The following is a 115343-nucleotide window of genomic DNA, read 5'->3' on the forward strand; positions in this document are numbered from 1 at the left end:
ATTCTCCGGCGATTCTGTAGCCCATGCGCTCGTGGAAGCGTATGCTGCCGAAGGTCAGATATTCGTCCTCGGCGTCCGGGTATGCCGCGTCGGCGTAGAGGTTGCGGAGGTTCTGCGCCTTCGCGGCGGCGAAAAGCGCTTCGTAGAGCCTTCGCCCGATTCCGCGGCCGTGCCCGCCGCGGCGGACGTATATCGAGGTCTCGGCGGAGAGCGCGTAGGCGGCGCGGCCCGAGAACGCGCCGCAGTAGGCGTAGCCGAGCAGCGCGCCGCCGCGTTCCGCCGCGAGGTACGGATAGCGCGCAAGCATCGCCGTTATGCGCGCGCGGAACTCCTCGAGCGCCGGTACCTCGTATTCGAAGCTGATCGCCGTCTCGCGCACGTATGGCGCGTATATCTCAAGCAGCTCCGCCGCGTCGCCCGGCGAGGCCGCGCGTATGCGTATGCCGCCCTGCTCCGCCGCCGGCATCTCTACGCCTGGCCCTTCGGCCTGACCTGCATGGACGGGTCGTCGCAGACGAGCGTGCCGCCTATCGCGAAGTTTTCGTTCTTCATGTCGTTGATGATTATGCGAACGGCGGCGGGCTTGACCTCCATCGTATCGCATATAACCTGCGTCATGCGCTCGACCATCGCGCGCTTCTGCTCGACGGTGCGCCCTTCCTTGATGTTGACGACTACTATCGGCATTTCGCTCTCTCCTTTATCTTCGGTATTCGTGTAAAATATAGCTCAGGCTGTATTTTAGCCTTTCGTTCTGCGAGGTGTCTACATGGTTGAGCTCGGCCCGCTTTTCTTTATTTTAGCCTTCTTTCTCGGAGCGTCGTCCGGCTCTTTCGCATGCGCCGCGGCCTCGCGCACCGCGGCGGGCGAAAAATGGTGGGGGCTCGAGCGCTCTCGCTGCGACTGCTGCGGGACGGCGCTCGCGCCGCGCGACCTCGTGCCGGTGCTCTCGTTCCTCGCGCTGCGCGGGCGCTGCCGTTTCTGCGGCGCGCGCATCCCGCGCTCGTGCCTGGCCGCCGAGCTAGCCTGCGGCGCTCTCTGCGCGATGTTCCTCTGGCGCTTCGGCGCGTCGTACTCCTTTGTTTTTTCGTCGGCCTCGCTGCCCTTCCTCGCCTTCCACACGATTACCGACGCGGACACGGGCTATATCTACGACTCGTGGGCCTTCGCAATGGCGGGCGCGGCGCTGCTGCTTCGGCTCGCGGGCGGTCTGCCCGCGGCGCTCGACGGCGCGGCTGGCGCGGCGGCGGGCTTCGCCTTTATATACGCGATTATTTTTTTGAGCCGCGGGCGCATGGGGACTGGCGACGCGGTGCTGATGCTCGGCATCGGCGCTTTTACGGGCCTGAAGCTCGCCGCCGCCGCGCTCTATATCGGCTTTATGACGGGCGGCGTTACGGCGCTCGTCCTGCTCGCGGCGAAGAAGGTTACGCGCAAGTCCGCCGTGCCGCTGGGGCCGTTCCTCTGCGCGGGGTGCGCCGCGGCGATGCTGTTCGGAGGAAAGCTGACGGAATACTTCGGCTTCACGGTTCCGTGGCCGTGGGCGGTTTAGATTACATGCCGAAATTCGCGGCTGTGCCTAACTTTTAGGACGAAGATCCCGTGGGGCCCGCCCCGTTTTATCGGGCGCAGAAGCTTCACGGGATGACGCAATAAGGAATAAATTTATTAAGGAGGAATTTTCCATGAAAAAGATTCTCGTTCTCGCGGCGGCGCTCGCGCTCGCCGCATCGTCCTGCGCTTTCGCGCTTCCCCTCGTGCTCACCGAGCCGCAGAAGAGCGGCGGCCCCGGCGTATTCGACACCTTCGCGGCGCGCGTTTCCGCTCCGGAGCAGGATTTCACGAAGGAGGAGCTGACGCTCGACGAGCTTTCGACGATACTCTGGGCCGCTACGGGACAGAACGGAACTGAGAGCTGGACGGTGCCGGTCATCATGGGACGCGACCCTAACGTCAGCGTCTACGTGATGCTCAAGGACGGCGGCTATCTCTACAACTGGGAGAAGAACGCGCTGATGGAAATCAACAACGACAAGCGCGCGCTGCGCCGCACGGTCAACGAGGACTACGCGAAGAGCGCGCCCTGCCTTCTGATTTTCGTCGACCGCGGCGTGATCAACATGAAAGACATAGCCGCGCTCGCGACGGGCGCGATGTCGCAGAACGCGGCGCTCGCGGCGCAGGCGCTCGGCCTCGACGCGCGCTTCACGACCTCGTTCAACCGCTCCGCCATCGAGGAGACGCTGAACCTCGGCCCCGTGATGAACGTCATGGGCGTGCTCGCGGTCGGACGGCAGTAACGCGCCGGCGTTTTCCATAATTGCAAAAACTGCGAAAAAGCTATATTCTTTTCAGAAAATAAGTCCTTGACCAAAGGCTGGGAGGTATCGTCATGAGTCAGGTTCCGGCGCACATTTTCCGCGAATACGACATAAGGGGCATCGCAGACCGCGAGCTCACCGACGAAAACGTCTATCTCATCGGGCGCGCCTACGGCTCGTGGCTCGCCGCGCGCGGCGTGACGGCGGCCTCGCTCGGCGGCGACGCGCGCCTTTCGACGCCGCGCATAAAGGCCGCGGCCGCGCGCGGACTATGCGCCGCGGGCATAGACGTGACCGACATAGGCATGGTATCGACGCCTACGTTCTACTGGAGCCTCTACCGCCTGCCGGTGGGCGGCGGCATAATGGTGACGGGCAGCCACAACCCGAAGGAGTTCAACGGCCTCAAGCTCGCCTTCGACAAGGCGACGATATGGGGCGAAGAGATACAGCAAATCCTCAAAATCATCGAAGCGGACGAATTCGCCGCCGCGCCGCGCGAAGGGACGCTCTCGCACGCGGACATCAACGCGGAGTACCTCGACATGCTCGTCTCTAAAATCACGCTCGGGCCGAGAAAGCCGAAGGTCGTCTGCGACTGCGGCAACGGCGCGGGCGGCCTCTACGCGCCGGAGTTCCTGCGCCGCATCGGCTGCGCGGTGACCGAGCTCTACAGCGAGCCGGACGGCAATTTCCCGAACCACCACCCCGACCCGACGAAGCGCGAGAACCTTCCGAAGCTCATCGAGACGGTGCGCGCAACGGGCGCGGATTTCGGCGTCGGCTTCGACGGCGACGCGGACAGGATAGGAGTCGTCGACGAGCGCGGCGAGGTGATATGGGGCGACAGGCTTATGGCGCTCTTCTGGACCGAGATACTGCCGAAGCACCCGGGCGCGGTCGCGATATGCGAGGTCAAGAGCTCGATGGCTCTGCCCGAGACGATAGAAAGGTACGGCGGCAGGCCGCTCTGGTGGAAGGCGGGACATTCGCTCGTCAAGGCGAAGATGCGCGAGGAGCATGCGCTCTTCTCGGGCGAGGTGTCTGGACACATGTTCTTCGCAGACGAGTACTACGGCTACGACGACTCGTTCTACGCCGCGGGCCGCCTCGCGCGCATATTCTCGAACGACGGGCGCAAACTGTCCGAGATAATGGAAGAAATCCCGATTTATCCGTCGACGATAGAGACGCGCTACGACTGTCCAGACGAGCTGAAATTCGCCGTCGTCGAGCGCGTGAAGGAGCGCGCGCTCGCGGAGCGCCTCGACACGATAACGGTCGACGGCGTGCGCATAATCTACCCCGACGGCTGGGGCCTCGTGCGTGCCTCGAACACGCAGCCGGTGCTCGTCGCGAGATGCGAGGGGCGCACGCAGGAGGCGCTAGCGGAAATCGTAAAAGATATGAAAAAACGGCTGCTCGAAGCGGGAAGCCCGGACTTCGAATGGGGCTATTAGCGCCGCTGTTGGTTTATAATTAGAGGGTTGAAAAACCGAAAGGGACAAGGAGGAAGTATTATGCAGTGTTCCCGCGAAGTTGAAGAAATGGTATGCGTGGCGAAGGGCGTACACCACGGCCCGGCCCCGATACCGGAAGAGGGAAAATGGGTAGAGTCGAAACAGATCGGAGACATTTCCGGATTTACTCACGGAGTGGGCTGGTGCGCGCCGCAGCAGGGCGCGTGCAAGCTCTCGCTCAACGTTAAGGACGGCGTGATACAGGAGGCCCTCGTCGAGACGATAGGCTGCTCGGGCATGACGCACTCGGCCGCTATGGCGGCGGAGATACTGCCCGGCAAGACGCTGCTCGAGGCGCTCAACACCGACCTCGTCTGCGACGCCATCAACACCGCGATGCGCGAGCTGTTCCTTCAGATAGCCTACGGACGCACGCAGAGCGCCTTCTCTGAGAACGGCCTGCCCGTCGGCGCGGGGCTCGAGGATTTGGGCAAAGGGCTGCGCTCGCAGATAGGCACGATGTACGGCACGCTGCCGAAGGGGCCGCGCTACCTCGAGATGGCCGAGGGCTACGTGCTCGACCAGGCGCTCGACGCGAACGGCGAGATAATCGGCTACCGCTACGTCTCGCTCGGCAAGATGATGGAGGCGATACGCAAGGGCGTCGACCCGAAGGAAGCCTTCGAGAAGAACGTCGGGACTTACGGACGCTACGCCGAAGCGGCGCAGATCATCGACCCGCGCAGGCAGTAGGAGGGAAACGAAATGGCAAACTTTGAAGGTTACGAACGCAGGATAGACAAGATAAACGCATTCCTCGCCGAAAAAGGCATCAAGGACCTCGACGAGGCGCGCGACATCTGCCTCGGCAAGGGCGTGGACGTATCCGCGATAGTGCGCGGCATACAGCCCATCGCGTTTGAAAACGCCGTCTGGGCCTACACGCTCGGCGCGGCGAACGCGATAAAGAGCGGCGTCAAAACCGCCGCCGAAGCCGCAGAAAAGATAGGCGAGGGCCTCCAGGCCTTCTGCGTCCCCGGCTCCGTCGCGGACCAGCGCAAAGTCGGCCTCGGCCACGGCAACCTCGCTGCGATGCTGCTGCGCGAAGAGACGAAATGCTTCTGCTTCCTCGCCGGACACGAGTCCTTCGCGGCGGCGGAAGGCGCGATAGGCATCGCGCGCACCGCGAACAAAGTCCGCAAAGAGCCGCTCCGCGTAATCCTGAACGGCCTCGGCAAGGACGCGGCCTACATCATCTCGCGCATCAACGGATTCACCTCCGTCGAGACGAAGTACGACTACTTCACGGGCGAGCTTAAGATAGTCAGCGAGCGCGCCTTCTCCGACGGCGACAAGGCGAAGGTCAAATGCTACGGCGCGGACGACGTCAGCGAAGGCGTCGCGATAATGATCCACGAGGGCGTCGACGTATCCATCACCGGCAACTCGACGAACCCGACGCGCTTCCAGCACCCCGTCGCCGGAACCTACAAGAAATGGGCCAACGAGCACGGAAAGAAATACTTCTCCGTCGCCTCGGGCGGCGGCACGGGCCGCACGCTGCACCCCGACAACATGGCCGCGGGCCCCGCAAGCTACGGAATGACCGACACGATGGGCCGCATGCACAGCGACGCGCAGTTCGCGGGAAGCTCTTCGGTCCCCGCGCACGTCGACATGATGGGCCTCATCGGCATGGGCAACAACCCAATGGTCGGAGCCTCCGTCGCCGTCGCAGTCGCGGTCGAAGAGGCAATGAAATAAGCGCACCGCAAAATTTAAGAAAACGGCACAAGAGGGCCGGAGGCGCGAAGCCTCCGGCCATTTTCGTATGCGCGCTCCGCTCTTCGCCGATTCGTAAAATATCACAAAATAATTTCTTCTAAAATAAACGACTTGCCACGGTATGATATAATTATTCTACCAACTAAAACAAAGATAAATAAGGAGGCGAGGGCGATGGCGGCAACGAAACTAACGAAGCATCATCTCATAAACGTACCGGGAGGCTTCGTCACGCTCGACGTTTACGGCCAAGAGGGCGAGGGAGGCATCCCGGCGCTCTACATCCACGGCGGGCCGGGCGGCAACAAGAAATCTTTCCAGCCGATGGCGGAGCGTATCGCGGATGACAGGACGGTATACCTCTACGACCAGATAGGATGCGACGACAAGTCGCACACCGGCGAAGAGTCTCTGTGGGTTCCCGAGAGATACGTCGAGGAGCTGAACGCGGTGATCGCGGCGATAGGCGCGCCGAAGATACATCTCATCGGACGTTCGTGGGGCGCTTACCTCGCGGCGCGCCATCTGCTCGAAACGCCGGACAGCCCGGCGATCTCCGCGACGATGATAAGCCCGCTCTTCAGCACAAAAATCTGGATAGCGGACGCGAAGCAGAGGCTCGCGGAGCTCGGCGAGGGCCGCCTCACAGAGGTTGAAATCTGCGAGCACGAGCACCACTTCGACGGCTACCGCTACCGCGAGATAATGGCGGAGTATGACGCGAACTTCCGCTACCGTCTCAAGACCGTCGAGCGTCCGGGGCACATGTCCACGCCGCTGAAGCCGAAGAGCGGCTCGGGCATGAACGTCTACCATTACATGTGGGGGCCGAGCGAATTTACCTGCGACGGCGTTCTGAAGGACCTCGACATCACGGAGGCGGTGCGCGGCATAAGGATAGCCGTCCTCTTCATCTGCGGCGAGTTCGACCAGGTGCGCCAGCCGACATGCGAATACTACCGCTCTCTGATTCCGGGCTCGCGCATGGCGATAATCCCGGACGCCTCGCAGACCTCGTACCTCGAACAGCCGAACATCTTCTACTGGACCTTGCGGAATTTCTACGAATGTTTCTAGCCGCGTAAGCTTTGCGGCGGAAGGAAGGGCGCGCGCCCTTCCTTTTTTTGTGCCGGCGCGGCGCGGCGTTTTTTTGCATACGTGCAAAAACGTCCCCCGACAGTGCAAAAACGCCTTTTGCGCGCGCTTTATATTTTTATGCGCCTCTGCTAATATACTAGACGAAATCCAATATACGCCGAGGTGAATAAAATGAAGAAATGCGCGTGCCGCGGTTCGTTTCTCGAAAGATTCATACAGCCTTCAATACTTCTGCTTCTCAACGAGGAGCCTATGCACGGCTTCTCCATTCTCAAAAAGCTCTACAAAAGCGACGTGATGGACTACAGCAGCATAGACCCGACGGGGCTCTACCGGACCCTCAAAAAGATGGAGGAGTCGGGGCTTCTCACCTCGCGCATCGAAACGGACGGCGGCCTCCAGGCGAAGCGCGTCTACGAAATCACCGACGAGGGGCGCGTCTGCCTCGTCTTCTGGCGCGCGACGCTGCTCGACTATCGCGACAGGATAGACCGCCTCGCGCGGGCGATTCCGGAAACTATAGACGACGGCATGTAACGGCGGCGGAATTTTTACATTTATGCTGACGCCGCTCGCCCTGCGCGCGCGGCGGAACCGGAGGGAGGAATTAAAATGGCGGCTGACTGCGGAAACGACAGGAGTTTTGACGTAATAACGGCGCGGTGTCTCGAATATTACCGCGCGCCGAAGGGACGCGGGCCTATGGACATAGTCCGCGAGGTCATGGACGACGCGAGCTTCCCTATGCACAACTTCGCGCATCATTATCTCGTGCCGGCGGTGCTGTTGGCGGAGGTCTGCCTCAGGGACGGAACGCCGGAGGCGGAGTTCGGGAAGAAGCTCGACGAGGTGCGCCGGCGCGCGCACAACGTGCTGCCCGCGTTCTGCGGCCTCTACGGGGCCTGCGGCGCGGCGGTCGGCTGCGGCATCTTCATGAGCGTCTATACGGGGACGACGCCGCTTTCGAAGGATACGTGGAGCCTCTGCAACTACGCGACGGCGGGCGCGCTCTCCGAAATGGCGAAGCTCGGCGGCCCGCGCTGCTGCAAGCGCAACACCTTCGCGGCGCTGCTCTTCATGAAGAAATACATAGCGCAGCATCTCGGCACGGTCGTCGGCGTCTCTGACGGCATACTGTGCCGCTACAGCAAATTCAACAACGAATGCTTGAAGGAGAAATGCCCCTTCTACGAGGCGGAGGACTGCGCGGCCCCGGAGCCGCGCGCATAAGCTGCACAGAACGGAGACTACAGCGATGAAAAATATATTTTACGCCGCGGCGCTCGCGCTGCTGATATTTTTGCCCGCCGCCGCGCGGGCCGGGGAGACGGAGCTGCGCGTCGGCAACATGGGCAGCAGCATCAAGCCCGCGATGGTCGTGCTCGCGCACGAGATGGGCTACTATAAGGACGAAGGGCTCGACGTAAAGCTCATGCAGATTTCGAACCTCAACGAGGGCGTGACTGCGCTTCAGCTCGGCAAGCTCGACATACTGCCGCTCGGGGTCATCCCATCGCTGACATACGCCGCGAAGGGCGCGGAGCTCGTCGTCTACGGCGGTACGATAGCCGAGGGCTGCCAGGGGGTCACTCTGCCGGAGAACAAGGACAAGTACCGCGACATAAAAAATTTCAAGGGCAAGAGGGTCGCTGTCCACCGTCCCGAGACGGGGCAGATGATAATGCGCGCGAAGATGCGTGAGGCCGGCCTCGACCTTGAGAAGGACGTGGAGATAATACAGCTCGACGGCTTTCAGGCGATTATAGAGGCCGTCTCGAAGGGCATGGCCGACATAGGCTTCGTGAACAGCGGCTTCGGCCTCATCGCCGAGAAGCGCGGCCTCGCGATAGCCTTCAACATCAAGGAGGTCGCACCGAACGCAGTCTGCTGCCGTCAGACCGCGGCGCGCGAGGTTTTCGAGAAGAAGCGCGGCGCGCTGGTCAAGTTCCAGATCGCCAACCTGCGCGCCTACAAGCTGATGCGTGACGCCCCCGATACTGCCGTGGCGAAGCTCATGGCTTTCTCAGGCCAGCCGAAGGACTACGTCAGATACTGCCTCTACTCCGAGGTCATGGTGATAACGATGGACCCCGCGGTGAACAGGATTAAGGATTTCTACAAGGTCATGGAGGCCAACGGCGACCTGCCGAAGGGCTATAAGGCGGACGTTTCGGACAACGTCGATTCTGGCGTCTACAGAGAGGCGCTCGACGAGGCGATGAAGCGCTGGCCCGACTGCGAATATTTCAAGAAAATGGACGCGGAGTTCGCCGCCAACAATCTTTAGCGTCATGGATGCGCCCTTCGCCGTCGAAGCGGAAAATATATTTTTCAGCTACGCCTCTGAGCTTCCCGTGCTCCGGCCATGCGCGTCGAGCGCGGCTGCTTCGCCTGCGTGCTGGGCCACAGCGGATGCGGCAAGAGCACGCTGCTGAATCTCGTCATGGGGCTTTCGCGCCCGTCGTCCGGCGTCGTAAAAATCAACGGCGCGGAGGCCGAAGGGCCCGGGACGGACAGGGCGATAGTTTTTCAGGACTGCTCGCTTTTCCCGTGGATGACGGCGCAGGAGAACGTCGCCTTCGCGATACGTCACGCGCGTAAAATTACGAAGCAGGCCTCGGCGGCGCTCGCGGCGGATTTTCTGTCGCAGGTCGGCCTTTACGAGAGCCGCGGCAAATATCCGAACCAGCTCTCCGGCGGCATGAAGCAGCGCGTCGCGATAGCGCGCGCGCTCGCGATGGACTCCGAGATATGGCTTTTCGACGAGCCGTTCAGCGCGCTCGACCCGCAGATGCGCCGCTCGCTCCAGTCGCTCGTCTCCGGCCTCGCGAAGTGCGGAAGGCCGCGCACGGTGCTCTTCGTCACGCACAACGTCGACGAGGCCGTGACGCTAGGCGAGAGGATACTCTTCATGAACGGCGGCGTGATAAGCGGGGACTTCGAGGTGCCCTTCGGCTACCCGCGCGTACCGGAGGAGATAGCGGGCACGCAGGAGTATTTCTCGCTCGTCAGCCGCCTCGCGGAGCGCTTCTGCGACGCGGGGCGCGCTGAGGAGGCGAGACAGTGAAGCGCTCCGTCCTCATAACGCAGTCGGCCCTCGCCGCGCTGCTGGCGCTCGTGCTTTACAACAGCCGCGGGGCGCTCTCCGGCTGCGCGATGTACGTCGCCGCGCTAGCGCTGATAGAGTGCTTCTACGCCGCTCACGTGCTGCGCCGGCGCGAGGCTGCGGCCCAGTGCTCCGCGATAGCCTGCGCCGCGATTTTCGCGCTCGCCGCGTGGGAGCTCTCCGCCGTGAACCTGAAGATAGCGAACCCGATACTTCTGCCGCCGCCGCGCGACGTCTTCCAGGCCTTCTGGGACTGCCGCGGGCTGATGGCGCGCGGGATATTCTCGTCGCTCGCGCTGCTCTGCGCCAGCATGGCGATCGCGCTCGCGGCGGGCGTGACGCTCGGCCTCTTCACGGGGATGTCGCCGTTCCTGCGCGGCGTATTCCTGCCCATCGCGAAGGTGCTAAGCCCGATACCGCCAGTGATATACAGCCCCTACGCAGTGGCGCTGATGCCGACCTTCCGCAGCGCCGCCGCCGCGATAATCATCCTCGGCATATTCTGGCCGACCTTCATGGGGATAATCAACCGCGCGGCGTCGATGGACAGGCGGATAATAAATTCGGCGCGGGCGCTCGGCCTGACGCGCTCCGAGATGATTTTCCAGATAATGATGCCCTACCTCTTCCCCGGCATAATGGCCGGCCTGCACGTGACGCTCTCGACCTCGTTCCTGCTGCTCACGATGGCGGAGATGATGGGCGCGTCGAGCGGCCTCGGCTACTTTATAAAAAATTACTCCGACTACGCGAACTACACCAACGTCATAGCCGGGATAATACTCATCGGCATCGTCGTCAGCCTGCTGAACGCCCTGCTGAGCTACTCGGAGAAGAAACTCGTGCGCTGGAAGGAATGAGGCGCGCGGGCTTTCGAAGGAAATAAATAAAAACCGGAATGAAAGGCGGTATGGAACAATGAAAAAAGTTGTTATGCTCGACGGCGCGGCCGGGACCAGCCTGTGGGAAAAGGCGACTGATAAAGTCCCCGTATGGCGCTACAACATCGAGAACCCGAGGATAGTGCGCGAGCTTAACGAAGAGTACGTCGAGGCGGGCGCGGACATCATACTGGCGAACACCTTCGCCGCGAACGGCGCTGAGGTCGCGCGCTCTAGCTCCTACACGGTCGAGCAGGTCGTCAGGACGGCTATGAAAATCGCGCAGGACGCCTCGAACGGCCGCGCGAAGGTCGGACTCGCGGCGGGGCCGCTGACGGGGCTGCTCAAGCCCTTCGGCAAGATATCGCGCGAAGAGGCCAAGGACATGTACGAGGAGCTTATCGGCGCGGGAATGCAGGAGAAGCCAGACCTCATCTACCTGCTGACCTTCATGGACCTCGAGATGCTCAAGATAGCCGCCGAGGCCGCCTCGCACTACGACGTGCCGCTGCTCTGCTCCATGAGCTTCATGGGCGCGAACAAGAACGGCGTGCGCGCGAAGATTTCGCGCACGATGATGGGCAACACGCCGAAGGACATCGTCGAGGGGCTCAAGCCCTACAATCCCGTCGCGGTCGGCCTCAACTGCTCGCTCGGCCCCGTCGACGCGCTGCCGGTCATCGCAGACTTCAAGGCCGTCACGGACCTTCCGATAATCTTCAAGCCCAACGCCGGAGCGCCGATGGCGCAGGACGACGGCACCTTCAACGCCGCCTTCGACATCGAGACCTTCGCCGACGACGTTCTGCCCGCGGTGGACATGGGCGCGACCTACATAGGCGGCTGCTGCGGCACGAACGCGGCCTACATCAAGCGCCTCGCAGAGAAAATCAAGGCGAAGCTCGCCGCCGAGGAAAACGCGTAGACAATCCGCAAACAGTACGAGAAAAGCCGGAGCTTCCGATAGCTCCGGCTTTTTTGCGTTCTTTCTTCAAATCTGCGCCGCCGCGCGCGGCTTCGCTAGAACCTCAGCTCGAGCAGCTTCAGCCCCGCGTCCTGGAAAAGTCCCGGGATTTCGCGGCGCGCGCGCACCTTGCGGATGAATATCGCGAGGTTGCGCGGCTGGCTGAACTCCGGCGAAGCGTCGGTGTAGACGGGGTTTTTGCTACCGACTATGTCGAAGACCTTCCATTTGCCGTCGGTGTCGACAAAGTAGCCCTTCGAGCGCACAACGTCCTCGGGCAGCTTGTCCAGTATCTCCTTGAATTTTTCCGGGTCGCCCTCCCAGAAGACGCTGAGCGAGGCGAGGTTGTCCGGCGGGGCCATGTGCGGCGTCGCGTTGGCGAGCACGTCGTCGATGAATTTTTCCCAGGCCTCCGCCTCCGGTATCTCCGCCATTTTTTCGTCGGCTTCGTCGGAGCGGAAGAGGCTCCACGGCACGTTGCCGAACGACGCGCGCGTTATCTGCGCCGTCGGGTTCAGCTCGTGTAGGTGCTTTTCGAGCGCGTCGGCCTCCTCCTGCGTCACGAGGTCCGTCTTGTTGATGATGAGCTGCGTCGCCGCCTCCGTCTGCTTGATGACGGCGTTGAAGAGGTCGAGCCAGTCCTCGAAATGCTCCGCGTCTATCACGCAGATGTTGCCCGCGAAACGGTAATAGTCGTGCAGCATACCGTGACCGAGGTCCTTCTTCATGTCCGTCGTGTCCGCGACGCCGCTCGCCTCGACGAGCAGCACCGTCGGCCTGTAGTCCTTGAGTATCGTGTAAAGTCCGCGCAGGAAGTCTCCCTTCGCGCAGGCGCAGAAAATCGAGCCGCGGCTTATTTCTATTATCTCGAGGCCGTTCTTGCGCACAACGTCGCCGTCGACGCCGGCCTTGCCGAATTCGTTCATGAGGACGGCTACGCGCTCGTTCTCGGGGTGCGTCTCAAGCAGATGCTTCAGCAGCGTCGTCTTGCCGCTTCCCAGAAATCCCGACAAAAGATAAACCTTGCATTTATTCTCGTCCATTGGCTGTTCGTCCCTTCCGTCAGTTTTTTCAAAGACTAGCACACAGCGGCGCGATTCGCAACGGAGCGCCGCGCGCCGCTATATCCAGCCGACCTTGTGCTTGAGCAGCTGGAGCTGCTCCTCGTACCATTCGCGCGGATGCTTCAGCACGCCCTCGGCGAACTCCTTCGGCAGCTCGTCGCCCATCTTGTAGAGCTCGAGCTTCGCCCAGTAGAGCAGCGCCTGCCAGAGCGGGCGCTTCGCCTCGTTGACGAGGCGCTTCGCGACGTTGAAGCATATCCCCGCGTGATACCAGTCCTTCTTGCGGCAGTTGAGTACGCCCATGATGCTGAAGGCGAGGCCGCCGCCCTGAAGGCCGTCCTCCCACTCGGTGTGCATGATGTTGTATATCTTGCCCATGCGCTGCAAATGCACCTCGGCCTCCTTGTAGCGTCCGAGCAGCATGAGGCAGAAGGCCGCCTTCGCGAGCGCGAGGCCGAGGCCGCGGAAGAGCGAAACGGACTCGCCGATGTTGACGCAGTTCTCGAAGAGCGCGAGCGCCTCCTTTATCTTTTTCTGCGCGAGCAGCGCATCGCCGCGGAAATGCTCGGCCGCTATGAGGCAGACGGTGTAGTTGCAGCCCTTTTCCTCGAGCTTCTCGAACACCGAGGTGGACATCAGCAGATACCTATCGGCCTCGTCGTACTGCGCGAGCAGGATGCGCGATATCCCCATGAAGCGCAGCGCCGTCCCCTCCCACTTGCGCATGCCGGCCTTTTTCGTGTAGTCCCAGAGCTTCTGCGCGCAGAAGGCGAGGTGCTTCGCGTCGTCGCACTGTATAGCGAGGTAGCACATCTGCACACCGGCCTTGATCACAGGCTCCGGCTCGCCTATCGCGAGCGCCTTGCGCACCGCGGCACGCAGCATGTACTCCGCGTCGTCGTAGCGGCAGCTCCACCAGAGATAGCCGCCCTTCAGGATATAGAGGTCGCGTTCGAGCCGCAGCAGCTCCGGGCTGCCGCCCTCGGTGCGGAAGAGGCGGTCCATTATCGCCCAGGCGTCGGCCATCGCCTTCTTCGTGTAGTTCGAGTCGTCGATGGTCGGGATGTAATACATGAGGTCCTGGTCTACGAGCGTCGGGAAGACCTCGTGGACCGCCATGAAGTACAGGTCGAGCTCGCGCACGCGCCAGTAGAGCTCCTTGAGGTGCATCCGCGCCTCGTGGCAGTGGTAGTAGAGGCGCGCGCAGGTCTTTCTGTGGCGGTACTGAAGGCGCGCGGGCGCGGCTGCCTCGAGTATCTCGACGTTCTTCGTGTGCAGCGCCGTCCTGCGCGAGACGGACATGCCCTCGAGCAGCGCCTCGCGAATCTTCGTATGCGTGAAGTAGTAGAGCACGTCGCCCTCGTCCGCCTCCTGCTCGCGCAGGAAGCCGTGGAGCCGCAGGTCGTTGTAGAGCTTCGAGACGCGCAGCGGCGACATCGCGAGCACCTGCGCTATCTCCTTCATCGAGGCGCACTCGGGGCAGACGGCTATAGCTTCGAGGAAAAGGCGCTCGTCGTCGTCGAGCAGCTCAATCATGGAAACGTAGGCGTTTTTATAGGGTGAGCCGTCGCCGATCATACCGTCCGACTTGTATTTGAGCAGCTCGCGGATGAAGTAAGGGTTGCCCTCCGTCTGCATGTAGACGTCGTGTATTCGCTCGTCGGTCCAGTCCTCGCCGGGGGCCATCTCGTGACAGATGCGCCCCGTCTCTTCGAGGTTGAAGCGGCGCAGCGTCACCTCGAACTTTTCAAAGGGCTCGTCGGCGAGCGCCGTCCGCAGCATGAAAGCGGGGCGGATTTCCTCGAAGCCCGTGACGAGCATGTTGAGCGGCGCGCTGCCGTCGCACATGATCGACTCGATGATGTTCCACGAGGCGTCGTCCATCCACTGAAGGTCCTCAATTACGAGCAGCCGCTTGATGTCGCCCGACGGCTCGGATACGCTCTGATGGATCAGCTCGGCTATATACGAGTAGCTCAAATCGGAAAGGGATTTTATATTTTCCTGCTGCGAAAGCGAGATGTGCAGAGATTTCAAAAGGCGCATAATAGGCGCGAGCGGGTAGGACTTCTCCTCCTGCCAGCAGGCGACCGAGAAGCATTCCCAGCCGCGCTCCGCGAGGCACGAGGTTATCTCGTTTATGAACACAGTCTTGCCTATGCCCTGCTCGCCCCAGACCATGCCGCAGAGCGAACGCCCCTCGACGGAGCCGGAAAAGAAGTCGAGCATCTTCATTATCTCGTCGTTGCGCGCGAGCGGGTTGTCCTCGCCGCCGGGCGACGACGGACGTATCGCGGGCCCCTCGCTCTTGCGCCGCATCAGCGTCGAAATGTCCGAGAGGTCGGCCTCGATGCCGAAGTCGCTCTCTATTCTGCTCGAGAAGGCGCGCGCCGCGTCGACGGCCTTTATTTTCTGATTCGTCTTGATGTAGAGGCGCACGAGCTCGCCGTGTATCTTCTCGTCGTAGGGCTCGCACTCGGAGAGCCTTTCGTAGCAGAGCAGCGCGTCCTCGAAGCGGTTCTGCGCGAAGCCGGCGAGCTGCGCCTGCGCGCGCTTCTTCAAATTCTTGACGAGCAGGTTGTGATAGTGCTGGCGCTTCGGCAGCAGCCAGTCGCTGAACGCGCCCCAGTCGTCCACGTCCGCCGAGTCCATGAACGGGCGGCACAGCTCGGAGATTTCCGGCCATCCGAGTGAGTCTATGCGCGGTATGAGGTCCACGTCGCGCTCTATCTTGACGTTGTCGCCGAGCGAGATCACGCCGCCCGCGATATTCACCGGCAGGACTTTTTTTATACAGCTTACAGCGTTGCTGAGGTTGCGCCGCGCTTTTTCGAGAGTCTTGTCAGACCACAGATATTCGCATATTTTATCCTTCGACATGCTCTTTTCCTCTATGAGCATGAGCGCGAGTATCTGCGCTTTTTTGAAGGTGAAGATGTACGGCGTCCCGTCCACAAACAGTTCCGGCCTTCCTAGGAGCCGCGCCTTGTATTTCATCTTATCCCGTCCTTACCTTCGATATACATCGTTATGCAATATATTTTACGATTTACAGCACTACAGCGCCAGTTGTGATTTCAGAGTAGCGATAAAAAATCTGCAAAAAACGCAATTCGCCGCCTCCCCCGCATAGGCTTCGTAAAAATATTTTTTTGGATTTTTTGCACAAGTTTTGTGATATGCTGTTAGTATAATCCATGTTTCTGCAACGCTTTTTTAAGTGCGCATAAAATGAAATAATTTTTGAAAAGAATCGAGGTGAACCGGCGCGTCATTCGGCCCGTATTGTAAGGGCGAGGGCGCTTTGCGTGCGTTTTTCGGCGGCTTTTCCGTCGGCCGTTTCCCTTTTATCGACGATAAGGAGTGATATCTGTGAGTGAGCTTAATAATAACGAGATAAGCAATGAACTGAATCAGGACAAAAAATGGCTGAAGATGCCGCACACGTACATCGTAATCTTCGCGATCATAGCCTTCGCCACCTTGCTGACGTGGCTGATTCCGTCCGGAACCTTCGAGCGCGCCTTCAACGAGTCTGTCGGAAGGACGCTCGTCGTACCCGACACCTTCAAAATAGTCGAGCACACGCCGGTCAGCATTCCGAGAATGTTCATGGCTATCTACGACGGTATGGTTCACGCGGCCGACATCGTCTTCTTCACGTTCTTCTCCTACGGCTTTATGGTACTGCTCATAAAGGTCGGAGCCTTCGACGCTGGCGTCGGCGCTATGCTGCGCAAGCTTGAGACGAAGGTCCACTGGGCCATGCCGCTCATAGCGATCGCCTTCTCGCTCACCGGCTTCGCCTTCGGTCTCTGGGAAGAGGTCTACGGCTTCATACCGGTCTGCATGGCAATCTCGGTCGCGCTCGGCTACGACCCGCTCTACGGCCTCATCGCGGTCATCGGCGGCATGTCGACGGGTTACGCCCCAGCGGCAATCAACCCGTACACTGTCGCCATCGCGCAGAGCATCGCGGAGCTGCCGCTCTTCTCCGGCTCTGCCTTCCGCATCATCTGCTACATAGTCTTCCTCACCGTCTTCCTCATTCAGATGTGCCGTTACGGCAGGATGGTCAAGGCCGATCCGAAGAAAAGCTACGTCTACGGCGTAAAGTTCCCATTCATCTCCGACACCTCGCACGACGACCTTCTTAAGCTCGAATTCACGAAGCGCCACAAAATCTCTCTGGTCCTCTGCGCTTTCACGGTCCTATTCTTCGCGTGGGGCGCGATTACGCGCGGCTGGTACTTCTCCGAGCTCTCCGCGATATTCATCGTCATGATGCTCGTTGTCGGCTTCGTCAACAAAATGTCCGTCGGGCAGACCTGCGACGCCTTCGTCAACATCTCCAAGGAAATACTCTTCGCAGCCTTCGCTATAGGGCTTTCGCGCGGAATCCTCATCGTCCTTCAGGACGGCCAGATAATAGACACGATATGCAACTTCTTCGCGACGCACATGGACGGCATGCCGAAGATAGTGACGGTCTGGGCGATGTTCTTCTTCCAGACGATGATGAACTTCCTCATCTCCTCGAGCTCCGGCCTCGCGGTCATCGTCATGCCGCTGATGGTGCCGCTCGCGGACCTGCTTGAAATCAACCGCCAGATAGCGGTCCTCGCCTTCCAGTTCGGCGACGGTTTCTCCAACCTTTTCTGGCCGACGACGAGCATCACCATCTGCGCCATAGCGGGCGTGCCGCTCAGCCGCTGGTGGAAGTTCTTCGCGCCGTACACATTCTGGATGACGCTCGTGTCGTTCATCATGCTCGCGATAGCCGTCATGATAAACTACGGCCCGTTCTAAAATTCAGCTGCGGCGGAGAAATATGAAGACAATCCAAGAAATTCTGGAAGAAAAGAAAGACTCGATCCTCGAGCTTGAAAAATTCCTCTACGCCAACCCCGAGATAGAGATGGAGGAATACAAGGCGAAGGAGAAGTTCATCGAGCTTCTCGAAAAAGAGGGCTTCGAGGTCGAAAAGGATATCGAAGGGCTGCCGACCGCCTTCGTCGCGCATAAATCCAACGGCGAAGGGCCGAGCATAGGGATATGCGCCGAGTACGACGCCTTGCCCGGCCTCGGCCACGCCTGCGGCCACAACCTCATCGGAGCCATGAGCTACGGCGCGGCGGCGGTGCTCGCCGAATGGCTCATGCAGTCGGGACACAAGGGCAGCGTCTATCTGCTCGGCACGCCCGCCGAGGAGACGGGGCGCGGCAAGCCCGGAATGCTCAAGGCCGGCTGCTTCAAAAACGTCGACGTCGCGATGATGGCGCACCCGATGAAGTCCACGACGCTGATGTCGAAGCTCGTCAACCTCGAGGGCTACGACATCACCTTCCACGGACGCGCGATGCACGCGGCAGAAGCTCCGTGGAACGGCGTCAACGCGCTCGACGCGGCGGCGGTCTTCTACAACGCGGTCGCGATGCTCCGCCAGCAGCTGCGCGACGGCTCTCGCGTACACATGATAGTCACCGACGGCGGCGACGCGGTCAACATAATCCCGGAGCGCGCCGCGCTGCGCGTCGAGATACGCCACAGTGACTTCAAATACTTCCGCGAGCTCGTGAACAAAGTTCTCGCCATCGCGGAGCAGGCAGCGAAAGCCGCCGGCTGCACCGTCGATATAGAAATGTTCGAGCCGCCGATATACTGCATGAAGAACAACAAGCCGATGATAGAGCTCTTCAAGCGCCACATGCTCGACGCCGGCATAACGGAATACGTCGAAGAGGCGGCGACGTGCGGCGGATGCACCGACATGGGCAACGTCAGCCAGGAGGTGCCCTCCATCCACCCGTGGATGAAGATGGCGCGCCCGACCTCCGACGGACACACGCTCGAGTTCCTCGAAGACGCCGACTCGCCCTACGCGATAGAACAGATGTACAAGGTAATCGGCTGCCTCGCGGAAACCGGCGCGGACATCCTCGCCGATCCGAAGCTGCTCGACGGCATCAAAGCCGCGTTCACCGCGGAAGACTAGCACAAACGACCGCAGCCGCGCGGAACGCCTTCCTCCGCGCGGCTGATTTTCAAATCAAGAAGTCACCCTTATATATAATTATTTATATGGTATTATATTAATAAATTTTCATTTAATCTAATGATGGAGTTACCATCAAAAAAATAAGAATAAAAAGGAGTGAACGAAGCAATGGATGATAACATCAACAATAATGAAGTCAGTAAAGAACTCGCTCAGGACAAAAAGTGGAAGAAGTCTATGCCGCACCCGTACATAGTCATATTTGGGCTTATCGCGCTTATAACTGCGATGACTTGGATTATTCCATCTGGCTCTTTTGATCGTGTTTATAATGAGGCAGTCGGGCGAACGCTCGTAGTTCCCGGGACATTCCACCTTGTTGAACATACACCGGTCGGTATCCCTAGAATGCTCATGGCCATATATGATGGAATGGTCAATGCAGCAGACATCGTTTTCTTTACGTTCTTCTCATATGGATTCATGGTACTGCTCATCAAAATTGGCGCATTTGATTCCGGGGTAGGCGCATTGCTTCGTAAACTTGAGACGAAAGTACATTGGGCAATGCCGCTTATTGCAATCGCTTTCTCATTCACAGGTTTCGCGTTTGGGCTTTGGGAAGAAGTTTATGGCTTTATTCCCGTTTGCATGGCAATATCAGTAGCGCTCGGATACGATCCATTCTACGGGGTTATAGCTGTAATCGGCGGGATGTCGACAGGATACGCTCCAGCTGCTATCAATCCGTACACAGTCGCCATCGCACAAAGCATAGCAGAGCTGCCGCTTTTTTCCGGCATAGCATTTCGCTGTTTCTGCTATATTGTTTTCCTTTCGATATTTCTCATTCAAATGTGTCGTTATGGACGAATGGTCAAGGCAGACCCGACAAAAAGCTATGTTTACGGAGTTCACTTTCCGTTCTTGTCAGAGAAAAAGTCTCACGATGAACTCGTTGCCCTTGATTTTACAAAAAAGCATAAGATATCGCTCGCGTTATGCGGATTTACTGTAATATTTTTTGCATGGGGAGCAATAACACGAGGCTGGTATTTCTCAGAGCTTTCTGCAATATTTATAGTAATGACACTTGTTATCGGCGCAGTCAACGGCATGAGCGTTGGAGAAACTTGCGATGCCTTCGTAAGTATCTCAAAAGAAATATTGATTGCCGCATTTGCTATCGGGCTTGCAAGAGGCATACTTATCGTCCTGCAGGACGGACAGATAATCGATACGATCTGTAATTTCTTTGCTTCTCACATGGGAGGCATGTCTACGATTGTAACTGTGTGGGCGATGTTCATATTCCAGACGTTAATGAATTTCCTTATATCTTCAAGCAGCGGGCTGGCAGTCATAGTCATGCCGCTGATGGTACCGCTTGCTGACTTATTAGACATTAATCGTCAAATAGCCGTTCTTGCGTTCCAGTTTGGAGACGGTTTTTCCAACCTTTTCTGGCCAACTGGATGCATTACAGTATGTGCGATATCCGGTGTTCCGTTTAACCGTTGGTTCAAGTTTTTCGCACCATACACGCTATGGATGACACTTGCATCCTTTGCGTTGTTAGCGCTTGCTGTAATTATTAATTACGGACCGTTCTAGCGCATAGCTAATTCATAGAAATCCTCTCACATAAGAAAAATAGAAAGAAGGAATTTGAACAATGAAGACGATAGCCGAAATTCTGGAGACCAAGAAGGCCGACATGCGCGAGCTTGAAAAATTCCTCTACGACAATCCAGAGATCGAGATGGAGGAATTCAAGGCGAAGGAGAAATTCATCGAGCTGCTTGAAAAAGAGGGCTTCGAGATAGAAAAAGAGATCGAAGGGCTGCCGACCGCCTTCGTCGCGCACAAGAGCAACGGCGAAGGTCCGAGCATAGGAATATGCTCCGAGTACGACGCCCTGCCCGGGATAGGCCACGCCTGCGGCCACAACCTAATCGGCGCGATGGGCTACGGCGCGGCGGTGACGCTCGCCGAGTGGCTGCTGAATTCCGATTACAAGGGAAGCGTCTACCTCTTCGGCACGCCCGCCGAGGAAACGGGACGCGGCAAGCCGGGGCTGCTTGAGACCGGCTGGTTCAAAAAGGCCGACGTCGCGATGATGACGCACCCGTCGAAGGAAAACATCGTCACCTCCGGCATGATAAACCTCGAGGGCTACGACATAACCTTCCACGGACGCGCCTCGCACGCGGCAGGCGCGCCGGAGAACGGCGTCAACGCGCTCGACGCGGCGATGATTTTCTACAGCTCCGTCGCGATGCTCCGCCAGCAGCTGCGCGACTGCTCGCGCATCCACATGATAATCACCAACGGCGGCGCGGCGGTCAACATAATCCCAGACAAGACGCAGCTTCGCGTCGAGATACGCCACGAGGACGTGAAATATTTCCGCGAGCTCGTCGACAAGGTGCTCGGCATCGCGGAATACGCGGCAAAGGCGGCGGGCTGCACCGTCGACGTGGAAATGTTCGAGCCGCCGATCGCCTGCATGAAGAACAACAAGGTGCTCGTCGAGCTCTACAAGAAGCATCTGCACGAGCACGGCATAACGCAGTATATCGAGAATTTCAAGAGCGGCGGATGCAGCGACATGGGCAACGTCAGCCAGGAGATGCCCGCGATACACCCGAGCATGGCGATGGTGCGCCCCGACTCCGACGAGCACACGCTCGAATTCCTCGAGGACGTCGACAAGCCCTTCGCGATAGAGCGCATGTACCTCTTCGCGCAGTGCATGGCCGAGGTCGGCGCGGACATCCTCGCCGAGCCGAAGCTGCTCGACGACATAAAAGCCGATTTCAGCAAAGACTAATACTCTCTCTGTTTCCCATCAGCCGGGCAGAGGCGGCGGAATTTTTCCGCCGCCTCTGTTCGTTTATGCATATTTAGTAAACGGGTAAATAACACCAACCACAAAATCGTATTGATTTAGGAGCATCAGGCGCAGCCGGCCATCAACAGGCTGTATAATGTTCTCCGACGGACTCTTGAGGTATGGGGCCTCGAAGTATGAAGTTTCTCCCAAAAGGGAGGTGAATACCGTGGCTATAAGCTATGGGAAATCCTCTCGGAAACGCCGAAGCAAATGGCGACATTTGAAAAAGCGAGAGGGACGCAACTTCACCGCCCAGGTGCTCCGTTACGTCCCTCTGTTCAGCTTACTGCTGAGGATGCTTGAATTTATATTCAAGTACCTCCGGTAGCAGGACTACCTAAGAGGATTTTATCACGCCGTTCCCTTACCGTCAAAGATACGGCACAAGCCTCCGCGAGCGCGGAGGCTTGTTTTTATACACTTGCAAAATTATCAAAAAAACGCCGCCGCGCGCTTCCGGTTATTTTATAAAGCCGAGCAGCTTCCAGTACGGAACGCTTATGAGCACGCCAGTCAGCGCGACGAGGTTGTAGGCGAAGCAGTAGCGCACGCTCTTCGCAAAATCGAGCTTGTCGTCGCCGCCCGCCGAGGCGAAGCCCGCGAGGTAGTTGACGTTCTGATAGCGCGCGAACCACGGCTGGCAGAAGATGTAGGTACACATCGCGAGTATCCACGGGCTGATGCCGCCGGCCTCGCAGAAGGGCGATAGCACGACGATGTAGAGCGTGAAGCAGGTCAGCGGGTCGATGATGATGAAGCGCGTCGCGACCATCGCGCCCGCGACGGCCGTAAGGAACAGGTACGGGTTGGAGATTACGCCCGCGAGCGACGAGGCGAAGTTGTCGCCTATCCATTTGTCTATTCCGACCACGCTGATGGCGTGCGTCATGTTTATCGCGCAGCCGACGAAGGCGATGAGGCTCCATGAAATGTGCGTGTTGTAGTCGACTTTGTTGATGACGCCGAAGGACATGAGCAGCCCCATGCCCATGAGCGCCGGGACGACGGAGGGGATGTCGAGCTGGCGCTCGAAGACCCAGCAGACCATGCAGACGCCGACGACGGCGATGGTGATTTTCTCGTCGCGCGTGACCGGGCCGAGGTCGTGGAGCATTTCGTTTATATCCTCGCGGCTTATCTCGATTTTATGCTTCGGCTTGTAGAGTATCGAGATGGCGGCGAAGGCGCCGAGGAAGGTGACGACGCCCCACGGCAGCATCGCCACGGACCAGCGCACGAGCGTCAGGTCGCCGCGTATATGCTCGGGCATGAGGTTCAGTATAACGTAGGAGAAGTACGAGGCGCTCATAAGTATCGGCGACATGAGCGAGTAGCTCGTGTACATCGCGCACCAGATGCCGCTCATGCCCCACGAGCGGTCCTCGAGGCCGAGGCGCTCGCCGACGTCGGTCGCGAGCGCGCCCGCGACGGCGACCTTCGCCGTCGTCGAAGGGATGAACGGCGAGAGCACGACGCCCGAGGCGAGCATGGCGAAGACCTGCCCGCTGAAGGTCGGGGAGCAGAGCTTCATCGTGCAGAGGGCGACGCGCGTCAGAAGGCCGGACTTAGTGACCGCCGTTCCGATGCCGAGCGCGCCGACAAGCAGCCAGACGGTCGTGCCGGTGAACGACTCGAAGGCCTGCTGGAAGGGCATGATGTGCAGTATGACCCACATGCAGCTCATCATCATAAGGACGACGAAGTCCGGGATGAAGCGCAGTATGAGGTTCAGCAGCGTCCAGACGAGCAGCCCGGCGACCCACATCGCCTCCGTCTCGAGCCCCGCGGGCGGCGGCGACAGCGCGACTCCCGCGCTGACGGCTATCGAAAGGGCTTCCAGCAAAAATTTTTTAAATAAAACCGGCATGACACTCATATCCTTTTCCTCTGAATTGGGCTGCCGCCCTGTACGGCTGTAAAGACATCCTTAATTATAGTTCCGCAAACAAAAGAATCGTAAAAAAAATAATGACTTTTTTGTAACCGCCGCGGAACCCGGGCGAGCGGCCCCCGCGATTTTTGCATACCTTTTGCAGACGGCTGTTAACCTTATACGCGTCAGGCAATGCAACACCACAATTTTTAAAATAATACAAAACGGAGGTAACAACAGATGTCAATAGCGCAGGTTCGTCAGTACATGGTAGAAGGCGACGGAGACGCGGCGGTAGCTCTCGTAAAAGAGCTCATCGAGAAGGGAACCCCCGCGAAGGATATAATGGCCGGACTTACGGAAGAGATGGGCGTCCTCGGACAGAAGTTCGAGAACTTCGAAGTCTTCCTCCCCGACCTCATGATCGCCGGCGACGCTTTCATGCAGATCATGTCCGTGCTTAAGGAGCACCTCGTCACCGCCAGCGAAGGCGAAGCGAAGACCGTCATCATCGGAACGGTCAAGGGCGACTACCACGATATCGGTAAGAACATCGTCGGCATAGTCCTCCAGGCCAACGGATTCAACGTGGTAGACCTCGGCGCGGACGTCGACCCGGTCGCCTACCTCGAAGCGGCCCGCAAAGAGAAGGCCGACGTAGTCGGACTCTCCGCCCTTATGACCACCACGATGCCCGGACAGGAAGAGTTCATCAAGCTCGTAGCCGACGCCGGCGACAAGGGCAAGTACCTCGTCTGCGTAGGCGGAGCCCCGACCTCCGTCGAATGGGCCGAGCGCATCGGCGCCGACGTATGGTCGTTCGACGCTTTCGAGTGCGCCGCGAAACTCAAGAAGCTCCTTGCGTAATTAAGACCGGTACTACAAATATAGGATTGGAGGAAAAATAACATGTCAACGTTCAGAATGTGGGAAGTATTCGCGAAGGCAGACGAAGGCCCCTTCTATAAAGACCAGGGAGAGTGGATGCTCAAATCCTTCATCCCCAACATCAGAAGAGTCGTTAAGGAATACAACATCAAGTACGACGGACACACGATCGTCAACCAGGACGACGACCTCGCTGACAGAGTATGGGCCGCCGCGAAGGACTTCTTCGTTTCGACCGGCGTCTACAACCAGGACACCCACCGCGTAATGCAGTTCACCGAGCGCGAGGTCAACGAGGTGCTCTACACGAAGCGCCCGAAGTACCTCATCGGCGCCGGCCACGACCAGCGCTGGCTCCGCGTCCGCGCGGTAGAAGACAAGGAGCGCCGTCCGTTCCACCTCTTCAGCCCCGACGCGAACTTCAGCACCGACATCCACAAGAAGGCCTGCATGGCCTACCTGAAGGAACCGCTCCTCGACGGTCTCTGCGCTCCTCTGCTTGAGGACTTCATGGGCCGCAAGGCGACCTCGCAGAACCCGACCGAAGTCGCCGCCGCTATGGAGCACGCGATGAACCTCCGCGACGCGCAGCGCCTCGTCGGAAAGCCCGACGTCTGGACCGTCTCCGTCGGAACCGCCGAATCCGCGCAGGCTCAGATAGCCGCCGGAAACCCGGTCTGGGGCGTCCGCCAGTCGCACCTCGACGGCCGCATGGTCTCCATCCTCACCGAGATGACGACCAACAACGCGATGCTCAACAAGTCGCTCCACTATCGTTCCTACGGAAACGTCTTCGGTAACCTCTGCGGCGCCATCTTCGGCGGACACGCGGGCGGCACCGAGGGAACCCTCGTCCTCCAGACGGCTTACAACATCGAAGGCGCGTGCCTCTACGGATCCTGCTGGGCTCTTAACTTCCCGTTCCACCTCAAGTGGCAGTCGACGACGACGAGAGAGCTCCTCTGGCTCCAGAGCGTACTCAGCCAGGCTATGTCGCGCAACTCGAACCTCATCTTCCTCAACAACCTCTTCGCGAACGCCGGCCCCGGCACCGACCAGCTCTACTGGGAGTGCGCCAACCACGCCCTCGCGCTCGAGTGCTCCGGCGGCAACCCGTGGGGAGCCGCGACCTGCCGCAACAAGTTCACCGACATGGCGACGCCGCTTGAGTCCCGCTTCTTCCACGAGACCTCCGAGGCTTCCTTCAAGATGCGCCTCACCAGAGCCAAGGCCGAGGAAATCTGCCAGAAGATCATGGAGAAGTACGAGAAACTCATCCCGATCGACAACTACGGCCACCGTATCCAGGAAGTCTACGATATGGACCGCATCGTACCGCGTCAGGAATACCTCGACCAGTACAACCGTATGCGCGACGAACTCAACAAGCTCGGCGTGGAGTACGCTTACTAATCCCTACGAATCAAACCGGATATTTACAGCAAAGAGGCGCTCATGCGCCTCTTTGTAATAAATAGGCATTTTTACTGACTTTACGACAACACAATACATAATGAGGTGAACTTATGAACGGTAAAGAAAGAGTCCTCAAAGCCCTGCGTTTTGAAGAAGTCGACCGCGTACCGTGGGTCCCCTTCACCGGCGTACACGTCGCGAAGCTCGTCGGCTCCGACGCCGAAGAAATGCTTAAAAACGGAGACATCCTCGTCAACGCCGTAGAGACCGCCGCGAAGCGCTATTACGCCGACGGCGTCTGCTCGGCCTTCGACCTCCAGGCCGAAGCAGAGGTTCTCGGCTGCGGCCTCCACTGGAGCAAGAACAACCCGCCCGCGGTAACTGGCCACGTGCTCGCCCAGGGCAAGACGCTCGAAGACCTTCCCGAGTTCACGAAGGACAAGGGACGCCTCCCGATGTTCTTCGACGCGACGAAGAAGCTCGTCGAGAGAATAGGCGACGAGGTCGCCGTCTTCGGCCTCTGCTGCGGCCCCTTCACGCTCGCTCTGCACCTCCGCGGCTCGGCCTTCATCATGGACATGATGAGGAAGCCCGACGAGGCTCATAAGGTTCTCGCCTTCTGCGCCGAAATCACGCGCCGTATGGGCGAGTGGTACATGGAGACCGGCGCGCACGTCGTCGCGGTCGTCGACCCGATGACCAGCCAGATCGCTCCGAAGCACTTCGAGGCCTTCGTTTCGCCCTACGTCAAGCCCGTCATCGACGAGGTGCGCGGCAAGGGCGGCATCGTGACCCTCTTCTGCTGCGGCAACGCGACGAAGAACATCGAGCTCATGATGCAGAGCAAGCCCGACGCAGTCGCCTTCGACGAGCAGGTGGACCTCCAGTTCGTCAAGGACCTCGCCTACAAGTACAACGTCGCCTTCGAGGGCAACATCCCGCTCACGACGACGCTGCTCTTCGGCTCGCCGCGCGAGTGCGTCGCTGACGTCAAGAAGCGCATCGAGATCGGCGGCAAGCGCGGCTACATCCTCTCGCCGGGATGCGACCTGCCCTACGACACGCCGTTCTACAACCTCGAGGCCGTCGGCAAGTACGCCGCAACCGGCGAAGAGCCATCCGACACCTCCGGCTTCATGTCGCTTGAAGAAGCGCTGCAGAACGCCGAAGAGGCCGGCGACGTATTCGAAGACGTGAAAATCGAGCCCGGCAAGGTCTTCGTCGAAATCGTAACGCTCGACTCGGAAGGCTGCGCCCCGTGCCAGTACATGTGCGAAGCGGTCAAGAACGTCGCGCCGCACTACGGCGACAAGCTCACGTGGCGCGAATCGCTCATCAAGAGCGCTGCCGGAATCAAGCGCACGCAGGCTCTCGGCGTCTCCACGCTGCCGACGCTCCTCATCAACAACGAGGTCGTCTTCGACAACATCACGCCGACCGCCGAAGCCCTGATGAAAGAGATAGACAAGAGACTCAAGTAGTATGCCCGCGCGCCCCGTCATGGGGCGCGCTTTCGTTTCCCCACCCCGCCGGCATTCTGAGGGGTTTGCCTCGCGGGCTTGTTTAGTTTATTATTATGAAATCCAAATAAAGAAGCGGAGGAACAGAAATGGCAACAACTGACAAAAAACCCAGCTTTGGGGTAGCGCTCGGAACGTTCGTCATCATCGCGGCGATTATCGCTTACGGACTTCTCGGACTCGGAATGGACGCTCACGTGCCTATCGCGATGGCGGCGACCGCCGCGGCGCTCATAGGCAAGTTCGTCGTCGGAGTTTCGTGGGAGGATATGGAAATCGCCGTATTCAACGCCATCACATCTTCTCTCGGCGCGCTTCTGATACTGATAACGATAGGCATGCTCGTCGGAGCCTGGGTGCAGGCCGGCGTCGTCCCCGGACTTATCTATTACGGCTTTAATCTTCTTTCGCCGGGCATTTTCCTTCTCGCCTCGCTGCTCATCTGCTCGATAATAGGCATCGCGATAGGCGCCTCGTGGGGCGTCGGCGCGACGGTCGGCGTCGCCCTCATAGGCATCGCCGCCGGCCTTGACATCCCCGCTCCGCTGACCGCGGGATTCATCATCTCCGGAGCCTACCTCGGAGACAAAATGTCTCCGCTCTCCGACACGACGAACCTCGCGCCCGCAGTTTCGGGCTCGAACCTCTTCGACCACATCCGCGCAATGATGTGGACGACCGGGCCGTCGTACATCATCGTCTGCATCATCGCCGTAGTGCTCGGCATGCAGTACTCCGGCGGCGGAGAGAACTTCGACGCAAGCCGCATCGTAGCCTTCCAGCAGATAATCGCGGCCGAGTTCGACCTCAACCCGCTGCTCGTAGCTATACCGCCTATCGTCGTCATCGGCCTCGTCCTTCTTAAGTGCCCCGCGATACCGGGCATGGTCGCCGGTACGCTTTCGGCCTCCGTCATAGCAATGTGCCACGGCGTAAGCCTCCACGACGCTATGACCGCGATCCACTACGGATATGAATCGACGGTCGCGACCGCGCTCGGCAACGCCGACGCAGCCGCCGTTCCCGCGATACTCGCCGAGCACGGCATCACCGGCGTCAATCCCGAGCTGGCCCACGAGGTCGGCGGCATGGTCGCCGAGCTTCTGAACCGCGGCGGCATCGACAGCATGATGTGGTCGCTCTCGATGATCATGATAGCGCTCGTCCTCGGCGGCATCATGGAGCGCTGCGGCTACCTGAGCGTCATGCTCAACCCGCTGCTCTACAAGGTCCGCCGCGTCGGCGACTTCATCCTCCTCGTCGTAATCTCCTGCTTCGTCAGCAACTTCTTCCTCGGCGACCAGTACCTCGGAATCGTCGTCCCGGGACGCATGTTCCGCGAAGCCGTCGAAAAGAGCGACCTCTCGCCGCGTATGCTCTCCCGCTCGCTTGAAGACAGCGGAACACTGACGGCGGTCCTCATCCCGTGGACGGGCTGCGGAGCCTTCCAGTCGAACGCGCTCGGCGTGCCTACGCTCGAATACGCGCCCTACTGCTTCCTGAACATCATCAACCCGATATTCGCGGTAATCATCTCCTACCTCGGCATCGGAATCTACTGGGGTTCCGACAAGCACGACAAGGTCGAGAAGCGCACCGCGCTCACCTTCGCGAGGGAAGCCTAGCCTACGCTGCGCCGTTTCCGCGGCGCGATGAAGAAAACATAACGCAGCAAACGAGGACGAAGTCTTTGAGAGAAGAGCTTCGTCCTCTCTTTAAGTAACGGAAACGGAGGGCCGCACAGATGAGAGACGTAAGCAAATCGCTTGATATCGTGGCGCGCGACGAGAGGTTCATAGCGCCGTCGTCGCGCTCGCCCTACTACCCCTTCGCCGTCGCGTCCGGCTCAGGCTCGACTCTGCGCGACGCCGACGGCAACGAATATATAGACTTCGCGGCGGGCGCGGCCTCGCTCAACACGGGCACCTGCCATCCGAGAATCGTCGCCGCGATAAAGGAGCAGGCGGAGCGTCTGCTCTGCTACACCATCGGCTACATGTACGAGGAATCGTCCGTCGAGCTCGCCGAGAAGCTCGCGCAGATAACGCCCGGAGATTTTCCGAAGAAGACAGCATACGGCCTCTCCGGCTCCGACGCGATAGACGGCGCGATAAAGTTCGCGCGCAAGTACACGGGGCGCAGCGGCGTCATAACCTTCAAGACGGCCTACCACGGCGCGACCTACGGCGCGCTATCGGCCTCCGCGATATCGCTCAACATGAGGCGCGGCATCGGTCCGATGCTGCCGGGCTTCCACCACTTCAGCTATCCGCAGTGCGCGAAATGCCCGTGGCACGAGAAGCCTGAGAGCTGCTCGCTCGCCTGCCTCGAGGAGATAAAGACGGCCTTTTCGCTCTACCTTCCGCCCGACGAGGTCGCGGCGGTCATCATCGAGCCGATAGGCGGAGACATCGGCCTCGTCGTGCCGCCCGCGCGCTGGGTGCGCGAGCTCGCCGCGCTCTGCCGCGAGCACGGCATCCTCTTCGTATCGGACGAGGTGCAGCAGGGCATGGGACGCACGGGCAAATGGTTCGCGATAGAGCATTTCGGCGTCGTCCCGGACATCATAGCGATAGCCAAGTCGCTCGCCTCCGGCATGCCGCTCTCCGCCGTCGTCATGCGCGCGGAGATAGCGGACTCGCTGCGCGACCCGGGGCACTGCATAACGCTCGCGGCGAACGCCGTCTGCTGCCGCGCCGCGCTCGAAACCATAAAAATCATCGAAGATGAAAATTTAATTGAAAAAAGCGTCCGCACGGGCGAGAATATAAAGGCGAAGCTCGCGGAGATGAAGAAAGCTCTGCCGCTTCTCGGCGAGACGCGGGGCCTCGGCCTCACGATAGCGCAGGAGATCGTCGACGAAAACGGCGAGCCGGACCGCGGCGCGTGCGCGAAGATATGCTACCGCTGCTGGGAGCGCGGGCTGATAATCACCTTCCTCAGCGACAACGTGCTGCGGATACAGCCGCCGCTCGTCATCACGGACGAGGAGACGGAGCGCGCGCTCGAAATACTGCGCGAATCCATCGAAGACTACAGAAACGGCCTGATAGGCGACGAAGTTCTCGAATTTGCAAGGGGATGGGCTTAATGGATGAAACAATGTGCGAGGTAAAATTCCTGCCGGACGGCGTCACGGCGCGCGTCGCGGCGGGGACGCCGCTCACCGAGGCCGCCGACGCGGCGGACGTGAGGATAGGCCGCCACTGCGGCGGCGCTGGCGTCTGCGGCAAATGCCGCGTAAAAACGGGCGCGGACAACCCGCTCTCGCCCATCGGCGAGACGGAGAAGAACGTGCTCAGCGAGGCGGACGTCAAGGCCGGGATGCGCCTTTCGTGCTGCGCGCGCGTCGTGCGCAGCGGCTCCGTGACGGTCGTCGACCGCGTCGAATCGAAGGGGCACAGCATACTCGAAGGCTTCTCCGACGAAATATCCGACTGGTCGCCCGACGCGCACGGCTACGGCGTCTCGGTGGACATCGGCACGACTACGGTCGTCTGCTATCTGTTCGACCTCGAGGAACGCTGCGAGCTCGACAAGATATCCTTCCTCAACCCGCAGGTCGCATACGGCGACGACGTAATTTCGCGCATCGCCTACTCGTCTGCCTCGCCCGAGGCGCTTGCGAAAATTCAGAGCGTCCTCACCGAGGAGATGGACAAGAGCCTCGGCACGCTCGCCGAGCGCAATAACATAAAAAAGAGCGGCATCACAGAAATCGTCATCGCGGGCAACACAGTCATGGAGCACCTCTTCGCGGGCGTCTCGCCCGAGAGCATAGGGCGCAGCCCGTACAATCCGCAGTTCCTGCTCTATCCGCCCTTCAAGGCCTCCGAAATAGGAATCCATATAAACGAGAACGGCGTCATAAAAATGCTGCCGAACGTCGCGGGCTACGTCGGCGCGGACATCGTCGCGGGCGTCGCGGCGCTTTCTATGGAGAAGGCCGAGGGCGTAAAGCTGCTCGTAGACATCGGCACGAACAACGAAATAGTCATCGGTAGCCGCGAGGGGCTCTTCTGCTGCGCTACGGCGGCGGGGCCGGCCTTCGAAGGCGCGCGCATACAGTACGGGATGCGCGCGAGCGTCGGCGCGATTGAAAAAATCTACATGCAGGACGGCGAGCTCCGGTACAAGACCATCGGGGACGCGAAGCCCGTCGGCCTCTGCGGCTCCGGGCTTATCGACGCGATTATGGTCGTGCTGCGCGAGGGCGTCATAGAGCCGAGCGGGCGCTTCACCGCGCCCGAGAAGTGCGAAGACCCGCGCTTCGCCAAACGCCTCTGCCGGAACGCGAATGGCATGGTGCAGCTGCTGCTCACCGACGAGGAAAACCCGATATACCTCACGCAGAAGGACATCCGCGAGGTGCAGCTCGCGGCGGGCGCCGTCAAGGTCGGCACCGAGGTCATGCTCGAGCGCGCGGGCATAACGAAGGACGGGATATCCGAGGTCTACCTCGCGGGCGCCTTCGGCAACAACATCGACATTGAGAGCGCGATAGCGGCGGGGCTCATCCCCGACATCGACCGCGCGAGGATACGCGGCGTGAAAAACTCCTCGGGCCTCGGCGCGAGCCTCGCGCTCGCATCGGCGGAGTTCTACGAGCGGACGAAGGACGTTTCGGAGAAGATGAAGTACGTCGAGCTGTCGTCGCTGCCGGACTTCCAGAAGCGCTTCGTAAAGGCGATGGCCTTTTAGCGGGCTGACGGCATGGAAAAGAAAATAAAGATATATTATTCCGAATACGGCGCGCTCTCGCGCGTGGAAGAGCATGAGAGCGCGCCCGTCGGCGTGAACCTCGCGGCGCTCGAAAAATTCTACGACGAGATGGGCGAGCGCCACAAAAAGCAGTTCGACAAGTTCGCGGCCTACTGGGAGGAGGAGGGCTTCGAAAAGCTCTTCAACCCCGCGGCGCGCGTCGTGACGATGCCGGTAGCCGTCGCCGAGGAGAATTTCGGCGCGGAGCTGCTGCGCGTCAACGACTCCGTCAGCGAGGTCGTCATGACCGTCTGGACGACGGGGCCGGAGCTCGAGCGCGAATGCACCGAGCTGATGAACTCGCGCGGCAGCCTCATGACGGGCTTCCTGCTCGACGTCGCGGGCTCGATAGCGCTCTACGACATGCACGCGGCGCTCGACCGCTGGGTCAAGGAAAACCCCGCCGCGAAGCTCGGGAAATTCGTCAACGGCGAATTTTACCCCGGCATGGGCAGCATGAGGCAGGACCTAATGGAAAAGGTCGTGACCCTCGGCGAGACGGAAAATATAATAGGAGTGGGCGCGAGCGGCCTTTCGCTGCTGCGCCCGAGAAAATCGCAGTGCTCCTTCGTCGCGCTCGGCTCGGCCGAGCACGAGGCCGTCTTCAAGTCCGAGCCATGCAAGCCCTGCGCGGGCAAAAAGTGCCTCTACTACCAGCTCGGCGGCTGCCACATGCAGGCGGAGCTGTAGCGCGCGCGGCTACTTAAATTCAAAGACGGAGCTCACGCCGAGCTCGTCCGCCTCAAACTTTGCCGCCAGCGCGGCGCGCGCGGCGAAGCAGGTGCAGTGACAGGCGTGTACGTTATGCGGCGCGGCCTTCTCGAAATAGGAGAGGACGGGCCGCATTTCTTCCTCCGAACCGCTGCGCAGATGGAAGCCGCCTATGACGTCGGCTATCCTTTCACGCCCCGTCGCGCGCTTCGCCTGCTCGACGATGTTGCATATCCCCGAGTGCGAACAGCCCGTGATTATCACGAGGCCGTCCGCTCCGTCGTAGACGAGCGCCGAGTCGTCGAAGCAGGCGTCGGGCCGCCAATCTCCGCCCTCGTCCATCGCTTCGCCGAGAGTTCCGCGCGGCGTGACGAGCGGCTCAATCTCTCCGAGCCAGTATAAATTCTCCGCGATTTCCATAACCTCGCGCGACGGGCGCAAATTGAAGAAGCTTCCGAGAACCTCGGGCGCGATTATCATTCCAGCGTCCGCGCCGCGAAGCTTCTTGCGCGCGAGCGCGCCGGGATGGCAGACGAGCGCGGGCCTGTCCTTCATGCCGCGCGCCGTGCGCTCGGAAATCAGCGCGGAAAGCCCCCACGTGTGGTCGCTGTGTCCGTGCGAGAGCACGACCGTATCAGGCGCGGCGGCGTCTATCCCCATCAGCCGCGCGTTGCGCAGGAAAATCCCCGAGTAGCCGGCGTCGAAAAGAATTTTTCTGCCGCCGCACTCAATCCAGAGCGAGAAGCCCGGCTCCGCGAGAAAATAGCGCCCGATCAGCGCGTTGTTGTCTACGAGCACGCTTATCTTCAGCATATAGAATCACCCCAAGGCTATTTTAACAGCCGCGCGCGCCGCGAGATAGACAAAGGCGGCGGCGGGCGCTATGATCTTAGGGCTTCCGCGCTCCCGCGGGGGCGGCACGGAGGTATGACGATGAGGATATATATGATACGCCACGCCCAATCGACGGCGAACTCCATGAAGGTCTGGACGGGACAGACGAACGCCGGACTTTCCGACGAGGGGGCCGCCGCGCTGCGCGCGATATGCGCGCGCTACGACTACCCGAGGTGTGATTTGTACTTTTCCTCGCCTCTGCGCCGCTGCACCGAATCGATGGAGATTATCTACGGCCGCGCCGCGGACTTCGAGCTTGCGGAGCTCGCGGAATGCGACATGGGCGAGCTCGCGGGCGTGCCCTACACGAGCCTCGACGACGACCCGAACTATTTCGCGTGGATAGGAAAGCCCGAGGAGACGCCGCCGTGGAAGGGCGAGAGCTTCGGAGATTTCCGCCGCCGCGCGGAGCGGGGCTTCCTGCGGATTTTGGAAATCTGCCGCGAACGCGGGGCCGAGAGCGCGGCCGCGGTGATGCACGGCGACGTTATGCGCGCGGCGCTGCACCGCTTCGCCGACCCGGCGGTCGGCCACTGGGACTGGAAGATACCGAACGGCGGCGTCTACGCGCTCGAGTGCGGCGCGGACGGGCGCGCGCTGAGCTGCGAGAAGCTTCCGGAATTTCTCTTCGCGCCGCTGGGCTGACGAAGAATCAGTATTTTTCGCCGTATATACAAAAATCAGATTTTATCCTACAATATGAGAAGTTTTTACAAAGGGGAAGAATACGCCGTATGGACGACGCGGACAGTTGCTCTGACAGCAGCCGATCATGTGAACAACCAATAACGATAAATACGCGAAGACGGGACAAGCCTGTACCTGCATTTCTATGGTAGGGGCCTGTCCCTTTTTTTGTTTTTTTATCCGCCGCGCAGAGCGGTTTGAAATCTGGGAGGAATCATCTTGGAAGAAAGCATATTGTGGCAGATCATTTTGCAGGTAGTGCTCATCATCTCGAACGCGATTTTCGCGTGCGCGGAGATAGCGGTCATCTCGGTCAACGGCGCTAAGCTCGACCAGCTCACGGCGCAGGGCGACGCGCGCGCGGGAAGGCTCAAGAAGCTCACGGATAACCCCGCGACCTTCCTCGCAACGATACAGGTCGCGATAACGCTGTCGGGCTTCCTCGCGAGCGCCTTCGCCGCTGACAACTTCTCGAGCCGCCTCGTCGCGGTCTTCGTCGCGCTCGGAGTGCCGCTCCCCGAGAAGACGCTCGGCACTATCTCGGTCGTCATAATCACGCTCATTCTTTCCTACATCACGCTCATCTTCGGCGAGCTCGTGCCTAAGCGCGTCGCTATGAAGAAGGCGGAGCAGCTCGCGCTCGCGATGTCGGCGATGATTTCCTTCATCGCGAAGCTCTGCGCCCCGCTCGTCTGGCTGCTCACCGTCTCGACGAACGGCGTGCTGCGCCTCATCGGCATCGACCCGAAGGCCGACGACGAAGAGGTCGGCGAGGAGGACATCCGCCTCATGGTCGACGCGGGCAGCCGCAGCGGCACGATAGACGAAGAGGACAAGGAGATGATTCAAAACATCTTCGAGTTCGACGACCTGCCGGTCGGCGAGTTCGCGACGCACCGCCGCGACGTGGCGATGCTCTGGATGGAGGACAGCGCCGAGGCGTGGAAGAAGACGATCAACGAGACGCGCTTCTCGAACTACCCGATATGCGACGAGAGCGTCGACAACGTCATCGGCGTGCTGAAGGCGAAGGAGTACTTCCGCCTGCGCGACAAGACGCGCGAGAACGTGATGAAGAACGCCGTCGTGCAGCCCTGCTTCGTCCCCGAGGGCGTGCGCGCGGACGTGCTCTTCAAGCGCATGAAGCAGACGCGCGACCACTTCGCGATAGTGCTCGACGAACAGGGCGGAATGGCCGGCATCGTGACGATGAACGACCTGCTCGAGCAACTCGTCGGCGACCTCGACGACGAGAACGCGCAGCCGCAGGAGACGCCGGAGATTGAAAAGGTAGACGAGAACAAGTGGGAGATTAAGGGCAGCGCGCCGCTCGAAGAGGTGGCGGAGGAGCTCGGCGTGACGCTTCCGGTGGACGAGTACGACACCTTCGGCGGCTTCGTCTTCGCGAACTACGGCTCCGTCCCCGACGACGGCACGACCTTCGAGATAGAGGCCGAGAGGCTGGCCATCAACGTCACTGATATCGTCGACCACAGAATAGAGAAGGCCTCCGTCTCCGTGATGAAGGAGAACGAAAAGGACGAAGAGGTCGGCGGCGAGCCCTGTTAGGGCGCGCGCAGCGATTCCGACGCGGCAGTAAATTTACGCCGCTCCGCATAGGCGCGGGGCGGCGTTTTTTCGTGCCTCCGCGCGTTCCGCGCCGCGTTGACAAAAGAGGCGGCGTGCGCTATTTTTGACTCGCGTTCGCGAAAATATCTCCGCGCCACGAAGGCGCGGAAGGGCGGGGCATCCGTCCGGCAGTCGCGCAGCGCGGGAGCTTTACGAAAAAAGTACGAACGGATCACGAAGGTCTCTGATTTTCTCTCGAAGAGGTCTTCGTGATTTTTTTGTCCGGCGCGGGCCGGATTTGCGGAAAGGCGGTAAATATGGACGACGGAAAAAGCTTTCTGATAGACGGGCGCGCGGTGCCGCTGCTGCTCGCGGTTCTCGCCGCGGCAGCGGTTCTATCCGCCGCTCTCGCCGCGGGGCTCGGCCCCGTGTCGGTCTCGCCCGGCGATACGCTGAGGATACTCGCCTCGCGCCTGCCCTTCGCCGGGGATTTAATAGAACATTCGTGGCGCGCGGTAGACGAGCGCATCGTCGTGAGCCTGCGGCTGCCGCGCGTGCTGCTCGGCATGACGGTCGGCGCGTCGCTCGCCGTGACGGGCGTGACGATGCAGGCGCTCGTGCGCAACCAGCTCGCCGACCCGTTCATCCTCGGCGTCTCGTCGGGCGCGGCGGCGGCCGCGACGCTCGGGATGCTCTTCGGCGTTTTTTCGTTCCTCGGCGCGTACTCGCTTTCGATAAGCGCCTTCCTCGGCTCCGCCGCGACCATCACGGCGGTCTACGCGCTCTCGCGCGTCAACGGGCGCATCAACATTCCGCAGCTTCTGCTCTCGGGCGTCGCCGTCGCGATGATTATGGACGGCGTGACGCGCATCATCACGCTGAGCGCGCCGAACGCGCTCGGCCTGCACAACGCGTCGTTCTGGATGGCGGGCAGCCTCGCGGGCGCGCGCTGGAGCTATCTGACGCTGCCCTTCGCGGTGCTCGTCCTCTGCATGGCGGCGCTGATGCTGAACCACAGGGCGCTGAACCTGCTGCTGCTCGGCGAGGAGAGCGCCGCGACGCTCGGCGTGGACGTGCGGCGGACGCACAAGCTGCTCGTGCTGCTCGCCTCGCTGATGGCTGGGACGACGATTGCGGTCAGCGGCACGATAGGCTTCGTCGGCCTCATGGTGCCGCACTTCACGCGGCTCTTGGTCGGCTCTGACCATAAGAAGGTGCTGCCGGTCGCGGCGCTGCTCGGCGGCGTGCTAGTCGTCTGGACGGACGTCGCGGCGCGCATGGTCATCGCGCCCGAGGAGCTGCCGGTCGGCATACTGACGGCGGTTGCCGGAGGCCCCGTCTTTATATGGATGCTGCGGCGGCGCGGCGGGGGGCGCGCGAGATGAAGCGCGTCGAGGCGCGCGGCCTCTGCTACTCCTACGGGCGCGGGCAGGCGGTCGAGGACGTTTCGCTCTGCGCGGAGCGCGGCGAGTTCGTCGGAATCATCGGGCCGAACGGCAGCGGCAAGTCGACGCTGCTGAAATGCCTCTACCGCGCGATAAAGCCGCAGCGCGGTACGATACTCTTCGACGGCGAGGACGTTTCAAGGCTGAGCTACCGCGAGACGGCGCGGCGCACGGCGGTCGTCGGGCAGGAGAACGACGTACTCTTCGAGTTCAGCGTCCGCGACATCGTAGCGATGGGGCGCAGCCCGTACAAGAGATTTTTCGACAGGGACACCGCCGAGGACGAGCGCATAGTCGCGCACGCGCTGGAGCACGTCGGCATGGCCGGGGAGGCGCACCGCCGCTATTCCTGCCTCTCGGGCGGCGAGAAGCAGCGCGTGCTGATAGCGCGCGCGATTGCGCAGCAGACGGATTTCCTGATACTCGACGAGCCGACGAACCACCTCGACGTGAGCTGCCAGCTCGACATCTTCGACTTCATCAAGCGGCTGAACCTCACCGTCATAGCCGCGATTCACGACCTCAACATGGCCTCGCTCTACTGCGACAGGCTCTACGTGATGAAGGCGGGGCGCGTATTCCGCGAGGGGACGCCCGCGGAGCTGCTGACGCCCGAGCTGATACGCGAGGTCTACGGCGTGACCGCCGAGGCGGAGCTGCACCCCGCGACGCACAGGCCCGCCGTCACATACCTGCCCGAATGGGCGCTCGATAAAAATAAATAATTTCCGCAAACGGAGGAATCCTCGATGAAAAAACAAATCTTCGCCGCGCTTGCGGCGCTCGCCTTAACCTTCGCCGCGCAGCAGGGCGCGGGCGCTTCGGACGCCGCGCCGGTCACGGTGGACAACTACGGACGCAAAGTGACCGTTACCGAGACGCCGCAGCGCGTTCTGACGCTCGGGCCGAACTGCACGGAGCTCTTCATCGCGCTCGGCCTCGGAGACAAAATCGCCGGCAACACGCTCGACAACCACAGCCGCGGCCCGCTGCCAGAGTACGCCGCCGAGTACGCGAGAGTGCCCGAGCTGAACTACGGCAGCGCGACGCGCGAGGCAGCGCTCACGAGCGGCGCGGACTTCGTCTTCGGCATCGACTGGGAGTTCGGCGGAGGCGGCCTCGACATAGCGGAGCTCGAAGCGAACGGCATGAACGTCCTCGTCGAGCGCGCGTCGAGCTTCGACGAGGCGTACGACGAAATCCGCAGCCTCGGCAAAATTTTCAAAATCGAAGCGCGCGCCGAAGAGTTCATAAAAGAACAGGAGCGGCGCATGAAGGCCGTCGCGGACAAAATCAAGGGCCGCGAGCCGCTGCGCGTCCTCGTCTACGACAGCGGCAGCAGCGGCGTATTCACCTGCTCCGGCGAAAACTTTGAAAGCCTGCTCATCGAGCGCGCGGGCGGCGAAAACGTCTTCGGCGGCTTAACGGGCAAGCAGTGGGTAACGGTCAGCTACGAGGAGGCCGTCGCGCGCGAGCCGCAGGTCATCGTGATACACGACTACGACTCCCCCTCCGTCGAGGCGAAGATAGCCGAGATAAAGGCGAACAGCGCGCTCTCGCAGCTCGAATGCGTCAAGAACGAGCGCTTCGTCACGATAGCGCTCGAAAGCGTCCTCCCCGGCAGCCGCATGGCCTACGCGGTAGAGCGCTTCGCGGCGGGCTTCTACCCCGAAATATTTGCTGACGAATAACGCGCGTGCGCGGCTTGACACAAATTCAAAAATAATGCTAATTTACAAGCGGATTCGCGGATACACGCGGACCGCTTAGTTTTTATTTGGAGGCACAACACATGAAACTGAAAATCCTTCTAGCCGTCCTGGCGCTCGCGTTGGCACAGCTCGTTCCTGCGGCGTCAGCGGAAGAGGCTCCGAGATACGCGGAAGGCGAGGCGATCGTCGTGATGCGCGGCGAATCCGGCGCGCCCGCCGCTGCATCGGCTAAAAATGCGGCGGGGCAAAGCCTGGGACTCGCCGAAGGCTCCGTCATACAGTACTTCAATCCGATAGAAGAGCGACAAGCGCCCGCGAACGCCGCCGCCCGCGCCGCTTCCGCGAAAAGCGAGACGCTGACCGTCGTCCACATGCGCGCCCCCGAGGGCATGACGACCGAAGAATTTATAGAAAAGCTGCGCGCGGAACCGAACGTCGTAAGCGCCATGCCGAACTACATAATGCAGGCGCAGTCGGTCACGCCGGACGACGAGCATTGGGGCGAACAATGGGGCCCCGAGGCGATACGCGCGCCGGAACTCTGGGAGCGCGGCACTGGCTCCGAAGAAGTAGTAGTCGCGGTGATAGACAGCGGCGTAATATACGACCATCCGGACCTCGCCGGCAACATATACACCTTCGACGATGCGGCGGCGAACGCCATAATTTCCAAAAATCCCGACATGCTCACCGACGAGGTGCCGCTCGCGGGAAGCCACGGCGCGTGGTTCCACAGCGAGATAAGCCTACTGGGACTCGGCACGCCGCACACGGGAGTGCCCATCGGCCCGCAGCCTACGATGCAGGGCGACGAGGACGAACAGTGGTACATAGATTCCGGCACGATGCAGGAGATGAGCTGCATCGGCGACGTGGAGGGACACGGCACGCACGTGGCTGGCATAATCGGCGCGGTTGGAAACAACGCACGGGGCGTCGCCGGGATAAACTGGAAGGTGCGCATAATGGCGGTCAACGTCTTTTCGTCCAGCATTTTCGGCGGCAGGGCCGAGACGAGCGACATAATACGCGGCATAGACTTCGTAGTCGCCGCGAAGCGCGCGGGCGTCAACATCCGCGCCGCCAACATATCGCTCGGCGGTTGGTTCAGCCCGTCGGAGATGGAGGGCAGCGCCTACGACTATAAAATCAAGGAACTCAGCGACGCCGGCATATTGGTCTGCATGGCGGCCGGCAACGACGGGCAGGACATCGACGCTCCGACGGACGGGATGGCGCGCGGGCAGCGCTTCTACCCCGCCTCATTCCGCCACGAAAACACTCTGTCGGTAGGCGCGCTGATGCGGAACGCGGACGGCACGCTCGCGCCGGACACGCCGGGAAACGGCGGCATCGGCTACAGCGACTACAGTTCGAGCGGCGAATGGGTCGACATATTCGCGCCGGGCACAGCTATATACTCCACCTGCCGCACGACGTATCTTCTCAACCGCCAGACGTTCGACGAGTCGGGCTACATCTCGGCGAGCGGCACCTCGATGGCGGCGCCTCACGTAACGGGCGCGGCGGCGCTGCTCGCCTCGCTGATGCCGGGAAAAAGCGCGTCAGAGATAAAGCAGATGATACTCGACGGAGCCGACGGAGGCACGGCGCGCGAGGGCTTCTCGCGCTACGGCGCGCTCGACGTATACGAGGCGTGGAACGGCTTCGCTGAACAAGTGGATACTGTGGAACCCGACGAAGAGCATGAAAGCGTCACTCCGATATACGCGCAGATTGCTAAGGACGAGACAGCCTTAAGCGACATTTTCTCAGAAGGCGACCTGCGAGAGTACGGAGACTGCCTCTACCTCGACGCCGGAATAGCCAAGAAGGCCGCGATGAATGTCCGCGCTGATAAAACCGTCGAGGACATCGCGCTCTTCCCCGTCTTTACGGCGCAGAGCGAAGAACTTTCGCAAACCAGCCTCGGCGCGGTCGCCTTTGAAGTGGGCGGAGACGCCTTCGGCGACGGCGCCGCGCTGGCAGACTTGGCTATATGCAAGCTATTCCCCGACGGTACGGCTCTCGAATACAAAGAAGCCGGAGAAGAACCGTCAGACGGGACCTTCACCGTAACCGAAGCCGACGGCGGAGCGCTCGCAGGCCCATTCGACGCCGGCAAAAACTACATAATCACGCTCTACATCGAAGACAACGGCTCATACGACCTCGATAAGAACACGGGAAGCATAGTCGACCCGACCGCGATCGTATCGTTCAAAAAGGCCGAAACGCACGGCAGCTCAGGCGGCGGCTGCTCCGCAGTCTCCGGCGCGGCGGCGCTGCTCGCGCTCGTCGGCCTGCCGTTAATCGCGCGAAAAAAGAAATAAAAAACCAATCCGCCGGAGCGCAAAGCCCCGGCGGATTTTTTCTCTCCGGCGGCCAAGCGTGAGCGCTGCGCGCAGTTCACGCCGCGCGCCGCAAACGCGTGAAGCGGCCGCCGCGTTTCGTACACGCCGCGAATCTGCGCCGCAGCGCTGGAATATATGAAACAGGCCGGAGCTTTCGCTCCGGCCTTGTGCGTATGACGTATGAAATTTTTGATTTACCGCCGCGCGGCTACTTCGCGAAGCCTATCGCGGCGAGCCACTCCGTCACCTCCTCCTTCGCGCCGCGCGCGGAGCTGCCGCCGACGGAGAGGACTTCGGTGAATTTCGCGCCGGGGCAGAGCCGCTGAAGGTCGCGGCCGCAGTTGGCTGCTCCGCCGCCTCCGTGCGTCACGAACTGCGCGACGGTCTTGCCGCTCAGGTCGTTCGCTTCGAGGAAGGTCGCGACCGCCATCGGTATCGAGCTCCACCAGTTCGGCGCGCCGATGAAGACGGTGTCGTATTCCGCGAGGTTCTCGACCTTCGCCTGCTTCAGCGCGGGGCGCGCGTTCTCGCGCAGCTCGGCGCGTCCCTGGTCGACCGTCGCGTTGTAGTTCTCGGGGTAGGGCGTCGCGGTCTCTATGCGGAAGATGTCCGCGCCTGTCTGCGCCTGTATCTCCTGCGCGAGCGCCTCGGTGTTGCCGCTCCACGAGAAATATACGACGAGCGCTTTGCCGGCCGCCTCGCTCCTGCCGCACGCGAGCGAGAGCATGAGCGCCATCGCGAGCGCGGGCAGCATCCCCGCCTTGAAAATTTTCATCATCAGTGTCATCCTTCGTCAGCCTCCGTTGATTTTAATTTCTGCGCCCCGTTTCGCGCGCGGGGCGCGAGCTTCCTTTTTACCTTACAGTATAGAGCGCGCTCGAAGTCAAGCGCCGCGCGCTACTCCATGCGCTCGATGCGCACGGCTTCGCCGAGCGTCGAGACTTTGTCCGCGCCTTCGACGAAGCGCCCGAGCGGCACAAGTCCGCGAGACTCGCGGAACGGCTTGTAGAATACCGAGAGGTTGCCCCACGGCGCGTAAAGCGCGAGGGTTCCGGCGTCCGGCGTGCAGCTTTCGGGCGCGCCCTCCGTCGAGAGCTCTTTCTCCGTGTAGCCGATGCGCTCGACGCCGTTGAAATCTTTGAAATCGACAGTGACGGGCAGCATCGCCCACAAACTTTCCGCCGACGGGCTGCCGTTGAGCTCCGCGACCGCCTCGCCGCCGCTCCACGTGAATTTCACGCGCTTCGGCGCATCGGCCCACGCGGCGCTCGCGATTACCAGCAGCGCCATGACGCAGACCGCAGTCAAAATTTTCATTTTCGTTCGCTCCTTCCGTTTCGCCGCGCCGTACCTCCGCGCGGCCCTGATGCGCGTATTCTATTTTGCCGCGCGCCTCGATGTCTAATACCTGCGTTGAATTACTTTCTCATGCCTTCGGCGTATGGATTGCGCGGCGGCGCGCTGTTATAATAAAAGTCGGAGAATTTTTCGGACGAATCTGCAATTTGGGAAAAGGGGGCGGCTTTATGGAGACGCGGGTGCTGAAGTACTTTCTCGCAGTGGCGCGCGAGGAGAACATAACGAAGGCGGCGGAGCAGCTGCACATCACGCAGCCGACGCTTTCGCGCCAGCTCGCGCAGCTCGAGGAGGAGCTCGGCGTGCATCTCTTCGAGCGCGGTACGCGGCGGACGACGCTGACGAGCGAGGGGCTTCTGCTGCGCCGGCGCGCGGAGGAGATCGTCGAGCTGATGGACAAGACGGAGCGCGAGCTCGCGGAGCAGGAAGAGCTGGTCGACGGCACGGTCTCGATAGGCTGGGGCGAACTGGAGTCGGTGAAGTTCGTCGCCTCGATGCTTCGCGCCTTCAGCGAAAAATATCCGCTCGTGCGCTACCGCCTCTACAGCGCGAACGCCGACCACACGAAGACGCAGATTGACCGCGGCCTGCTCGACGTCGGCCTTCTGCTCGAGCCGGCGGACATTTCAAAATATGAGTTCATCCGCCTCGGCGTCACAGAGCGCTGGGCCGCCATCATGCCGCCCGACGACCCGCTCGCGACGCTCGAAACGATACGCCCCGGCGACCTTCGCGGGCGGCGGCTGATAATCCCCTTCCGCCCCAACGTGCAGAGCGAGCTTATCAACTGGCTCGGCGACGCCTACGACGCGGACTGCGTCATGTGCGTCAGCAACATGAGCACAAATTCCGCCGTTATGGCGAAGCACGGCTTCGGCTGCGCGCTCGCGGTCGAGGGCAGCCTGCCCTACATCGACCATAACGAGCTGGCGGTCCGTCCGCTCGACGGCTTCACCTCTACTTCCGTGCTCGCGTGGAAGCGCGAGCAGCCCTTCTCCCCCGCGGTGACGAAGTTCATCGAGTTCGTAAAATGCTTCCCGGGCATCGAAAAGCAATAAAATCAAAGCATTAGACATAAACGCACAGCAAAATTTATAGTGTAAGCGCCCCGGCACGAGAGCAGGAAGCTCCGCGGAACGGGGCGCTTAATCGTATGTTGCGCGCGGCTGCGCGGAATCGCGGCGCGCGCGCAAATTTATCGCCGGGGGGAATTTTTATGAACAGACGCGATTTTCTGAAAACGACGCTCGCGGCCGCCGCGGGCGGAGCTATGTTCGGCGGGCTGCGGCTTACGGGCGCGCGCGCCGCGGAGGCGGCTCCGTCGGGAGACGGCGTGAAGAAGAAGATTTTGATAATCACGGGCAGCCCGCGCGCGCACGGCAACTCCAACGCGCTCGCCGACGAGTTCACGCGCGGCGCGCGCGAGGCGGGCCACGAGGTGGTGCGCTTCGACGCGGGACTGAAGAACGTCCGCCCCTGCACGGCCTGCAACCACTGCGGAATGCAGGGCGAGTGCATACTCGACGACGACGATTTCCCGTTCGTGCGCGAGCACATCGCGACCTCGCAGGCGGTGCTCTTCGTCTCGCCGGTCTATTATTACACGATTTCCGCGCAGCTCAAGGCCGTCATCGACCGCTTCTACGCGATCAACGGCACGATCCACGACCGCAAACGCTCGGCCTTCATCCTGACGCTCGCGAACAGCGACATGGAGCGCGTGCAGCCGATAATCGACTACTTCCGCAAGGGGCTCTACGACTATCTCGGCTGGGAGTACGCGGGCCACGTCGTAGGCACGGGGCTCTGGCCCGCAGGCGCGGTGAACGGCACGCGCTTCATGGACGAGGCCTACCGCCTCGGCAGGAATATATAAAAATCACGCAAAGGAGCTGGAAAACATGTCTCTCGGATTCACTGAAATACTTCTGATAGCGCTCTTCATCCTCATAGTCTTCGGCGCGAAGCGCATACCGGAGCTTGCGCGCGCGATGGGGCGCGCGTCCTACGAGTTCAAGAAGGCGAAGGCCGACCTCGAAGCGGAGAGCCGCGACTTCATGAACGCCGCGGAGAAGGCGGCGGAGGCCGAGGAAGCGAAGCGGGGGACGGCGGCGTGAACGACGGAGAGGAGAGCTTCATAAGCCACCTCGAAGCCCTGCGCGGCGCGCTGCTGCGCTGCGTAACCGTCACGGCGGCGCTCTTTCCCGTGGGCTACGCTCTCGCGCCGCGCGTCATCTCCGCGCTGACGGCCTGGTGCTTCCCCGACGGCGCGGCGCTGCACTACTTCGCGCCGATGGAGGTCTTCTTCGTGCAGCTGCGGCTCGCGCTCGTAATCGCGCTCGTCCTCGCCTATCCGTGGAACGCGGCGCAGATATGGCGCTTCGTCCTGCCCGCGCTCTACAAGGACGAACGCCGCGCGCTATCGCGCGCCGTGTTCGCCTCGACGCTGCTTTTCGCCTGCGGCGCGGCCTTCTGCGCGGGGCTCGTGCTGCCCGCCGTGATGAAATTTTCTGGCGGCTTCGCGCACGACGCGCTCGAAGCGAGCATCGGCCTTGCGAACTTCGCAAGCCTCGCGGGCTGGCTCACGCTCGCCTTCGGCCTCATGTTCCAGACGCCCGTCATAGCGCTGCTCGCGGTGCGCTTCGGCGTCGTCTCGGCGGAAAGCCTCGGACGCAGACGCCCCTATGTGATGACGCTGATACTCGTCGCCGCAGGCATACTGACGCCGCCCGACGTGATAAGCCAGCTCGTCATGGCCGTGCCTACGTGGCTGCTCTTCGAGCTCGGACTTTTCGCGGCGAGGCGGATTGAACGGAAAAACGCGGAAAGCGCGGAGATTGCGGAAGAACGGCCCGCGCGTGCGGCGCGCGCATAAGACGCGCGCAATGCCCCAAGGGCATGGCGAAGCGATATACGACAGGTATTAGACGCGAAGGCGCAAAGCTTTTATATTGTAAGCGCGCCGGGGACGGAGTGCCCGCCGCGCAAGAAGCGGAGCGGCGCGCTTACGACTTCACCGAAAGGGCGTAGAAAATGACTATCGACAAAATGAGCGGAATCTGCGGAATAAGCGCGGCGACGCTCGAGCATTACAGGGAGCTCGGCCTTCTGCCCGACGCGGGCGAGGACGAGACGCTGCGCCGCCTCGGCGGGATAAGCTCGTTCGCGAAGGCGGGGCTCGCGCCCGAGAGGCTCGCGGAGAACCCGGTGCTTCTCGACGAAAGCGCGGCGACGCTCGACGAGCGCGTAAGGATTATGAAAAAAGAGCGCTTCCGCCTGCTCGACGAGCTGCACGCAAAACAGCAGGCGCTCGACTGCCTCGACTGTATAATAAGGAAAATCAAAAGCGGCGGCTGCATCTGCCGCTGAAGCAAAGGAGAGGCTTTGAGATGAAGATGAAGAGATTTATCCTGACGTTTGCCGCAATCGCGGCGATCTGCGCGGCCTCCGCGGCGGGAGCGGACGAAGCGAGACACTTCCCCGCGCCCTCGACGGTCAGCCCCGAGATGGCGGCGGCGGTGGACAAGAAGGCGGGCGAGCTCTGGTACAGCGAGCCGAAGAGCGTCGAAGAATGGAACAAAATAACGGGCGGCTACACGGAATGGGCCGCGCCGCACGCCGTCGAAACCGCGAAGCAGCTCGGCGTGACGATAACGGAGGAAAAAATCGCGGGCGTCACAGTGCGCACTCTGACGCCGAAAACGATAGACGAGGACAAGAAGGATAAAATAATCTACTACATCCACGGCGGCGGCTACGTCTTCGGCGACGGCGTCGCGGGCACGCTCGAAGGCACGCTGATGGCGGCCAGCAACAACTACAGGGTCGTCGCGGTCGACTACCGCCTCGCGCCGCAGCATCCCTATCCCGCCGCTATCGACGACGCCTTCGCAGTTTATAAGGAGCTCGTGAAAAAATACGGCGCGCAGAATATCGCGGTGCTCGGCACATCGACCGGCGGCGCGATGACGCTGATACTCGCGCTCCAGTGCATAGAGGGCGGCGTCCCCGTCCCCGGCGCGCTCATATCGGGCACGCCGTGGAGCGAGATGGACAAGATAGGCGACAGCTACGTGACGAACGAAGGCGTGGACAACATCCTCGGCACCTACGACCATCTGATAAAGGCCTCGGCCGAGGTCTACGCGGACGGCGCGGATCTCAAAGACCCGCTCGTCTCGCCCATATACGCGAAGGGCGAAGAGCTTGCGCAGTTCCCGCCGACGCTGCTCGTCACCGGCACGCGCGACCTCTTCCTCAGCAACACGGCCCGTATGCACAAGCTGCTGCTGATGAACGGCGCGGAGGCGGAGCTGCTGGTCTACGAGGCGCTCTCGCACGCGCAGTACTACCTGGTCCCCGACGCGCCCGAGACGGCGGACCACCACAAGCTGATGGATATGTTCCTCGACGAACATTTTCTGAAAAAGAACTGAAACGCAGCGCGGCCCGGACGAAACGGGCCGCGCACTTCAAATCAACGGGGAGGCGTTAAAAAATGACGATAGGCGAAGCTTCTGAAAAGACCGGACTGAGCGCGGACACACTGAGATATTACGAGAAAATCGGACTCATACCGCCCGTCCCGAGAAGGGAGAACGGCCTGCGCGACTACGGCGCGGAGACGATAAAGCTCGTCGCGCTCATACAGCGGCTCAAGGAGACCGGAATGCAGCTCGAAACGATACAGGCCTACCTGCGGCTCGCCATGCTCGGCAGCTCCACGCGCGAAGAGCGCCGCGAGCTCCTCCTCGAAACACGCGAAAATATAATGAAAAAGATAGACGGCCTGCTCGCCTGCCTGCGCCGCGCCGACGATCAGCTCGCGCACTACGAGAGCACAGTGACGCCCGAGACGGAGCTCGCCGTGAGCGGCTGGGCCGCGCGGGAGACGCGCACGGGCGCGGCGGCGTAGCGCAAAATCACGCGCGGAAGAGCGGGACTTCCCACTCTCCGACAAGCGGCGGACAGCCGCTCAGCCCGCAGACGAAGCGGAAGAGCGGCGAGCTTTCGTGAATTTCATAAAACTCGCCCGACGAGAACTCGACGTCTATATATCTGACGCAGGCGGAGGCTCCGCCGCAGTCGAGCGCGTCGCAGCGATAGACGACGGACGTTATCTCTCCCGCGGAAGCCGCGTCGGACTCGCAAAAATTTTCCTCTGACAATTTTTCGGCAATCAGCCCAAGCTCGTATTTCGTAATCATCGCGCGCCTCCGGAAATTTTTATTCGCCGGCGCTAAGTTTACCACTGCCGCGCGCGCCGCGGCGCTTGACTTCAACCTTGCTCAAAGAGATATAAAGTAACCGCCGGGACCTCGCGCGAAAGGAGAGAGACGCATGGAAAAAGAATTCGTATATTTCTGCCGCCATTTCTGGATCGTGCTCCGCGACATCGCGCCCTTCTGGGCGGCGGGAATCGTCGGCGGCTCCGTCGTCTCCGTATTCGCGAAGGAACGGCTCAACGCGCTCTTCGCGCGCATATCGCGCGGGCGCTTCTCGATATTCGCGGCGAGCGCGATAGGCGTCGCATCGCCGCTCTGCATGTACGGCACTGTGCCGCTCGCGGCCTCGTTCTCGGAAAAGGGCATGGACGACGGCGTGCTCGCCGCGTTTATGATGAGCTCCGTACTGCTCAACCCGCAGCTGATGATTTACACCGCGGCGCTCGGCGCGGAGGCGCTCGCCGCGCGCACGGCTGCGGCGTTCCTATGCGGCGCGGCGGCTGGATTTCTCGTCCGGCGCTTCTTTCGCGGCGGCTTCTTCAATTTCGACGGCTTCGCGCGCGCGGAGAACCGCGACACAGATCCGAACCTCGCCGCGCGCCTGCTGAAAAACATAGGCCGCAACGTCCGCGCCACGGCCCCGGGCTTCCTCGGCGGCGTCGCGCTGACCGCCGCGCTCATGCGCCTCGTCCCGTCGCGCGCGATAGCGGGAGCGTTCGGCGAAAGCGGCTTCGGCATAGCCGCCGCGGCTCTCGCGGGCGTGCCGCTATACTTCTGCGGCGGCGGCACGATACCGCTGCTCGCCGAATGGATGGGCCGCGGCATGGGCCTCGGCCCCGCCGTCGCCTTCATGCTCTCCGGCCCCGCGACAAAGCTGACGAACCTCGGCGCGCTGAAGACGGTTCTCGGCGCGCGCAGCTTCGCGCTATACATAGCCTTCTCTCTAACCTTCGCAGTCACGGCGGGATACGCCGCAGCCTTTCTCCAATAGTTCCGTTCTTCCCTCAAAGCGCCCCGCCGCCGGCAACAGCGGCGGGGCTTTTCACGTTCGCCGCACCGTCGCTGATTATATCTCCTGATTATGCTGATTATCTGATTATCAAATATAATCAGATAATTATCAGATAGATTACAAGCAATCAGAAGCAGTAAAAGGCCAGCTTCGCCGCGGCGCCGCCCTTTAATTATTTCGACGCGCCCGAATTTATATAATAACGCACATTGCTGCCGCTTCCCTCTTTGACGAGCAGGCCGTCGCCGGTGAGCTTCCTTAACAGCAGCACCGCGGTCGCCTGTGATATCTCAAACGCTTTTTCCAAATCCTTGCGCGTAACATATCCGTTTTCTCGGCACAGCTCCTCAATTACGCGAACACGCTCTTCTTTTGCTCTTTCCCTACGCGCAGGCACCTTTTCCGCGACTGCCTCCGCGCCTGCGCCGAAATTGACGTTCGGCAGCGTCACCTTGAATGCGTGGCTCGAAGCCTCTATCTTCGGCTTTTGAAGCGCTTCCTCGTAACACTCGTTTATTTTCAGCATCCCCGTACCGTACGCCTCGATGAGCCGCAGCCTGTAAAAAATGTTGGCCAGGTTGGGATTGCGCAGAATCGAAACTCCAAGGCGCAGGTCGTCCATCGAGAGCCCTTTCACAAGTCCGCCGACTGAGACGAATTCAATGCGGTCGTCGAAAACGCTTATCAGGGTCGGAGCGCTGAATGAGTAGTCCCTATGCACAAGCGCGTTCAGCAAAGCTTCCCGTACCGCCTCTGGCGGATAATCGCGCCGGTCTATGCGGTCAAGCCCGTCAAATTCGGCGCGCGTGCGGTTGAACCGGTCGATGAATTCGTATGCTCCGTCGAGCTGCGCGAGAAGCGAGCCGGACAGCTCCAGCCTGTCTTTGAATACGCTCTTCCTGCCGCCCTCGAAAACGGCCATTTTGAGGGAGTGCGCGCACTGGTCGGAAAGCAGGAACGCAAGATTGGTGTACATCCCGTCTTCGCCTATCATGCGCAGCGTACGCATCTGAGCCGCGCCGAAGGAAACGCCTCTGCGTTTGAAGAATTCCGCAGCTTTGTCGAAGGTGAGCTGCTGTATCAACGAGCGCGCCGCTTCGTAACTGTCGCCGCCCGTTTCCTTAATCATGTCCAGTATCGCCGTTTCGCTCGCGGGTACGGTCGACGCGCCCTGACGCACATAGACGCCTTCGGGGCGTATGCCTTTGCCGCGCAGGTAATATGGGCGCGCCGTTCCGCGCCTCACGGTGACGCGGACGACCTGCTTCCCGTCTATATCCTCGCCGCCGCAGTCTACGAACATCGTAACGTCCGGCCTGACCGCGTCGCGTATTGCGTTGGTCACGCGCAGCATCGTTTCATCTGCGTCGTCCACGCCGCGTATGCTTCCGTCGTCGTTGATTCCAATGTATATAGTGCCGCCGTCACAGTTCGCGAAGGCCACTACCGTATTTTTGATATCGTCGACATATTCTCGCTTTAATTCGGTGGTTTTATTCTCCGTCTGCATTCGCACCGTCCCTGACTATTTGATAATATCTGCTGATATCTAATAATAGCTGATAATTATTATAATCAGATATTATTAGATGTCTATCACAATAATCAAAACCGGCGGCGCGTGGATATTTTCCCCGCGCCGCCGGTTGGCTGTCGTTTTGATTTTATGACTTCGCGCGCCGCTAGGCTTCGCCCATCATCGCGCGGACGCAGTTGGCTCGGTCGCCGAAGTCTTTTTTGCCCATGCCGTAGCCGGTTTTTTCGAGGCGCATGAGCGGCATCGGGCCGAAGCCGGTTGCGAAGTGCTTCAGCAGCGCCGCGCCGGTCGGCGTGCAGAGCTCGCCGCGCACTTCTCCGCCGTATATCGGGACGCCCTCGAGGATGCGCGCCGTCGCGGGCGCGGGGACGGGCAGGACGCCGTGGGCGCAGCGCACCGTGCCGCTGCCTACGTGTACCGGTGATGCGGTCACGCGCGCGGGCGCGAGCTCGTGCATGAGCAGCGAGACGGCCGCGACGTCGGCGACGGCGTCCATCGCGCCGACCTCATGGAAGTGTATCTCCATCACTGGCACGCCGTGGACGGCGCTTTCGGCTTCGGCGATTATTTTATATACGGCGAGCGCACCGGCTTTCGCCGCTTCGGGCATGTCGAGGCGCGCGAATATCGCTTCGATGTCCGCCATGCCCGCGTGGTGGTGATGGCCGTCGCAAGCATGCTCGTGCGTATGTTCGTGCTCATGGATGCGCTCGCAAGCTTCGTCGTGAGTACGTTCTTCATGGCAGTGCCCGCGCAGCTCTTCGTGAGGATGCGCGCTGCGGTGTTCGTGTATGTGCGCGTCGTCGTGAGCATGCTCGTGATGATGCCCGTGCTCGTCCGCGCACTCTTCTTCGCCGTTTACCAAGACTTCCATGCGCGTGCCCTTTATGCCGCATTTGACGCATGGGACGGCGCGGTATTCGACGCCGGGGATTCCGAGCGCGTTGAGCCGCTCGACGAATTTTTCGGGCTCGGGCATGAGCTCGAGCAGCGCCGCCGTGAGCATGTCGCCCGCCGCGCCCATTCCGCAGTCTATGTATAAGGCCTTCATTCTATTTCACCCCTATGTGGTTTATCATGCTCGCGAGGTAGCCCGCGCCGAAGCCGTTGTCGATGTTGACGACGGAGACGCCGCTCGCGCAGGAGTTGAGCATCGAGAGCAGCGCCGAGAGGCCGCCGAACGACGCGCCGTAGCCGACGCTGGTCGGGACGGCTATGACGGGACAGTCGGCGAGGCCGCCTATGACGCTCGCGAGCGCCCCTTCCATGCCCGCTATCGCGACTATCGCGGACGCGCCCATTATGTCGTCTGTGTGCGCGAGCAGGCGGTGCAGCCCCGCGACGCCGACGTCGTAGAGGCGAGTGACTTTGTTGCCGAGCGCCTCGGCGGTGAGCGCCGCCTCCTCCGCTACGGGCATGTCGCTCGTCCCGCCCGTGGCGACTACTATCGTGCCGCGTCCGTCCGGCTCGGGCATTTCGCCCGCTATGCCGACGCGCCCGATTTCATGGTAGGCGAGCGGGACGGAGAGCGCGACGGCGCGCGCCGCCTCCGCGCCCATGCGCGTGATGAGCACGGTTTTCTGCCCGCCGTCGAGCATCGTCTTCGCTATTTCCGCGATTTGCTCCGGGCGCTTGCCAGCGCCGTAGATGACCTCGGCTATGCCCTGGCGCAGCGAGCGGTGGCTGTCTATCTTCGCGAAGCCGAGGTCGCGGAAGGGCTCTTCGCGCAGCTCCTCCATGACTTCGTCTACCGTGGCGGCTCCCGCCGCAAGACGGACGAGGAGCTCCCTTATATTTTTCTTGTCCATTTTTTATCTGCCCTCCATGTCGAGAAGCACCGTTTCGAAGTACGGCGCGAGCGCCGATTTTATCTCAAAGTGGCGCGCCGCGGCGCCCATTATCTGCGATTCGGGAAGCTGCACGCGCGCAGCGCCGTGGAAGAGACGCACGCGCAGATCCGTGAAGCCGAGCGCGGCGAGCGCCGCCTCCGCCCCCTCGACGCGCCGCAGCGCCGCGGCGTCGATCTGCGTTCCGGTCGGGACGCGCGTCGCGAGGCATGCGTATGCGGGCTTATCCCACGTGAAGAGCCCCGCCTCGGCTGAGAGGCGGCGTATCTCAGCCTTCGTGAGGCCGCATTCGCGCAGCGGCGAGCGCACGCACATCTCGCGCAGCGCCTTCATGCCCGGGCGGTCGCCCTCGTCGTCCGACGCGTTCGTGCCGTCTATTATCAGGCTGAATCCGTCGCGCTCCGCCTCGCTCGCTATCGCGCCGAATATCCGTTTCTTGCATAAATAGCAGCGCTCGGGCGGGTTCGCGGCGATTTCCGCGCACGACAGCACCGAGAGCGGAATCACCGTCATCGGCGCAGAAAGCCGGTCAGCGAGCCGCCGCGCGTCGTCGAGCTCGAACTGCGGCTGAAATTCGCTCTTTACGTAATAGGCGCGGAAATCAGCGCCGCAGCGCGAGGCCGCGTACATCAGGTACGCGGAGTCGACGCCGCCCGAAAAGGCGAGCGCGGCGCGCGGGTTTTCCGCGAAAAATTTTTCAAGTCCTCCGATGGCGGACGCCGGCAAAAAGCGCATCGCAACACCTCCGCGCGGACGCGACGGCCCGCGGATATGACGCCTTCGTGGCGCGAAAAGTATTCTGTGAAAAAACGCGGCGAGCGCCGCAAAAAGCCGCTTCTGCGGCGGCGGCCCGTCCGTGCGGGCGCGTGCCGGAGCCTGCGCGCTTCGCGCTTCCTTCGCGCGAAAGCCGTATTCAGCATAAACGCGGGAGCGGACTCCAAGTCAACGGTTTATTTTAATATGCGCGCGCGGAAAATTCCAGCGCGGCGGCCATACAAAAAGCTCTCCCGCCGCGCGCGGGAGAGCCTGCGTCGATTTATCGTCCCTTCGCCTACCACGCGGCGACGTATCCGTCGGCGCGCGGCTCGGTCGCGCCGACGAGCGCGCCGGACTCCGTGCGCTGTATTATCTGTCCGCGGCCATAGTCGATGCGGTCGAAGTCAATGCGCACGTCGTGGCCCATCGCCGCGAGCTTCGCCGCGACGTGGTTCGGCACGCCCTGCTCGAGGCCGACCGTGCTGTCGCGGAACCACTGCCAGCGCGGAGCGTCGAGCGACTCCTGCGGGTTGAGCGCGAAGTCTATCATGTTGACCGCCATCTGCACGTGTCCCTGCGGCTGCATGAAGGCCCCCATCACGCCGAACGGGCCGACGGGCTCGCCGCCGCGCGTGATGAAGCCCGGGATTATCGTGTGGTAGGGCTTTTTGCGCGGCGCGAGGCAGTTCGGCGACTCGGGGTCGAGCGAAAAGTTGTTGCCGCGGTTGTGCAGCGTCACGCCAGTGCCCGGCACGCAGAGGCCGGAGCCGAAGCCCTGATAGTTGCTCTGTATCATAGAAATCATATTTCCATCGCCGTCCGCGGCCGCTAGGTAGACGGTGCCGCCGGAGCTCTGGCGCTCCGACGTAGGCAGCCCCGCGCGCTCCGGGTCTATCAGCGCGGCGCGGCGCTTCGCGAATCCGTCCGAGAGCAGCTCTTCGACGCTGCGGCGCATATAGCGCGGGTCTGCGACCTCGGCGAGCGACTCCGCAAAGGCGAGCTTCATCGCCTCGATTTGCAGATGATAGCTGCGCGCGCACTCGCGTTCCGCAAAGTCGAAATTGTTCAGAATGTTGAGCGCCATCAGCGCCGTTATGCCCTGTCCGTTCGGCGGTATCTCCCAGACGTCGTACCCTTTGTAGTTCGCGTGTATCGGCTCCACCCACTCGGGGCTGAAGGCCGCCAAATCTTCGAGACGCAGCCAGCCGCCGCAGGACTTCGAGAAAGCGTCTATCGCCTCGGCTATCTCGCCCTCGTAGAAGGCGCGCGCGGCGCTCTCCGCGATTTTGCGCAGCGTCGCGGCCTGCGCGGGATTGCGCCAGATTTCGCCAGGCTCGGGCGCGCAGCCTCCGAGCGTGAAGCTCTCGAAGATGTGCGCGAAATGCGCGCCGTCGAGATTTTTCGCAAACTTCGCGAAGGCGCGCTTCCAAAGCGCGCTGACGGTCGGCGATACGGGGAAGCCGTTCTCGGCGTACCACGCGGCGGGCGCGAGGACCTCCTCGAGCGGCAGGCGTCCGAAGCGGCGGTTCAGCTCCGCCCACGCGGCGGGCGCGCCGGGGACGGTGACCGCCTCCCAGCCGTAGAGCGGCATTTTATCACAGCCGCGCGCGCGCAGGGCCTCCGCGTCCGCGAGCGCCGGCGCGAAGCCGCTCGAGTTCAGCCCGTGCAGCCTGCCGCCGCTCCATACGAGCGCGAAGCCGTCGCCGCCGATGCCGTTGCTCGTCGGCTCGACGACCGTCAGGCACGCGGCGGTCGCGACGGCGGCGTCGACGGCGCTGCCGCCCTTCTTTATCATGTCGAGCCCCGCCTGCGCCGCGAGCGGCTGCGTCGCGCAGACCATGCCGCGGGAGCCGTAGACGAGAGTGCGGCGCGAGGGATATTTATAGGAGAAAGGGTCGAAATTCAACAGAAACACCACTCTTTATAAAATTCTTTGAAGCTCCGCCGATAGTGTAATAAAAATCTCCGCGCGAGGCAACGCCCGCATATCCGCCGTTCCGCGAAGCGGCGATATAATATACCGCGGCGCGGATATCCGCGCGGGAGGAGAAAAATAATGGAGATAAGCCTGATACTCGCGGAAGAGATAACGAAGCTCTTCATCATAATGGCGATGGGCTGGGCGCTCGTCAGGGCGCGCGTGCTCAAAACGGAGGACAGCCGCGTCATATCCGCGATAATAGTCTACCTCGTCGCGCCGTGCATAATCATAAGCTCGTTCCAGATAGAGCACTCGCGGCAGGTCGTCAGCGGCCTCCTCTTCTCCTTTGCCGCCGCGCTCTTCGCGCACGCGCTCTTCCTGCTGCTCGCTGCCGTTTTCGGACGCGCGCTGCGCCTCGACACGGCCGAGAAGCTGACCGTCGTCTACACCAACGCGGGCATACTCGTGCTGCCGCTCGTGCAGGCGATGCTCGGCGGCGAATATCTCGTCTACTCCTGCGCCTTCATCGTCGTCCAGCTCATTCTGCTCTGGACGCACTGCCGCTGCGTGCTGAGCGGCAGCGCCGGGATAGGCTGGAGGAAGATACTGTTCAACCTCAACGTCATATCGATATTCATAGGCGGCGCTATGTTCCTGCTCGGCGTGCGGCTGCCCGAAATCGTCGACGGCACGCTCAAGATGACCGGCTCGATGATAGGGCCGCTCGGCATGCTGCTCGCGGGCATGGTCATCGCCGACGTGCCGGCGCGCCGCATCTTCGGCGACAGGCGGCGCTACCTCGCCTCGGCGCTGCGCCTCGTCGCCGCGCCGGTAATCCTGCTCATCGCCTTCAAAATCTGCGGCGCGGCGCAAATGATTCCAGACGGCAAAAATATCCTGCTCGTCGTCTACCTCGCGGGCGTGACGCCCGCCTGCGCGACCGTCACCTCGATGGCGCAGCTCTACGGCGACATCGGAGACCGCACCGGCGTGCTCTACGTTCTGACGACGCTGCTCTCCATCGTCACGATGCCGCTCGTGATAGCGCTTTACGAGACTGTCATATAATAGCGGGCGGCTTCCCGCGGCGCGCGGCGCGGGGTATAATTGCCGGTCGGGACATCGCGCGGAAACGGAGGCGGAAATTTTGAAAGACGGCGAAAACGTAAAGCTCAGGGCGTTCAGGGCGGCCTTCCCCTACACTCTGCCTATTTTCGCGGGCTTCTGGTTCATCGGCCTCGCATACGGAATATACATGAACGTCTCGGGCTTCAGTTTCGTCTACCCGATGGTCATGAGCGCCGTCATCTTTGGCGGCTCGCTCGAATTCGTCGCCGTCTCGATGCTGCTCTCGCCCTTCGCGCCGCTCCAGACGCTCATGGCGGCGCTGATGATACAGGCGCGCCACCTCTTCTACGGCGTGTCGATGCTCGAAAGATTCAAGGGGCTCGGCTGGATGCGCCCATACCTGATATTCGGCATGTGCGACGAGACCTTCTCGATAAACTACACGGCGGAGATCCCCGAGGGCGTGGACCGCGGATGGTTCATGTTCTTCGTGACGCTGCTGAACCAGCTCTACTGGGTCTCGGGCGCTACGCTCGGCGGAATTTTGAGCTCGATGCTGACCTTCGACACCGAGGGCATAGAATTCGTCATGACGGCCATGTTCGTAGTCATCTTCCTGGAACAGTGGCTGAAGGAGAAAAAGCACTGGACGGGGCTCATCGGCCTCGCCGCCTCCGCACTGTGCCTCGCGCTCTTCGGCGCGGACTCCTTCCTCATTCCTAGCATGCTCTGCATACTTTTCTGCCTCTCGGCATTCGGCGGGCCGATTGAAAAAGCGGGAGGCTGGGCGAAATGACGCAGGCGCAGGAGATAATGACGATAGCGATATGCGTCGCCGGGACGATGGCGACGCGCTTCCTGCCGTTCCTGATTTTCCGCGAGGGCCGTCCCGTGCCGCCCTACGTGCAGTATCTGGGAAAAGCCCTGCCCTCCGCGATATTCGCGATGCTCGTGGTCTACTGCCTCAAAAACGTGGACTTCGCCTCCGGCGCGCACGGCCTGCCGGAATTAATCTCGATCGCCGCGACCGTCGCCCTCCACCTCTGGAAGCGCCGCATGCTGCTGTCTATACTCGGCGGCACGCTCTGCTATATGGCGCTGGTGCAGTTGGTGTTCTAGCGTAAGCCGCGCCGTTTTCTGTCTATTTCATAAAAATCTGAATTATTATTCCTCTCTCTAAAAAATATATTATATAATACCATTGTCGCTTCTACTTATTTACGAAAGAAGGTCTGAGAATGGACGAATTTGCTATGCGCGCCCTGGAACACCTCAAAAAGCTTGTTTCAATCCCGTCGGCCTCGGGCAACGAAAACGAGGTCGCGGAGTATTGTTATCGGACTGTGGAAGCCGCGGGCTTCCGCGCCGAGAAAATTCCGACCGACGACGGACGCTTCGTCGTCTACGCCGAGATGCGCGGCGGCAGACTGGGCAAGACGCTGCTCTTCTCCGGGCACATCGACACGGTGCCGGTGGTCGGCGGCTGGGACACGGACCCGCACACCGCGGTCCTCAAAACGGTCGGCGGCGAGGAGCGGCTCTACGGCCTCGGCTCGAGCGACATGAAATCCGGAATAGCGCTGATGCTTGCGCTCGCCGAGTACATGGGCGGCAAGGGGCCCGACGCTTTCTCCGGCGTGCTCTCGATGGCCTTCCTCCCCGATGAAGAGGCCTATTCCGTCGGCGCGCGCACGCTCATAAAGCACGGCGTCAAGGCCGACGTCTCCGTCATGACTGAGCCGGGCTTCGGACAGATATACGTCGGCGGCCCGGGCAAGATGCTCGTCAAGGCCGTAGCCAAGGGCAAGGCATGCCACGGCGCGAGGCCGGAGGAGGGGATCAACGCCGTCGTCGAACTGGCAAAGCTCATCGCCGTGCTAGACAAGATCCCGCTGCGCGACGACGGCGAGATGGGGCCGCAGCAGTACGTCCCGTTCTCTATAAAGGGCGGCCCGGACCACTACTCGCTCTCCGTCCCGCAGGACTGTTACTGCTTCATCAGCAAACAGCTAGTGCCTGGCGAGACGAAGGAAGAGGTTTTCGCCAACCTCGAGGAAGCCGTCCGCGGGCTGAACATACAGGGCAGCATCACCTTCGAGCTGTCGAAGCCCTTCTACATGCCCTACCGCGTCGACGAGACGAGCGCGGAATTCAAGCTCTTCGAAGAGGTCTGCAAAAAAGAGCTCGGCTGCGTACCGCCCTACGCCATCGAGCCGAGCGTCAGCGACTCGAACTGCCTCTCGGGCGAGGCCGGCATCCCCGTCATAATGTTCGGCGCGGACGGCCACGGCAACCACCAGGCAAACGAATACGTCGTCGTCTCCTCCATCGACGCCGTAGGCCGCGTCTACCGCGGCTTCACGCACAGCTATCTCGCCTGACGAAGCCCGGCGCGGAGGGACGTGTCCTCCGCGCTTTTCACCACTCGGCTTTTCGGAAGCGCACGCGACATAAAGCGTGCGCTTTATTATTACAATTCACGTAATAAACTTAATAAATATATAAGTTCATAAATATGGCTCAAAAACGCCCATTAAGCGCCCGACGCACAGATACTTTTATTATCTTTTCACAAAATTGACGCATAATATAATATATAATATAATTCTATCATTATTTCCGTAATTTAAGTTTAGGAGGGAACAGACGGTGCGTAAAACGTTAATACTCGGCGTACTTGTTGGATTATTGTCAGCGGCTTCGGCCTTCGCGGCTGAGCCTGTTAAGATCGGTTATCTCGCCGCGCTCACCGGCAACGACGCAGCCTACGGAGTCGCGGAGGTCCAGTCCGCTCAGATGTACGTTACGAAGCGCAACAACGAAGGCGGCGTCCTCGGGCGTCCGATAGAGCTCGTCGTCTACGACTCGAAGTCGCGTCCCGAAGACGCGGTCAACGCCGTGCGGCGCATGATAGAGAGCGACCACGTCGTCGCGATAGTCGGCTCGAACACGAGCGGCATCAACATAGCGACGGCGGCGCTCGTCAACGAGGCGAAGGTACCGCAGATAGGCACTGCGACCACCAACCCGCTCGTGACGGTAGACCCTAAGGGCAACGTCCGCCCGTACTCATTCCGCCTTACCTTCGACGACCCGTACCAGGGATTCCTCGGCGCGGACTTCGCGCTCAAGGATCTCGGAGCTAAAACGGCCGCCGTCATCTACAACGTCGGCTCCGACTACGCCCACGGGCTGCGCGAGTATTTCATCAACTACTTCGAAGAGCACGGCGGAATGGTGATAGCCGACGAATCCTACCGTCCCGACGACGTCGACTTCAGAGCCCAGCTAACGAAGATCAAATCGAGAGACCCCGACGTCCTCTTCATGCCCGGCATGGGTAAGGACATGGCGCTCATCATCAAGCAGGCCCGCGAGCTCGGCATGAGCGACATCGCAATCCTCGGCGGCGACGGCTACGGCGAGTTCATGGGAGAGATAGCGGGCCCCGCCATCGAAGGCTGCTACTTCATCCTCGGCTCCGGCTACCTCACGAAGCCATCGCTCCAGCCGATATTCCAGCTCTACAGAGACACCTACAAGGACGAGCCGCAGGAGTTCGGCAACGTCTCGCTCGCCTACGACGCGATGGACTGGCTCTGCTACGCGATAGACGAGGCCGGCTCGACCGACGGCACCGCGATAGCCAAAGCCCTCGAAAACACCAAAGACCTCCAGCTCGCGATATCACCGCTGACGATAGACCCGAAGACGCACAACCCGTACAAGAGAATGGGCTTCGTCCTCAGAGTCAACGAAAATCTGACGGCCGTCTTCCACAAGGAAGTAATTCCCGATTAAGCGGAACTTTTCATGGATACGCAAAAGCGCCCCTAAAGGGGCGCTTTTTTGTGACGTTCGGGGACTTGCGGCGGCTGATGTGATTTTTATGTTAATCGCCATAACGGAGATACGCCGCTTTGGATTTCAGCAGTTCGCCGCAATCCTCCATTCATACAAATTCTTATGTTTCATTCATACAAATTTGCGCGTTATATTCCCATCATTTTCTGAGATGCCGCCGCGGCTTTGCCCGCCGCGCGCCCGCACGCTTGATTTTTTCTTCTCCTTTTTTCATAATTAACGCATAAGTAATTTACGTGAAAGTTAATTGTTTGCAAAGGGGGAAACGTGCGTGTTTATAGGACGAGAGAGAGAGCTGTCAGAATTTGACGCGCTGTACCGGCAGGACCGGTTTCAGCTGTTTGTGCTTTACGGGCGCAGGCGCGTCGGCAAGACGACCTTCCTGCGCGAGTTCTGCAAGGATAAGCCGTGCATCTTTTATTCGGCCGAGCAGAGCAACGACAAGCTGAATCTCGAAAAATTTTCGGCGCGCGTATTCAGCCATTACGGCGAGACAGATTTAGAGCCGTTCGCAAGCTGGGAGAAGGCTCTGCTCTATATACACCGCCGCCAGAGCGCAGAGCGGCTCGTCCTCGTTTTCGACGAATTCCCTTATCTTGCGGCTGTCAGCCCGTCCGTGCTGTCGGTGCTTCAGCACCTTGTCGATCACACGCTTAAAGACGGGAAGCTGTTCATCGTGCTCTGCGGGAGCTATATGGGCTTCATGGAAAAAGAGGTGCTGAGCGCCAAGAGCCCGCTCTTCGGGCGCAGAACGGGACAGTTGCACATGAAGCCGTTTGATTATCTGACGAGCGCGGAGTTTATGCCAGGCTTTTCAAACGAGGAAAAGCTGACGCTTTACGGAGCCGCGGGCGGAACCGCGATGTACCTGGGACTGGTGAACCGGGATAAGACGCTCGCAGAAAATATTGAGGATATGTTTCTGAAACCGACGGGCTACCTGTATGAGGAGCCGCAGCTTCTTCTCCGGCAGGAGGTGCAGGAGCCGGGCGTATACAACGCCGTGATAGAGGCGATAGCCGGGGGCGCGTCGCGCTCGGGTGAGATCGCCGCAAAAGCCGGGGAAGAGGCGGCGAAATGTCTGAAGTATATCAACACGCTCTGCGAGCTGGGGATTCTTCACAAAGAAATTCCGTTCGGAGAAAAATCCGGCTCGCGGAAAACGATTTATGCGCTGTCGGATTTTATGTTCCGTTTCTGGTTCCGTTACGTTGCGAAAAACAGGACGCTTATCGAGACCGGCGCTGGCGGCGCGGTGTGGCGGCTTCGCGTACAGCCGGATTTGAGCGTATATATGGGGCGCGTCTTTGAGACCGTCTGCCGCGATTTTATGCTGCGGGAGAACGCGGTCGGGCGTCTGCCGTTTCTTTTCACGGACATAGGCCGATGGTGGGGAACCGACCCGCGCACGCGGAAGCAGGCCGAGATTGATCTTGTGGCAAGCGACGGAAAGGATTATATTTTCTGCGAATGCAAATGGAGGAATGAGAAGCTGGATCTCGGCATGCTGCAAAATCTGAAAGACAAAGCCGCGCTGTTCGGCGAACGCTCCGAGAACGCGCGCTGCGCGCTTTTCTCGAAGTCCGGCTTCACGGACGCCGTCAAGGAGGCGGCGCGCGCGGACGAACGCCTGATGCTCTTCTCGATGGACGATTTAATGAAGTAAGGCAAAAGCGCCCCTTTCGGGGCGCTTTTGTGTGACGCTGCGTTTATTTGGCGGCGTTATTTTTTCAGCTGTCTTACGACGTCTATCACGGTGCCGTCGCGCCATTCCACTACGCCTACTATTCTGTCGGTGGTGGCTACTGGGTCGGTGGGGCCGGACATTTTTCTGGCGCGCGCGGCGAGCTCGTCCATCGGGACTATCGGGAGTCCCTTGACTTCGCCGACGGCGTCGAGCAGGTCTTTGCGGCGCGGATTTATCGTTATGCCGTATTCCGTCACGATGGCGTCGATGACTTCGCCGGGCGTCGTTACGCTGTAGACTTTGTCGGTGACGCAGGGGATGCGTCCGCGAAGAAGCGGCTGCGCTATTATCGTGAGTTTCGCGCCGGCCGCGGTGTCCTGGTGTCCGCCTGTGCCGTGGAGCAGCGCGCCGTCGGCTTCCGTGTTGACGTTCGCGTTGAAGTCTGTGTCGACCTCGGTCGCGCCGAGTATGACGACGTCGAGCATGTTGACCGCCGCGCCGCAGTTCCACGGGTTGGCGTACCAGTCTGCGGAGATCTCTATGTGGTTAGGGTTCTCGGCTATCGAGCGTACGGCGTCGAGGTCGAAGGACTGCACGTCCATAAGTTTGGAAACGAGTCCTTCTTTGAGGAGTTCGACGAAGTAGCCCGTTATCCCTCCGAGGCCGAAGCCGCCTTTTATGCCTTTGCGTATCATGGCCTCTTTCATGAAGGCGGTGACTGCGAGCGGGATTCCGCCGGCGCCGGTCTGGAACGAAATGCCGTCTTTGAAGTACGGGCTCGCTTCTATGAGCTGGGCCGCGTATTTTGAGATGAGCAGGCGCAGAGGGTCGCGCGTGACTTTCGTCGTGCCTGATACGATTCCGGCTGGGTCGCCTATCGACGGGACTTCGACGACGATGTCGGCCTTTGTCTGCGGTATGGAGACGGGCGCGGCGGGGTAGGCGACGAGGTTGTCGGTGACGGCTATCACGGTGTCGGCGTAGTCGGCGTCGGTGTAGGCGTAGCCGAGCGAGCCGCAGGCGGATTTGCCTATCGTGCCGCAGATGTTGCCGCAGCAGTCGGCTGTGGGCGCGGCGATGAAGGCGACGTCGATGTGTACGTCGCCCGCCATGACGGCGCGCGGGCGTCCGCCGTGGCTGCGCAGGACGACGGGCACGCCCATGCCGCCCTCGGAGACGAGCTGGCCTATCGGGCCGTTGACGGAGCCCATGATTTTCGTGACGACGCCGCTCTTTATGTGGTCGATGACCTTTTTGTGGACACCGAAGAGCGCCGTCGGGAAGAGCGTCAAATCTTTGATTCCGAGCTCGGCGCAGGCGTCGAGCACCATGTTTACTACGTAGTCGCCGTTTCTGAGATGGTGGTGGAACGATATCGTCATTCCGCTTTTGAGGCCGCTGGCGCGAATCGCGTCCTTGAGCGAGGGCGCGACCTTGTTGGCGCGGTCGTTGTTGAAGCAGCGGAGCTTCGCGCCGGCGATGCGGCCTTCGGGCTTTCTCGCGAAGGCTCCATCGAAGCGGCGGACTTTGCCGTAGCCCTCTATGTAGTCGGGTATCTCGCGTTTTACTGCGTTGACGGTCATTGCTGCAAACCTCCTATGCGAGCAGTCCCGCGCGGATGAGCGTGTACTCCGCTCTCTTAACTACGGGGACGTCGACCATTTTGCCGTCGACGGAGACGGCTCCCTGTCCGCGCGCCGCGGCTTCCTTGGCCGCCGCGATTATCTTCTGGGCCTTGGCTATTTCGGCTTCGGTCGGGTTGAACACGTCGTGGACTATCGCTATCTGGTTCGGGTGGATTACGGATTTTCCCGCGAAGCCGAGCTGCTTGATGAATTCCGCCTCGCGGCGCAGCCCTTCGTCGTCGGTTACGCGCGCGTAGACTGTGTCGAGCGGGTCGACGCCCGCGGCGCGCGCGGCAAAGACGAGCATGCGGCGCGCCCATTCGAGCTCTGTGCCGCTGTCGGAGCGCTCGGTGCGCAGGTCGGCGCGAAGGTCCTCGCCGCCGGGGATTATCGCGGCGACGCGCGGAGAGGCGGTCGCGATGTCGTAGGCGTTCCAGATTCCCTTCGCGGTCTCGAGCAGGCAGAAGAGCTTGAGCTTGCCCTGCGGGATGCCGTTTTTGTCTTCGAGTATGGAGAGCTCCTCGTCGAGTATCTTTACCGTCTCGGGGCCGTCAACCTTCGGCGCGCGGACGCCGTCGAGGCGCTTCATCGGGACTATCGCGGCGAGGTCCTCGCGCCAGTATTCGGTGTCGACGCCGTTGATTCTTACGGTCACCTCGCAGTTTCCGAATTCGCCCTGCTCGAGGTATCTCGACACAAGGATGCGCGCGGTGTCCTTTTCGGACATCGCGACGGCGTCTTCAAGGTCGAGTATCACGCCGTCGGAGCCGAAGAGCCAGCCGCGCGTGAGCATGTTCGGGTTGTTGCCGGGAAGGTAGAGCATCGTGCGGCGCATTTATTTCGCCCCCTTCAATCTTTTGTAGGCGGCCTCGACGCGCGCGCCGAGCACTATGTCGAGCGCGCCGTTGTCCTGCACCGTGACGGCGAGGTCCGTCGCGCCGAGCGACGCGAGCGTTTCGTTTATTTTCTTTTCCATCGCGCTTTTGAAGCGCGCGGCGCTCGCGCCCGTGATTTCTATTTTCACTCCGGCCCCTGGCGCTTCTTCGAGCGTCACGAGGCAGTCCATCGATTCAAGCGTCCCCGCCTGCGATGTCTTCATTTCGCCATTCCTCCTTACGATGTAAAAGCGGCCCGCCCGTCCCGGATTCACGGAAGGCGCGCCGCTTCGTTTATTCTACTCTAATTCTCGGTACTTTTGTACGCTAGTCATCGAAGCCTACGAGCGACGCTTCGTCCCACGCGCACATCTCGTGGACTTTTTTCTTCGCCGCTTCGAGCTTTTCGCCGGTGAACTCCGGATTTATCTTCTGAGCTATCGCCGCGGCCATGTCGATGGTCGAGGCCGCGTTCTTCTCCCAGTCGGGGTCTCCGCGGAAGTCGCGCAGCACGTCGTAGGTGAGCGTGCCGGGCCTGCTTTCGACGAGGACCTCGCCGAGCGCCTTTTCTATCTTCTGCGCCGCCTCGTCGAGGCCGAGGTATTCGAGCATCATTTTGCAGGTGAGGATCATCGCGCTCGGGTTGACCTTGTACTGGTGCGCGTACTTCGGCACGGAGCCGCTCGACGGCTCGAAGAGCGCCGTGTTGCGCCCGATGTTGCCGGAGGGCGCGAAGCCGAGGCCGCCGGTGAGCTGCGAGGCTTCGTCGGAGAGGATGTCGCCGAAGACGTTCGAGGCGACGATTACGCTGTAGTCCTGCGGGTTCTTGATGAGCCACATCGCGGTCGCGTCGGCGTTTTCCTCGATTCCCTTGATGCCGTACTGCTCGTACTCCTTCGCGATTTCAAGGAAGATGCGCTTCATCATGCCGTCGGTCTGGCGGATGACGTTCGCCTTGTTGCAGCAGTGGACTGTCTTGCGGCCCGTGGCCTTCGCGTACTCGAAGGCGGCGCGGATGATGCGCGTGCAGCCCTCTTCGGAGAATACGCGCCATGAGACGGCTATCTCGCCCTTGCCCTCGCGGAAGCGCTCCATGCCCTTGTGCAGGGAGAACATCTCTTCGGGCAACGGGAAGAATTCCACGGCGGCGTAGAGGTCCTCGGTGTTCTCACGGAACATCACGATGTCGATGTCGGGGTTCTTCGCGAGCGGCGTGCCGATGCCGGGCAGGGTCTTTGCCGGGCGCAGGTTGATGTAGAGGTCGAAGAGCTGGCGCATCTGGAGTATCGCGGACTTGAAGCCCTTGACGCCGGCCTTCGAGGTGATGGCGGCCATTATCGTCGCGTCGGTCTCTTCAATAGATTTTATCGTCTCCGGGGGAACGGTGTTGCAGCGCGGGTCGCCTTCGCCGAATTTCTTGTTCGACTTTTCCCACATGCACCAGCCGAGGTCGGCGCGGCGCCAGTTGATGGGCAGGTCTAGGGATTCGAGGACGAGCAGAGCGCCCTCCATCATGTCGAAGCCGGAGTCGTCGCCCGCCATGTAGGTTACGTCGTAGCGGTCTTTCTTTGCCTTAACCTTCATAATGTTCTCTGCCATGTCTGTTCCTCCTGTACTTTTACTTTTTGTAAGCGCGCCGCACGCGACGGCGGCGCGCGCCGCTTTTACGCCAGCCCCAGTTCTTTCTTCACGTGCGGGATGAGCCCGCCGTCGTTTATGAGTCCCTGTACGAATTCAGGATAGGGAGGGAAGGGGTATTCTTTTCCGTTTGCGATGATAACGCCGCGCTCGAAGTCGACATCGGCCTCGTCGCCCATTTTGAGCTCGTCGCAGGCCTCGGGGCAGACTATCGTCGCGAGCCCTTCGTTGAGGCAGTTGCGGTAGTGGATGCGAGCGAAGCTCTTAGCGACTATCGCCTTTATGCCGCGCTCTTTAAGGCATGTAGCCGCCTGCTCGCGGCTGGAGCCGCAGCCCCAGTTTTTGCCGGCGACTATAACGTCGCCGGGCTGCGCGTTTTTCGTGAACTCGGGGTCGAGGTCCTCGCAGGCGTGCGCCGCCATCTCGGCGCGGTCCTTTATCGTATATGTATATTTGCCGGGGAATATTACGTCGGTGTTTACGTCGTCGCCGTATTTCCAAACTTTGCCCATAACTATAGCGCCTCCCTCGGGTCTGTGATTTCGCCTCTTATCGCGGAAGCCGCGACTGTCATCGGGCTGGCGAGGTAGATGAAGCTCTCTTTGTCTCCCATGCGTCCCTTGAAGTTTCTGTTCGCCGTGCTTATCGCAGTCTCGCCGGGCGCGAGGATTCCCTCGTGGTTGCCCATGCAGGGGCCGCAGCCCGGGTTGCATATCACGCAGCCCGCGTCGAGCAGAGTGTCCAAAATTCCCTCGCGCATCGCCTGGCGGTAGACTATCCACGAAGCGGGGATGACGACGGTGCGCACCGCGACCTTGTGTCCTTTGAGTATTCCCGCCGCGAGGCGCAGGTCCTCGATGCGCCCGTTGGTGCAGGAGCCGAGGAATGCCTCGTGTATCTTCGTCCCCTTGACCTCCGTGACGGGGGCCCAGTTGTCTACCGTGTGCGGCTTCGCGACGCAGGGCACGATGCCGCCCAAGTCATAGCTGACTTCCTTCGCGTAGACCGCGTCGTCGTCGGCCCAGACGCATTCCCAGTTTGAATATTTTTCCTTGCCCTTTATCGCGTCGAGCACCTTCTGGTCGGGCTTGCAGACGGCGTTCTTCGCGCCGAACTCGACGCCCATGTTGCATATCGTCATGCGCTCGGCTATGCTCATGTCAGCGATGCCCTGCCCGTGGAACTCGACGCTCATGTAGTCCGCGCCGTCGGCCTTCACGTCGCCGATGAGCTTTAGGATGAAGTCCTTCGTTGAGACGCCGGGGTTGAATTTTCCCGTGACGGTCACCTTCATGCTCTCCGGCACCTTGAACCAGATTTTCCCCGTCGCCCAGACCGCCGCCATCTCCGTGCGGCCGATGCCGGTCGAGAAGGCCCCGTACGCGCCGTAGGTGCAGGTGTGGCTGTCGCTGCCGACCATCACGAGGCCCGGGAGCGCGTAGCCCTCTTCGCAGATTTTCTGATGGCAGACGCCGCCGCCGCTCGTTATGTCGTAGAGGTGCGGAATGCCCTGCTCCGCCGCGAACTCGCGCACTTCCTTATGGTTCACCGCGTGCGCGCTCGACGGTGCCGGTATCGCGTGGTCGAGCACGAAGCAGATGCGCTCGGGGTACTTGACCTTCTCGACGCCTATCTTCTTAAAAGCGCGCGATATCGGGCCGCCGTTGTCGTGGCTCATGCAGACGTCCGGCTCGACCGTGACGACCTCGTTCGCCCTGACCTCGTAGCCCGCGGCTCTGCCGAGAACCTTTTCAGCGAATGTCTTCCCCATAGGCTTATCCTCCTTCAGTCCGCGGCTTACTTCTCCGCCGCCACCTTGGCCTTCATGTAGTTCATGAGGCCGCCCGCCTGCATTATGTCGTTTTCGAGGTTACTGACGGCGTCGCCGTGGAAGGTTTCGCCGTTCGTAACGTCCTTTATCGTGCCGGTCGAGAGCTCGACCTCGAGCTCGTCGCCGTCCTTTATCTTTCCGGCCTTTATCGCCTCGGAGAGCCCCTTGACGAAGAGCACGGGATAGCCGTTGTTTATCGCGTTCCTGTAGTAGATGCGGCTGCACGTCTCGGCGAGGACGCACGGGACGCCCGCGTACTCGAGACAGTAGACGGCGTGCTCGCGGCTCGAGCCGCAGCCGAAGTTCTTGCCCGCGACGACGAAGTCTCCGGGCCTGACCTCCTTCGCGAAGCTTTCCTTTCCGGGATAATATTCGAAGGCGTACTGCGGCATGTTCTTCGGGTCGGTCTCCGCGAGATATTTATTGTGATAGATGAGGTCCGTGTCAACGTCGTCGCCGAAGACCCACGCTCTGCCTTTCAAAATTTCGCCCATAACGCTCTTCCTCCTCTACTTCAATATCTCTCTCGGGTCGGCGATGCAGCCGCGCACCGCCGTCGCCATCGCCGTCATCGGGCTCATGAGGTAGGTGTGGCTGCCCTTGCCGACCTTGCCGATGAAGTTGCGGTTCGTCGTCGAACAGCCGACGTCGCCCGACGGCATAGCCCCGTAGTGCTCCGCGGTGCAGAGCGAGCATGTCGGGTTCGTGAAGACTATGCCCGCGCGCAGGAAGTCCGCCGCCATGCCCTCCTCGACGCAGCGGAGCTGGACCTCCGTCGTCGCGGGCGTGATTATCGTGCGCACCGACGGGCAGACCTTGCCGCCGCCCGCCATGAGCACGTCGTGCGCCGCCTTGATGTCCTCGTAGCGCCCGTTCGAGCAGGAGCCGATATGAACCTGGTCGACGTGCGTGCCCGCTATCTCGCGCACGGGCTTCACGTTGTCAGGAGCGTCGGGACATGAGGCCATCGGTTCGAGCTCGTTCACGTCGTAATGCAGCACGCGGCAATATTCGGCGTCGGGGTCGGCCGCAAGCTCCCTGGCGAGAGTTTCGACTTCCGGGCCTGCGCGCTCGGCGAGCCATTTGAGCACTTCGCCGTTCGGCATTATGAGCGGGACCTTGCCGCTCATCTCGGTGACCATCGAGCAGAGCGTGATGCGCTCGGCCAGCGTCGCGTTTTCGATCGTGTCTCCGGTGAACTCGACCGCGAGGAAGTCCATGCCGCCCGCTCCGAGGTCGCCGACTATCTTGGTGAGCAGGTCTCTCATGCAGACGCCTTTTTTGAACTTTCCCGTAACTTCGATCTTCATCGTCTCGGGAACGCGGAACCAGTTGATGCCCGCGATATAGGATGCGGCTATGTCCGAGTTGCCGACGCCGGTCGCGAAGGCTCCGACCGCGCCCAAGAGGTTCATGTGGCTGTCCGTGCCGAGCACGACGTCGCCGGGCTTTATCATTCCGGCTTCGAGCATGACGTGCTGCCCGATGCCGTGGTTTATGTCGAAGAGGCGCGTTACGCCCTGCCGTTTGCAGAACTCGCGGATGATCTTCTGGTTGGCCGCGACCTTCTCGGAATGCGCGGGGGCCTGGAGGTCGAAGGTGAAAGCGAGCTTGTCGGGATCCCAGACCTTCGCATCCTTGCCCATCTCCTTCTCAAACTGGAGCACGACGTTCGCGCCGCCGAAGTCGCGGCATGTCGCCCAGTCTATCCTGCACCATACGCGGTCTCCGACCTTCACGGGATGGCCCGAGGCGCGCTCCATAATCTTCATTATCGACGTCTTGCCCATTGCGTTTATCCCCTTTCGCAGTCCGCGAAGATTCTTATTTCATACCGAGGAACGACTTGATCGACTCGAAATTGATGAAATCCGCCTTGTTCACCACGACCGCCTCGGGGCTGCGCAGCGTGCCGTCGCCCTCGTGCGCGTGGTTCGCGATGATGTGCCCCACCTCGTCAGGCAGTCCGTTGCGCAGCGCGATGACCGTGCCGGAGAACGGGTGACGCAGGTTCTTCCCGCAGCGCGATTTCACAGTCTCGCCCGCGCCGTTCTTCTCGTACTCGACGAGCTTGCCGACGTCGTGCAGCAGAGCTCCCGCGACGAGCAGATCGTTGTCCATGCGGAATTTTTCGTCCTTCGCCGCGTAGATGGCGTTGAACTCGTCCATCGCGAGCTTCGCTATGCGCGTAACGCCGCGGACGTGCGCGAGGTAGCTGAACGGGCAGTTCGGGATGAGGAGAGTGAACGGGATCTTGTCCATATCCTCAGGCTCCCAGCCGCCGCTTCTCAGTCCGTCCTCGATAGCCGCGACGACCTTGTCGCGCATGGCCTCGTCGTGAATCCATTCGATTTCGGGGAACAACTCCCTGATCTTCTCTTTCATGCCTTCTTCCTCCCGTTCAGTCTCTTTTGTTATTTATATGCCCGCCGCGATGCCTCTGTGCAGCGTGCGGTAAATCCTGTCTATGTGGCGCGAGGCCGCCTCGCGCGCGCGCTCCGCGTCGTGGTCGAGGATGGCGTCGTACATCTCGCGGTGCTCGTTGAGGAACGCGCCCTTGTCGTCGAGCAGGTTGTAAATCCTCTCGTGCGTCGCGAGTATCAAGTCGAAATTCATGCGCGTGATGTTGACGAATACGAAGTTGTGCGTCGCCTCCGCGAGCACGAGGTGGAAGTCGAAGTCCGCCTGAGCGCGGTCGCGCGGGAGCGCGAGATGCTCCTCCGTCGCCGTGATGACGCGCAGCAGACGCATGAGGTCCGACGGCGTCGCGCGCATCGCGCTCTCGCCGGCGATGGCCGGGTCGAGAATGCGCCGCGCCTCCATCAGCTCGAGAATAGCCGAGTCCTCGAGCTGAATCCCCTTGCGCTGGTCCTCGGCGATCTCGCGCGGCTGGCGCACGAAACGCCCTTTGCCCGCTATCGACTCTATGAGCCCGAGCAGCTCCATGACGCGGAACGCCTCGCGCAGCGAGCTGCGGCTCACGCCGAAGGTCTCCATGAGCTGGCGCTCCGAGGGCAGCGGGTCGCCCGGGAGCAGACGCCCGTCGGCGATCTCCTCCTTGAGCTTCTCCACAACCTTTTCATAAATTCTCGTAGTCTTAACTGGTGATTCCATCATTGTGAACAAACCTCCTAACTGGGTTGCCCAGTCTACTATATACCACTTTACAAGCGGCTTTGCAAGCGAATATTAAAACTCTAAATTATCCGAAAATTTAACGGCGCTTCACGCGAACAATAAATCCTACGATTTGTGAACGCGCCGCATATTCGCTCTGCGTCCGATTTTATCATACTTTCGCAAAAATTGCCGCGCCTTGCCGGACGCGGCGGGAGGGCGCGCGGTTTATGCGGTGCGCGCTAATGCACACTCTTTCACATATTGTCAGACCGGTCTTAAATTTTGCGCGCCTTCCGCGATTTCGGGCGCGGGCGCTGGATTTAGCGCCGCGCGCGGTGTACCATGAAGCGGCGGCGGAGCGCGGGAGCTTCCGCGCGCCGCTCTTAATAAGGAAGGGAACGGGACGACGATGAACATTTATGTCCGTACCAATAAATTTACGGCCGGGACGCCGGCCTTCGTCACGCAGGAAGACTTGCTCGCGCTGCGCGGCGCGCGTGTACTCGGCGTCAATCCGCCAGTGCGCGACTTCGCCTTCATGGACCTCTGGTCGAAGCCGCTCGGCCTGCTCTACCTGCTCCAGAGCCTGCGCGCGGAAAACTCCGTCGCGTTGCTCGACTGCGTATGGGAGGCGCGCGCGGGGCTGAAAACCTACGGGCGGCAGAAAACGGCCAAGCACGAAATAGAAAAGCCCGCGCCATACGCCGCGGTGCGCCGCCGTTACTTCCACTTCGGCCCGGCGCGCGAGGAAATCGCCGCGAAGCTCGCGGGCATGGAAACGCCCGACGTTATCCTCGTAACGTCGGTGATGACCTACTGGTATTTGGGCGTGAGGTGGATTATAGAGCTGCTGCGCGAAATTTTCCCTGCGGCGAAAATCGTCCTCGGCGGCGTCTACGCGTCGCTCTGCCCCGCGCACGCGGCTGCGCTCGGCGCGGACTGCCTCGTGCGCGGGCGCGCCGAGCCGGGCGCGCCATACCCCGCGATGGATCTATACGGCGCGATAGAGTACGGCGTATCGATGACGTCGTTCGGCTGCCCTTTCTCATGCGCCTACTGCGCCTCCGGTATTCTGTGGCCGCGCTACAGACGCCGCTCCCTTTCCGAAACGCTCGCCGAAATCGAATATCAGACGGCGCTCGGCGCGCGCGACATCGCATTCTACGACGACGCGCTGCTGCTCGGAAAAGAAGAATTCTTCTACCCGTTATGCCGGGAGCTCCGCGCAAGGTACGGCGGCGGGCTGCGCCTGCATACACCGAACGGCCTGCACGTGCGCCAGATAGACGAACGCTGCGCGCAGACGCTCGCCGAAAGCGATTTCAAAACGATACGCCTCTCTCTGGAAAGCATTGACCCGGAGATAGCGCGGGAAAGCTCCGACAAAGTCGCCCGCGGCGAATACGCAGCCGCGGTCAAAAACCTCCGCGCCGCCGGCTACGCGCCCGAGGACTGCGAAACATACATCATCGCGGGACTTCCTGGACAGGACATACGATCGGTGAAAGACACGATAAATTTCGTCTGGGACAACGGCGGAGTGCCAAAGCTCGCGGAGTTCTCCCCCATCCCGGGCACGCCGCTCTTCGAAGCCGCCGCGCAAAAACTCCCCGAGCTGCGCACAGAGCCGCTGCTTCAAAACAACTCCGTCTACTGCTCCTACTTCTCGCGCGACATAACGCCGGAAGAACTCCAGGAGCTCAAGGACATGACGAAGCGGAGGCTGTAATATGCGGAAATATAAGATTAAATAAATGTTTTATTGAATTGATTCTCTCAAAAGATCAAGATACATCGGCACGGTTTCCCTGTCGCCGAAATCCTCTTTTTCGTGCGCCTCCACGAAATATTCAAAGCCAAGCTTACGATAAAACTTATACGCGCCGGTCTCGGTTTTTGCGTCCACGGTAATAAAACGCGAGGCGCATTCGTTTTCAAGCGCGATTCTGCGCACATAGGCGACGATGACAGAGCCGAGCCCCGAGCGCTGAAACGATTCATCTATCGCAAGACGCGCGATTTTTGTCGCAGGATACTCCTGCATATATTTGGATTCGTCTATCAGCGCGAGGACGGTTCTTTGAAATCTTCTGTTTGAAACCGGATTGTTGTTGCAATGCGCATTATGGAATATTTTCCGTGATACTGAGCCGTTGCATATGCTCACATATCCCGCCGCCGTCCTTGCGCCGTTTCTCTCGGCTAAAAACAAGAACGTAGCGGCGAGCGATTCACGGCAATAAAGACACGCTCTCTCTTTAAGGAAACGGTCAAGCTCCTCGTTGCCGCAGGAAAACGAACCAACGGGCGATACGAGAAAATCGGGGATGACATCCCCGATTTTATATACTTCGAAATCCCGATTATTGGCCATTTTTTATATGTATAAACTTACACCGGGCGAGGCGCTCCTCAGCTTCTCTGAGCCGGCGGCTCTGTTCTTTGCCCAGAGGGCGGGGGCTCTTCACTTTCTCCGCGAAGCGGCGCGAATCCGCTTCGTCCAGTATCTCAACGTTCGTAGTAAACCTCCAGCTCATGACGCCGCCTCCTTTCTTGCTTCTTATTCACCATAGATTATATTATACGCAGCCGCCCGCTGCAAACTTTGCGGCGGAGCAGGTAATATATAAAACACACATTACAACAAAGAAAGGATGATCCACATGACACTAACGCCGCAGCTTATTGAAGACTATCTTCGCCGTCTCGCTGAGGACGAGCGCGGCGCGGCTACCATTGACAAATACCGCCGCGACCTGCTGCGCTTTTACGAATTTCTGCCGCCGGACAAGGCCGTCGACAAAGCCGTCGTGCTGAGCTGGAAGGAGCAGCTCGTCGCGCGCAAGTACGCGAGCTCCTCCGTCAACGTCATGCTCGCCTCGGTCAACGGCCTGCTCACCTTCGCGGGCCGTCCCGAGTGGCGCGCGAAGTTTCTCAAACGCCAGCGCGCGGCCTTCTGCGACGAACGGCGCGAGTTGCGCCGCGCGGAGTACGAGAAGCTCGTCGCGACAGCGCGCCGCGAAAAAAAGACGCGCCTCACGCTCATGATGGAGACGATATGCTCGACCGGCATCCGCGTATCGGAGCTCGCCTTCGTCACAGTCGAGGCCGTCCGCGCGGGGCGCGCCGAGCTCATGCTCAAGGGCAAATGCCGCCGAATACTCTTCCCGGCGGCGCTTGTACGCAAGCTCTCGCGCTACGCGGCGGAGCGGCGCATAGCGCGCGGCCCGATATTCACCGACAAGACCGGCAGCCCAGTCAGCCGCCACCGCGTATGGTACGAGATGAAAAAGCTCGGCGCGCGCGCCGGCGTGGCGGCGAGCAAGGTGTTCCCGCACAACCTGCGCCACCTCTTCGCGCGCACCTACTACGCGCTCGAGCGCGACCTTTCAAAGCTCGCAGACCTGCTCGGCCACAGCAGCGTAGAGACGACGCGCCTATACATAATCACCGCGGGCGTCGAACATCTGCGCCAGCTCGACAAAATGAAGCTGGTAATATAATTTTGCTTATGTTGAATAAGATTGATATGTGAGGTGATCGGGTAGGCGAAAATACGTATTTTTTATGAAAAACAGATAGAAAAGCGGAATATGCAGGCTTTTTTAAGAAAAAACGGGAAAGCTCCCCTATGGAATTTGTAAATCAAAATCCCCCGACGCTTTTTCGATAACCGCACAGAGGACGCGAGACCGCGGAAAACGGATGCGTGCAGCCTTTAAAGCCTTCACAAAAGCTAAAAAAATGCTATTATCTATATTGCGCACGCTTCTCATTTATATTACAATACCGTTACAAAAATTTAAAGAGCAACGTAAGCAAAATTATGTAAAGGCTCTCGCCTGAGAGTATACATAAGCAAAATTATGTCACAACAGCTCAGTTGCCTCTGTTCCTGTACCACCGTTAATGCAGCAAGCCGCGAAGCCGTGGCTGACGGCTCCGAAGCCGGGGCGTCGCGGATATGTAACAAAAAATTACATAAAGGGAAGGTGTCAGACAGTGAAGAGACTGTTGTGCTGTGTCATTATCCTCTTCACCCTGAGCGTCGTACCGCCGGCGTTCGGGGATTCTCCTTTGCCGACCTTCGACGAAGACGCCGTCCGCGTATACCCGTACATGCGCACGGGGACGCCCGACATCGAAGTCGAGCAGAAGGAAGTCAAGACGCACGAGGAATACCGCGAAGGCAACACGGGGACGGAGGAAGACCCCGCATTCTTCATCAAGACGATCAAGCTTACCGGATATCCCGTGCTTGACGAAAAGGGCGAGCTGCGAGCGATAACAGCGAAATACTGCGGGCGCAGCGTAAAAGTCCGCGAGCTTTCATCACTTACCGACGAAATCATAAACTACTGCCGCGAGCGCGGCTACACCATACCCCTCGCCGTCGTCCCCGAACAGGAGATTAAAGACGGCGAGCTCGAAGTGCGCATATACGTCGCGGAATACGACGACGTCGAGATAACCGTCAATTCGTCGGACATCTACGACAAGACGCTGAACCGCTACATTAGCTACCTCAAGCACGGCGACGTCATCACCGACCGCCGCCTCGAAACCGCGATGAACAACCTCAACGACCTCCCCGGCGTCCGGGCGCGCGCGATACTCCGCCCCGGCTCCGAGCCCGGCACGACGAAAATAGACATCGAAGTGCAGAAGCGCAAGATGTGGAACAACTACATCTTCGCGGACAACGGCGGCAGCGAATACTCGGGCCGCTACCGCTTCGGCTTCAACACCGAGATAAACAACCCATCGCGCACCGGCGATAAAATCATCGTCAGCGGCATGATAACGGACGAAGAGACCAAAAACTACAGCGTCCGCTACGAAATGCCGATAGGCGCGCGCGGCACACGCCTCGGCATAGCCTACAGCGAGACCAACTACGACTTCAACAGCTACAACTCCGGCATAATCAACCTCGACAACGTCGGAAAATCCAAAGGCGTCAGCGTCTACGGCCTCACGCCGCTCTACCGCAGCAAATCCGACCGCCTCACCCTCATCTACGGCTACGACCGCCGCGACATAGAAGAAGAACTGCGCTGGCGCAGATACGACCTCAAGCTCTACGACCGCGACAAAGACGCGGACGTCTGGCACGTCGGCCTCAGCGGCAGCCGCTACTCCGTCAACCAGTTCCTCCAGTACAGCCTCATCTACTGGTACGGCGACATATCGACCGACGGCGGGGCGTACTACGACGGCGGCTACCACAAATTCACCGCGGACATATTAAAGATATGGTACTGGGGCAAATTCAACGCGCGCGTCAGAGCCAGAGGCCAGCTCGCGAGCGGCCCGCTTGACGGCAGCGAACAGTTCTTCCTCGGCGGCATCAACGGCGTCCGCGCATACGCCAACGGCGACTACTACGGCGACTCCGCCTACACCGCCACCGGCGAGCTGCGCTACGCGCTCGGCGTCCCGGGCCTCGAGCTCGCGGCCTTCATAGACGTAGGCGCGGCGAAAGACCTCTACGCCGGCGACATATACCACCTCGCCGGATGGGGCCTCGGCCTGCGCTACTCAAAGCAGAACGACTGGTACGCGCAGTTCGACTTCGCGAGAAAAATCAACGGCCTGCCCGACCGCGACGGCGGCGACGACGACTACCGCCTCTGGTTCCAGGTCTACAAGATTTTCTAGCCGTCTTCCGTCATTCCGCGCTTCGACGCGGAATCCAGCGGCTTCAAACGCCGAAGCTCACGGGAGTCGGGAAGCCGCGCCACCGCGACGCCGCCGCCATATCGCCCCACTCTCTATGTCGCCCCAGAATGCACCTGTCTGGGGCCTCCCGCAGGGAATCGTGAGCATCTCATGTCGCCCCGTAAATTTTCTGTACGGGGCCTCCGGCAGAGAACCGTAAGGCAGGCAGAGACACGCGAGACGGCACCAACCACGGGCGGGAAACCGCGATACATAAGCCGCCCCGCACCGGCGGGGAACATACAAAATCGTAAGAGAGGAGAAAAACATAAATGATACACCAGCGCAAAATCCTTAAAGCGATAGCATACGCGATACTGCTGTGCTTCACCTCGCTCACCGGCGCGCAGCCGCTGTACGCCATACCGGCGAACACGCAGCTGCCGACACCGGGGGAACTCGGTGTTATTGGCACAGTTGATAATCCTGTATATGGCCCAGGCAATACAATGACAATTAATCAGCAAACACAGACCGCAGTCAATCGATGGGAGAACTTTTCCATCGGCGCTGACGCATCAGTCATCTTCACTGGGCCGCAAAACTTACCCAACGGCTTCAACTCCCTCAACTACGTAGCTAACGGAGGCCCGATATCCGAAATCTACGGACAGCTCACGGCGCTCGGCGGCAACATATTCATAGCCAACCCCGCGGGCGTCCAGATAGGCAACTCCGCGCAGATCAACGTCGGAAGCCTCTACGTGACGAACAAGGATATAGGAAGCGCCCTTGACGGTATAGATGAAGGGTCAACGAAAGAACAGATAATAGACGCGATACAAGGGCCATCCGTCGCGGCGACCAACGCCGAGCTCATGAGCCTCGGCGCGATAGTCAACGCGAAGAACGTCACCTTCGACGGCGGCAGAATAGTCCTCGACACAGAGAGAATATACGCCGAGCAGGACGGCGAAATGCAGAAGGTCGAAAACCTATCAGAGATACTTAACATAAAAACGACCGATACGAACAACGTCGTCCTCGGCTACGACGCGTATCAGGAGGGGACAGGCTACAACAACGCCGAAGCTAAAAAATTCTCCGTTACAAATAAAGAAGGCAAGTCTGAAACTGTCGACGGCTACATGTGGGTGCATGACCTTGACGAGCTGCAAGCAATGGACACTGACACACACAGTAACTACGCCCTCCGCAACTCCATTGACGCAAACGCGACGGCGGAAGCAACAAACCGTTTTGAACCTATCGATACATTTTATGGGAATTTTGACGGTCTTGGCTACAGCATTTTCGGACTGCATATCGATACAACTAATAATCCAGACGATTATGCAGGGCTTTTCAGTTCAACATATAAAGCGAATATCAGAAACTTCACGCTCAACGGCGGTTCGATATCCGGTGGGAAATACGTTGGCGCCGCGGTCGGTTCAGCAAGCGGCGGCATCATAGAAAACATCACAAACACCGCATCCGTCAGCGGGACAGGCGAGGGCGGAACTGGCGGCATCGTCGGCTATGCTGGCGATACGACAATGTCAGGCCTTAAAAACATTGGGACTATAAAAGGTGAAGTAAATTCCACAAACGTCGGCGGCATCGTCGGCTACATGATGGGCGGCTCGCTCTCCGGCGAGAGCTACAACCTCGGCGGCGTCACGGGCGGACATAACGTCGGCGGCATCGCCGGACAGGCGACGAACGGCGCGCATATCGGCGGCGATTCCTTCCAGATATTCAACCAGCTCAACGTCACCGGCGACTACAACGTCGGCGGCATCGCTGGCACGCTCTCCGGCGGCACGATAACCAACGCCGCGAACCACGGAAACGTCACGGCGGAAGGGCACACGACAGAGACTTACCAGTACCACAAAGGCGACGCTGCATGGATAGAGCAACCTAATGGTCAGAAGCAATTAGAAGTATATGAAAACACCATGGGATTTGTAGATGACATATACACAGCAAACACCGGCGGTATTGTTGGTAATGCAAGTAATTCTGCAATATCCGATACGGAGAACACCGGCGACGTTACGACATTAAAGACTCCTGGCGATATTGCTACCGGCACTTACTACAATGCCGGCAACGTCGGCGGCATCGTCGGGCGCGCTGAGGACACGAGGATAACTAACGCCGAAAACAAAGAAAACACCGTCGCGGGCGCGCACAACGTCGGCGGCGTCGCGGGCTTCCTGACAGGGGACTCGACTGTAAGCATCGGCGTGAACAACGGCGGCGACATAACGGCAACCGGAGCGCGCATAGACGACAACTTTGCAAGAGAAACGGTCAGAGGTGTATCAGGCGACGGCAATGAAAATTTCATCATCGGCAACATTGGGGGCGTCGTCGGCTACATCTTCGGCGATAATGCGAAAATAGAAAACTCCGGCAACCGCGGCACGGTACATTCTGCCGAAATTACCGGGAACAGCATACCGCTCACCGCGCAGGCCGCGAACGTCGGCGGCGTCATCGGGAAAATCAGCAGTGAGACCAACGGCACGCCTGAAATGCTTCAAAAAATAAAAGACGGCGAAGAAACTGCGACAGTCTCCAATTCATACAACACGGGCGACGTGCGCGGATATACGGGGGTCGGCGGAGTTATCGGGCAGATGTTCAACGGGTCCGTCTCCGGTTCTTACAATCTGGGCACGTTGAAAGCAACGCGAACGGTGGATGAGAACAGCAAGAAAAAAGAATCGCTCAATATGGGCGGAATCGTCGGCGATACGTCGGAAGAATCCGAAGCGCGCGCCATAATCTATGACGTATACAACGCGGGGCAGATAGGCGATGAAAACTTCTATTTCCGCGGCCGCCATGTCGGCGGCATCGCAGGCCGTCTCTCCGGTTTTGTCGATAAAGCCTACAACACCGGAGACATCTACAACGGCTACAGCACCGTCGGCGGGATTGCCGGATGGTGGTTCGCAGGGAAAATATCCAATGTTTTCAACACCGGCAACATAACCGTGAAGAACTTCGACGCGGAAAACAAGAGGTCGCAGGTCGGCGGCATCGTCGGCGACGCCGGAGCGGGTGCGGAAAGTCTCTCCTATGCCTACAACCTCGGCACGATAAGAAGTTTCGCGCAATATCTCTATGATTCCAAAACAGGCGGGAATGCGTATTCGCACCATGTCGGAGGTATCGCAGGAAGAATTACAAACAATCTAAAGATTGACAATGTATATACTCTTGGCAACCTCTACGCAGCTTCATTAACAGCCGCTGACGGCAATGAATACAAAAGCACAACCGAAACGCTCGGCGCAATATACGGAAGCGGAGGAGATCCAAATAATATTACCAACGCCAACTACATAACGCCGGAGAATCTGGAAAACACAGCACAGTCTAAGTTCGAAGACCTCAGCGTACAGGCACGTCTACAAGGTATCAACGTCGTTAAATACGAAGACAAGAGCAATGCCGACAAATACGAACTCAAAGATGCCAACGATAATACTCTTGTGAATAATCTTGATAAAACTAATGACTGGACCGTCAACTCCGGCGCATGGCGTCTCTACGAAGACGGTACGCCGATACTGAACGTCTTCACACCAAACATGGCCGCTACAGACGCATGGAAAGCGCAGCTTAAAGATACCGGCGCGACGGTGCAGTACGGCACCGCCTATAATCCGATGCTCACTATACTCAATCTGGAAGACGCCAACAATATAGACGGGGTTACATTCAACTGGGGCGACCTCGGGCTCTACGGCGCGGGCGGCCTTGCCGTCTACGGCGGCGGCCTGACGATTAACAACTTCGAGTCGGCGGGCGACGGACGCTACTTCGGCGGCACGATATTCAGCGACCACGCGCTCGCAATGAACGGCACAGGCACGAACTTCAACCTCGGCTCGGCCTCGAAGCTCTACGGCTCGTCGGTGACGCTCACAAACGGCGGAGACATATCGGCCTACGGCGAAATTACCTCGACGAACGGCGGTATCGAAATCACGGGCAAAAACGTTGAGATAATAGGCAGCCTCACCGCGAAGGCGCAGGGCGAGACAACCGAGATAGACGGCATCAGCGGCGCGTCGAGAGGAAGAATGGACACAACAGGCCTCAACGACCCCAACAAGCCTATGAAATCCGTCTCCGATATGTTTACATACACGACAGACAAAGCCAAAGACGATGGCAACATCACCGTCAACGCCTCCGGCGCGGCTGAGGTGCTCTACGGCAACCTCGGCACGGGAAGCGTCAGCACCGCGGGCGAATTCACCGTAAAGGGCGGCGTACAGGAAGACGGTACGCTGAACGGCGGCAGCGTCTACGTCGACAGCGACCTGACCGGCACGACGGGCGACATCAATCTGAGCGCCGGCGGCGAAGTTCTGCTCGACATCACGAATATAGCGAAGGCGAACAGCGACGGGCTGTTTGACAACGGTACAGAAGAACTGCACGCGTTCCTAGCCAACTATAAAAAGGGCGGCGTTCATAAGATAACCCTCAACAGTGCGAACGACGACGCGATAATCGCTATTGATATGTGGAATGGCAGCGCGTTCGACCTCAAACAGTATGATGACAAATATACCACTGATAACACGTTCGACAAAGCTATCCTCGGCCTCGGAGACATCGCGTCAAAGACGCACATCTGGATAAGCGACGCAGACCAGCTCAAAGGCATACAGGAATATGCGGAAGCGCACTCAGGACAGACTGACATTCTCGGCTACAACTTCGCGCTCAAGGACAACATCGACGCGACGGCTCTGACGGACTACAAAGAGATAGGCGGAGATGACGGCTTCTCCGGCACGTTCGACGGGCGCGGCTTCCGCATCATCGGGCTGAACGCTTCGGCGACGGACGCGGACAGCGCGAGCTCCGGCATATTCAGCACGCTCAGCGGGACGGTCAAGGACCTCCGCGTCTACGCCTCGAAGTTCTTCGGCGGCGACAACGCCGGAGTAATAGCCGCGAACAATAAAGGCACGATAACCGGCGTCACGACCTTCGGCAACCGCGTCGAAGCCGAGCACGCGGGCGGCATCGCGGGAACGAACGCGGGAACGATTGAATCGAGCGCGGCCTCCGACTCCGTCATAACGAACGGCGGCACGGCGGGCGGCATCGCGGGGACGAACACCGGCACCGGCACAATCGGCGCGATGGAAGGCACCTTCGTCACAGCCGAAAGCGCGGTAACGTCCGACACTAACGGCAATGCGACAGCGATCGGCGGCGTTGTCGGCAAAAACGAAAATAGCGGAAAAGTATACCTCGCCAACAGCCTCGGCGTAACGAACGGCGAAGGCGTCGATAAGGTCGGCGGCATCGCGGGCGACAACAGCGGCGAGATGTACAGCCTCTACAACGAAAGCGTCGTGACGGGAAAAGATAACGTCGGCGGCGTGGCGGGAACCAACAGCGGCAATATAACCAACGCCGTCAACACGACCGGCATAACCGCGACGGGCGATTACGCCGGAGGCCTCGCTGGCGTCAACAGCGGCACGATAGACAGCGGCCGCAACACCGGCACCATCAACGGCAAGGACTACGTCGGCGGCATGGTAGGCGCGAATAAGAAAGGCGGTATGCTTGAAAATCTCTCGAACGCCGTCACCGCGGCTATATTCGGCAGCGCCAACGTCGGCGGCATCGCGGGGACGAACTCCGGGACGATAACGAGCGACAACAACCTCGTCAACGAGGGTACGGTCTACGGCAATCAGTACGTCGGCGGCATCGCGGGCGTCAACGAGCAGGACGGCGTTATAGAGAAAGTCACAAGCGAAACGCTCGTCCTAAAGACGGCAGACGGAACGAACGCACAGTACTTCGGCGGCATCGCGGGACAAAACAAAGGCATAATAACCGACGCGACGAACGAAAGCAACGTAGAAGCCAAGGACGCGACATACGTCGGCGGCATCGCCGGGGAGAACACAGAGACAGGATGGCTGACAGGCAGCCTCGTCAACAACGGCGACGTGACGGGACTGAGCAACGTCGGCGGCCTCGCGGGTGAGAACAACAACAGCAGCCTGCTCAAGGGCAGCGCGGACAACCCGCTCCGCGTCACGAACAACGGCACGATAACGGCGACGGACGGCGGCGCGGGCGGCATCTTCCACACCAACACGGGAGACATCGAATACGCCGTGCTGACGAATAACGGAACGATTATCGCAACGGGCGAGAACGAGAACACAGGCGGCCTCTTCGGTTACAACAGCGGTAATATCGCTAACTCCACGCTCGCCAACAGCGGCGAAGTCAACGGCGGCGCGAACACCGGCGGCCTGATAGGATACAACACCGGTACGCTAACCGGCGGGCGCGGGACCGGCGAGAACGGCATGACGCTCTATAAGTATCAGATTTACAACAACGGCGCGGTCAGCGGCACAGACAACGTCGGCGGGCTTATCGGCCATAACGCCGAAGGCGGCGCGCTCTACGCGGGCTACAACACCGGAGCTGTCACGGCGACGGGAAATAACGCAGGCGGCATCGCGGGACAGAACGACGGAAGCGTCAGCAGCGTCTTCAACACGATAATGACGGCGTTCGAGAACGGCGCGACCGTCTACGGCGAAGTCACCGGCGCGTCGAACGCCGGCGGCCTCGTCGGATTCAACGCGGGTACGCTGACCGACGGCTACAACACGACGGGCGTGTCGGGCGGCGGCAACGCGGTCGGCACGAACACGGGCGTTATAAGCAGAGTCTACGCGACGAACACGACCGGCAGGCTGATAGACATCAACAAAGGCACGGCGTCGAACGTCTACACCTTCGCGGCGGGCGACGGAAGCGCGCGGTTCGTCTCCGAGGCCGAGAGAATGTTCAGCCGCTTCTACAGCGGCTTCGGTTTCGGCTCGGCGTGGAAGAACTACGACGGCTGGTCGACGCCGATGCTGAAGGTGTTCCTGACTCAGGCCGGATACAGCGCGGACACGGAGCTCGTGCAGACCGGCTATCCGATGAGCCTGCCCATCAAGGGCTACGTCGTCGCTGGCGACAACCTGATAGCCTACTACAAAGCAAACGCCCTGCTCGTGGCGCTCGCGAATACGGAGCTCGGCGAGGACTATCTCGCCTTCTACTCCACGCAGATTGCGGCGAGCGGCGAGGGCGCGCTCTTCAACCCGAACAACCTCGGCTACGACATCGACGTGAGGTACAGCATCGTACCGCTCTTCGAGCACAACGCCGGCTACCTGCACTGGCTGCACCGCGGCGGCGACCGCGAGCGGAATTTCCGCGAGCGCAAGGCGGAGATATATTTCCACGAGGGCGGCATGGTTCACGAAGAAGCTCTGTAACTCACGGCGCACCAACCTCCAGGCCGTCCGTCCCGCGGGCGGGCGGCCTTTTCGAAAAACAGGCGGCGGAGGCGGAATCCCCGCCCCGCCGCTTCGATTTCCGTAAGCGCGGACGGCGTGAACCTGTAGTTTGAAGCACCGGATATTTTTGTCGCGCCCCGCGCGGGCGCGTGAGTTGAAACGCTTATGTTGCACGCAAGCGCTTTACGGTGCCGGAGCGGCTTTATCGCCGCTCCGGTTTTATAGTGACTCACAAAGAAATACGGCCGCATCGTCATGCCGGGCTTGACCCGGCATCCAGCGTCTTTGAATACCGTCAAGCAGCGAAATCCGGAGCCGCCGGCCCTCGCGTCGGAACGCGGGGCGACGAAGTGTCGTTTTTTCTTATGAAGTTGAGCCGCCATATTCTGCGGCGCGCCGTTCGCGCCCTTATGGTATATAATTTTTTAGACGCGCGCGGACGCGCGGCGAATTTTTTGATATCTGCGTAAGGGGATGAGGCGATGGGAACGCCGCTTGAGAGGGCCGCGGCCTCCGTCTTTATGATTTTGCTGGGTTACGCGCTGAAACGCGCGGGATTTTTTTCAAAGAGCGACGCGGACACGGTCGCGAAGCTCTGTCTGAATATCACGCTGCCCGCCGCGATCATCACGGGCTTCGGCAGCTATAAGCAGGATTTTTCTCTCTTCGCCGTGATCGCGCTCGGCGCGTTCTGCAACGCCGTCGTGCTCGGCGTGTCATGGTTCATGTCGGTGCGCTCGACGCGGCGCGACAAGATTTTCCACATGTTCGCGCTGCCGGGCTATCAGATAGGGACCTTCACTCTGCCGTACATCGGCGGCGCGCTCGGCCCCTACGGCATCCTCGTCACCTGCATGTTCGACATGGGGAACGCGCTCTTCGCATGCGGCGGGACTTACGCGCTCGTCTCCGCGATGCCGTCGCTCGGCAGCGAGGCGCGGCCGACGATGAAAGAGTTCGTGAAGCGCGTTTTTTCGACGGTGCCGTTCGTCGTCTACATCGTCGCGCTCGTATGGGTGACCTTCATCAGCGGCGTGCCGCGCTGCATAGTCGCGCTCGCGGAGCCGATTGGCGCGGCGAACTCGTTCGCCGCGATGTTCATGATAGGCCTTATGATAGAGATTAAGACGAAGGGCGCGGAGCTGTGGACGGTGTTCTCCACGCTCGCGGTGCGCTACGCCGCATCCGCCGCGCTCGCGCTGCTTTTCTACTTCTACACGCCGTTCCCGCTCGTCACGCGCCAGATTCTCGCGCTGGTCGTATTCTCGCCGGTCTCGGCGCTCTGCCCCATCTTCACCGAAAAATGCGGCGGCGACACAGGCATGGCGGGCTTCGCGGGCTCCATCTCCATCGTCATAAGCGTGATAGCGATGACCGCCTGCATGGCGGTCATGGGGATTTAGCGGCGGCGCATAGGTATAGACTATGTCATTCCGGCAATCCTTTGGCCGGAATCTCCGCGATAAACGTTAGAGACGGCAGAGCGCTTAAACGCTCCGGCGCAGACTCACGTTTCATGCGGGAGGCCCCGGCCTGGAAATCGCCGGGGCGACATAGGGTCTATGTCATTCCAGCAGTCCTTTGGCCGGAATCTCCGCGGTAAACGTTAGAGACGGCAGAGCGCTTAAACGCTCCGGCGCAGCCTCACGTTCTATGCGGGAGGCCCCGGCCTGGAAATCGCCGGGGCGACATAGACTACGTCATTCCGGCAGTCTTCTGGCCGGAATCTCCGCGGCGGACACAAGAGACGGCGGCGCGAGGTTCGTCCCGCGCCGCCGTCTTTATTTAATCGGCTGTTTTTAATATCTCGACTGGTAGACGGTTATTTCGCAGCTCGCGTTTGTGTTGTCCGTCGTCGAGAGCTTTATCTTCGCAGTGCGGCTTTTGCCCGTGTCGTTGCGGTCGACGTCGAGGTGCATGTAGTTGTCGCCGCCGTTCGTATCTACCTTGACGCTGTCGATGGCGCACCACGTTCCGCCCTCGGTGACTTTCGCTTCCCATTTATAGCATGTGCCTACGTCTACAGTCACAGTTTGCTCCGCGGCGTTGACATCGACGCTGTTCGCCGCTATGAGCGGCGGCTTTATCGCGTCGAAGGGGACGTAGAAGGTCGTCGTGTCGGTCATGTAATCCCAGTGAGAGGCGGCGTCAGTCCTTATCCAGAAGGCGTAGCGTTCGCTGGAGGACTGTCCGCTTATCCACTTGAAGCTGAATTTGAAGCCCGTGACGGCGTCGCGCGCACCCGGCGCAATCTGCCACGTCCACTGGTTCACTGGCGAGAAGAGGCTTCTGGAGGCGATGGGCGGCTCTTTGAACTTGTTGTAGGACATGAAGGGATGTCCCGTGGTCTGCGGGCGCGAGAAGGAATACGTCCACGCCGCGCGCTTTGCGCCGCCCAGCCCCTGCGAGCGGTTTTCCACCTGGCAGTCGGAGACGGTGGAGCTTTTTTCATAGCTGAAGCCGCCGCCCGCGCTGAGCCCGCCCGACGCAGCCAAGCCGGAGAAGCCAAAGTTTCCTCCGAAGCTGAACGAAGCGCCCTCGCTTTCCGAGGTCGAGCCTATTGAGCTGTCGGGCTTCGGCACGAGGAGCTCCGCGTTGTTTGTAATTTCCGCACCTTTTTCGTCGACGAGCCAGTTGTCGAAGGAGTAGGAGACGGTATATCCCCATACGAGCGCCGGATAACTGTCCGTCGGGCTGTTGCTTATGCCGTAAACGCCGGAGGGGTTGAGCTGCGCGGACTGCTTCACAAAGTACCAGTCCGTGTCGCGCTCTTCATCGCCGCCCGCCGCGTTGTACGTATGGCAGGCGTAAACGTCGACAAAAATCTTAAAGATATGTCCGTGTACCGTAGATGCGTCGAAGGTCTTGCGGTACATCCGCGATATTTTTTTGAGGTCGTCTCCCGCAGCGTTGGAGGCGTTGAGCGCTTTGGCGACGGCCTGTTTTTCCGCCGCCGTTTCCGCGGCCTGTATGTCGGTCGAGAAGAGCCACTCGATTATGCTTTCCGCCATCACGCGGTCGAGCTCGGCTTCGTCCTCGACGGTTATCAAGTCTTCAAAAAGTATATCGTTGTCGATTGTATCCGTCGGGAAGTCAACGCCTTTGTTCTTTAATTCTTCTTTGGTCACCGGCTTCCAATCTTTATCTATGACCGTGAACGTGCCGTCGCCGTTCTCTTTCAGTCTCCATCCGTACTCATCAAGCTCATGTTCCAGCGCCGTCATCTCTTCGCGGTCTTCGGCCGTCGGCTCGGGGTTGCCGGCGATTTCGAGATATTCGTCCACGCTCACTTCGACGCAGATGTCGCCGCTTGTTACATCGTCGATATCCGCGCTCGTCGGTATCTCGTAACCTATCTTTTCCAGTTCTTCCAGTTCGTCCTTCGGCACTGATATGTATATCGTATCCGGCTCTATGTCCAGCGGCTCGGGCTCTTCGGCGGCGAGGGTCGTGTAGCTCAGCACGTCGCCGTCGATGTTCTTGATGCCGAAGAATTCTACGTAGTCGTAGGCCGGCAGCTGCGTGCCGTCTTCGCTTTCGCCGCTCTCGGGCATGACGAAGTTCGGCTCGAACCCCATTGCCTCAAGGAATTCGTTGACTTCGTCCGCGGTCGCGTGCTCTATGCCGACGGCGTAGCCCGCTTCGAATACGCGGCGAGCGTCGTCCGCGGTCTGGTCGTCTATGCCCTCGCCGTCCTCGTATGAAATGAGGAGCGGCGCGTCGGTCTGCCCGCCGTACGGCGCGCAGCAGGCGAGCGTGTAGAGCGCGTCCGCTAAGCCGCCGTGCAGCTCGCCCGCGACGTAGAGCTTCTCGCGCGCCGTGCCGTCGGAGCCTCCGCCGCAGCCGCCAGCCGCCGCGACGAGCGCCGCAAGCAGCAGAGAGAGGCAGCAGTTTTTGAGTTTTTCCTTTGTAAAAAGCCTGCCCATTGAGTCACGTTCCTTTCCGTCAGTTGGAGTGTACGCCAAGTTTTTGATACGGTTCGGCAATCTTTTGATTTTCGATCATTATATATTTTTTTACCGCGCGGCGCGACGGAGTGGATTTATAGTGGTTTAACTTTACAAGAAAAACGACATAATTTGTCGTCCCGCGCTTGACGCGGGACCTAGCGACTTTTGTTCCATGCGTCGTGTATACACAAGCCGCTGGATGCCGCGTCGGAGCGCGGCATGACTAGATATTGTTTATCTTGTTTATGCGGTTAATTGACTATACGGGGTTTTCCGCTGCGCAGGGCGGTATGCTGCGATTTGCGCCGCGAGCGAAAAGGCCGGCGTTTTGCGCGCCGGCCCGTCTTTTGCGTTATTCAAAAAGTCCCGCCCTAGCGCCTTGGCAGGCGCCCCTCCTCGGGCAGGTATTTCATCGGGTCGAGCGGAGTCCCTTTCGCGTTGCGCAGCTCGAAGTGAAGGTGGTTGCCCGTCGCGCGTCCCGTGCGGCCCACGGCGGCGATTTTGTCGCCCTGTTTGACGTGCTGGCCTACTTTTACGTAGTTCGCGGAATTATGCGAGTAGAGCGACCAGAGGCGGCCTCCGTGGTTTATCACGATGACGCGGCCGTAGCCGCGGAAGCCCGGGCCGTTGTTGGAGACTACTTCGACGACGCCGTCCAGCACGGCGTATATCGGCGTGCCGCGCGGCGCGCTCATGTCCACGCCGTCGTGGCGGCGTCCTTTGCGCTTGATGCCGCGCCCGAGGTAGCCTTCGCGCAGGGGCCATATTACCTCCTGGACGATGTCGGGCGCGCCGCCGGAGAGCATGACCTCGCGGTCCCACGCGCCGCCCTCGGGCGAGGCGAGCTTGCGGATGGCCGTCTCGAGCGGGTCTTCCTGGAATTCCTGGTAGTCTATGTCGGCGGCGCAGGCCGCCGAAGCGACAGCCGCCGTCAGCATCAGCGCGGCGGCGAATATTTTCAGCTTCATAGCTTATCCATCAGGGAGAGCATTTCGTCCATTATCTGCGGGTCGTGTTTTCCGCGACGCGTTTTGAGCGAATGGTCGGCTCCCTCTATCGCGTAGAATTTTTTGCGCTCGTCGGGTATTTTTATCGAGCCGAGGAGCGAGCGGCAGGCTTCCTCGGTGAATACGGCGTCTTCGGTGCCGCGGAAGGCGAATACTTCGCCCGCGCGGACGTGGTCGACCATGTCGGGCGCAACCGTGGAGCGCAGGGTCGAGAGTATGGGCATCGGCATCATTACGCGTTCGGCCTCGGGCGTCGCTGTGAGGCCGGTGCCTGAGAGTATGATTCTGTCGGCGCGCACGTCGGGCAGGCAGGCGAGCAGCAGCGCGATGATGCCGCCGAGCGAGAAGCCCCATATCCAGAGTTTCGCGGGCTTCTGCGCGAGCACCAGGTTGAGCGCGGCGAGGCAGTCGTCGTGCTCTTCGCCGAAGGTTTTGCCGCCGAAGGATTCTTCTATCCAGGCGAGCGGCTCGTCGCATTCCTCGCGGCTGACGGAGACGCGGCCGGTCTCGCAGAGCCACGGCGTGACGCCGCGCGCGGCGAGGATTTCCGCGAGGTGGCGGAATTTGTTCCGGTGTCCGAGGTTTGCGCTGCTGTGTACGCCGTGGAGCAGCAGCGCGTGCGTGCCGTCGGGGCTGTCGGGGAAGAGGCGGCTTACGCGCACGCCGGTGTCGCCGAAGGCCGAGGGTAGTACGGTTATTTCGTCTTTGAATCCGCAGTCCATAATAAAAAAACGAAGAAGGAGGAAAGCCCCCTTCTTCGAGCGCGTGTCTCCGTTATTTGCCCTGGTGCGCGGCGAGGGCGCAGGCAGTGGCGATCGAGAGGAGCTTCGTCTCGGGCGAGTCGGCGCGGCTCGTGAGGATGACGGGCGCCTTGGCTCCGAGGACGATGGCCGCAGTCTTGTTCTCCGCGAAGTAGACTATCGACTTCGCGAGGATGTTTCCGGCCTCGATGTTCGGCACGTGGAGGATGTCCGCGTAGCCCGCGACTTCGGACTTGATGCCCTTGTGCTCGGCCGAGTGCGGCGAGACGGCGTTGTCGAGCGCGAGCGGGCCGTCGATGACGCAGCCCTTGATCTGTCCGCGGCGGTTCATCTGCGTGAGCAGCGCGGCGTCGATGGTCGGCGGCATGTCGGGGTTGACTACCTCGACGGCGGCGAGAGCGGCGACCTTCGGGCAGGCGACGCCGAAGGCGTGCGCGAGCTCGACGACGTTCTTGACGATGTCGACCTTGACCTTGATGTCGGGATACATGTTGAAGGCGGGGTCGGAGACGAAGAATATGCGGTCGTAGCCCTTGACCTGGTGGATGTAGACGTGGGAGAGGGTCTTTCCGCTGCGGAGGCCCTTTTCCTTGTTGAGGACGCCGCGCAGGAAGTTCGCGGTGGCGACCATGCCCTTCATGACTATCTGGGCCTGACCTGTCGAGACGAGCTCGACGGCCTTGAGCGCCGCGGCGGCTTCTCCGCCCTTCTCGTCGACTATTTCATAGTTGGCGAGGTCTACGCCGAGCGAAGCGGCGACTTCCTTAATCTTGTCCTCGTCGCCTACGAGGACCGCGTTGGCTATTCCGGCCTTGCGGGCGCTTTCGACGGCCTCCATGACCTCGGCGTCTTCGGCGCGCGCGACGCTGATCTTCTTCGGTCCTACCGCCCTCGCGTACTCGAGAAGCTGATCAAGATTGCGAATCTGTTCCATATCGATAATGACCTCCCTGTGGTTTTGCGGCCCCGCCGGGGCCTTCGTTTATCTGTTTCCCTCTGCAATTATACACGGAATTTTCGAGTTGCCGCGTCTTTTTACGCAATTTCCTAGGATTTTACTCCGAGCGAAATTATCAGCGTGAAGGCCTTCTCGGGCGGGATGTCGAGATACTCTATGTCGCGCTCGTCGAAGAAGAGGACGAAGCCCGTCGTCGGGTTCGGCGAGGTCGGCACGAAGACCGTGACGCGCGCCGTGCCGTCGGGCATCTCCTCGCGCTTCGAGACGAACGCTATGACGTAGCCCTTGCCGACCGGTATCTTCACCGTGCCGAGGTAGCTAGAACCGCCGCTCGCCGTGAAGGTCTGCAAAATGTCGCGGAACGTAGCGTACCAGCCGCCGATTACGGGAATCTTCGTGATGACGAGCTGCTCCAGCAGGCTAAGCAGCGAACGCTCGCGCCGCCGCAGCTTGCGCCCGATGTAGACGAGCAGGCATACGAGGAAGACGATGATGAGCGCCGTCGAGCGGCGCGACTGCGTGAAGCCGAAGATGAGCGCGCCGAACATCTCGCATAGATAGATAAGATAGTAAAAGACGAATACGAAGAGCGCGAGCGGCAGCAGAGCGACGCAGCCGAGAAAAAAGTCGCGCCCCAGCGTCCGCAGGAAGCCCGCCTCTCCGCCCTTTTTCGTATTTTTCCCTTCGTCCGCCATGACGCGCCTCCGATGCTTGTCAACCGCCCCCGCGCGCGTTATCCTATCGGGAGAAACGCTTTAGGAGGAAGCAGAGATGAAGTCCGACAGAAACTGGGTGTATTTCATCACCCGAATCATCGTCACGATATATTTTACACTCTACCACCGCCTCTCGGTATACGGGAAGGAAAAGATACCGCGCGACCGCCCCGTGATAATCGCCTCGAACCACGCGAGCTACCTCGACCCGCCGGTCGTCGGCTACGCATTCTTCCCCGGCTACCTCAAATTCATTGCGTGGGATAAGCTGTTCAGCTTCCGGCCCTTCGGCGCCTTCCTGCGCGCGATGGGCTCCGTCCCCGTCTCGCAGCAGGACAAGAACAGCTCCGCGGCGCTGCTGCGCCTCGTCATGGGCTTCATCAAAGAGGGCTTCAACGTATTCATCTGCCCCGAGGGGCACCGCACCGAGGACGGACGGCTCCAGCCGCTCGAGGGCGGCGTCGCGATAATGGCGCTCAAGACCGGCGCGCCAGTCGTCCCGACATACGCGGCGGGCACGTGGCGCGCGCTCGCGCCGCACATGCGCTTCCCGCGCCCCTGCAAGCTCACCGTCACCTTCGGCGACCCGATAGACCCCGCGCAGCTCCCCGAAGGGCTGAACGAAAAAGAAAAGCGCCGCTACATCCTCGATAAAATCGAGGAATTCTACAAAGAGCAGGACGCGGCAGACAAGGCGAAGCACCCGCTGCCCGAGCGCGGCGCGGCGTAAAAGCGCGCGGCGCGGTATAATTTACGAAACGTCATTCCGTTCCCGGGGAAGCTTCCGCGGGCAGGGAAAAGCACGGCACAGAAACAGACGGGCCTTTTCTCTGGAAGAAAAGGCCCTTTTTATATACGGAGGGATGAACTCATGGAGGAAAACAGAATCGGCGTCGCCGCCATAATCATCGACAACCCCGACAGCGTGCAGGAAGTCAACGAAGCGCTCCACAAATTCAGCCGCCTCATAATCGGCCGCCTCGGCATCCCATACCGCGAACGCGGCGTCGCCGTCATCTCCGTCGTCCTCGACGGCACGACCGACGACATCAGCGCGCTCACGGGCAAACTCGGGAAAATCAGCGGCGTCACCGTAAAGGCCGCCGTCTCGAAAAAGTAAAGGAGGTGGGGCAAAAATGGCGCTCACCGACACGCCGCGCTCCAACCGCCTGCACATAGCCTTCTACGGACGGCGCAACGCCGGGAAGTCGAGCCTCATAAACCTCGTCACGGGCCAGCAGACCGCGCTCGTCTCCGAGCACGCTGGCACGACCACCGACCCCGTCATAAAAAGCATGGAGCTGTTGCCGCTCGGCCCGATAGCGGTAATCGACACCGCGGGCCTCGACGACGAAGGCGACCTCGGCGCGCTGCGCATAGGCCGCTCGAAAGAGATGATGGACAGGACCGACCTCGCCGTCCTCGTCATAGCCGCCGACACCGCAGGCGACACAACGCGCGAACGCGAATGGCTCGCCGAGCTGCGCGCGCGCAAAACCGCCGTAATAGGCGCGCTCAACAAAACTGACAAACTCGCGGAAGACGAAGCCGAAGCGCTGCGCGCGAAGCTCGAAGCCGAGCTCGGCGTGCCCTTCGCGGCAGTATCCGCGAACGACAAAACATGCCGCGCCGCCCTGCTCTCCGCGATAGTCAAACACGCGCCGTCGGACTTCGAGGCCCCCGCGCTCACGGGCGACCTCTACGCCCCCGGCGCGAAAATCGTCCTCGTAGCGCCGCAGGACATACAGGCCCCGAAAGGCCGCCTCATACTGCCGCAGGTGCAGGTAATCCGCGACATCCTCGACAACGGCGGCAGCGCCTTCGTCTGCACCGCCGACCGCTTCCGCGAAACCCTCGACGCGCTCAGAGAACCGCCCGCGCTCGTCATCACAGACTCGCAGGTCTTTGCGCAGGTCGATAAAATCCTGCCGCGCGAAGTGCCGCTCACCTCGTTCTCGATAATCATGGCGCGCGCCAAGGGCGAGCTCTCCGTCTTCATCGAAGGCGCGAAGGCGATAGAAAAACTCGGCCCGCACGACAAAGTGCTGATAGCCGAAGCTTGCACCCACGCGCCGCTCAACGAGGACATCGGCCGCGAAAAACTCCCGCGCTGGCTGCGCAAAAAAGCCGGAGAAACGCTCTCCGTAGATATAAACGCAGGGCAGGACTTCCCCAAAAACCTGAAAGACTACGCGCTCATCCTCCACTGCGGCGGCTGCATGTTCACACGCAAACAGCTCATGTCGCGCATAATCGAAGCCCGCGAAGCCGGCGTGCCGATAACGAACTACGGCGTAGCGATAGCGCAGCTCAACGGCATCCTCGACAGAGTGACGGAGGTTTTTAAAAAATAATAAGACAAGAAAAGAGGGCGGCTATATAATGCCGCCCGAACTGTACCGGGCCAGCAATGCGGGGTGCATCCACAAAGCGGCCGGCTTGAGATTATTGGAATGTGCAATTTTACCACGGAACGATTTTTCCCGGATTCAGTATATTATCCGGGTCAAAGGCAATCTTCACACGTTTTATCAAATCTATCTGTGTTGAATCAAGAAAACGAGCAACGTCATGCGCGCGTTTCAGCCCGACTCCGTGTTCGCCTGTAAGCGTGCCGCCGAGCTGCGCCACAAGGTCGTACAAAGCGTACTTAGCGTTGTTGATAATATCCTTCCACTGCGGAGTTTCGTCTTCAAGATAAAGGGAAACATGCATATTGCCGTCTCCCAAGTGGCCGTATGCGGCATATTTAACGCCGCACTCGCCGCAAATCCGCTGCAGCCCCTCCATGAGCTCCGCGCAGCGGCTGGTCGGCACGACTATATCTTCGTTCGCTATCTGTACAGGGGCGTAAGACCATACCGCTTCCGCGATGCTCTTGCGCCCCTTCCATAATTTATCCTTCGTGGTTCTGTTGTCCGCGACGTAAATTTCCAGAGCGCCGTTTTCCATACAAATGTCGCCTATTTTTTCAATTTCATCCGATAAACTTTCCCTATCGTTGCCTTCAAACTGAAGAATCAAATGGGCGTCAGCCTCATGCGAAAATGGGAATTTAGTCTGTAAATATTGTTCAGTCAGCAACATAGACTGTTTATCTATAAATTCAATGGAACTTGGCACAGCCTTACCGCGCGTCATAATTTCAGGGACGGCCTTGATCGCCTGCTGCACGGTCCCGAACGGTACAAGCAAATCAACAATGAATGAAGGGCTCGGCATAAGCCTCAGGATAATTTTAGTTATTATGCCAAGCGTCCCCTCAGAGCCCACCATAAGATGCACGAAATCATACCCTGTGACATCCTTGCGCCTTTTTCCTCCAAACTGGGTAACTCTTCCGTCAGGAAGTACGACCTCAAGGCCCAGAACATGACTGCCAGTCGCTCCATACTTTATGACCTTATTACCGCCCGCGTTTTCAGCGACGTTGCCTCCGATAAAAGAGACATCTCCGCTGCACGGGTCGCCGGCATAGAGAAGATGCTTTTCAGCCGCGGCTTTATTTATCTCAGAAGTGACGACGCCGGGCTCGACCGTAATAGTCAAATTATCCAAGTCCAGATCGAGGATTCGATTCATGCGCTCTAAGGATAATTCTATGCCTCTGTACGCGGGGACAGCGCCTCCGGAAAGCCCCGTGCCTGCGCCGCGCGGAGTTACTGGTATTCTATGGGAGCAGGCGTATTTCATCAGGGCTGATATCTGTTCTGTATTTTCAGCAAAACAGACGACGTCGGCCGTGTACTTTTTATCAAGAAGATGCGGAGCGACCTCGTCTCTGGAATAAGCCTCAACCTTCTCTGCATCGGCAGAAACGCCGGAGACACCGAATATTGCAGTCAAATCCTCGACAGTCTGCGACGTTACCTTCGAGAAATTAAAATTATATGCCGTCATATCCTTTCCTCCCTTTTAATACGGTCGATAAGCATGGGAACAATGTCCATAAGATCGCCGCAAAGAGCCACGTCGGAGACCTTAAATATCGGAGCGTCCGGATCTTTATTAACGGCTACTATTTTCTGCGACGTCTGCATACCGGCAAGATGCTGCACGGCACCGGATATGCCGATTGCAAAGTACAGCTTGGGAGAGACTACCTTGCCAGAAAGGCCGACCTGATGCCGATACGGCATCCATTTAGCCTCAACGGTCGGACGAGAAGCTCCGATTCCTCCGTCAAGCAGTTGGGCTAGTTCCTCAAGTATCTTGAAATTTTCAGGACGGCGCAGTCCCTTGCCTCCTGCAACAACCACGTCTCTGTCTTGTATATTCACATCGTCCGCCCCGCTTGACTCCATCGATAAATTTTCTATGCGGCTTGAAAATACATCGGCCGGCGCGTCGTAATATATGACTTCGCCGCATCGTTCCGCCGCGGCCGGCACGCGGAACGTTTTGGGACGGACTGTCGCCATCTGAGGCACATGGTCCGGCGTTTTTATCGTCGCCATGACGTTGCCGCCTATCGCCGGCCGCGTCTGCAGCAAAAGTCCCGAGGCCTCATCTATATCAAGTTCCGTGCAGTCCGCCGTCAGTCCCGTATGCACCATCGCAGCCACAGCGGGCAGATAGGTACGCCCGGCAGTCGTCGCGGGCGCAAGCACTATTTCTGGAACAAATGAAGTTATAACATGGGAGACAGCCTTTGCAAAAATTTCTTGATTGAAAAATTCAAGAGAAGGATTTTGAACGACTATGACCTTATCCGCTCCGTATTTAAAAAGTTTGTTGACATCGTCGCCTAAAGTGCAATAACACAGCAGGCATGATACTTCGGTGTTCTTTTTATCGGCAAGCTCCCTGGCCTTGCCTATAAGCTCCAATGTTACGGAATGAATTTTATTTCCCCTAACCTCTCCGCAGACCAGCACCCCGGATGCGATTGTGTCGTTTCTCAGCATTGGCCCATCCTCCCAGCTATATGACCGACATTCCGCGCAGCGTTTCGACTACCTTCTCAACGCCGGCGCTGAGTTCTTTCCCTCTGTAAAACTCGGTTTGACGGAATAATTTAGGATGCTCGATCTTCACAACTCTGGTAGGCGAGCCTGTAAGCCCCGCTTCTTCTTTGCGGATTTCAAGATCTTCCGCACTCAGAACGGCGACCGGCATCCTTCGAGCGCGCTTTTTCCCGCTAAGCGTCGGCATCTGCGGCTCGTTTATGTTGTTTAGTACCGTAAGAAGACACGGAAGCTGTATTTTCTGCGTTTGTCTCCCGTCTTCTATACTGCGTTCAGCAATAATATGCGAGCCCGTAAATTTTATAGAACTTACATAAGTGGCGCACGGTATATTTAAGAGCGCAGCAACCTCAGGCCCGACCTGCCCGGTCTCCCCGTCGGTCGCTTTCTCCCCGGCCAACACGACGTCGAAAGGCCCAAATTTTTTGAGTGCTTTGGTAAGCGTAAGAGACGTCGCCCAACTGTCAGCACCGGCGAACAAACGGTCGGAAAGCAATACGGCGCTGTCGGCGCCTAAAGACAGAGTTTCTCTCAAAGCCCATTCGGCAGACGGCGGCCCCATTGAGATGACGGTGACTTCGCCGCCGAAATCATCGCGGAGCGCAAACGCCGCCTCCAAAGCATTAAGGTCAAGAGGATTCACAATGCTGTTTGCGCCATCTCGTATCATGGTCCCCTTTACAGGATCCATTTTAACGTCGTCCGAGTCCGGCACCTGCTTGATAAGAACGGCTAGCTTCACTGACGCTCACCCTTTTCTTGATAATATTGAAATTCTCCACGATGTACTAAAACTTAATACATCAACCTAAAAAATATAGGGGTTTATAATTTGTATCCAAAAATATAATAGCCGATTTCTCATGAATTTACAACTATAATCAAAAAATTTTTATGTATATTTTTGTATCCAAACTCTTGTAATTGTCTCTCGACACTGTTATTATATTTGACGTAGATTTTATGCAGCAAAAGTTACTATATTGGAATTGACGCCAGGACTCCAAGAAAATTGCAATCAGTGTTTTTCACTGCCGTTACAGGCGGTGTCATACCTAAATCCAATTGTCAAAGGAGAGAGTGACATGGTAAAGAATCGGCAATTTTTATCAGTTTTTGCGCTTGCGGTCTTGTCTATCTGTCTTTGCACACAGCACGCATCCGCCGCAATCAAAATGAAGGTCGCGTATGTCGTTCCGGAAGCGCAATCCACGCACGTAGCCGCGGTGGAATTTTTCAAACCATACGTTGAAGAACACACAAACGGAGAGATTATTGTCGAGCTATATCCGAACGGACAGCTTGGAGGCGACCGGCAGGTAATTGAAGCCGTCGGCCTGGGAACGATACATATGACAATTCCTGCCGTCGCGGTATTGTCCGGCTTCGATGAACATTTCCAGGTTTTCGACCTTCCGTTCTTATTTAATTCCAGAGAAGAAGCTTACAAGGCGCTTGACGGCGAACTTGGCGAAAAGCTCAATGCCCTGCTTCCGCCTATCGGTCTGAAAAATCTCGCTTATGCGGAAAACGGTTTCAGAATGGTAACGAACAACAGAGGCCCCGTGGCGAAGCCAGAGGATTTAGCCGGTCTGAAAATACGCACGATGGAAAATCCGATACACATAGCGACATTTAAGGCATGGGGGGCAAACCCGACGCCAATCAGCTTCGGCGAGCTTTATACCGCGCTTCAGCAGAAAACGGTGGACGCAGAAGAAAACCCGATTCCGCTTATATATACATCAAAATTCAACGAAGTACAGAAATATTGTTCGCTGACCGGTCATGTATACGCCGCGACATTGCTTCTAGTAAACGACGCTTGGTTCAACGGTTTGTCGCCCGAGCATCAAAAGGTCTTGATGGAAGCGGCTGCGATATATCGTACCGAACAGAGAAAAATATCGGCACAGCAGGACATCGAAATGATTGAAGAACTGAAAAAGACAGGCATGCAGATCAACGAGCTGACGCCGGAGCAGAAGAAGGCTTTTGCGGATTCAGCTTCATCAGTGTACAGCGAATTCGCTGAATCCGTGCCTGGAGGACAGGATCTCATAGATTTAGCGCGCAAAGCTATCGAATCTAAATAATTCAAATTCATATAAAATGAGGCCGAGCCTAAATTTCATAAAAAAGGGAAAAATAAAGGCGGGCCTCATTTTTTATAAGAAGGTGAGAGGAGTGCGTGAGTCGTGACATTAAAGAAATTATGGGATCATTTGGAAGAATATATTCTTGTCTACAGCATGATGTTCTCTGTCGCGCTTGTTTTCCTTCAAGTCATAATGCGTTACGTTTTCAGCAGTTCATTGTCATGGAGCGAAGAACTGGCAAGGTACTTGTTCTTATGGCAAATATGGCTCGGCGCTAGCTACGCAGTGAAAGAACGCAAGCACCTGCGTATCGAGGCGGTTCAGAGTATGATCAAATCCGCCAGCGGAAAAATCCGTTTCGAACTGGTCGCGTTATTTCTATGGCTGGTTTTCAGTATCTTTATGGTTTATAAAGGAGGAGAGCTTGTAAAGCTTTTATTCATTCGCGGTCAAGTATCTCCAGCCATGCGTGTTCCTATGGCGTACGCCTACGCGTCCGTACCTGTCGGCTGCCTCCTTATGTCAGTACGGCTGATAGCGGAAATCATGACTATGTTTAAGGAATATTCATTATCAGAAGGAGGAACAAAGTAATGGCCATATTGGTGCTTTTCGGTTCTATGACGATTTTCCTCGCCCTTTCGCTTCCGATAGGCATAGCGCTCGGGATGTCCACCGCTATCGCCCTCGTCTACACAAACTCCATACCCTTGATAATGATAGCGCAGAATGCGTTTGCGGCGCTCGACTCGTTCCCGCTGCTCGCGATACCGTTTTTTATGCTGGCAGGCTCGCTTATGAGCTACGGCGGTATTTCCAAGAGGCTTGTATGTCTTGCCGAGGCGATGGTTGGAGCAGTCCAGGGCGGGCTCGCGATGGTAACTGTCACTGCATGTATGTTCTTCGCTGCAATTTCCGGTTCAGGACCTGCGACAGTATCCGCCATTGGCTCATTTATGATTCCGGCCATGAATGAAAAGAAATACGACCATGATTTCGCAGCCGCGCTTACGGCTGCGGCAGGATCTATCGGGGTTATCATCCCGCCGTCCATTCCGTTTGTTATTTACGGAGTAGTCTCCGGCGTATCTGTCGGCGAGCTTTTTATAGCGGGTATCATCCCAGGCATCATAATCGGATTCTCTCTGATGGCGCTTTCAAGCCGTGTAGCGAAGAAGCGTGGTTATCCAATCTCACACAACCGTATGCCAGTTTCCCAGGCTCTTCGCGAAGCGTTGTGGGCGCTTCTCGTGCCGGTGATTATTCTCGGCGGCATATACTGCGGCATATTTACGCCTACAGAGGCGGCGGTTTGCGCTTCCGTCTACGCCATCATCATAGGGAAATTTGTTTATAAGGAACTCGATTTCAAGACTACATACGACGCTTTTAAGGATGCCGTTCTTGTAAACGGAGCCACAACGTTTATGATCGGGCTCTCCATGTCTTTCGCAGCCTTTTTGACGATGGAGCAGATACCGGCGAAAATCTGTAGCTGGATGCTGTCTCTCTCGTCGAGCCCTGTCGTGATATTGCTGATAATAAATATATTCCTCCTTATCGTAGGATGTTTCGTCGACAATATTTCTTCTATGATAATTTTGACCCCGATACTGCTTCCGATAACGAATCAAATAGGAATAGACCCTGTACATTTCGGTCTGGTAATGACTGTAGCACTTGCCACAGGTTTCGTAACGCCGCCGTACGGAGCGAATTTGTTCGTAGCTTCGGCAGTTTCTGGCGTCAATATGGTCGATCTGTCCAAAGCCATAGTGCCTATGATTATAGTGATGGTGCTGTGTCTGTGCCTGTTTACCTATGTACCGCAGATCAGCATGGCGCTTGTCTGGCTGTTAAGATGACGGCCCGGCTGCCATAATGCACAGCCCGATATCCATACGCTGCGGAGACTGCACACTCAGCGCCGCCTTCCCGGATTGGGTCAAAGTCCACAGCGCGGCTCCGCGGCAAAATCGTTCTTCAATTCAAAATATAGAAAAACTGACAAGTGAAAGGCTGCGTGCTTCTAATCTGTCAGATGTCCTTGCTAAGCACAGAGGGCGGACGCTTATAATATGCGACGATATTACAAGGCCGACGCCTGTATGCAGCATCATGCCTGCTCTCTCGGCATATCTGGAAGAGCTCGGGATTAAACTGTGCGCGCAGCATGTTTTATTCGCTACCGGGACGCACAGGGCCGTCACCGATAAAGAGGCCGAAGTGAAGCTCGGACGACTTTACGGGAAAATCGCATGGTCATGCCACAGCCAGGACGCAGAGATTACCGACCTTGGAGCGACCAAGGGCGGCATACCGATACGAGTAAACGCTATGCTGGGCAGGTTTCAATGTATAATAGGAATTGGCAGCGTTTTTCCGCACCGTTACTGCGGATGGTCCGGAGGAGGCAAAATAATTCTGCCTGGGATCAGCAGCGCTGAAAGTGTGGCCGCGACACATTGGCTGCCTTCGCGCGATGGCGGTATATATTTAGGCAGTAAGTCGAACACGGCGCTAACAGAAATTATGGACGCGGCAATAACAGCCGGGCTTTCGTTCCTGATACAAAGCATTTGCAGCGGCGACGGCGCTGTAAGCGACATCGTGGCAGGAACGCCGGAAGAAGCGCATCGTCAAGCGATAGCAAAAGCTGAAGAAAACAGCGGAGTCCACGTCTGCGAATCCGATTTAATAATCGCGTCGGCGTGGCCGGAGGATATTGATTTGTGGCAGGCGGGGAAAGCGCTTTACAGCGCCGAGAACATTGTGCGGAAGGGAGGGAAAATTCTTCTTGTCGCCGGATTGCGTGAAGGCGTAGGAACGCATACCCGTTTCGCAGATTTAATCAAGCTGGGCCGCAGGAAAACACTCGAATATAATGGCTGTAGTGATACAATGCTTTCAGTTGAGGCAGCGGCGGCCTATGTGACGCGGAATGTTATGGAGAAGGCCAATGTATTTTTGCTGACGTCATCAGAGTATGCGGAAGAAATACAAAAAACAACAGGCATAAGAACTTTTGAGCGAATAGATGAAGCTCTTGGAAACATGCTTACGCCTGACATAAAAGACGTCGCTGTACTCCATCAGGCGCCGTTTATCCTTCCGCTAAAACAATAAAAAGGAGCTTGAAGCGCTATGTGTCCTGTAGTAAGCCTGGCAGATAAGGCATATTTCTCCATCAAAAATAAAATTTTGCGCGGCGAGCTTCAGCCCGGCTTCCCGCTGAGAGAAGAACACTTGTCCGAGATGTTCAGCATCAGCCGGACGCCGCTCAGAAAGGCATTAACGCAGCTTCTGGCGGAAGGCTTTTTAATCAAAGGACGAGACCGCACGTTGCGTGTGCCGTATATAACCGTCTCAGAACTCCAGGACACGATGAAGGCGCGAAAACTTCTTGAAACTGCAGCTGCGGCAGAGGCATGCAAAAATTGCAGCAACGACGATATATCCCGTCTTGAGCATATTATCGACGACGAACGCGAAGCGTGGCTGGTGCATGATAATTTTGTGATTCTTACTATGGACAGCCTCTTCCATAACTTTATCGCACAAACATCTAAGAACAAGATATATGCTGAATTTGTCGAAATTCTCGGATATAAGGCGGCGCTTTACCTTGCATTGAGCAATACATTGACAGATGAAATCAACTATGCTTTGGAAGAGCATAAAGCAATATTGAACGCATTCAAGCTGGGACTGCCGGACAAAGCCGCAGACGCAATGAGCAGCCACATTGAGAATGTCGAAAAACGTATCTTTGACGTTATAAAAAAAGAAAAAGGCAGGAACTTGAATTTTAATTTCTAAATATCTTACATAGCCGATTCCTGCTATGCTTTCGTTGCATACAACATGTATGAAGCAAGGGAATATTTTATGGAGGATTTTACAATATGGTTCATGACTTTGATTTCAGATACCAGCTCAGCACAATGGCGAAAGAAAGGCTCGACCCTACCGAAATAGGAATCATGATAAAACTCGCGATAAAGCACAACGCAATATCGCTGACCGCTGGCGAGCCGTCGGCAGACCTCTACCCTACCGATGAACTGAAAAGCGCGTTCGCAACTATGTTCGACGATCTGTCGCTGCTCGGATACGCTAAGGAAGACTACGGCCTGCGCGAGCTGCGCGACTGGATAACGGACAGAATGCGCGCCGACGGCATGATACCCGACTGGGTGACGAGCGACAACATCCTGCTCACGAACGGCGCCGGCGAAGCTATAGAACTGGTCGCCGAGACGCTCATCGACCCCGGTTGTACCGTACTGGTCGAAGCCCCGACGTTTACGGAGACGTTGCTCACGTTCCGCAAACAGGGCGCGAACTGCGTCGGCGTACCGTCGGATGACGACGGGATCATTCCGGAGGAATTCGAAAAAATACTAAAAACGCGCAGTGTGCGCTTCCTCTATACGATACCGAACTTCCAGAACCCAAGCGGACGCACCTCGCCGCTGGAGCGCCGCGAAGCTATACTCGACATAGCGCGCAAATACGACATCCCCATATTTGAGGACGACCCATACCATTATTTGAGCTACGACGGCGAGCCGCCGGCAACCTATATAAAGCTCGCTGGAGACGACAGACGCGTGCTGCACTCCAACAGTTTCTCGAAGCTGGTCGCGCCTGGCGTGCGCTGCGGCTGGCTCGTCGTGCCGGACGCAATAATCCCGCACCTAAACGCATTCCGCGTCAGCGCCGGACTGACTCGCCCAGCAATTCTGCAAAAAGGTCTGCACGCGTACCTTTCGTCGACGGATTTCGGCAAGCGCGTCGAATTTCTGCGCGCGGCATACCGCGAACGTCGCGACGGCATGATGCGCGCGATAGAAAAACATCTCTCGCCGCTCGGCGTGCGCACAAACTTCCCGAAAGGCGGCTTTTTCATCTGGGGAGAGGCTGACTTCATCGACGACATGGCTTCGTTTGCACGCTTTGCCGTAGAACAGAAAAAAGTCGGAATCATCCCAGGCAGCGCATTCTACACGATAGACGAGGCAAAGAACGACCGGCACTCTTTCCGCCTCTCGTTCGCAAAGGTCGCGCCGGAGACGGCCGACGAAGGGGTGAGGCGGCTCGCGGAAGCATTCAGGGAATACGCGGCACGTTAACTCAGCGATATCTCAAAATGTAAAGTACAGCGAAAAAACACGGAGCTGCGGCCGAGGACGCCGTCGCTCCGTGTTTTTTGAAAAATCTGTTTTTCTGTAATATCGCCGGGCGCGTATATTTTCAGCGCGCGATTTCGGCCGACGCCGCCATTTGCAGGAAAGCCGCCTGTACGCCGAGATAGGCCTCCTTAGGGTCGAACCATTCGTTTATGCTGTGATTCGCCCCGGCTCTGCCGCCGCCTCCGACGCATATCGCGGGTATGCCGCATCCCATAGCGGCGCTTGCGTTGGTCGGACAGCTGCGGTCTATGGCGGGCGTCATGCCGAGCGCTTTTATCGCTTCCGACATACTGAGTACTATTTCAGCGTCTTCCGGCATGACGGCGGCTGGGATGTCGACCAACTCCGCCGTTTCGTATGTTATATCGCGAGCTTCACAGCGCGCGTTTTCTTCTTCGACTCCGCGCGCGAGCGCCTCGTCTACGGCGTGATCTAGCTTTCGCAGCTCCGCGGCGCTTTCAGAACGATAGGTCGCGATAAGTTCGGCTTCTTGCGGCATGGCATGGACGCCTGCCTCCGTACCCGCGTGGAAATTTGTAACTGAGAAGGTCGTCTTCGGTTTTTCCGGCAGTTTTAGCTCCGCCAGCGCAGACATAGCGCATATCGCGGCATGCACGGGATTTCCGTTTCTTCCGTAGGCGACGTATGCGTGTCCGCCGCGCCCTTTGAATATGAACCGCCTCGTCCTTATGCCCGGCCCGCCGCAGACGACCACGTTTGAGTCGGGACCGTCTATAGACAGACAGCTTTCGACAGCCGGATGTCTTTCAAGGAAATATGAAATCCCAGCGCATCCGCCTATCCCCTCTTCACGAACCGTTGCCAGGAAGACAATGTCTTTTTGAGTTCTTACGCCGCATTTTACAAAGGCTTCCGCAATCGTCAGAAGCGCGGCAAGTCCGCGCGCGTCGTCTGATATCCCTGGGCAGTACAGAAGCCCGTCTTTTTCCGTCACTTCTTTTGCTGTGCCGAACGGAAATACGGTATCCATGTGCGCCTCGACTGCGACGCATCCGCCGCCGTTCCCTGGCAGCGCTGCGGATACGTTTCCCATTTCGTCGCGCGTTATATCTTTTAAACCCAGTTTCGTAAAATGCGCCAAAATCAGCTCGGCGCGGCCCTCTTCGTGAAACGTCGGGCTTTCAGCGAGCGCTATCTTCTTTTGAAGCTCCAGCGTTGCGCCGTCATTTTCCTTAATGAAGCGGAGCGCGCCGCGCACGCCCTCGTCTTTGAGGACGCGCGCGAACGCCTCTTTTATTGCAGCTTTTTCAGCCATTTTAGAGCCAGCCGTATTTCTCCGCAGCCATACGCACCGCAAAATAATTTTCGAGCGGCGTGTCTTCGTATATCGTGCAGCCCGGCCCAAGCATAAAGCCGCGGCCGCCGGAGCTTTTCACAGCTTCGTGGACATGCGCGTAGAGTACGGAATACTCAACTTTGTTGAGGAACTGCTCTTCGTTTATGCCGCCGATGAGACACTTATGCGTCAGCTTTCTCGCCTCCGCAAGCGTCGGACCGCACCATCTGTCGTGCCAGTTTATGCAGTTCGCCGGATAGTCCGCGAGACGGCGGAACATAGATTTTGCCGGTTCCGGCGTGAAGCTGTGGATGTGGACGACGTTGAACCAGCTGCGCCCGTCCATCGCGCCGAACACCTCGCGGTCATATTTCTCGCCGAATTCGTCGTATGCAGCGTCGTCCATAAATTTATAGTTGGCGAGCTGGCTTGCGAAGAAGAAGCCGCTGACGCCGGCGTCCAGGTTCGCGCGTACGAAAGCCGCCGTAGTCTCCGTGATCATCGCGAGCGCACTATGGACGCGCGCCGGACATTCCGACATAAATCTTTTCAGCGCGTCCCAGCCGACGAGTTTATAGAGCGTCGTGAGCGGGCTGAATATCGTGTGTATCACAGGAGCTTCGTCTCTGTGCGCGCGCATTTCGTCAAGCATCATCTGCGCGTAGCGGAGCTGTTTGCCGTATGTTCCCTGCGTCACGTCGAGCGGGCGTATCTTTTCCCAGTCATCCGGCGTTTTTATAAATTCTTCGTCGACCTTCGCCCACTGATCCGGCAGGTTGAATTTTTTTATTTTTACGCCGTAGTCTTCGACTCCGTACAGTCCGTAGGGCATGAGCTTCACAAAGTCGAGATCCATCTCGTCGTAGAACTTGTAATGCGCGGCGACGAGCGCGTCCGTGTCCTGGTCGACCGGCGTGAAGTGGGGCCAAAGGCCGACCGGTATCCTGTCAACGGCCTCGAAGTCAATCGCGGCGCGCACTCTCTCCGTCTTAGTCATTCTCGCCATATTACGCCGCCTTCACGAGTTAATAGCCTATGCTCGCGGCGATGTAGACTGCGACGAGACCGATTACGAACCATATCGCTACTATCGGGAAGACGAACTTGACCCATTTCGCATAGGGTATCTTGACCATTGCGATATACGTCATCATGCTTGCGCCGGTCGGGTAGATGATATTGGTGAATCCGTCGCCGAGCAGGAATGCAAGCACCGTCGTCTGGCGCGAAACGCCTACGAGGTCGCCGAGCGGCACCATTATCGGCATCGTCACGCTCGCCTGTCCGGAGCCGGACTGTATCGGGAAGTTGATGAGAGTCTGCGTGATATACATGCCTATCGCAGAGAGCTGGTTCGGCAGTCCGCCGATCGCAGTCGCGCAGGCGTTGATTATCGAGTCGCGGATGCCCGAGTCGTTCATGATGACGGAGACCGAGCCGGCACAGCCGACGACGAGCGCGCCGAGGACCAGCATTTCGGCTCCGGCCGTGAATTCCTTCGCTATCTTGTTCATGCTGAAACGTTTGACGACGCCGGAAAGGAAGCCGATGACGATGAAAAGCGCAGACATTTCGGCAAACCACCAGCCGCCGTTGCCTACGCTGTAGACGAGCCACGCCAAGCCGCCTATGAGTATGACTACGACGACCCAGTCGCTCGCCGTAAATTTCTCCACTTCGTCGAAGTTGAGCTGATTCTTGCCTTTTTCATCGCGCTCAAGATCAGCGACGATGCTTAACTCAGGATTTTTCTTTACCTTATGAGCGTAGAGCATCAGATAGGCGCAGGTCGCGACAAGAAGAATCGCAAGAAGCACTGCTCTGAAGGTCATACCGGAATAGAGCGGCAGCTCGGCTATCGTCTGCGCGACGCCTGTGTTGAACGGGCTGGTCAGTCCGCACGAGTAACCGGCTACCGCGCCGAGCCCTATCATGCCAGTACCTGTCAGAGCGTCGAATCCCATGCTTCGGGCAATAGCGACGCCGAGCGGCACGAAGAGCACAAGCTCCTGCGACATCGCCATCGTCGTACCGAACGTGGCGAATAGGCAGACGAAGATAGGTATGACCCAAACCTCGTTGCCGGCGAAACGCCGCGCCGCTCCGACGGAGATTTTCGTAATGACGCCCGTCGCCGTGATTATCTGGAAAGCGCCGCCGATTATCAAAACGAAGAAGATGACCGACGCGTTATACTGCATACCTTTGATGAACGACTCAAAGAAACCGCTCAGCGTGCACGGATTTTCTTCGATAAGATGATACGAACCGGCTACGACCACCGTGCGTCCGCTCGCGTTCACCGCCGTGTCAAACTTGCCCGCGGGTATGACGTAGGTCAAAAGCGCCGTGACGATTATTATCGACACGAAGACGACCAGCACGTGCGGTATCCTTGATTTTTTCTCTGCTGCATCCGACATTCTCAAGAACCTTCCTTACAATAAAAATCTCATGAAAAACATTCACGGAGCCGAAAAGCTCGCGCCACATTCTAGTATGAGGGCTAAATTAAGTCAAATGTATATTTTATAATTTTTTCATATAATGTTTAAAAATATTCCCGACGGCATAGAAGCATTAAATTTATCTGAAATCGCCGTGCAGGCAGAAACGGAGATACAGCGAGAAGCGCGGCGCAATTTTACGCCGCGCTTCTCGTTTTGAGGAGATGAAAGGGGACTTAGGCTTATTTGTGTTTGTCGACGACGACGGCCGCGGCCATGTCGCCGCCGACGTTGTTGGCTGTGCTGCCCATGCCTATGATGGCGATGAGCCCCGCTACGAGCGAGACGCCTTCCACCGGGACGCCCGCCGCGGCGAGGACCATGCCCAGCGTGACCATGCCGCCCTGCGGGATGCCGGCGGTGCCCATAGCGGAGACCGTCGCAGCTATCATGACGGAGATGAACAACGACGGGCTTATCTCTATGCCGTAGTAGTTTGCGAGGAATACAGTGAAGACGCACTGGTAGAGCGCGGTGCCGTTCTTATGCATCGCGTTGCCGAGCGGTATGACAAAACTTTTTACCGTCTCGGAAACTTTGAGTCTGTCGAGCGCTTCGTTTTCAAAAGGTATCGCCGCAGCCGAAGTCTGCGAGGTGAAGGCGAAGACGAGCGCGCCGAAGGTCGCTTTGTAGAAGTTTCCTATTCCGGTGCCTGAGAGCGCCGCGCATCCGCCGTAGACAAGCAGGTTGTTGAGCAGGAATCCTATGTAGACGACTATTATCAGTCCGGCCATCGAGAGCAGCATGTCTATGCCGTTGACGGCCATCGTTTCTGTGACTATTGCGAATATGCCTATGGGAGCAAGCTTCATTATGAATGAGGTGATATTCGATATCGCAGTTTTGACGGCCGTAAGGACATCGTAGAGCGGACACGCGGCCTCTTTGCTGCATATCATGCCTATGCCGAGGAACACTCCGAAGACGACTATCGCGACCATGTCGCCGGAGCTGAGCGCCTTATATATGTTGGACGGGACGAAGTTTATTATCGTCTTTATGACGCTGACCGCCGGCGGGACCGTGACGCCGCCCGCAGCCTCGTAGGATACGCCTTTGCCGACGCCGAAGATTTCCGCGACTCCGAGGCCTATGGCGGTCGATATGAGCGTCATTATGAAGAATGCGGCGATCGTCTTTACGCCGATGCTTCCGTATTTTTTGATGTTGTCTATCTCGTAGACGCCTGTGACGAGCGTGCTGAAAATAAGCGGAATTATTATCATCTGGATGAGGTTGAGGAAGAGCGTGCCTATCGGGGCGATGTAGACGCGCGCCATGTCCGCCGCGCCGGCAGTCTGTAAGACGAGCCCCGCCGCCGCGCCGAGCACGGTCGCGACGAGCATTTGCATTGAAAGATTCATTTTCATTACTGTATTTCTCCTTTGAAGATGTTGAAGCGTATTCTTGGGACGGAGGCCGCCTTATGCATTTTGTCGAACGTCTCTTCCGGCGAGGCGAAACGGCCCTGCGTGCACATCGTGAATTTTTTGAGAAGCTGCTCGCGGCTGAGCGGCGAGTCGAGCGTGCGTCCGAGGCCGAAGGGTATCTCTTTTTCGTAGGTTTTGCCGTAGGTCTCTATTTTCAGGACGCAGGGCTCGGCCTCCACGAAGTCCGGGAATTTGTCCGTGACGCTCATCTCTACCTTTTCCATGTAGCCGAGGAGCTCCGGGCTTTCAATGTTGTCGCGCGCGAATGCGCCGAAGTCATAATCGCAATTTTTCATGACGTTCGCGACTGCGAAGTTCATCGAGAATTTCGCCTCGGTTTCGTTGCGCGGGCGGCTGTAGATCAAGTTGTTGGTGGTGTATTTCGGCACGAGGACCTTCACCGATTTCACGGCGCGCGGGTCGATCCCGGTCTCGCGCAGGAAGCTCTGCATTCCGTATATCGCGGAGTGCGAGGCGCTGCAGCACGGATAGGCTTTGATAAGGAAGCTTTCGCGCAGCATGCTCCACGGTTCTCCAAGGTTCATGCTCTTCGCTGCCGTCGGCTGATAATAGGCCTGGAAAAATCCGCTTTTGCCTTCAAGCACGTCGGGCTTGCCCGTCACTCCGGCGCTGGCCATATACACGGAGCGCACAGCCGCCGAGGCCGCGAGCCCGCAGTGGCAGAATTTCATCATAGAGCCGAACTGCGCCATGAGGCCGCTGCACTGCGAGACGGCTATCGAGACGGCGTTGACGAACTCGGTTTCGCCTAGCTTCAGCAGCCACGCGCACGCCGCGGCGGCCCCAATGACGCCGAAGACAGGCGTGATGTGGAAGCCGCGGAAGTTCATGCCGGGTATCATGAAGCTCGCCGCCTTGAAGCTGACCTCGGTGCCGAGTAGGTATGCGCGGATGAAGTCGCGTCCAGAGACCGCCGTCTCGTCGGAGAGGGCGAGCATCGCCGGAAAGAGCACCGCCGAATTGTGTCCGATGATATTTGAAGAGTTGTCGAAGTCGAAGTTGTGTGAGACGAAGCCGTAGAAGAGGGCTTTTTCCTCGGCGTCGAGCTTTTCCAGCAGACGCTCCGGCTCCTCGACGTCCGTCCTTTTTTTCGCGCTTAGGTATTTCGTTATCGACCGGGCTGAGTTTTCATAAAGCCCGGCCTTCATGCACCCCATGCTGTCGGCGAAGAGATCCGCCGCGATATCTTCCATCTTCAAAGGAAGTTCTTTTTCCCCGTAGTTTTTGCAGAATTCGCAGATCTGCTCTGTAAAATAACTCATTGTGTTTCTTTGTGTTTCCTTTCGATGCCGCCGAAGCGGCCCCTCTGTACGGGGATCTCAGTATTTTTCTGCTCTTTTGCCTACTTTTTCAGAAATATCGGATTCGTCCACGCCTTTCTTCCATATTTGTCCACGCACTCTGCGCGGACATAAGTTTCACGTCCTTTCAGCTTGTATTCGCCGCCCGTAAGCTCGTCTTCAAACGGAGAGCCCATGACGGTTATCCCGTCGCCGACGTCGCCGCCTGCGATGAAGTTTATTCTGCTGACTTTGGAACATTCGACGCAGGCGCGCCCGTCGCGCACGCACCAGTCGTATATTTCAGGCCCCGCAGACGAGTAGAAATTGCCGACGAGCAGATTTTCTATTATCGCGTCGTGCGAGAGTTCCGGCGCGCGCACCGTCACCCAGCCGCCGCATGAGTCGTCGAATATTCCTTCGTTGTGGTTGTCGTCCGTCGCAGTGCCCCAGACGCGGCGTCCTGCGCGCAGCATCACGTCCCAGTGCACGGTATCAAAGCCGGTGCCGCTTTCGTTTTCCGTGTCGTAGTTGAAAATCTCAAGCGCAAATACTCCCTCTTCGCCCGCGAACTCGTACTCCGAGACGCGCGACCAGACGGGATGGTTGTACATCGCGATGAAACCCATGCGGCGCATGCGCTCCACCATGTCGCGCAGCACCGCGGCTCCGTTCCACTCCTTGAAGTAGACGCGCTGCGGCAGGAACTCCAAATGTTCCGGCAGCGGCTCCGGCGCTTCGCGCACCATGCTGGATGTGCCGAGCAGCGCGTTGACGTGGTGGACCTTTACGCGCTTCTTGAGGCCGAAGTCTTTATAGAGCACCGCCGAGGCTTCGTAGCCCGGTATGATGATGAAGTCGTCGCCGTCGAAGTCGGTGCGGTAGTCGCTGTATCTGTCGTGGTCCGTTATGGCGAGGAAGCTGTAGCCGTGGTCGCGGAACATGCGGACCGACTCCGCCGGCGTTAGATGCCCGTCGGAGTTGGTCGTATGGCTGTGCAGGTTGCCCTTGTACCAGTTTCCCTTTGCAGAAAAGCCGCGTATATCTTCCATTGCGCTACAGCCTTATGCAGTTTCTGTCCATTATCGTGATGTGCACCGTATCGCCGTTGGCGAAGAGCGCCTTGCTGCGGAAGAGCGTGTCGGATAGTATCTCCTGCCCGTTCGCAAGTATCTTGTAGCGCAGCACGTTGCCGCGCGGCGTCTGGTCGACTATCTTCCCGTCGAACTGGTACGCGCCGTCTACCGGAGCGAAATCCTGCGACAGTTCGACAGTCTCAGGGCGCACCGCGACTTCGTTGGACTCCGCGTAAGGCCTGCCGGTCAGTTCGGAGAATGCACGGTCCGAAAGTATATTGTAATTGCCGATGAAGCTCGCGGCGAAGGTGCTCGTCGGCGAGGTGTACATCTGTATTGGCGTTCCGGACTGCTCTATGCGGCCTGCGTTGAAAAGGTGTATGACGTCGGACATGACCATGGCCTCGTCCTGGTCGTGCGTGACGAATACGGTCGTTATCCCCATGTCGCGCTGTATGCGGCGAATCTCTTTCTGAAGCGATTTGCGCAGCTTCGCGTCTATCGCGGAGAGCGGCTCATCGAGGAGGAGCACTTTCGGCTCCGTCACTATCGAACGCGCGAGCGCGACGCGCTGCTGCTGCCCGCCGGAGAGCTCGGACGGCATCGCCTTCTCGCGGCCTTCGAGCGCGACCATCTCGACCGCGCGTTTGACCTTCGCGGCTATCTCGTCCTGCGGCGTCTTTTTCATGCGGAGGCCGAAGGCGATGTTGTCGAAGACGTTCATGTTCGGGAAGAGGCTGTACTGCTGGAAGACCATGCCTATCTCGCGCTTGCTCGGCTCGGTGTAGGTGATGTCCTTGCCGTCGAGGAATATCTTTCCTCCGCTGACGTCTTCAAGACCGGAGAGGCAGCGCAGCAGAGTGCTCTTGCCGCAGCCAGACGGGCCAAGAAGCGTGACGAAGTCGCCGCGCTCTATATCAAGGTCTATCCCCTTCAGGACCATGTTGTCTCCGAATTTTTTGACTACGTTCTCAAATTTTATATAACTCATTACTTTTTAACCTCCCCGGCGGAAGCCTCCGCCTTTGACTTGAAACAGAACACCGCCGCGGAAATCAGCAGCGTGACCACAAAGAGCACCATTATCACCGCGCTCGTGAGCTGGCCGGAGATAAACATCTTTTTCAGAAGATACATCTGCGCCGTCGAGTAGTAGCTTCCGCCTATCGTGTTGACGATGACGAAATCACCGAAAATCAGAGCTATCGAGAGCATCGAAGCGATTACGACGCCGGAGAGCATGCAGGGGACGATTATCCTGAAGAACGCATAGAACTTGTCCGCGCCTAGCATCTCCGCCGCCTCGACGAGACGCAGCGCGTCGACGCTGATGAGGCTGTTCTTTATCCCCTGATACATGTACGGAAGTATGACTACGCAGTAGGTGAGCACGAGCATCACTATGCGGTTCGAGAAAGGCCACGGCGCGCCCGCGTAGAGAGAGAGGACGCTGACTGGAAGTATGACGCCCTGGATCGCGTATGGAATCGTGCATATCATCTGAAGATATTTATCGAGCCCCGGCATGTAGAGCACTACCGCGTACATCGCGAGCAGCAGCACCGCCGCCGTGATGAACACCGGGATGAACGAAATCACCACAGTGCGCGCGAGCGACGCCCAGAATATCCGGTCGCCGAATATCTCGGCGTAGTAGCGCAGCGTGAAGCCTTCCGGAAGTATGTCCATCCACTCCGTAAAGAGCGAATAGACGAGCGTCAGGAAAAGCGGCAGCAGAAGATAGGCGATAATAAGCCCTATAACGAATTTCCCGCCAGATTTTTTTCTCATCTTTCGCGCCTCACTTCGCCTTTTTCGTCCTCATCTTGAGTATCCTGTCATTTATCGCTATCGTCGCCGTCATAAGAAGCATCAGCACGACGGCGAGCGCCGAGCCGAATTCCCTGCGCTGCACAACGTCGCCGACGAACTGTTCCGTTATCTTGATCGGCAGCAGCGCGAAGTTGTTCTGCATCAGCGCGTAGGCCGTCGCGTAAGCAGCCACCGCGTTAGCGAAAAGTACGCTGAATGTGCCGAGTATGCTCGGGAGAAGGTTCGGCAGGCCGACGCGGAGCCAGTAGACGGTTTCGCTGCCGCCGAGGAGCGCGACCGCTTCGCGCCATTCTTTGCGCAGCCCGTCGAAGGCCGGGATGAGCAGCAGCGTCGCGAGCGGTATCTGGAAATATATGTAGCAGAGCAGCAGCCCCCAGATGCTGTAGATATTGAACGAAGCGAGCGCTTCTATGCCGTGGTGCTTGCCGAGCATTACGAGCACGCCGACGTTGCCGAGCAGGATGATGTAGGAAAACGCCAGCGGGATGCCGGAGAAGTTAGAAGTCATGTTGAGCACGCTGAGGAATATGTTGCGCAGCTTCGAGTCCGCAGATTTATAGGCTTTCGCGCCCCAGAAGGCGACGAACAGCCCGATGAAGGACGACAGTATCGAGACCCAGAGGCTGTTGACGAGCGCCGTGCGGTAGAGCCGCTTCGTGAAGATGTCCGTATAGTGCGCGAGCGTGAATCCGCCGCCGCCCTCCACGGAAAAGCTGCGCATGACCGTCGCCGCCACCGGCAGAAGCTCAAATAGCAGCGCGATGATGGCGAACGGCAGAAGCGCCGCGAGATAAAGTCGTTTGCTGTTTTTCAAAAGAATATCTCCTATCGTGACGAGAAAAACGGAGCCCGCGAAATAGAAGCGGGCTCCGCAGACCATCGCTCTATTTCGCGTAGGCCATTACCTCTTCCTGCCATTTCGTGCCGAGAGTCTTTGCAGCTTCTTCCCAGGCCGCGAAGTCCTGTATCGGGCGCGCCTTCGCGTACTGTTCCTTCGGCAGCATCTTCGCCTTTACGTCGTCGGGGAGGACGACGCTCGAACGTATCGGCGTTGCGTAGCCGCGGGCGAGGTTTATCTGCCCTTCGTCGCTCAGTATGTACTCACGCGCGAAGGCTGCGGCGTGCGGGCGCTTCGTGTAGGCGTTGATAATCGTCGCGTATCCGCTCTGCACCGAGCCGTCGGCGGGGATGCAGACGTCGTACTCGGCGTCAGGGTTGTTCGCCTTAAACTGGTCGCGGTAGCCGAGAGCATTGTAGTCCCAGATGAAGTAGCAGGCTATCTCGCCCTTTTCAAGGCGCGCGACGTTCGGCTCGCCCTTGTCGATGCGTCCCTGCTCCGCGAGCTTGCGGAAGAAGTCGAAGCCCGGCTGGAGGTTCGTCTCGGAGCCGCCGTTAGCTATAGCCGCGGCGAGAAGGGCGTTCTGCGCCTGCGTCGCCTGCGCCACGTTGCCCGGCGTCACCATGTAGTCGCCTTCGAGTACGTCGGCGAACGACTTCGGCGGGTTCGGGACGAGCTTTCTGTTCGTGATTATCGCAATCGTGCCGTAGTAGCCTATCACCCAGTCGCCGTCGTCGTCCTTCGCCCACGCCGGGATTTCGTCCCAGTAGCTCGTCTTATAGGGAAGCGTCAGCCCCTTGCTCTCGGCGAGCGGTCCGAAGGACTGGCCGACGTCGCCTATGTCCTTGGTCGCGTTATCTTTCTCAGCCTCGAATATCGCAAGTTCCTCGGCAGAGGACATGTCCACGTCCGTATGCTCTATTCCATATTTATCCTTAAGGTCCGTCCACGTCTGGACCCAGTTCGCCCACGAGTCCGGCATGCCGACGGAGTCGACGCGGCCCTCTTCCTTCGCTTTCGCGAGAAGCTGCTCGACCGTCAGCGAGTTGAGGTCTACCTTGCCCGCGACCTCCGCGCCTTCCTTGCTTCCGCCGCTCATCATCGTAAACGCGGCCGCCGCTATCACTACGACTATCGCGGCAATCATCAAAACTTTCTTGTTCAAACCCAATCTCCTCCAATGTTTTATACTTCGCTCATTCAAAGCGGTTTCATTATAGGAATATTAGGTAAAGGCAAGCTTTTGCCAAAGTAACGGAAGCGCAACGGCAAAGCAAAAGGCATTTAGGATTTTCAGAGCCAAAGGGGAATTTGAAGAGCTGCGCCGCGGCGCGTGAAATTTACACGGCGGCGCAAAATTACGAAACGGGCCGCCCCTGTGCGGACGGCCCGTGATTTTATATTATGGGCTTAACGACGGCTCATTTGGACAAGCGCGCGAGGCGTTCGGCGATTTTCGCGGCCGTGGGCGCTTTGCCCAGGCCGCCGTAGGTACAGCGCAGCTCGGGCGGTAGCTTCGTGCCGACGTCGTACATCGCGGCTATCGTCTCGTCGAGGGGGATGACTTTGTCGTAGCCCGCGAGCGCCATGTTGGCGCAGGAGAGGGCGTTCG

102 protein-coding genes (2 of these 102 cut by a window edge) are annotated in these 115343 nt (G+C 59.1%); 57 read left to right on the forward strand and 45 right to left on the reverse strand.

Annotation, left to right across the window (positions count from 1 at the left end):
• Both ABGT66_RS01070 and ABGT66_RS01075 read right to left on the reverse strand, forming a co-directional pair.
• On the reverse strand, positions 1-466 hold the 5' portion of the coding sequence (locus ABGT66_RS01070; RefSeq protein ID WP_346688224.1) for an N-acetyltransferase family protein. The gene continues 146 nt to the left of window position 1, outside the view; only the first 466 of its 612 coding nucleotides appear in the window; its start codon is at positions 464-466; the stop codon falls past the left edge of the window.
• A 2-nt stretch (positions 467-468) separates the two neighbouring features.
• Entirely contained in the window at positions 469-687 is a 219-nt protein-coding gene (locus ABGT66_RS01075) for a 2-hydroxymuconate tautomerase family protein (RefSeq protein ID WP_346688226.1), read from the reverse strand.
• A gap of 82 nt (positions 688-769) precedes the next feature.
• Here ABGT66_RS01075 and ABGT66_RS01080 point away from each other — a divergent pair, with 82 nt between their 5' ends.
• From ABGT66_RS01080 to ABGT66_RS01135, 12 genes are all read left to right on the forward strand, one after another.
• The gene (locus tag ABGT66_RS01080) at positions 770-1552 is read left to right on the forward strand and encodes a prepilin peptidase (protein WP_346688227.1); all 783 of its coding nucleotides are present in this window, start codon (positions 770-772) and stop codon (positions 1550-1552) included.
• A gap of 133 nt (positions 1553-1685) precedes the next feature.
• Positions 1686-2300: a nitroreductase family protein gene (locus ABGT66_RS01085; RefSeq protein ID WP_294193217.1), complete on the forward strand. Its 615-nt coding sequence runs from the start codon at positions 1686-1688 to the stop codon at positions 2298-2300.
• Positions 2301-2392: 92 nt separating this feature from the next.
• Positions 2393-3781 carry a phosphomannomutase/phosphoglucomutase gene (locus ABGT66_RS01090; protein WP_346688229.1) on the forward strand — a complete coding sequence of 463 codons (1389 nt, stop codon included), beginning with the start codon at positions 2393-2395 and terminating at the stop codon, positions 3779-3781.
• 60 nt (positions 3782-3841) lie between these two features.
• Positions 3842-4534 (forward strand): hypothetical protein, encoded by a 693-nt coding sequence (locus ABGT66_RS01095; protein ID WP_294193221.1) that lies wholly within the window; start codon positions 3842-3844, stop codon positions 4532-4534.
• A 12-nt stretch (positions 4535-4546) separates the two neighbouring features.
• Complete coding sequence (locus tag ABGT66_RS01100) at positions 4547-5545, forward strand: GGGtGRT protein (RefSeq protein WP_346688230.1); 999 nt, start codon at positions 4547-4549, stop codon at positions 5543-5545.
• Between the two features lie 195 nt (positions 5546-5740).
• Entirely contained in the window at positions 5741-6643 is a 903-nt protein-coding gene (locus ABGT66_RS01105; RefSeq protein WP_346688232.1) for a proline iminopeptidase-family hydrolase, read from the forward strand.
• A gap of 192 nt (positions 6644-6835) precedes the next feature.
• Positions 6836-7201 carry a PadR family transcriptional regulator gene (locus tag ABGT66_RS01110; RefSeq protein WP_294193228.1) on the forward strand — a complete coding sequence of 122 codons (366 nt, stop codon included), beginning with the start codon at positions 6836-6838 and terminating at the stop codon, positions 7199-7201.
• 75 nt (positions 7202-7276) lie between these two features.
• Positions 7277-7894 carry a DUF5714 domain-containing protein gene (locus ABGT66_RS01115; protein ID WP_346688234.1) on the forward strand — a complete coding sequence of 206 codons (618 nt, stop codon included), beginning with the start codon at positions 7277-7279 and terminating at the stop codon, positions 7892-7894.
• A gap of 25 nt (positions 7895-7919) precedes the next feature.
• A complete protein-coding gene (locus ABGT66_RS01120) occupies positions 7920-8951 on the forward strand; it encodes an ABC transporter substrate-binding protein (protein WP_346688236.1) in 1032 nt (343 codons plus the stop codon).
• Between the two features lie 78 nt (positions 8952-9029).
• Positions 9030-9731: an ABC transporter ATP-binding protein gene (locus tag ABGT66_RS01125; RefSeq protein WP_346688238.1), complete on the forward strand. Its 702-nt coding sequence runs from the start codon at positions 9030-9032 to the stop codon at positions 9729-9731.
• A complete protein-coding gene (locus ABGT66_RS01130) occupies positions 9728-10630 on the forward strand; it encodes an ABC transporter permease subunit (protein WP_346688239.1) in 903 nt (300 codons plus the stop codon). Before ABGT66_RS01125 ends, ABGT66_RS01130 begins: the two co-directional genes overlap by 4 nt.
• A 58-nt stretch (positions 10631-10688) precedes the next feature.
• Complete coding sequence (locus tag ABGT66_RS01135; RefSeq protein WP_346688240.1) at positions 10689-11576, forward strand: homocysteine S-methyltransferase family protein; 888 nt, start codon at positions 10689-10691, stop codon at positions 11574-11576.
• Between the two features lie 95 nt (positions 11577-11671).
• On the opposite strand, the gene ABGT66_RS01140 is transcribed toward ABGT66_RS01135, so the two are convergent.
• The gene (locus ABGT66_RS01140) at positions 11672-12658 is read right to left on the reverse strand and encodes a GTP-binding protein (RefSeq protein WP_346688242.1); all 987 of its coding nucleotides are present in this window, start codon (positions 12656-12658) and stop codon (positions 11672-11674) included.
• A gap of 78 nt (positions 12659-12736) precedes the next feature.
• A complete protein-coding gene (locus ABGT66_RS01145) occupies positions 12737-15676 on the reverse strand; it encodes an AAA family ATPase (protein ID WP_346688244.1) in 2940 nt (979 codons plus the stop codon).
• 375 nt (positions 15677-16051) lie between these two features.
• Between ABGT66_RS01145 and ABGT66_RS01150 the strand changes: the two genes are divergently transcribed.
• From ABGT66_RS01150 to ABGT66_RS01165, 4 genes are all read left to right on the forward strand, one after another.
• Positions 16052-17488, forward strand: coding sequence for a YfcC family protein (locus ABGT66_RS01150; protein ID WP_346688246.1), 1437 nt, complete (start codon positions 16052-16054; stop codon positions 17486-17488).
• A 22-nt stretch (positions 17489-17510) separates the two neighbouring features.
• Positions 17511-18674, forward strand: a complete 1164-nt coding sequence (locus ABGT66_RS01155; protein WP_346688247.1) for a M20 family metallopeptidase — start codon at positions 17511-17513, stop codon at positions 18672-18674.
• Positions 18675-18845: 171 nt separating this feature from the next.
• Entirely contained in the window at positions 18846-20291 is a 1446-nt protein-coding gene (locus ABGT66_RS01160; protein WP_346688248.1) for a YfcC family protein, read from the forward strand.
• 61 nt (positions 20292-20352) lie between these two features.
• Entirely contained in the window at positions 20353-21510 is a 1158-nt protein-coding gene (locus ABGT66_RS01165; RefSeq protein ID WP_346688249.1) for a M20 family metallopeptidase, read from the forward strand.
• Positions 21511-22033: 523 nt separating this feature from the next.
• Here ABGT66_RS01165 and ABGT66_RS01170 read toward each other — a convergent pair.
• Complete coding sequence (locus ABGT66_RS01170; RefSeq protein ID WP_346688251.1) at positions 22034-23440, reverse strand: SLC13 family permease; 1407 nt, start codon at positions 23438-23440, stop codon at positions 22034-22036.
• Between the two features lie 246 nt (positions 23441-23686).
• Between ABGT66_RS01170 and ABGT66_RS01175 the strand changes: the two genes are divergently transcribed.
• From ABGT66_RS01175 to ABGT66_RS01205, 7 genes are all read left to right on the forward strand, one after another.
• Complete coding sequence (locus ABGT66_RS01175; RefSeq protein WP_294193252.1) at positions 23687-24313, forward strand: cobalamin-dependent protein; 627 nt, start codon at positions 23687-23689, stop codon at positions 24311-24313.
• Between the two features lie 42 nt (positions 24314-24355).
• Entirely contained in the window at positions 24356-25747 is a 1392-nt protein-coding gene (locus ABGT66_RS01180) for a monomethylamine:corrinoid methyltransferase (RefSeq protein WP_346688254.1), read from the forward strand.
• A 113-nt stretch (positions 25748-25860) separates the two neighbouring features.
• Entirely contained in the window at positions 25861-27231 is a 1371-nt protein-coding gene (locus ABGT66_RS01185) for a uroporphyrinogen decarboxylase family protein (protein ID WP_294193256.1), read from the forward strand.
• 128 nt (positions 27232-27359) lie between these two features.
• Complete coding sequence (gene nhaC, locus ABGT66_RS01190) at positions 27360-28895, forward strand: Na+/H+ antiporter NhaC (protein WP_346688255.1); 1536 nt, start codon at positions 27360-27362, stop codon at positions 28893-28895.
• Between the two features lie 119 nt (positions 28896-29014).
• Entirely contained in the window at positions 29015-30361 is a 1347-nt protein-coding gene (locus tag ABGT66_RS01195) for an aminotransferase class III-fold pyridoxal phosphate-dependent enzyme (protein WP_346688257.1), read from the forward strand.
• A complete protein-coding gene (locus ABGT66_RS01200) occupies positions 30361-31971 on the forward strand; it encodes an ASKHA domain-containing protein (protein ID WP_346688258.1) in 1611 nt (536 codons plus the stop codon). Before ABGT66_RS01195 ends, ABGT66_RS01200 begins: the two co-directional genes overlap by 1 nt.
• A gap of 12 nt (positions 31972-31983) precedes the next feature.
• Positions 31984-32721 carry a hypothetical protein gene (locus ABGT66_RS01205; protein ID WP_346688260.1) on the forward strand — a complete coding sequence of 246 codons (738 nt, stop codon included), beginning with the start codon at positions 31984-31986 and terminating at the stop codon, positions 32719-32721.
• A 9-nt stretch (positions 32722-32730) separates the two neighbouring features.
• Here ABGT66_RS01205 and ABGT66_RS01210 read toward each other — a convergent pair whose 3' ends face one another.
• Positions 32731-33555 carry an MBL fold metallo-hydrolase gene (locus ABGT66_RS01210; RefSeq protein ID WP_346688262.1) on the reverse strand — a complete coding sequence of 275 codons (825 nt, stop codon included), beginning with the start codon at positions 33553-33555 and terminating at the stop codon, positions 32731-32733.
• A gap of 120 nt (positions 33556-33675) precedes the next feature.
• Here ABGT66_RS01210 and ABGT66_RS01215 point away from each other — a divergent pair, with 120 nt between their 5' ends.
• From ABGT66_RS01215 to ABGT66_RS01240, 6 genes are all read left to right on the forward strand, one after another.
• The gene (locus ABGT66_RS01215; RefSeq protein WP_303148070.1) at positions 33676-34284 is read left to right on the forward strand and encodes a histidine phosphatase family protein; all 609 of its coding nucleotides are present in this window, start codon (positions 33676-33678) and stop codon (positions 34282-34284) included.
• 261 nt (positions 34285-34545) lie between these two features.
• A complete protein-coding gene (locus ABGT66_RS01220) occupies positions 34546-35895 on the forward strand; it encodes a hemolysin family protein (RefSeq protein ID WP_294193749.1) in 1350 nt (449 codons plus the stop codon).
• 317 nt (positions 35896-36212) lie between these two features.
• Positions 36213-37280, forward strand: coding sequence for an iron ABC transporter permease (locus ABGT66_RS01225; RefSeq protein ID WP_346688265.1), 1068 nt, complete (start codon positions 36213-36215; stop codon positions 37278-37280).
• Entirely contained in the window at positions 37277-38065 is a 789-nt protein-coding gene (locus tag ABGT66_RS01230) for an ABC transporter ATP-binding protein (protein ID WP_346688266.1), read from the forward strand. The genes ABGT66_RS01225 and ABGT66_RS01230 overlap by 4 nt, the downstream gene beginning before the upstream one ends.
• 24 nt (positions 38066-38089) lie before the next feature.
• Complete coding sequence (locus ABGT66_RS01235) at positions 38090-39031, forward strand: ABC transporter substrate-binding protein (RefSeq protein ID WP_346688268.1); 942 nt, start codon at positions 38090-38092, stop codon at positions 39029-39031.
• Between the two features lie 101 nt (positions 39032-39132).
• On the forward strand, positions 39133-41385 hold the full coding sequence (locus tag ABGT66_RS01240; RefSeq protein ID WP_346688269.1) for a S8 family serine peptidase: 2253 nt from the start codon (positions 39133-39135) through the stop codon (positions 41383-41385).
• Between the two features lie 229 nt (positions 41386-41614).
• On the opposite strand, the gene ABGT66_RS01245 is transcribed toward ABGT66_RS01240, so the two are convergent.
• Both ABGT66_RS01245 and ABGT66_RS01250 read right to left on the reverse strand, forming a co-directional pair.
• Positions 41615-42193: a flavodoxin gene (locus tag ABGT66_RS01245; protein WP_346688271.1), complete on the reverse strand. Its 579-nt coding sequence runs from the start codon at positions 42191-42193 to the stop codon at positions 41615-41617.
• Positions 42194-42303: 110 nt separating this feature from the next.
• On the reverse strand, positions 42304-42723 hold the full coding sequence (locus ABGT66_RS01250; RefSeq protein ID WP_346688272.1) for a cyclophilin-like fold protein: 420 nt from the start codon (positions 42721-42723) through the stop codon (positions 42304-42306).
• A gap of 209 nt (positions 42724-42932) precedes the next feature.
• Here ABGT66_RS01250 and ABGT66_RS01255 point away from each other — a divergent pair, with 209 nt between their 5' ends.
• The 7 genes from ABGT66_RS01255 (at position 42933) to ABGT66_RS01285 (ending at position 47677) form a co-directional block, all read left to right on the forward strand.
• Complete coding sequence (locus ABGT66_RS01255) at positions 42933-43820, forward strand: LysR family transcriptional regulator (protein WP_346688274.1); 888 nt, start codon at positions 42933-42935, stop codon at positions 43818-43820.
• Between the two features lie 158 nt (positions 43821-43978).
• The gene (locus ABGT66_RS01260; RefSeq protein WP_346688276.1) at positions 43979-44638 is read left to right on the forward strand and encodes a flavodoxin family protein; all 660 of its coding nucleotides are present in this window, start codon (positions 43979-43981) and stop codon (positions 44636-44638) included.
• A 25-nt stretch (positions 44639-44663) separates the two neighbouring features.
• Complete coding sequence (tatA, locus tag ABGT66_RS01265) at positions 44664-44879, forward strand: twin-arginine translocase TatA/TatE family subunit (RefSeq protein ID WP_346688277.1); 216 nt, start codon at positions 44664-44666, stop codon at positions 44877-44879.
• On the forward strand, positions 44876-45637 hold the full coding sequence (gene tatC, locus ABGT66_RS01270) for a twin-arginine translocase subunit TatC (RefSeq protein ID WP_346688278.1): 762 nt from the start codon (positions 44876-44878) through the stop codon (positions 45635-45637). Before tatA ends, tatC begins: the two co-directional genes overlap by 4 nt.
• A 158-nt stretch (positions 45638-45795) precedes the next feature.
• Positions 45796-46131 carry a hypothetical protein gene (locus ABGT66_RS01275; RefSeq protein WP_300262150.1) on the forward strand — a complete coding sequence of 112 codons (336 nt, stop codon included), beginning with the start codon at positions 45796-45798 and terminating at the stop codon, positions 46129-46131.
• Positions 46132-46151: 20 nt separating this feature from the next.
• Positions 46152-47198, forward strand: a complete 1047-nt coding sequence (locus ABGT66_RS01280) for an alpha/beta hydrolase (RefSeq protein WP_346688281.1) — start codon at positions 46152-46154, stop codon at positions 47196-47198.
• 62 nt (positions 47199-47260) lie between these two features.
• Entirely contained in the window at positions 47261-47677 is a 417-nt protein-coding gene (locus ABGT66_RS01285) for a MerR family transcriptional regulator (RefSeq protein WP_294193735.1), read from the forward strand.
• A gap of 7 nt (positions 47678-47684) precedes the next feature.
• Here the strand turns inward: ABGT66_RS01285 and ABGT66_RS01290 are convergent, their stop codons facing one another.
• On the reverse strand, positions 47685-47969 hold the full coding sequence (locus tag ABGT66_RS01290; RefSeq protein WP_346688282.1) for a hypothetical protein: 285 nt from the start codon (positions 47967-47969) through the stop codon (positions 47685-47687).
• A gap of 133 nt (positions 47970-48102) precedes the next feature.
• Here ABGT66_RS01290 and ABGT66_RS01295 point away from each other — a divergent pair, with 133 nt between their 5' ends.
• A complete protein-coding gene (locus ABGT66_RS01295; RefSeq protein WP_346688283.1) occupies positions 48103-48978 on the forward strand; it encodes a permease in 876 nt (291 codons plus the stop codon).
• A gap of 193 nt (positions 48979-49171) precedes the next feature.
• Here the strand turns inward: ABGT66_RS01295 and ABGT66_RS01300 are convergent, their stop codons facing one another.
• From ABGT66_RS01300 to ABGT66_RS01320, 5 genes are all read right to left on the reverse strand, one after another.
• Entirely contained in the window at positions 49172-50509 is a 1338-nt protein-coding gene (locus tag ABGT66_RS01300; protein ID WP_300262164.1) for an RNA-binding domain-containing protein, read from the reverse strand.
• A gap of 172 nt (positions 50510-50681) precedes the next feature.
• Positions 50682-51587 carry a LarC family nickel insertion protein gene (locus tag ABGT66_RS01305; RefSeq protein ID WP_346688284.1) on the reverse strand — a complete coding sequence of 302 codons (906 nt, stop codon included), beginning with the start codon at positions 51585-51587 and terminating at the stop codon, positions 50682-50684.
• Position 51588: 1 nt separating this feature from the next.
• Entirely contained in the window at positions 51589-52344 is a 756-nt protein-coding gene (gene larB, locus ABGT66_RS01310) for a nickel pincer cofactor biosynthesis protein LarB (RefSeq protein WP_294193731.1), read from the reverse strand.
• 3 nt (positions 52345-52347) lie between these two features.
• Positions 52348-53118, reverse strand: coding sequence for an ATP-dependent sacrificial sulfur transferase LarE (larE, locus tag ABGT66_RS01315; RefSeq protein ID WP_346688286.1), 771 nt, complete (start codon positions 53116-53118; stop codon positions 52348-52350).
• A 316-nt stretch (positions 53119-53434) separates the two neighbouring features.
• Entirely contained in the window at positions 53435-55054 is a 1620-nt protein-coding gene (locus ABGT66_RS01320) for a gamma-glutamyltransferase family protein (RefSeq protein ID WP_346688287.1), read from the reverse strand.
• A gap of 141 nt (positions 55055-55195) precedes the next feature.
• On the opposite strand from ABGT66_RS01320, the gene ABGT66_RS01325 reads away from it, so the two are divergent.
• From ABGT66_RS01325 to ABGT66_RS01350, 6 genes are all read left to right on the forward strand, one after another.
• Positions 55196-56128, forward strand: a complete 933-nt coding sequence (locus ABGT66_RS01325) for an AEC family transporter (RefSeq protein ID WP_346688289.1) — start codon at positions 55196-55198, stop codon at positions 56126-56128.
• Positions 56129-56207: 79 nt separating this feature from the next.
• Positions 56208-56924, forward strand: a complete 717-nt coding sequence (locus tag ABGT66_RS01330; RefSeq protein ID WP_346688290.1) for an AzlC family ABC transporter permease — start codon at positions 56208-56210, stop codon at positions 56922-56924.
• Positions 56921-57247 carry a branched-chain amino acid transporter permease gene (locus ABGT66_RS01335; protein WP_303148111.1) on the forward strand — a complete coding sequence of 109 codons (327 nt, stop codon included), beginning with the start codon at positions 56921-56923 and terminating at the stop codon, positions 57245-57247. The genes ABGT66_RS01330 and ABGT66_RS01335 overlap by 4 nt, the downstream gene beginning before the upstream one ends.
• A 119-nt stretch (positions 57248-57366) precedes the next feature.
• On the forward strand, positions 57367-58509 hold the full coding sequence (locus ABGT66_RS01340) for a M20/M25/M40 family metallo-hydrolase (RefSeq protein ID WP_346688291.1): 1143 nt from the start codon (positions 57367-57369) through the stop codon (positions 58507-58509).
• 268 nt (positions 58510-58777) lie between these two features.
• Positions 58778-59929 (forward strand): ABC transporter substrate-binding protein, encoded by a 1152-nt coding sequence (locus ABGT66_RS01345; RefSeq protein WP_294193724.1) that lies wholly within the window; start codon positions 58778-58780, stop codon positions 59927-59929.
• Positions 59930-60263: 334 nt separating this feature from the next.
• The gene (locus tag ABGT66_RS01350) at positions 60264-61658 is read left to right on the forward strand and encodes an ATP-binding protein (protein ID WP_346688293.1); all 1395 of its coding nucleotides are present in this window, start codon (positions 60264-60266) and stop codon (positions 61656-61658) included.
• Positions 61659-61714: 56 nt separating this feature from the next.
• On the opposite strand, the gene citF is transcribed toward ABGT66_RS01350, so the two are convergent.
• The 10 genes from citF to ABGT66_RS01400 all read right to left on the reverse strand — a co-directional run bounded on the left by citF (position 61715) and on the right by ABGT66_RS01400 (position 70765).
• Positions 61715-63262 carry a citrate lyase subunit alpha gene (gene citF / locus ABGT66_RS01355; protein ID WP_346688294.1) on the reverse strand — a complete coding sequence of 516 codons (1548 nt, stop codon included), beginning with the start codon at positions 63260-63262 and terminating at the stop codon, positions 61715-61717.
• A gap of 13 nt (positions 63263-63275) precedes the next feature.
• Positions 63276-64139 (reverse strand): aldolase/citrate lyase family protein, encoded by an 864-nt coding sequence (locus ABGT66_RS01360; RefSeq protein WP_346688296.1) that lies wholly within the window; start codon positions 64137-64139, stop codon positions 63276-63278.
• Positions 64140-64403, reverse strand: a complete 264-nt coding sequence (gene citD / locus ABGT66_RS01365; protein WP_346688298.1) for a citrate lyase acyl carrier protein — start codon at positions 64401-64403, stop codon at positions 64140-64142.
• 103 nt (positions 64404-64506) lie between these two features.
• Positions 64507-65778, reverse strand: coding sequence for an isocitrate/isopropylmalate family dehydrogenase (locus tag ABGT66_RS01370; RefSeq protein WP_346688299.1), 1272 nt, complete (start codon positions 65776-65778; stop codon positions 64507-64509).
• Positions 65779-65843: 65 nt separating this feature from the next.
• Complete coding sequence (locus ABGT66_RS01375; RefSeq protein WP_346688301.1) at positions 65844-66329, reverse strand: 3-isopropylmalate dehydratase small subunit; 486 nt, start codon at positions 66327-66329, stop codon at positions 65844-65846.
• Between the two features lie 2 nt (positions 66330-66331).
• Positions 66332-67588, reverse strand: a complete 1257-nt coding sequence (locus tag ABGT66_RS01380; protein ID WP_346688303.1) for a 3-isopropylmalate dehydratase large subunit — start codon at positions 67586-67588, stop codon at positions 66332-66334.
• 26 nt (positions 67589-67614) lie between these two features.
• Positions 67615-68142 carry a 3-isopropylmalate dehydratase small subunit gene (gene leuD, locus ABGT66_RS01385; protein ID WP_346688305.1) on the reverse strand — a complete coding sequence of 176 codons (528 nt, stop codon included), beginning with the start codon at positions 68140-68142 and terminating at the stop codon, positions 67615-67617.
• Between the two features lie 15 nt (positions 68143-68157).
• A complete protein-coding gene (locus tag ABGT66_RS01390; RefSeq protein ID WP_346688307.1) occupies positions 68158-69438 on the reverse strand; it encodes an aconitase/3-isopropylmalate dehydratase large subunit family protein in 1281 nt (426 codons plus the stop codon).
• A gap of 34 nt (positions 69439-69472) precedes the next feature.
• Entirely contained in the window at positions 69473-70033 is a 561-nt protein-coding gene (locus ABGT66_RS01395) for an HD domain-containing protein (protein WP_303148136.1), read from the reverse strand.
• A gap of 33 nt (positions 70034-70066) precedes the next feature.
• Positions 70067-70765: a FadR/GntR family transcriptional regulator gene (locus ABGT66_RS01400; protein WP_300262217.1), complete on the reverse strand. Its 699-nt coding sequence runs from the start codon at positions 70763-70765 to the stop codon at positions 70067-70069.
• 412 nt (positions 70766-71177) lie between these two features.
• On the opposite strand from ABGT66_RS01400, the gene ABGT66_RS01405 reads away from it, so the two are divergent.
• Positions 71178-72497 carry a B12-binding domain-containing radical SAM protein gene (locus tag ABGT66_RS01405; protein WP_346688309.1) on the forward strand — a complete coding sequence of 440 codons (1320 nt, stop codon included), beginning with the start codon at positions 71178-71180 and terminating at the stop codon, positions 72495-72497.
• 30 nt (positions 72498-72527) lie between these two features.
• Here the strand turns inward: ABGT66_RS01405 and ABGT66_RS01410 are convergent, their stop codons facing one another.
• On the reverse strand, positions 72528-73142 hold the full coding sequence (locus tag ABGT66_RS01410) for a GNAT family N-acetyltransferase (RefSeq protein WP_346688311.1): 615 nt from the start codon (positions 73140-73142) through the stop codon (positions 72528-72530).
• A complete protein-coding gene (locus ABGT66_RS01415; RefSeq protein WP_346688313.1) occupies positions 73132-73305 on the reverse strand; it encodes a hypothetical protein in 174 nt (57 codons plus the stop codon). Before ABGT66_RS01415 ends, ABGT66_RS01410 begins: the two co-directional genes overlap by 11 nt.
• A 126-nt stretch (positions 73306-73431) precedes the next feature.
• On the opposite strand from ABGT66_RS01415, the gene ABGT66_RS01420 reads away from it, so the two are divergent.
• The 4 genes from ABGT66_RS01420 to ABGT66_RS01435 all read left to right on the forward strand — a co-directional run bounded on the left by ABGT66_RS01420 (position 73432) and on the right by ABGT66_RS01435 (position 85199).
• A complete protein-coding gene (locus ABGT66_RS01420) occupies positions 73432-74271 on the forward strand; it encodes a tyrosine-type recombinase/integrase (RefSeq protein ID WP_346688314.1) in 840 nt (279 codons plus the stop codon).
• Between the two features lie 574 nt (positions 74272-74845).
• Entirely contained in the window at positions 74846-76429 is a 1584-nt protein-coding gene (locus tag ABGT66_RS01425; protein ID WP_346688316.1) for a ShlB/FhaC/HecB family hemolysin secretion/activation protein, read from the forward strand.
• A gap of 332 nt (positions 76430-76761) precedes the next feature.
• The gene (locus tag ABGT66_RS01430; protein ID WP_346688318.1) at positions 76762-83775 is read left to right on the forward strand and encodes a filamentous hemagglutinin N-terminal domain-containing protein; all 7014 of its coding nucleotides are present in this window, start codon (positions 76762-76764) and stop codon (positions 83773-83775) included.
• A 503-nt stretch (positions 83776-84278) separates the two neighbouring features.
• Entirely contained in the window at positions 84279-85199 is a 921-nt protein-coding gene (locus ABGT66_RS01435) for a hypothetical protein (RefSeq protein ID WP_346688319.1), read from the forward strand.
• A 396-nt stretch (positions 85200-85595) separates the two neighbouring features.
• Here ABGT66_RS01435 and ABGT66_RS01440 read toward each other — a convergent pair whose 3' ends face one another.
• From ABGT66_RS01440 to ABGT66_RS01460, 5 genes are all read right to left on the reverse strand, one after another.
• The gene (locus ABGT66_RS01440; protein WP_346688321.1) at positions 85596-87722 is read right to left on the reverse strand and encodes a BACON domain-containing protein; all 2127 of its coding nucleotides are present in this window, start codon (positions 87720-87722) and stop codon (positions 85596-85598) included.
• A 395-nt stretch (positions 87723-88117) separates the two neighbouring features.
• On the reverse strand, positions 88118-88714 hold the full coding sequence (locus ABGT66_RS01445; RefSeq protein ID WP_346688323.1) for a M23 family metallopeptidase: 597 nt from the start codon (positions 88712-88714) through the stop codon (positions 88118-88120).
• Positions 88711-89475: a hypothetical protein gene (locus ABGT66_RS01450; RefSeq protein ID WP_346688324.1), complete on the reverse strand. Its 765-nt coding sequence runs from the start codon at positions 89473-89475 to the stop codon at positions 88711-88713. The genes ABGT66_RS01445 and ABGT66_RS01450 overlap by 4 nt, the downstream gene beginning before the upstream one ends.
• 52 nt (positions 89476-89527) lie before the next feature.
• The gene (ptb, locus tag ABGT66_RS01455) at positions 89528-90448 is read right to left on the reverse strand and encodes a phosphate butyryltransferase (protein ID WP_303148160.1); all 921 of its coding nucleotides are present in this window, start codon (positions 90446-90448) and stop codon (positions 89528-89530) included.
• 113 nt (positions 90449-90561) lie between these two features.
• Complete coding sequence (locus tag ABGT66_RS01460; protein ID WP_346688327.1) at positions 90562-91167, reverse strand: DUF502 domain-containing protein; 606 nt, start codon at positions 91165-91167, stop codon at positions 90562-90564.
• A 76-nt stretch (positions 91168-91243) separates the two neighbouring features.
• Here ABGT66_RS01460 and ABGT66_RS01465 point away from each other — a divergent pair, with 76 nt between their 5' ends.
• The 3 genes from ABGT66_RS01465 to hydF all read left to right on the forward strand — a co-directional run bounded on the left by ABGT66_RS01465 (position 91244) and on the right by hydF (position 93542).
• Positions 91244-91918: a lysophospholipid acyltransferase family protein gene (locus tag ABGT66_RS01465; RefSeq protein WP_346688328.1), complete on the forward strand. Its 675-nt coding sequence runs from the start codon at positions 91244-91246 to the stop codon at positions 91916-91918.
• Positions 91919-92059: 141 nt separating this feature from the next.
• Complete coding sequence (locus tag ABGT66_RS01470) at positions 92060-92308, forward strand: TM1266 family iron-only hydrogenase system putative regulator (RefSeq protein WP_303148168.1); 249 nt, start codon at positions 92060-92062, stop codon at positions 92306-92308.
• A gap of 16 nt (positions 92309-92324) precedes the next feature.
• Positions 92325-93542 carry a [FeFe] hydrogenase H-cluster maturation GTPase HydF gene (gene hydF, locus ABGT66_RS01475; RefSeq protein ID WP_346688330.1) on the forward strand — a complete coding sequence of 406 codons (1218 nt, stop codon included), beginning with the start codon at positions 92325-92327 and terminating at the stop codon, positions 93540-93542.
• A gap of 109 nt (positions 93543-93651) precedes the next feature.
• On the opposite strand, the gene ABGT66_RS01480 is transcribed toward hydF, so the two are convergent.
• The 3 genes from ABGT66_RS01480 to ABGT66_RS01490 are packed head-to-tail and all read right to left on the reverse strand — an operon-like array spanning position 93652 to position 96897.
• The gene (locus ABGT66_RS01480; protein WP_346688332.1) at positions 93652-95088 is read right to left on the reverse strand and encodes an FAD-linked oxidase C-terminal domain-containing protein; all 1437 of its coding nucleotides are present in this window, start codon (positions 95086-95088) and stop codon (positions 93652-93654) included.
• Positions 95085-96095: an electron transfer flavoprotein subunit alpha/FixB family protein gene (locus tag ABGT66_RS01485; RefSeq protein ID WP_346688333.1), complete on the reverse strand. Its 1011-nt coding sequence runs from the start codon at positions 96093-96095 to the stop codon at positions 95085-95087. Before ABGT66_RS01485 ends, ABGT66_RS01480 begins: the two co-directional genes overlap by 4 nt.
• Before the next feature lie 16 nt (positions 96096-96111).
• The gene (locus tag ABGT66_RS01490; RefSeq protein WP_346688335.1) at positions 96112-96897 is read right to left on the reverse strand and encodes an electron transfer flavoprotein subunit beta/FixA family protein; all 786 of its coding nucleotides are present in this window, start codon (positions 96895-96897) and stop codon (positions 96112-96114) included.
• Positions 96898-97240: 343 nt separating this feature from the next.
• Between ABGT66_RS01490 and ABGT66_RS01495 the strand changes: the two genes are divergently transcribed.
• The 6 genes from ABGT66_RS01495 (at position 97241) to ABGT66_RS01520 (ending at position 103389) form a co-directional block, all read left to right on the forward strand.
• Positions 97241-98251, forward strand: coding sequence for a DctP family TRAP transporter solute-binding subunit (locus ABGT66_RS01495; protein ID WP_346688336.1), 1011 nt, complete (start codon positions 97241-97243; stop codon positions 98249-98251).
• Positions 98252-98353: 102 nt separating this feature from the next.
• Positions 98354-98848: a TRAP transporter small permease gene (locus ABGT66_RS01500; RefSeq protein ID WP_346688338.1), complete on the forward strand. Its 495-nt coding sequence runs from the start codon at positions 98354-98356 to the stop codon at positions 98846-98848.
• Positions 98848-100119, forward strand: a complete 1272-nt coding sequence (locus ABGT66_RS01505; protein WP_346688340.1) for a TRAP transporter large permease subunit — start codon at positions 98848-98850, stop codon at positions 100117-100119. The genes ABGT66_RS01500 and ABGT66_RS01505 overlap by 1 nt, the downstream gene beginning before the upstream one ends.
• A 16-nt stretch (positions 100120-100135) precedes the next feature.
• The gene (locus ABGT66_RS01510; RefSeq protein ID WP_346688342.1) at positions 100136-101380 is read left to right on the forward strand and encodes a lactate racemase domain-containing protein; all 1245 of its coding nucleotides are present in this window, start codon (positions 100136-100138) and stop codon (positions 101378-101380) included.
• An 18-nt stretch (positions 101381-101398) separates the two neighbouring features.
• On the forward strand, positions 101399-102073 hold the full coding sequence (locus tag ABGT66_RS01515) for a GntR family transcriptional regulator (protein WP_346688343.1): 675 nt from the start codon (positions 101399-101401) through the stop codon (positions 102071-102073).
• An 86-nt stretch (positions 102074-102159) separates the two neighbouring features.
• On the forward strand, positions 102160-103389 hold the full coding sequence (locus tag ABGT66_RS01520) for a PLP-dependent aminotransferase family protein (protein WP_346688345.1): 1230 nt from the start codon (positions 102160-102162) through the stop codon (positions 103387-103389).
• A gap of 121 nt (positions 103390-103510) precedes the next feature.
• Here ABGT66_RS01520 and ABGT66_RS01525 read toward each other — a convergent pair whose 3' ends face one another.
• From ABGT66_RS01525 to ABGT66_RS01575, 11 genes are all read right to left on the reverse strand, one after another.
• Positions 103511-104725, reverse strand: coding sequence for a M20/M25/M40 family metallo-hydrolase (locus tag ABGT66_RS01525; protein WP_346688346.1), 1215 nt, complete (start codon positions 104723-104725; stop codon positions 103511-103513).
• 1 nt (position 104726) lies between these two features.
• The gene (locus tag ABGT66_RS01530) at positions 104727-105752 is read right to left on the reverse strand and encodes a uroporphyrinogen decarboxylase family protein (RefSeq protein WP_346688347.1); all 1026 of its coding nucleotides are present in this window, start codon (positions 105750-105752) and stop codon (positions 104727-104729) included.
• Between the two features lie 19 nt (positions 105753-105771).
• Complete coding sequence (locus tag ABGT66_RS01535) at positions 105772-107169, reverse strand: AbgT family transporter (RefSeq protein WP_346688349.1); 1398 nt, start codon at positions 107167-107169, stop codon at positions 105772-105774.
• Positions 107170-107435: 266 nt separating this feature from the next.
• Positions 107436-108623, reverse strand: a complete 1188-nt coding sequence (locus ABGT66_RS01540) for a dicarboxylate/amino acid:cation symporter (protein WP_346688351.1) — start codon at positions 108621-108623, stop codon at positions 107436-107438.
• On the reverse strand, positions 108623-109966 hold the full coding sequence (locus ABGT66_RS01545) for an MmgE/PrpD family protein (RefSeq protein WP_346688353.1): 1344 nt from the start codon (positions 109964-109966) through the stop codon (positions 108623-108625). Before ABGT66_RS01545 ends, ABGT66_RS01540 begins: the two co-directional genes overlap by 1 nt.
• Before the next feature lie 80 nt (positions 109967-110046).
• Complete coding sequence (locus ABGT66_RS01550; RefSeq protein ID WP_346688355.1) at positions 110047-111036, reverse strand: CehA/McbA family metallohydrolase; 990 nt, start codon at positions 111034-111036, stop codon at positions 110047-110049.
• A gap of 4 nt (positions 111037-111040) precedes the next feature.
• A complete protein-coding gene (locus tag ABGT66_RS01555; protein ID WP_346688357.1) occupies positions 111041-112051 on the reverse strand; it encodes an ABC transporter ATP-binding protein in 1011 nt (336 codons plus the stop codon).
• Positions 112051-112851, reverse strand: a complete 801-nt coding sequence (locus ABGT66_RS01560; protein ID WP_346688359.1) for an ABC transporter permease — start codon at positions 112849-112851, stop codon at positions 112051-112053. Before ABGT66_RS01560 ends, ABGT66_RS01555 begins: the two co-directional genes overlap by 1 nt.
• 10 nt (positions 112852-112861) lie before the next feature.
• Positions 112862-113707 (reverse strand): ABC transporter permease subunit, encoded by an 846-nt coding sequence (locus ABGT66_RS01565; protein ID WP_346688360.1) that lies wholly within the window; start codon positions 113705-113707, stop codon positions 112862-112864.
• Positions 113708-113777: 70 nt separating this feature from the next.
• Positions 113778-114896 carry an extracellular solute-binding protein gene (locus tag ABGT66_RS01570; protein WP_294195095.1) on the reverse strand — a complete coding sequence of 373 codons (1119 nt, stop codon included), beginning with the start codon at positions 114894-114896 and terminating at the stop codon, positions 113778-113780.
• Between the two features lie 256 nt (positions 114897-115152).
• A protein-coding gene (locus ABGT66_RS01575; RefSeq protein WP_346688362.1) for an L-serine ammonia-lyase, iron-sulfur-dependent, subunit alpha crosses the window boundary here: on the reverse strand, positions 115153-115343 show its 3' portion. The gene runs 1396 nt beyond the window's last position; only the last 191 of its 1587 coding nucleotides appear in the window; its start codon lies off the right edge, out of view — the gene reads right to left on this strand; it ends in the stop codon at positions 115153-115155.

It is taken from the genome of uncultured Cloacibacillus sp. (genome assembly GCF_963926575.1).
Lineage (GTDB): Bacteria > Synergistota > Synergistia > Synergistales > Synergistaceae > Caccocola > Caccocola faecigallinarum.

Coding starts and splice junctions, on each gene's coding strand:
- ABGT66_RS01075 (WP_346688226.1), bottom strand. CDS start 687: ATGCCGATAGTAGTCGTCAACATCAAGGAAGGGCGCACCGTCGAGCAG.
- ABGT66_RS01080 (WP_346688227.1), top strand. CDS start 770: ATGGTTGAGCTCGGCCCGCTTTTCTTTATTTTAGCCTTCTTTCTCGGA.
- ABGT66_RS01085 (WP_294193217.1), top strand. CDS start 1,686: ATGAAAAAGATTCTCGTTCTCGCGGCGGCGCTCGCGCTCGCCGCATCG.
- ABGT66_RS01090 (WP_346688229.1), top strand. CDS start 2,393: ATGAGTCAGGTTCCGGCGCACATTTTCCGCGAATACGACATAAGGGGC.
- ABGT66_RS01095 (WP_294193221.1), top strand. CDS start 3,842: ATGCAGTGTTCCCGCGAAGTTGAAGAAATGGTATGCGTGGCGAAGGGC.
- ABGT66_RS01100 (WP_346688230.1), top strand. CDS start 4,547: ATGGCAAACTTTGAAGGTTACGAACGCAGGATAGACAAGATAAACGCA.
- ABGT66_RS01105 (WP_346688232.1), top strand. CDS start 5,741: ATGGCGGCAACGAAACTAACGAAGCATCATCTCATAAACGTACCGGGA.
- ABGT66_RS01110 (WP_294193228.1), top strand. CDS start 6,836: ATGAAGAAATGCGCGTGCCGCGGTTCGTTTCTCGAAAGATTCATACAG.
- ABGT66_RS01115 (WP_346688234.1), top strand. CDS start 7,277: ATGGCGGCTGACTGCGGAAACGACAGGAGTTTTGACGTAATAACGGCG.
- ABGT66_RS01120 (WP_346688236.1), top strand. CDS start 7,920: ATGAAAAATATATTTTACGCCGCGGCGCTCGCGCTGCTGATATTTTTG.
- ABGT66_RS01125 (WP_346688238.1), top strand. CDS start 9,030: ATGCGCGTCGAGCGCGGCTGCTTCGCCTGCGTGCTGGGCCACAGCGGA.
- ABGT66_RS01135 (WP_346688240.1), top strand. CDS start 10,689: ATGAAAAAAGTTGTTATGCTCGACGGCGCGGCCGGGACCAGCCTGTGG.
- ABGT66_RS01140 (WP_346688242.1), bottom strand. CDS start 12,658: ATGGACGAGAATAAATGCAAGGTTTATCTTTTGTCGGGATTTCTGGGA.
- ABGT66_RS01145 (WP_346688244.1), bottom strand. CDS start 15,676: ATGAAATACAAGGCGCGGCTCCTAGGAAGGCCGGAACTGTTTGTGGAC.
- ABGT66_RS01155 (WP_346688247.1), top strand. CDS start 17,511: ATGAAGACAATCCAAGAAATTCTGGAAGAAAAGAAAGACTCGATCCTC.
- ABGT66_RS01160 (WP_346688248.1), top strand. CDS start 18,846: ATGGATGATAACATCAACAATAATGAAGTCAGTAAAGAACTCGCTCAG.
- ABGT66_RS01165 (WP_346688249.1), top strand. CDS start 20,353: ATGAAGACGATAGCCGAAATTCTGGAGACCAAGAAGGCCGACATGCGC.
- ABGT66_RS01170 (WP_346688251.1), bottom strand. CDS start 23,440: ATGCCGGTTTTATTTAAAAAATTTTTGCTGGAAGCCCTTTCGATAGCC.
- ABGT66_RS01175 (WP_294193252.1), top strand. CDS start 23,687: ATGTCAATAGCGCAGGTTCGTCAGTACATGGTAGAAGGCGACGGAGAC.
- ABGT66_RS01180 (WP_346688254.1), top strand. CDS start 24,356: ATGTCAACGTTCAGAATGTGGGAAGTATTCGCGAAGGCAGACGAAGGC.
- ABGT66_RS01185 (WP_294193256.1), top strand. CDS start 25,861: ATGAACGGTAAAGAAAGAGTCCTCAAAGCCCTGCGTTTTGAAGAAGTC.
- nhaC (WP_346688255.1), top strand. CDS start 27,360: ATGGCAACAACTGACAAAAAACCCAGCTTTGGGGTAGCGCTCGGAACG.
- ABGT66_RS01195 (WP_346688257.1), top strand. CDS start 29,015: ATGAGAGACGTAAGCAAATCGCTTGATATCGTGGCGCGCGACGAGAGG.
- ABGT66_RS01200 (WP_346688258.1), top strand. CDS start 30,361: ATGGATGAAACAATGTGCGAGGTAAAATTCCTGCCGGACGGCGTCACG.
- ABGT66_RS01205 (WP_346688260.1), top strand. CDS start 31,984: ATGGAAAAGAAAATAAAGATATATTATTCCGAATACGGCGCGCTCTCG.
- ABGT66_RS01210 (WP_346688262.1), bottom strand. CDS start 33,555: ATGCTGAAGATAAGCGTGCTCGTAGACAACAACGCGCTGATCGGGCGC.
- ABGT66_RS01215 (WP_303148070.1), top strand. CDS start 33,676: ATGAGGATATATATGATACGCCACGCCCAATCGACGGCGAACTCCATG.
- ABGT66_RS01225 (WP_346688265.1), top strand. CDS start 36,213: ATGGACGACGGAAAAAGCTTTCTGATAGACGGGCGCGCGGTGCCGCTG.
- ABGT66_RS01230 (WP_346688266.1), top strand. CDS start 37,277: ATGAAGCGCGTCGAGGCGCGCGGCCTCTGCTACTCCTACGGGCGCGGG.
- ABGT66_RS01235 (WP_346688268.1), top strand. CDS start 38,090: ATGAAAAAACAAATCTTCGCCGCGCTTGCGGCGCTCGCCTTAACCTTC.
- ABGT66_RS01240 (WP_346688269.1), top strand. CDS start 39,133: ATGAAACTGAAAATCCTTCTAGCCGTCCTGGCGCTCGCGTTGGCACAG.
- ABGT66_RS01245 (WP_346688271.1), bottom strand. CDS start 42,193: ATGACACTGATGATGAAAATTTTCAAGGCGGGGATGCTGCCCGCGCTC.
- ABGT66_RS01250 (WP_346688272.1), bottom strand. CDS start 42,723: ATGAAAATTTTGACTGCGGTCTGCGTCATGGCGCTGCTGGTAATCGCG.
- ABGT66_RS01255 (WP_346688274.1), top strand. CDS start 42,933: ATGGAGACGCGGGTGCTGAAGTACTTTCTCGCAGTGGCGCGCGAGGAG.
- ABGT66_RS01260 (WP_346688276.1), top strand. CDS start 43,979: ATGAACAGACGCGATTTTCTGAAAACGACGCTCGCGGCCGCCGCGGGC.
- tatA (WP_346688277.1), top strand. CDS start 44,664: ATGTCTCTCGGATTCACTGAAATACTTCTGATAGCGCTCTTCATCCTC.
- ABGT66_RS01275 (WP_300262150.1), top strand. CDS start 45,796: ATGACTATCGACAAAATGAGCGGAATCTGCGGAATAAGCGCGGCGACG.
- ABGT66_RS01280 (WP_346688281.1), top strand. CDS start 46,152: ATGAAGATGAAGAGATTTATCCTGACGTTTGCCGCAATCGCGGCGATC.
- ABGT66_RS01285 (WP_294193735.1), top strand. CDS start 47,261: ATGACGATAGGCGAAGCTTCTGAAAAGACCGGACTGAGCGCGGACACA.
- ABGT66_RS01290 (WP_346688282.1), bottom strand. CDS start 47,969: ATGATTACGAAATACGAGCTTGGGCTGATTGCCGAAAAATTGTCAGAG.
- ABGT66_RS01295 (WP_346688283.1), top strand. CDS start 48,103: ATGGAAAAAGAATTCGTATATTTCTGCCGCCATTTCTGGATCGTGCTC.
- ABGT66_RS01300 (WP_300262164.1), bottom strand. CDS start 50,509: ATGCAGACGGAGAATAAAACCACCGAATTAAAGCGAGAATATGTCGAC.
- ABGT66_RS01305 (WP_346688284.1), bottom strand. CDS start 51,587: ATGAAGGCCTTATACATAGACTGCGGAATGGGCGCGGCGGGCGACATG.
- larB (WP_294193731.1), bottom strand. CDS start 52,344: ATGGACAAGAAAAATATAAGGGAGCTCCTCGTCCGTCTTGCGGCGGGA.
- larE (WP_346688286.1), bottom strand. CDS start 53,118: ATGCGCTTTTTGCCGGCGTCCGCCATCGGAGGACTTGAAAAATTTTTC.
- ABGT66_RS01325 (WP_346688289.1), top strand. CDS start 55,196: ATGGAGATAAGCCTGATACTCGCGGAAGAGATAACGAAGCTCTTCATC.
- ABGT66_RS01335 (WP_303148111.1), top strand. CDS start 56,921: ATGACGCAGGCGCAGGAGATAATGACGATAGCGATATGCGTCGCCGGG.
- ABGT66_RS01340 (WP_346688291.1), top strand. CDS start 57,367: ATGGACGAATTTGCTATGCGCGCCCTGGAACACCTCAAAAAGCTTGTT.
- citF (WP_346688294.1), bottom strand. CDS start 63,262: ATGACCGTCAACGCAGTAAAACGCGAGATACCCGACTACATAGAGGGC.
- ABGT66_RS01360 (WP_346688296.1), bottom strand. CDS start 64,139: ATGCGCCGCACGATGCTCTACCTTCCCGGCAACAACCCGAACATGCTC.
- citD (WP_346688298.1), bottom strand. CDS start 64,403: ATGAAGACATCGCAGGCGGGGACGCTTGAATCGATGGACTGCCTCGTG.
- ABGT66_RS01370 (WP_346688299.1), bottom strand. CDS start 65,778: ATGGCAGAGAACATTATGAAGGTTAAGGCAAAGAAAGACCGCTACGAC.
- ABGT66_RS01375 (WP_346688301.1), bottom strand. CDS start 66,329: ATGGGCAAAGTTTGGAAATACGGCGACGACGTAAACACCGACGTAATA.
- ABGT66_RS01380 (WP_346688303.1), bottom strand. CDS start 67,588: ATGGGGAAGACATTCGCTGAAAAGGTTCTCGGCAGAGCCGCGGGCTAC.
- leuD (WP_346688305.1), bottom strand. CDS start 68,142: ATGGGCGAAATTTTGAAAGGCAGAGCGTGGGTCTTCGGCGACGACGTT.
- ABGT66_RS01390 (WP_346688307.1), bottom strand. CDS start 69,438: ATGGGCAAGACGTCGATAATGAAGATTATGGAGCGCGCCTCGGGCCAT.
- ABGT66_RS01395 (WP_303148136.1), bottom strand. CDS start 70,033: ATGAAAGAGAAGATCAGGGAGTTGTTCCCCGAAATCGAATGGATTCAC.
- ABGT66_RS01400 (WP_300262217.1), bottom strand. CDS start 70,765: ATGATGGAATCACCAGTTAAGACTACGAGAATTTATGAAAAGGTTGTG.
- ABGT66_RS01405 (WP_346688309.1), top strand. CDS start 71,178: ATGAACATTTATGTCCGTACCAATAAATTTACGGCCGGGACGCCGGCC.
- ABGT66_RS01410 (WP_346688311.1), bottom strand. CDS start 73,142: ATGGCCAATAATCGGGATTTCGAAGTATATAAAATCGGGGATGTCATC.
- ABGT66_RS01415 (WP_346688313.1), bottom strand. CDS start 73,305: ATGAGCTGGAGGTTTACTACGAACGTTGAGATACTGGACGAAGCGGAT.
- ABGT66_RS01420 (WP_346688314.1), top strand. CDS start 73,432: ATGACACTAACGCCGCAGCTTATTGAAGACTATCTTCGCCGTCTCGCT.
- ABGT66_RS01430 (WP_346688318.1), top strand. CDS start 76,762: ATGATACACCAGCGCAAAATCCTTAAAGCGATAGCATACGCGATACTG.
- ABGT66_RS01435 (WP_346688319.1), top strand. CDS start 84,279: ATGGGAACGCCGCTTGAGAGGGCCGCGGCCTCCGTCTTTATGATTTTG.
- ABGT66_RS01440 (WP_346688321.1), bottom strand. CDS start 87,722: ATGGGCAGGCTTTTTACAAAGGAAAAACTCAAAAACTGCTGCCTCTCT.
- ABGT66_RS01445 (WP_346688323.1), bottom strand. CDS start 88,714: ATGAAGCTGAAAATATTCGCCGCCGCGCTGATGCTGACGGCGGCTGTC.
- ABGT66_RS01450 (WP_346688324.1), bottom strand. CDS start 89,475: ATGGACTGCGGATTCAAAGACGAAATAACCGTACTACCCTCGGCCTTC.
- ptb (WP_303148160.1), bottom strand. CDS start 90,448: ATGGAACAGATTCGCAATCTTGATCAGCTTCTCGAGTACGCGAGGGCG.
- ABGT66_RS01460 (WP_346688327.1), bottom strand. CDS start 91,167: ATGGCGGACGAAGGGAAAAATACGAAAAAGGGCGGAGAGGCGGGCTTC.
- ABGT66_RS01465 (WP_346688328.1), top strand. CDS start 91,244: ATGAAGTCCGACAGAAACTGGGTGTATTTCATCACCCGAATCATCGTC.
- ABGT66_RS01470 (WP_303148168.1), top strand. CDS start 92,060: ATGGAGGAAAACAGAATCGGCGTCGCCGCCATAATCATCGACAACCCC.
- hydF (WP_346688330.1), top strand. CDS start 92,325: ATGGCGCTCACCGACACGCCGCGCTCCAACCGCCTGCACATAGCCTTC.
- ABGT66_RS01480 (WP_346688332.1), bottom strand. CDS start 95,088: ATGACGGCATATAATTTTAATTTCTCGAAGGTAACGTCGCAGACTGTC.
- ABGT66_RS01485 (WP_346688333.1), bottom strand. CDS start 96,095: ATGCTGAGAAACGACACAATCGCATCCGGGGTGCTGGTCTGCGGAGAG.
- ABGT66_RS01495 (WP_346688336.1), top strand. CDS start 97,241: ATGGTAAAGAATCGGCAATTTTTATCAGTTTTTGCGCTTGCGGTCTTG.
- ABGT66_RS01505 (WP_346688340.1), top strand. CDS start 98,848: ATGGCCATATTGGTGCTTTTCGGTTCTATGACGATTTTCCTCGCCCTT.
- ABGT66_RS01510 (WP_346688342.1), top strand. CDS start 100,136: ATGCACAGCCCGATATCCATACGCTGCGGAGACTGCACACTCAGCGCC.
- ABGT66_RS01515 (WP_346688343.1), top strand. CDS start 101,399: ATGTGTCCTGTAGTAAGCCTGGCAGATAAGGCATATTTCTCCATCAAA.
- ABGT66_RS01520 (WP_346688345.1), top strand. CDS start 102,160: ATGGTTCATGACTTTGATTTCAGATACCAGCTCAGCACAATGGCGAAA.
- ABGT66_RS01525 (WP_346688346.1), bottom strand. CDS start 104,725: ATGGCTGAAAAAGCTGCAATAAAAGAGGCGTTCGCGCGCGTCCTCAAA.
- ABGT66_RS01530 (WP_346688347.1), bottom strand. CDS start 105,752: ATGGCGAGAATGACTAAGACGGAGAGAGTGCGCGCCGCGATTGACTTC.
- ABGT66_RS01535 (WP_346688349.1), bottom strand. CDS start 107,169: ATGTCGGATGCAGCAGAGAAAAAATCAAGGATACCGCACGTGCTGGTC.
- ABGT66_RS01540 (WP_346688351.1), bottom strand. CDS start 108,623: ATGAAAATGAATCTTTCAATGCAAATGCTCGTCGCGACCGTGCTCGGC.
- ABGT66_RS01545 (WP_346688353.1), bottom strand. CDS start 109,966: ATGAGTTATTTTACAGAGCAGATCTGCGAATTCTGCAAAAACTACGGG.
- ABGT66_RS01550 (WP_346688355.1), bottom strand. CDS start 111,036: ATGGAAGATATACGCGGCTTTTCTGCAAAGGGAAACTGGTACAAGGGC.
- ABGT66_RS01555 (WP_346688357.1), bottom strand. CDS start 112,051: ATGAGTTATATAAAATTTGAGAACGTAGTCAAAAAATTCGGAGACAAC.
- ABGT66_RS01560 (WP_346688359.1), bottom strand. CDS start 112,851: ATGAGAAAAAAATCTGGCGGGAAATTCGTTATAGGGCTTATTATCGCC.